The sequence below is a fragment of the Pantoea sp. X-Soil-ISGK-421 genome, assembly GCF_059730785.1.
The window spans coordinates 1-115,343 of the sequence record NZ_AP035980.1; the positions used below are offsets into that span (position 1 = coordinate 1).

At 51.5% G+C, this 115,343-nt stretch carries 102 protein-coding genes and 1 pseudogene (1 of these 103 running past the window's edge); 60 read left to right on the plus strand and 43 right to left on the minus strand.

All coding sequences use genetic code 11. The features are described 5' to 3' along the window. The first annotated feature begins 43 nt into the window (after positions 1 to 43). The 3 genes from AC6I8K_RS18825 (at position 44) to AC6I8K_RS18835 (ending at position 4,780) form a co-directional block, all read left to right on the plus strand. On the plus strand, positions 44 to 973 hold the full coding sequence (locus tag AC6I8K_RS18825; protein WP_007886110.1) for a RepB family plasmid replication initiator protein: 930 nt from the start codon (positions 44 to 46) through the stop codon (positions 971 to 973). A 1,628-nt stretch (positions 974 to 2,601) separates the two neighbouring features. After that, positions 2,602 to 3,801, plus strand: coding sequence for an AAA family ATPase (locus AC6I8K_RS18830; RefSeq protein WP_064741383.1), 1,200 nt, complete (start codon positions 2,602 to 2,604; stop codon positions 3,799 to 3,801). 7 nt (positions 3,802 to 3,808) lie between these two features. Continuing rightward, complete coding sequence (locus AC6I8K_RS18835; RefSeq protein WP_483818148.1) at positions 3,809 to 4,780, plus strand: ParB family protein; 972 nt, start codon at positions 3,809 to 3,811, stop codon at positions 4,778 to 4,780. A 447-nt stretch (positions 4,781 to 5,227) separates the two neighbouring features. On the opposite strand, the gene AC6I8K_RS18840 is transcribed toward AC6I8K_RS18835, so the two are convergent. Beyond that, positions 5,228 to 7,159, minus strand: a complete 1,932-nt coding sequence (locus tag AC6I8K_RS18840; protein WP_497827267.1) for a sigma-54-dependent Fis family transcriptional regulator — start codon at positions 7,157 to 7,159, stop codon at positions 5,228 to 5,230. Between the two features lie 274 nt (positions 7,160 to 7,433). Here AC6I8K_RS18840 and ssuD point away from each other — a divergent pair, with 274 nt between their 5' ends. The 7 genes from ssuD to AC6I8K_RS18875 all read left to right on the plus strand — a co-directional run bounded on the left by ssuD (position 7,434) and on the right by AC6I8K_RS18875 (position 15,696). After that, the gene (ssuD, locus tag AC6I8K_RS18845) at positions 7,434 to 8,606 is read left to right on the plus strand and encodes an FMNH2-dependent alkanesulfonate monooxygenase (RefSeq protein WP_064741386.1); all 1,173 of its coding nucleotides are present in this window, start codon (positions 7,434 to 7,436) and stop codon (positions 8,604 to 8,606) included. A 14-nt stretch (positions 8,607 to 8,620) separates the two neighbouring features. Further along, positions 8,621 to 10,027 carry an FAD/NAD(P)-binding protein gene (locus AC6I8K_RS18850; RefSeq protein WP_497827268.1) on the plus strand — a complete coding sequence of 469 codons (1,407 nt, stop codon included), beginning with the start codon at positions 8,621 to 8,623 and terminating at the stop codon, positions 10,025 to 10,027. Positions 10,028 to 10,101: 74 nt separating this feature from the next. Continuing rightward, positions 10,102 to 11,496, plus strand: a complete 1,395-nt coding sequence (locus tag AC6I8K_RS18855) for an LLM class flavin-dependent oxidoreductase (RefSeq protein ID WP_497827269.1) — start codon at positions 10,102 to 10,104, stop codon at positions 11,494 to 11,496. Further along, positions 11,493 to 12,512, plus strand: a complete 1,020-nt coding sequence (locus AC6I8K_RS18860) for a methionine ABC transporter ATP-binding protein (protein ID WP_497827270.1) — start codon at positions 11,493 to 11,495, stop codon at positions 12,510 to 12,512. The genes AC6I8K_RS18855 and AC6I8K_RS18860 overlap by 4 nt, the downstream gene beginning before the upstream one ends. Then, positions 12,509 to 13,207 carry a methionine ABC transporter permease gene (locus AC6I8K_RS18865; protein WP_064741390.1) on the plus strand — a complete coding sequence of 233 codons (699 nt, stop codon included), beginning with the start codon at positions 12,509 to 12,511 and terminating at the stop codon, positions 13,205 to 13,207. Before AC6I8K_RS18860 ends, AC6I8K_RS18865 begins: the two co-directional genes overlap by 4 nt. Continuing rightward, a complete protein-coding gene (locus AC6I8K_RS18870; RefSeq protein ID WP_497827271.1) occupies positions 13,204 to 14,079 on the plus strand; it encodes a MetQ/NlpA family ABC transporter substrate-binding protein in 876 nt (291 codons plus the stop codon). The genes AC6I8K_RS18865 and AC6I8K_RS18870 overlap by 4 nt, the downstream gene beginning before the upstream one ends. 177 nt (positions 14,080 to 14,256) lie before the next feature. After that, positions 14,257 to 15,696: an MFS transporter gene (locus tag AC6I8K_RS18875; protein ID WP_497827272.1), complete on the plus strand. Its 1,440-nt coding sequence runs from the start codon at positions 14,257 to 14,259 to the stop codon at positions 15,694 to 15,696. Between the two features lie 258 nt (positions 15,697 to 15,954). On the opposite strand, the gene AC6I8K_RS18880 is transcribed toward AC6I8K_RS18875, so the two are convergent. Further along, entirely contained in the window at positions 15,955 to 16,881 is a 927-nt protein-coding gene (locus tag AC6I8K_RS18880; protein ID WP_497827273.1) for a sulfonate ABC transporter substrate-binding protein, read from the minus strand. Positions 16,882 to 17,155: 274 nt separating this feature from the next. On the opposite strand from AC6I8K_RS18880, the gene AC6I8K_RS18885 reads away from it, so the two are divergent. Then, on the plus strand, positions 17,156 to 19,198 hold the full coding sequence (locus AC6I8K_RS18885) for an FUSC family protein (RefSeq protein WP_497827274.1): 2,043 nt from the start codon (positions 17,156 to 17,158) through the stop codon (positions 19,196 to 19,198). 110 nt (positions 19,199 to 19,308) lie between these two features. Continuing rightward, positions 19,309 to 19,998, plus strand: a complete 690-nt coding sequence (locus tag AC6I8K_RS18890) for an aspartate/glutamate racemase family protein (RefSeq protein WP_497827275.1) — start codon at positions 19,309 to 19,311, stop codon at positions 19,996 to 19,998. A gap of 39 nt (positions 19,999 to 20,037) precedes the next feature. On the opposite strand, the gene AC6I8K_RS18895 is transcribed toward AC6I8K_RS18890, so the two are convergent. Further along, positions 20,038 to 21,105 (minus strand): LacI family DNA-binding transcriptional regulator, encoded by a 1,068-nt coding sequence (locus tag AC6I8K_RS18895; protein ID WP_483818138.1) that lies wholly within the window; start codon positions 21,103 to 21,105, stop codon positions 20,038 to 20,040. Between the two features lie 99 nt (positions 21,106 to 21,204). On the opposite strand from AC6I8K_RS18895, the gene AC6I8K_RS18900 reads away from it, so the two are divergent. Next, positions 21,205 to 21,972: a YdcF family protein gene (locus AC6I8K_RS18900; protein WP_497827276.1), complete on the plus strand. Its 768-nt coding sequence runs from the start codon at positions 21,205 to 21,207 to the stop codon at positions 21,970 to 21,972. 267 nt (positions 21,973 to 22,239) lie between these two features. Here AC6I8K_RS18900 and AC6I8K_RS18905 read toward each other — a convergent pair whose 3' ends face one another. Continuing rightward, positions 22,240 to 23,151 carry a ketopantoate reductase family protein gene (locus AC6I8K_RS18905; RefSeq protein WP_483818136.1) on the minus strand — a complete coding sequence of 304 codons (912 nt, stop codon included), beginning with the start codon at positions 23,149 to 23,151 and terminating at the stop codon, positions 22,240 to 22,242. 211 nt (positions 23,152 to 23,362) lie between these two features. Here AC6I8K_RS18905 and fusA point away from each other — a divergent pair, with 211 nt between their 5' ends. Together fusA and AC6I8K_RS18915 are read left to right on the plus strand one after the other, a co-directional pair. Continuing rightward, positions 23,363 to 25,459 (plus strand): elongation factor G, encoded by a 2,097-nt coding sequence (fusA, locus tag AC6I8K_RS18910; RefSeq protein ID WP_483818135.1) that lies wholly within the window; start codon positions 23,363 to 23,365, stop codon positions 25,457 to 25,459. Positions 25,460 to 25,546: 87 nt separating this feature from the next. Further along, entirely contained in the window at positions 25,547 to 26,140 is a 594-nt protein-coding gene (locus AC6I8K_RS18915) for a LuxR family transcriptional regulator (protein ID WP_483818134.1), read from the plus strand. 89 nt (positions 26,141 to 26,229) lie between these two features. Here the strand turns inward: AC6I8K_RS18915 and AC6I8K_RS18920 are convergent, their stop codons facing one another. From AC6I8K_RS18920 to AC6I8K_RS18935, 4 genes are all read right to left on the minus strand, one after another. Beyond that, positions 26,230 to 27,396, minus strand: a complete 1,167-nt coding sequence (locus tag AC6I8K_RS18920; RefSeq protein WP_483818133.1) for a CblD like pilus biogenesis initiator family protein — start codon at positions 27,394 to 27,396, stop codon at positions 26,230 to 26,232. Between the two features lie 9 nt (positions 27,397 to 27,405). After that, entirely contained in the window at positions 27,406 to 30,144 is a 2,739-nt protein-coding gene (locus AC6I8K_RS18925) for a TcfC E-set like domain-containing protein (RefSeq protein ID WP_497827277.1), read from the minus strand. Between the two features lie 77 nt (positions 30,145 to 30,221). Next, a complete protein-coding gene (locus AC6I8K_RS18930; RefSeq protein ID WP_064741403.1) occupies positions 30,222 to 30,725 on the minus strand; it encodes a CS1 type fimbrial major subunit in 504 nt (167 codons plus the stop codon). Positions 30,726 to 30,826: 101 nt separating this feature from the next. Then, complete coding sequence (locus tag AC6I8K_RS18935) at positions 30,827 to 31,624, minus strand: fimbrial protein (protein ID WP_497827278.1); 798 nt, start codon at positions 31,622 to 31,624, stop codon at positions 30,827 to 30,829. A gap of 481 nt (positions 31,625 to 32,105) precedes the next feature. Here AC6I8K_RS18935 and AC6I8K_RS18940 point away from each other — a divergent pair, with 481 nt between their 5' ends. The 8 genes from AC6I8K_RS18940 to AC6I8K_RS18975 all read left to right on the plus strand — a co-directional run bounded on the left by AC6I8K_RS18940 (position 32,106) and on the right by AC6I8K_RS18975 (position 41,932). Further along, a complete protein-coding gene (locus AC6I8K_RS18940) occupies positions 32,106 to 32,969 on the plus strand; it encodes a hypothetical protein (protein ID WP_497827279.1) in 864 nt (287 codons plus the stop codon). Positions 32,970 to 33,148: 179 nt separating this feature from the next. After that, complete coding sequence (locus AC6I8K_RS18945) at positions 33,149 to 34,762, plus strand: ABC transporter substrate-binding protein (protein WP_497827280.1); 1,614 nt, start codon at positions 33,149 to 33,151, stop codon at positions 34,760 to 34,762. A gap of 204 nt (positions 34,763 to 34,966) precedes the next feature. Continuing rightward, on the plus strand, positions 34,967 to 35,491 hold the full coding sequence (locus AC6I8K_RS18950; RefSeq protein WP_064741407.1) for a GNAT family N-acetyltransferase: 525 nt from the start codon (positions 34,967 to 34,969) through the stop codon (positions 35,489 to 35,491). Between the two features lie 36 nt (positions 35,492 to 35,527). Beyond that, on the plus strand, positions 35,528 to 37,141 hold the full coding sequence (locus tag AC6I8K_RS18955) for an ABC transporter substrate-binding protein (protein ID WP_497827281.1): 1,614 nt from the start codon (positions 35,528 to 35,530) through the stop codon (positions 37,139 to 37,141). Positions 37,142 to 37,154: 13 nt separating this feature from the next. Beyond that, positions 37,155 to 38,147 carry an ABC transporter permease gene (locus AC6I8K_RS18960; RefSeq protein WP_497827282.1) on the plus strand — a complete coding sequence of 331 codons (993 nt, stop codon included), beginning with the start codon at positions 37,155 to 37,157 and terminating at the stop codon, positions 38,145 to 38,147. Further along, positions 38,144 to 38,977, plus strand: coding sequence for an ABC transporter permease (locus AC6I8K_RS18965; RefSeq protein WP_483818126.1), 834 nt, complete (start codon positions 38,144 to 38,146; stop codon positions 38,975 to 38,977). Before AC6I8K_RS18960 ends, AC6I8K_RS18965 begins: the two co-directional genes overlap by 4 nt. After that, entirely contained in the window at positions 38,974 to 40,581 is a 1,608-nt protein-coding gene (locus AC6I8K_RS18970) for a dipeptide ABC transporter ATP-binding protein (protein ID WP_497827283.1), read from the plus strand. The genes AC6I8K_RS18965 and AC6I8K_RS18970 overlap by 4 nt, the downstream gene beginning before the upstream one ends. A gap of 10 nt (positions 40,582 to 40,591) precedes the next feature. Continuing rightward, a complete protein-coding gene (locus AC6I8K_RS18975) occupies positions 40,592 to 41,932 on the plus strand; it encodes an LLM class flavin-dependent oxidoreductase (RefSeq protein ID WP_483818124.1) in 1,341 nt (446 codons plus the stop codon). Positions 41,933 to 42,016: 84 nt separating this feature from the next. Here the strand turns inward: AC6I8K_RS18975 and AC6I8K_RS18980 are convergent, their stop codons facing one another. Continuing rightward, the gene (locus tag AC6I8K_RS18980; RefSeq protein WP_483818123.1) at positions 42,017 to 42,802 is read right to left on the minus strand and encodes a phosphate/phosphite/phosphonate ABC transporter substrate-binding protein; all 786 of its coding nucleotides are present in this window, start codon (positions 42,800 to 42,802) and stop codon (positions 42,017 to 42,019) included. Then, complete coding sequence (locus AC6I8K_RS18985; RefSeq protein ID WP_483818122.1) at positions 42,699 to 43,766, minus strand: fatty acid desaturase; 1,068 nt, start codon at positions 43,764 to 43,766, stop codon at positions 42,699 to 42,701. Before AC6I8K_RS18985 ends, AC6I8K_RS18980 begins: the two co-directional genes overlap by 104 nt. A gap of 204 nt (positions 43,767 to 43,970) precedes the next feature. On the opposite strand from AC6I8K_RS18985, the gene AC6I8K_RS18990 reads away from it, so the two are divergent. The 5 genes from AC6I8K_RS18990 (at position 43,971) to AC6I8K_RS19010 (ending at position 49,040) form a co-directional block, all read left to right on the plus strand. Continuing rightward, positions 43,971 to 44,993: an LLM class flavin-dependent oxidoreductase gene (locus tag AC6I8K_RS18990; RefSeq protein WP_483818121.1), complete on the plus strand. Its 1,023-nt coding sequence runs from the start codon at positions 43,971 to 43,973 to the stop codon at positions 44,991 to 44,993. A 228-nt stretch (positions 44,994 to 45,221) separates the two neighbouring features. After that, the gene (locus tag AC6I8K_RS18995) at positions 45,222 to 45,407 is read left to right on the plus strand and encodes a hypothetical protein (protein ID WP_497827284.1); all 186 of its coding nucleotides are present in this window, start codon (positions 45,222 to 45,224) and stop codon (positions 45,405 to 45,407) included. 14 nt (positions 45,408 to 45,421) lie between these two features. Continuing rightward, positions 45,422 to 46,528, plus strand: coding sequence for an ABC transporter substrate-binding protein (locus AC6I8K_RS19000; RefSeq protein WP_497827285.1), 1,107 nt, complete (start codon positions 45,422 to 45,424; stop codon positions 46,526 to 46,528). Positions 46,529 to 46,738: 210 nt separating this feature from the next. Further along, positions 46,739 to 47,959: a zinc metallochaperone GTPase ZigA gene (zigA, locus tag AC6I8K_RS19005; RefSeq protein ID WP_497827286.1), complete on the plus strand. Its 1,221-nt coding sequence runs from the start codon at positions 46,739 to 46,741 to the stop codon at positions 47,957 to 47,959. Positions 47,960 to 48,218: 259 nt separating this feature from the next. Beyond that, a complete protein-coding gene (locus tag AC6I8K_RS19010) occupies positions 48,219 to 49,040 on the plus strand; it encodes a Cof-type HAD-IIB family hydrolase (protein ID WP_064741418.1) in 822 nt (273 codons plus the stop codon). Positions 49,041 to 49,086: 46 nt separating this feature from the next. Here the strand turns inward: AC6I8K_RS19010 and AC6I8K_RS19015 are convergent, their stop codons facing one another. Further along, complete coding sequence (locus tag AC6I8K_RS19015; protein ID WP_497827287.1) at positions 49,087 to 49,974, minus strand: SDR family oxidoreductase; 888 nt, start codon at positions 49,972 to 49,974, stop codon at positions 49,087 to 49,089. A gap of 103 nt (positions 49,975 to 50,077) precedes the next feature. Here AC6I8K_RS19015 and AC6I8K_RS19020 point away from each other — a divergent pair, with 103 nt between their 5' ends. Continuing rightward, positions 50,078 to 50,902 (plus strand): helix-turn-helix transcriptional regulator, encoded by an 825-nt coding sequence (locus AC6I8K_RS19020; RefSeq protein WP_497827288.1) that lies wholly within the window; start codon positions 50,078 to 50,080, stop codon positions 50,900 to 50,902. Here AC6I8K_RS19020 and AC6I8K_RS19025 read toward each other — a convergent pair. After that, complete coding sequence (locus AC6I8K_RS19025) at positions 50,844 to 51,275, minus strand: winged helix-turn-helix transcriptional regulator (RefSeq protein ID WP_497827289.1); 432 nt, start codon at positions 51,273 to 51,275, stop codon at positions 50,844 to 50,846. The genes AC6I8K_RS19020 and AC6I8K_RS19025 overlap by 59 nt on opposite strands. A 111-nt stretch (positions 51,276 to 51,386) precedes the next feature. On the opposite strand from AC6I8K_RS19025, the gene AC6I8K_RS19030 reads away from it, so the two are divergent. From AC6I8K_RS19030 to AC6I8K_RS19045, 4 genes are all read left to right on the plus strand, one after another. Then, positions 51,387 to 52,436, plus strand: coding sequence for an NAD(P)-dependent alcohol dehydrogenase (locus AC6I8K_RS19030; RefSeq protein ID WP_497827290.1), 1,050 nt, complete (start codon positions 51,387 to 51,389; stop codon positions 52,434 to 52,436). Positions 52,437 to 52,848: 412 nt separating this feature from the next. Continuing rightward, positions 52,849 to 53,241 (plus strand): FAD synthase family protein, encoded by a 393-nt coding sequence (locus AC6I8K_RS19035; protein ID WP_483818115.1) that lies wholly within the window; start codon positions 52,849 to 52,851, stop codon positions 53,239 to 53,241. A 231-nt stretch (positions 53,242 to 53,472) separates the two neighbouring features. Further along, the gene (locus AC6I8K_RS19040; RefSeq protein ID WP_497827291.1) at positions 53,473 to 55,308 is read left to right on the plus strand and encodes a methyl-accepting chemotaxis protein; all 1,836 of its coding nucleotides are present in this window, start codon (positions 53,473 to 53,475) and stop codon (positions 55,306 to 55,308) included. Positions 55,309 to 55,484: 176 nt separating this feature from the next. Continuing rightward, complete coding sequence (locus AC6I8K_RS19045) at positions 55,485 to 56,561, plus strand: diguanylate cyclase (RefSeq protein ID WP_483818113.1); 1,077 nt, start codon at positions 55,485 to 55,487, stop codon at positions 56,559 to 56,561. Between the two features lies 1 nt (position 56,562). Here AC6I8K_RS19045 and AC6I8K_RS19050 read toward each other — a convergent pair whose 3' ends face one another. The 4 genes from AC6I8K_RS19050 to AC6I8K_RS19065 form a co-directional block, all read right to left on the minus strand. Beyond that, complete coding sequence (locus AC6I8K_RS19050; RefSeq protein WP_483818112.1) at positions 56,563 to 57,024, minus strand: OsmC family protein; 462 nt, start codon at positions 57,022 to 57,024, stop codon at positions 56,563 to 56,565. Positions 57,025 to 58,537: 1,513 nt separating this feature from the next. After that, positions 58,538 to 58,822 carry a biofilm development regulator YmgB/AriR family protein gene (locus AC6I8K_RS19055; RefSeq protein ID WP_483818111.1) on the minus strand — a complete coding sequence of 95 codons (285 nt, stop codon included), beginning with the start codon at positions 58,820 to 58,822 and terminating at the stop codon, positions 58,538 to 58,540. Positions 58,823 to 59,459: 637 nt separating this feature from the next. Beyond that, entirely contained in the window at positions 59,460 to 59,729 is a 270-nt protein-coding gene (locus tag AC6I8K_RS19060) for a hypothetical protein (protein WP_483818110.1), read from the minus strand. A 600-nt stretch (positions 59,730 to 60,329) separates the two neighbouring features. Next, entirely contained in the window at positions 60,330 to 60,590 is a 261-nt protein-coding gene (locus AC6I8K_RS19065; RefSeq protein WP_483818109.1) for a hypothetical protein, read from the minus strand. An 809-nt stretch (positions 60,591 to 61,399) separates the two neighbouring features. Between AC6I8K_RS19065 and AC6I8K_RS19070 the strand changes: the two genes are divergently transcribed. Together AC6I8K_RS19070 and AC6I8K_RS19075 are read left to right on the plus strand one after the other, a co-directional pair. Beyond that, a complete protein-coding gene (locus tag AC6I8K_RS19070) occupies positions 61,400 to 62,659 on the plus strand; it encodes a diguanylate cyclase domain-containing protein (protein ID WP_497827657.1) in 1,260 nt (419 codons plus the stop codon). A gap of 318 nt (positions 62,660 to 62,977) precedes the next feature. After that, the gene (locus tag AC6I8K_RS19075; RefSeq protein ID WP_497827292.1) at positions 62,978 to 64,522 is read left to right on the plus strand and encodes a methyl-accepting chemotaxis protein; all 1,545 of its coding nucleotides are present in this window, start codon (positions 62,978 to 62,980) and stop codon (positions 64,520 to 64,522) included. A gap of 157 nt (positions 64,523 to 64,679) precedes the next feature. Here the strand turns inward: AC6I8K_RS19075 and AC6I8K_RS19080 are convergent, their stop codons facing one another. The 3 genes from AC6I8K_RS19080 to AC6I8K_RS19090 all read right to left on the minus strand — a co-directional run bounded on the left by AC6I8K_RS19080 (position 64,680) and on the right by AC6I8K_RS19090 (position 68,231). After that, on the minus strand, positions 64,680 to 65,759 hold the full coding sequence (locus AC6I8K_RS19080) for a mechanosensitive ion channel family protein (protein ID WP_497827293.1): 1,080 nt from the start codon (positions 65,757 to 65,759) through the stop codon (positions 64,680 to 64,682). A gap of 361 nt (positions 65,760 to 66,120) precedes the next feature. Next, complete coding sequence (locus AC6I8K_RS19085; protein WP_497827294.1) at positions 66,121 to 66,990, minus strand: ATP-grasp fold amidoligase family protein; 870 nt, start codon at positions 66,988 to 66,990, stop codon at positions 66,121 to 66,123. Between the two features lie 5 nt (positions 66,991 to 66,995). Further along, positions 66,996 to 68,231, minus strand: a complete 1,236-nt coding sequence (locus AC6I8K_RS19090; protein ID WP_497827295.1) for an oligosaccharide flippase family protein — start codon at positions 68,229 to 68,231, stop codon at positions 66,996 to 66,998. Between the two features lie 250 nt (positions 68,232 to 68,481). Between AC6I8K_RS19090 and AC6I8K_RS19095 the strand changes: the two are divergent. Together AC6I8K_RS19095 and AC6I8K_RS19100 are read left to right on the plus strand one after the other, a co-directional pair. Then, a pseudogene (locus AC6I8K_RS19095) lies at positions 68,482 to 68,711 on the plus strand (anti-virulence regulator CigR family protein); the annotation flags it as partial. 411 nt (positions 68,712 to 69,122) lie between these two features. Then, the gene (locus AC6I8K_RS19100; RefSeq protein ID WP_497827296.1) at positions 69,123 to 70,280 is read left to right on the plus strand and encodes a glycosyltransferase family 4 protein; all 1,158 of its coding nucleotides are present in this window, start codon (positions 69,123 to 69,125) and stop codon (positions 70,278 to 70,280) included. A gap of 208 nt (positions 70,281 to 70,488) precedes the next feature. On the opposite strand, the gene AC6I8K_RS19105 is transcribed toward AC6I8K_RS19100, so the two are convergent. Genes AC6I8K_RS19105 through budA form a run of 3 tightly spaced genes read right to left on the minus strand, consistent with a single transcriptional unit; the run spans position 70,489 to position 73,760 of the window. Continuing rightward, positions 70,489 to 71,262 carry a (S)-acetoin forming diacetyl reductase gene (locus AC6I8K_RS19105; protein ID WP_497827297.1) on the minus strand — a complete coding sequence of 258 codons (774 nt, stop codon included), beginning with the start codon at positions 71,260 to 71,262 and terminating at the stop codon, positions 70,489 to 70,491. A 21-nt stretch (positions 71,263 to 71,283) separates the two neighbouring features. Beyond that, positions 71,284 to 72,963, minus strand: coding sequence for an acetolactate synthase AlsS (gene alsS / locus AC6I8K_RS19110; protein WP_497827298.1), 1,680 nt, complete (start codon positions 72,961 to 72,963; stop codon positions 71,284 to 71,286). Between the two features lie 14 nt (positions 72,964 to 72,977). Further along, complete coding sequence (gene budA, locus AC6I8K_RS19115; protein ID WP_497827299.1) at positions 72,978 to 73,760, minus strand: acetolactate decarboxylase; 783 nt, start codon at positions 73,758 to 73,760, stop codon at positions 72,978 to 72,980. Positions 73,761 to 73,864: 104 nt separating this feature from the next. Between budA and AC6I8K_RS19120 the strand changes: the two genes are divergently transcribed. Beyond that, complete coding sequence (locus AC6I8K_RS19120) at positions 73,865 to 74,743, plus strand: LysR family transcriptional regulator (RefSeq protein ID WP_497827300.1); 879 nt, start codon at positions 73,865 to 73,867, stop codon at positions 74,741 to 74,743. A 282-nt stretch (positions 74,744 to 75,025) separates the two neighbouring features. Here AC6I8K_RS19120 and AC6I8K_RS19125 read toward each other — a convergent pair whose 3' ends face one another. Continuing rightward, complete coding sequence (locus AC6I8K_RS19125; protein WP_497827301.1) at positions 75,026 to 75,982, minus strand: AraC family transcriptional regulator; 957 nt, start codon at positions 75,980 to 75,982, stop codon at positions 75,026 to 75,028. Between the two features lie 102 nt (positions 75,983 to 76,084). On the opposite strand from AC6I8K_RS19125, the gene AC6I8K_RS19130 reads away from it, so the two are divergent. The 3 genes from AC6I8K_RS19130 to AC6I8K_RS19140 all read left to right on the plus strand — a co-directional run bounded on the left by AC6I8K_RS19130 (position 76,085) and on the right by AC6I8K_RS19140 (position 78,839). Then, positions 76,085 to 77,341, plus strand: coding sequence for an MFS transporter (locus tag AC6I8K_RS19130; RefSeq protein WP_483818099.1), 1,257 nt, complete (start codon positions 76,085 to 76,087; stop codon positions 77,339 to 77,341). Positions 77,342 to 77,914: 573 nt separating this feature from the next. After that, positions 77,915 to 78,154 carry a hypothetical protein gene (locus AC6I8K_RS19135; protein WP_483818098.1) on the plus strand — a complete coding sequence of 80 codons (240 nt, stop codon included), beginning with the start codon at positions 77,915 to 77,917 and terminating at the stop codon, positions 78,152 to 78,154. A 247-nt stretch (positions 78,155 to 78,401) separates the two neighbouring features. After that, positions 78,402 to 78,839, plus strand: coding sequence for a universal stress protein (locus AC6I8K_RS19140; RefSeq protein ID WP_497827302.1), 438 nt, complete (start codon positions 78,402 to 78,404; stop codon positions 78,837 to 78,839). A 488-nt stretch (positions 78,840 to 79,327) separates the two neighbouring features. On the opposite strand, the gene AC6I8K_RS19145 is transcribed toward AC6I8K_RS19140, so the two are convergent. Next, positions 79,328 to 79,720: a VOC family protein gene (locus tag AC6I8K_RS19145; protein ID WP_497827658.1), complete on the minus strand. Its 393-nt coding sequence runs from the start codon at positions 79,718 to 79,720 to the stop codon at positions 79,328 to 79,330. 606 nt (positions 79,721 to 80,326) lie between these two features. On the opposite strand from AC6I8K_RS19145, the gene AC6I8K_RS19150 reads away from it, so the two are divergent. The 4 genes from AC6I8K_RS19150 (at position 80,327) to AC6I8K_RS19165 (ending at position 86,816) form a co-directional block, all read left to right on the plus strand. Then, positions 80,327 to 82,642, plus strand: coding sequence for a tellurite resistance TerB family protein (locus AC6I8K_RS19150; protein WP_483818096.1), 2,316 nt, complete (start codon positions 80,327 to 80,329; stop codon positions 82,640 to 82,642). Then, positions 82,643 to 83,959 (plus strand): ATP-binding protein, encoded by a 1,317-nt coding sequence (locus AC6I8K_RS19155; protein WP_483818095.1) that lies wholly within the window; start codon positions 82,643 to 82,645, stop codon positions 83,957 to 83,959. After that, on the plus strand, positions 83,956 to 86,154 hold the full coding sequence (locus tag AC6I8K_RS19160) for a DEAD/DEAH box helicase (protein WP_483818094.1): 2,199 nt from the start codon (positions 83,956 to 83,958) through the stop codon (positions 86,152 to 86,154). Before AC6I8K_RS19155 ends, AC6I8K_RS19160 begins: the two co-directional genes overlap by 4 nt. 242 nt (positions 86,155 to 86,396) lie before the next feature. Next, on the plus strand, positions 86,397 to 86,816 hold the full coding sequence (locus AC6I8K_RS19165; protein ID WP_483818093.1) for a bleomycin resistance protein: 420 nt from the start codon (positions 86,397 to 86,399) through the stop codon (positions 86,814 to 86,816). A 109-nt stretch (positions 86,817 to 86,925) separates the two neighbouring features. Here the strand turns inward: AC6I8K_RS19165 and gstA are convergent, their stop codons facing one another. Continuing rightward, entirely contained in the window at positions 86,926 to 87,528 is a 603-nt protein-coding gene (gene gstA / locus AC6I8K_RS19170) for a glutathione transferase GstA (protein WP_497827303.1), read from the minus strand. A gap of 130 nt (positions 87,529 to 87,658) precedes the next feature. Here gstA and AC6I8K_RS19175 point away from each other — a divergent pair, with 130 nt between their 5' ends. Further along, entirely contained in the window at positions 87,659 to 88,534 is an 876-nt protein-coding gene (locus tag AC6I8K_RS19175; RefSeq protein WP_497827304.1) for a LysR family transcriptional regulator, read from the plus strand. Between the two features lie 240 nt (positions 88,535 to 88,774). Further along, the gene (locus AC6I8K_RS19180) at positions 88,775 to 89,686 is read left to right on the plus strand and encodes an alpha/beta fold hydrolase (RefSeq protein ID WP_497827305.1); all 912 of its coding nucleotides are present in this window, start codon (positions 88,775 to 88,777) and stop codon (positions 89,684 to 89,686) included. Positions 89,687 to 89,949: 263 nt separating this feature from the next. Here the strand turns inward: AC6I8K_RS19180 and AC6I8K_RS19185 are convergent, their stop codons facing one another. Beyond that, positions 89,950 to 90,528, minus strand: coding sequence for a TetR/AcrR family transcriptional regulator (locus AC6I8K_RS19185; protein WP_497827306.1), 579 nt, complete (start codon positions 90,526 to 90,528; stop codon positions 89,950 to 89,952). 178 nt (positions 90,529 to 90,706) lie between these two features. On the opposite strand from AC6I8K_RS19185, the gene AC6I8K_RS19190 reads away from it, so the two are divergent. The 3 genes from AC6I8K_RS19190 to AC6I8K_RS19200 all read left to right on the plus strand — a co-directional run bounded on the left by AC6I8K_RS19190 (position 90,707) and on the right by AC6I8K_RS19200 (position 92,881). Beyond that, entirely contained in the window at positions 90,707 to 91,453 is a 747-nt protein-coding gene (locus AC6I8K_RS19190) for an SDR family NAD(P)-dependent oxidoreductase (protein ID WP_497827659.1), read from the plus strand. Positions 91,454 to 91,661: 208 nt separating this feature from the next. Next, on the plus strand, positions 91,662 to 92,153 hold the full coding sequence (locus AC6I8K_RS19195) for a nuclear transport factor 2 family protein (RefSeq protein ID WP_483818088.1): 492 nt from the start codon (positions 91,662 to 91,664) through the stop codon (positions 92,151 to 92,153). Continuing rightward, positions 92,153 to 92,881: an SDR family oxidoreductase gene (locus tag AC6I8K_RS19200; RefSeq protein WP_483818087.1), complete on the plus strand. Its 729-nt coding sequence runs from the start codon at positions 92,153 to 92,155 to the stop codon at positions 92,879 to 92,881. The genes AC6I8K_RS19195 and AC6I8K_RS19200 overlap by 1 nt, the downstream gene beginning before the upstream one ends. 410 nt (positions 92,882 to 93,291) lie before the next feature. Here the strand turns inward: AC6I8K_RS19200 and AC6I8K_RS19205 are convergent, their stop codons facing one another. From AC6I8K_RS19205 to AC6I8K_RS19230, 6 genes are all read right to left on the minus strand, one after another. After that, entirely contained in the window at positions 93,292 to 93,570 is a 279-nt protein-coding gene (locus AC6I8K_RS19205) for a hypothetical protein (protein WP_497827307.1), read from the minus strand. A gap of 131 nt (positions 93,571 to 93,701) precedes the next feature. Continuing rightward, positions 93,702 to 94,847 carry an NADH:flavorubredoxin reductase NorW gene (norW, locus tag AC6I8K_RS19210; protein ID WP_497827308.1) on the minus strand — a complete coding sequence of 382 codons (1,146 nt, stop codon included), beginning with the start codon at positions 94,845 to 94,847 and terminating at the stop codon, positions 93,702 to 93,704. Between the two features lie 4 nt (positions 94,848 to 94,851). Next, positions 94,852 to 96,321: an anaerobic nitric oxide reductase flavorubredoxin gene (gene norV / locus AC6I8K_RS19215; RefSeq protein WP_497827309.1), complete on the minus strand. Its 1,470-nt coding sequence runs from the start codon at positions 96,319 to 96,321 to the stop codon at positions 94,852 to 94,854. Positions 96,322 to 96,521: 200 nt separating this feature from the next. Continuing rightward, on the minus strand, positions 96,522 to 96,884 hold the full coding sequence (locus AC6I8K_RS19220) for a TehB family protein (RefSeq protein WP_483818083.1): 363 nt from the start codon (positions 96,882 to 96,884) through the stop codon (positions 96,522 to 96,524). A gap of 13 nt (positions 96,885 to 96,897) precedes the next feature. After that, positions 96,898 to 97,131 (minus strand): DUF2526 family protein, encoded by a 234-nt coding sequence (locus tag AC6I8K_RS19225; protein ID WP_483818082.1) that lies wholly within the window; start codon positions 97,129 to 97,131, stop codon positions 96,898 to 96,900. Positions 97,132 to 97,135: 4 nt separating this feature from the next. Continuing rightward, positions 97,136 to 97,396: a hypothetical protein gene (locus tag AC6I8K_RS19230; RefSeq protein ID WP_483818081.1), complete on the minus strand. Its 261-nt coding sequence runs from the start codon at positions 97,394 to 97,396 to the stop codon at positions 97,136 to 97,138. 151 nt (positions 97,397 to 97,547) lie between these two features. Between AC6I8K_RS19230 and norR the strand changes: the two genes are divergently transcribed. Then, complete coding sequence (norR, locus tag AC6I8K_RS19235) at positions 97,548 to 99,068, plus strand: nitric oxide reductase transcriptional regulator NorR (RefSeq protein WP_497827310.1); 1,521 nt, start codon at positions 97,548 to 97,550, stop codon at positions 99,066 to 99,068. 255 nt (positions 99,069 to 99,323) lie between these two features. Here norR and AC6I8K_RS19240 read toward each other — a convergent pair whose 3' ends face one another. Together AC6I8K_RS19240 and AC6I8K_RS19245 are read right to left on the minus strand one after the other, a co-directional pair. Next, a complete protein-coding gene (locus AC6I8K_RS19240) occupies positions 99,324 to 99,893 on the minus strand; it encodes a hypothetical protein (RefSeq protein ID WP_497827311.1) in 570 nt (189 codons plus the stop codon). Between the two features lie 167 nt (positions 99,894 to 100,060). Continuing rightward, entirely contained in the window at positions 100,061 to 100,813 is a 753-nt protein-coding gene (locus AC6I8K_RS19245; RefSeq protein WP_497827312.1) for a FadR/GntR family transcriptional regulator, read from the minus strand. Positions 100,814 to 101,008: 195 nt separating this feature from the next. Between AC6I8K_RS19245 and AC6I8K_RS19250 the strand changes: the two genes are divergently transcribed. The 8 genes from AC6I8K_RS19250 (at position 101,009) to AC6I8K_RS19285 (ending at position 107,457) form a co-directional block, all read left to right on the plus strand. Continuing rightward, a complete protein-coding gene (locus AC6I8K_RS19250) occupies positions 101,009 to 101,749 on the plus strand; it encodes an SDR family oxidoreductase (protein ID WP_064741446.1) in 741 nt (246 codons plus the stop codon). Positions 101,750 to 101,762: 13 nt separating this feature from the next. Continuing rightward, a complete protein-coding gene (locus AC6I8K_RS19255; RefSeq protein WP_064741447.1) occupies positions 101,763 to 102,611 on the plus strand; it encodes a fumarylacetoacetate hydrolase family protein in 849 nt (282 codons plus the stop codon). Continuing rightward, a complete protein-coding gene (locus tag AC6I8K_RS19260; RefSeq protein ID WP_497827313.1) occupies positions 102,608 to 103,894 on the plus strand; it encodes an L-fuconate dehydratase in 1,287 nt (428 codons plus the stop codon). Before AC6I8K_RS19255 ends, AC6I8K_RS19260 begins: the two co-directional genes overlap by 4 nt. Before the next feature lies 1 nt (position 103,895). After that, positions 103,896 to 104,750, plus strand: a complete 855-nt coding sequence (locus AC6I8K_RS19265; protein ID WP_497827314.1) for an amidohydrolase family protein — start codon at positions 103,896 to 103,898, stop codon at positions 104,748 to 104,750. Beyond that, entirely contained in the window at positions 104,728 to 105,504 is a 777-nt protein-coding gene (locus tag AC6I8K_RS19270; RefSeq protein ID WP_064741450.1) for an L-fucose dehydrogenase, read from the plus strand. The genes AC6I8K_RS19265 and AC6I8K_RS19270 overlap by 23 nt, the downstream gene beginning before the upstream one ends. After that, positions 105,501 to 105,851: an L-rhamnose mutarotase gene (locus AC6I8K_RS19275; protein ID WP_497827315.1), complete on the plus strand. Its 351-nt coding sequence runs from the start codon at positions 105,501 to 105,503 to the stop codon at positions 105,849 to 105,851. The genes AC6I8K_RS19270 and AC6I8K_RS19275 overlap by 4 nt, the downstream gene beginning before the upstream one ends. Before the next feature lie 36 nt (positions 105,852 to 105,887). Beyond that, entirely contained in the window at positions 105,888 to 107,114 is a 1,227-nt protein-coding gene (gene fucP, locus AC6I8K_RS19280) for an L-fucose:H+ symporter permease (protein ID WP_497827316.1), read from the plus strand. 154 nt (positions 107,115 to 107,268) lie between these two features. Continuing rightward, positions 107,269 to 107,457, plus strand: a complete 189-nt coding sequence (locus AC6I8K_RS19285; protein WP_064741453.1) for a YjfB family protein — start codon at positions 107,269 to 107,271, stop codon at positions 107,455 to 107,457. 332 nt (positions 107,458 to 107,789) lie between these two features. On the opposite strand, the gene AC6I8K_RS19290 is transcribed toward AC6I8K_RS19285, so the two are convergent. From AC6I8K_RS19290 to AC6I8K_RS19315, 6 genes are all read right to left on the minus strand, one after another. Continuing rightward, positions 107,790 to 108,362 carry a TetR/AcrR family transcriptional regulator gene (locus AC6I8K_RS19290; RefSeq protein ID WP_497827317.1) on the minus strand — a complete coding sequence of 191 codons (573 nt, stop codon included), beginning with the start codon at positions 108,360 to 108,362 and terminating at the stop codon, positions 107,790 to 107,792. A 58-nt stretch (positions 108,363 to 108,420) separates the two neighbouring features. Continuing rightward, a complete protein-coding gene (locus AC6I8K_RS19295) occupies positions 108,421 to 109,284 on the minus strand; it encodes an arginase family protein (protein WP_497827318.1) in 864 nt (287 codons plus the stop codon). Positions 109,285 to 109,560: 276 nt separating this feature from the next. Further along, a complete protein-coding gene (locus AC6I8K_RS19300) occupies positions 109,561 to 109,983 on the minus strand; it encodes a GNAT family N-acetyltransferase (RefSeq protein ID WP_064741456.1) in 423 nt (140 codons plus the stop codon). Between the two features lie 194 nt (positions 109,984 to 110,177). Continuing rightward, a complete protein-coding gene (fos, locus tag AC6I8K_RS19305; RefSeq protein WP_497827319.1) occupies positions 110,178 to 110,576 on the minus strand; it encodes a fosfomycin resistance glutathione transferase in 399 nt (132 codons plus the stop codon). A gap of 198 nt (positions 110,577 to 110,774) precedes the next feature. Next, positions 110,775 to 111,170 (minus strand): VOC family protein, encoded by a 396-nt coding sequence (locus tag AC6I8K_RS19310; RefSeq protein ID WP_483818079.1) that lies wholly within the window; start codon positions 111,168 to 111,170, stop codon positions 110,775 to 110,777. Positions 111,171 to 111,242: 72 nt separating this feature from the next. Further along, positions 111,243 to 111,635, minus strand: coding sequence for a VOC family protein (locus AC6I8K_RS19315; RefSeq protein ID WP_483818078.1), 393 nt, complete (start codon positions 111,633 to 111,635; stop codon positions 111,243 to 111,245). Between the two features lie 554 nt (positions 111,636 to 112,189). On the opposite strand from AC6I8K_RS19315, the gene AC6I8K_RS19320 reads away from it, so the two are divergent. After that, complete coding sequence (locus AC6I8K_RS19320; protein ID WP_497827320.1) at positions 112,190 to 112,471, plus strand: hypothetical protein; 282 nt, start codon at positions 112,190 to 112,192, stop codon at positions 112,469 to 112,471. A 1,268-nt stretch (positions 112,472 to 113,739) separates the two neighbouring features. Here AC6I8K_RS19320 and AC6I8K_RS19325 read toward each other — a convergent pair. From AC6I8K_RS19325 to AC6I8K_RS19335, 3 genes are all read right to left on the minus strand, one after another. Next, the gene (locus tag AC6I8K_RS19325) at positions 113,740 to 114,396 is read right to left on the minus strand and encodes a hypothetical protein (RefSeq protein ID WP_497827321.1); all 657 of its coding nucleotides are present in this window, start codon (positions 114,394 to 114,396) and stop codon (positions 113,740 to 113,742) included. Between the two features lie 235 nt (positions 114,397 to 114,631). Next, positions 114,632 to 114,844 carry a transcription antiterminator/RNA stability regulator CspE gene (cspE, locus tag AC6I8K_RS19330; protein WP_007885867.1) on the minus strand — a complete coding sequence of 71 codons (213 nt, stop codon included), beginning with the start codon at positions 114,842 to 114,844 and terminating at the stop codon, positions 114,632 to 114,634. Positions 114,845 to 115,104: 260 nt separating this feature from the next. Next, positions 115,105 to 115,343, minus strand: partial view of a LysR family transcriptional regulator gene (locus tag AC6I8K_RS19335; RefSeq protein ID WP_497827322.1) — the 3' portion only. The gene runs 685 nt beyond the window's last position; only the last 239 of its 924 coding nucleotides appear in the window; its start codon lies off the right edge, out of view — the gene reads right to left on this strand; it ends in the stop codon at positions 115,105 to 115,107.

Sequence of the window (115,343 nt, forward strand, 5' to 3'; positions counted from 1 at the left end):
CAGAAAACGACCCTTTTCATCCACAGAATGAAGATCTCAGGCTATGGCAGATAAAGAGAGTGAAAACAAGGCGTTACTCGAGCCCTTTCTGTCGGTGACAAAAAACAGCGGTGAAGTTATTCAACTCCACCCCAATAAAAATAACACCGTACAACCGGTCGCTTTAATGCGCCTGGGTCTGTTTGTTCCTACATTGAAGTCCACCGCACGGGGTAAGTCAGGCGCGATGGCCTCGACGGATGCAACGAAAGAACTTAAGAACCTTTCTTTGGTGAAATCGGAAGGCTATGAAAAGATTACCATTACCGGCGCAAGACTGGATATGGATAATGATTTCAAAACCTGGGCCGGGATTATCCAATCTTTCTCGCGTTATCCCTCAAAGGGCGACACCGTGACGCTGCCGTTTATTGATTTCGTCAAGATGTGCGGGATCCCTTCGGCAAACTCGTCCGCCGCGTTACGTAAGCGTTTAGATGCCTCTTTACGGCGCATTGCGACGAATACGCTGTCCTTTGAAGGTAATGGCAAGGCGTATCACACTCACCTGGTGCAATCGGCGTATTACGATCGTGAAAAGGATCTTGTGCGCATTCAGGCCGATCCGAAGTTATTCGAGCTCTATAACTTCGACCATAAAGTGTTGCTGCAGCTGCGAGCCATTTCGCGTTTGAAGCGTAAAGAATCTGCTCAGGCGTTGTATACCTATCTCGAAAGTTTGCCGACCAATCCGGCGCCCATCTCTCTGGCGCGTTTACGTATGCGTTTAAACCTTGGCTCGAAAACCACCACGCAAAACCACGTGGTGCGACGTGCGATGGAGCAGCTCAAGGAGATTGGCTATCTCGACTATTCGGAAGTGAAACGTGGTCGCTCGGTGTTCTTCATCATCCACAGCAGGACACCAAAACTCGACGGCATCAGCAATCTCGAAAGTATCGATTCGCTGGAAGATATTGAGTTCGAAGAGTGATATCAACCGTTCACTGTATTCAGCAAATCCTGTAAAGCGGTGTCACTTTTTGAGCAAAAGTGACACCTGCTCTTCCGCTAACATTCACTGCAATCAGCTGTCCTCGCATCATTCACTGTAATCAGCAACGTTCACTGTAATCGGAAACCTTCAGCTCTTGGCAGGTCTTGTGCCTTGCCATGCACTAAGCTGAGGCCATATTAAGCTGCTTAAGATGATAGTGAGTACTTACAAGGGCGGTAGTGCTCCACTTAACTTCCCTTTTTACTGCCTTTCTACTGATCACAGTGAATCTTTGTGTTCACGCTCAGTTCGCTGATTACAGTGAATGTTAATGACAAGTCTGTGCACTGATTACAGTGAATGTTTAACTGCAAGTTAATGATTTATAAGTATAAAAAAACTGTTTGCTAACTATATTCACTGTAATCGGTAATTTAACTGTTAATACAGCCAGTAAAAGTGACAGGGTTGGTCAGTGCGCTGATTACAGTGAACGTTTGGCCTGTCTTCTCACTCCAGTGAACGAAAGCGAGAGGCATTTGTATCTACTCTTTTATGCTGATTGACGAGCACATCACACTGTCACTGATTACAGTGAACGCTGCCATGTCGTCCCCTGCCCTGCTGTGTTCGCAGCATGACAAACAACAATTCAACGCGTCGTTTTTTACTGAATACAGTGAACGTTGGGCGTTCAGGCAACAGTGGGTTTTTTACTGATTACAGTGAACATCACCATTACTTACCCGTAAACGAGTAAGCCATTTAACCTGAGGGTGTACTGATTACAGTGAATGTTCTAAAGGACGTTTAGCGGATTTTGCTGGATTGTTAATGGCGATTTCAGGGGCATCCGTTTGTCGGTAAATCAGGTCTTACTGATTACAGTGAACGTTAGACTCAACATTTTGGCAGGCTTTGCTGATTACAGTGAACGTTCTACACTGCGTCATAATTTTTACTGATTACAGTGAATGCCTTCCCTCTAACCCATTTGACGTACTGATTGCAGTGAACGTTTAATCGAATCGCAATCACGTTCTACTGATTACAGTGAATCTTTGCCGATGATGAGAACAAGGCGTTTACTGATTACAGTGAACATTAGCAGTTACGCGTGAGCGTACATCGTGATTTACTGATTACAGTGAACATCTGATTACCAAGGTAATTGTACTTGCTCGCTCGCCTGATCCACTCGTGCACATAGCATCTACTGATTACAGTGAATGCTTATCCGTTATTTGCTCATTACAGTGAATCTTTTACTGACTACAGTGAACGCCTGCATTGGTCGTATTCAGTTAACTGACTACAGTGAACATTTCAGTAATTTAAGCTGTAACCGCCCTTCTTTCCTTCTTTATCTAACAGTACAAGAATGAGAAACGAACCACTGATTACAGTGAATCTTTCCGTCTTTGGACAAGAATGCGGCGGTTCAAATTTGAACGATAAAGCCTTATGGCTAAAATAAGAACACTGAATACAGTGAACGTTTTCGCTAAAGCGCTCTTAATCAAGGTGTTTTCACATCACTAATTTTTCCTGTGCAGAAGAGATATATTTGCCTCATGTGCTGGATTTATGTATAAAGTCATAAATCCTACATGTGTGGAGCAAGTATGGCTAACGATGACAAGCAAGTTCTGAAAGTCGCACAACGTTCAGAAAGAATGCTGATGAGCCTGACCGATCAGATTCAGGCGCAGAAAGAAGAGTTGCGGGAAAACACGTTTTATCAGGTTTACGCGAAAGCAGCTTTAGCAAAACTGCCTAAATTGACGCGAGCGAGCGTTGATTACGCTGTAAATGAGATGGAAGAGAACGGCTATCCGTTTGATAAACGTGCTGCGGGCAGCTCAACCAAGTATGCGATGTCGATTCAGAACATCATCGATATCTATCATCATCGTGGCGTACCCAAGTATCGTGATCGCCACCATGAAGCCTTCAGCATCTTTGTTGGTAATCTGAAAGGTGGCGTATCAAAAACGGTTTCTACCGTTTCGCTGGCACATGCCTTACGCGCCCATCCGCATCTACTGTTCGAAGATTTGCGGATTCTGGTCATCGATCTGGACCCGCAATCATCAGCCACCATGTTCCTTAACCATCAACGTTCAGTAGGATTAGTGGAAGCTACTGCCGCGCAGGCGATGCTGCAGAACGTTAGCCGTGAAGAATTACTCAACGAGTTTATTGTTTCGTCGATTATTCCGGGCGTTGATGTTTTGCCGGCATCAATTGATGACGCCTTCATTGCATCGCGCTGGGAAGAACTGTGTGCCGCTCATTTGCCCGATCAGAACATCCACGCCGTGTTGTATGACAATGTGGTGGCAAAGCTGAAAAAAGATTACGACTTTATCTTCATTGACAGCGGTCCGCATCTGGATGCTTTCCTCAAGAACGCCATTGCCGCTTCGGACTTACTGATGACGCCGGTGCCCCCCGCGCAGGTGGATTTCCACTCCACGTTAAAGTATCTGACGCGTTTACCCGAGCTGATTGGCATCATTGAAGAATCTGGCGCTACCTGCCGTTTGCAGGGCAACATTGGCTTTATGTCTAAACTTTCGAATAAAGCGGACCATAAGCTGTGTCATAGCCTGGCGAAAGAGATTTTTGGTGGCGATATGCTGGATGCTGCGTTGCCGCGTCTGGATGGCTTTGAGCGCTGCGGAGAGTCGTTTGACACGGTTATTTCAGCCAATCCATCAACCTACGTGGGCAGCACCGAAGCCTTAAAGAATGCGCGTTCAGCGGCGGAAGATTTCGCGAAAGCCGTATTTGACCGTATTGAATTCATTCGCCTGAACTGAGGTTACTATGAGCGCAAAAAGAATCACTATTGGCCGAACCTTCAGCCAGACACCTTTGCAGACTGAGGAAAGTGCCGATGGCCATTCTCAGACATTCATTCTGGCGACGGGTAAACGCGCCCTCTTCACGCTTGAACACATTGCCGCGAAGGAAATCGAAGAGAAAACCTTCGTTAAGATGGAAACCAATGGCCGCGATCAGTCTGGTCTTACGCCTGAATCGCTGCGCGACATCATCCGTACCATCAAATTGCAGCAGTTTTTCCCAGCGATTGGCGTAAAGCGTGACGATCGCATTGAGATTCTTGATGGTTCTCGTCGTCGCGCGGCGGCTTTACACTGCAAAACCGGGCTGGATGTGCTGGTCACTGACGTCGCTATCTCCGCAGAAGAAGCGCGTCGGTTAGCGCAGGACATTCAAACTGCGCGCGAGCATAACTTGCGTGAAGTGGGTATGCGTTTACTGTCGCTCAAAGAGAGTGGACTGTCTCAGAAAGAGATCGCGCAAAGCGAAGGGCTATCTCAGGCGAAGGTCACGCGTGCATTGCAGGCTGCCAGCGTGCCACTGGAGCTTGTCACACTGTTCCCGAATCATTCTGAACTGACCTATCCCGACTATAAATCGTTGCTGCAAGCGTACGAGAAGCTGCAGGAAACCGGACAAACGGTTGATGCATTGATCGATACCATCGGTATGGATGTTGATACGGTATGCGCACGCGACGGGTTAGCTGAAGACGAAGTGAAGAATGGCATTCTGCGATTAGTGCGTAACGGCAGCCAGACGCTAATGCAGTCACCGGCCAAAGATAAAACGGTAGCGACGCCATTATGGAGCTTCGCCGATAAAGATCGCTTCGCACGTAAGAAAACGCGCGGACGTATGTTCAGCTACGAGTTCAATCGTCAGTCAAAAGAGTTGCAGGAAGAACTGGATAAAGTGATTAACGAGACGCTCAATAAGTTTCTAAACCAATAATCGTTATGCCGCCTCCGGGCGGTTTTTTTATGCCCTTTTACCTTCCTCGCCAGCGGAATTTTATCGCTAACTGTATGAAATATCGATTATCGTAGGAGAAATTTCAGGCTGAAATCGCCAGTATCTTATCGAGTTATTAAAGGAAACGATTCAAACTATTCAATGCAGGTTAACTAACTGAAGCCAATTTAACCAAGTGTGCGCTAAGGCGGCAGCAAAAATTTTATGCAAAATTAGCGAGTGGAAACCGAATGAAATTTCATCGGCTCGCCAAGGCAATTTCATCTCTATTATTATGAAAAATAAGGTTTTTTAAATAATATTTCAGGCTGAAATCGCCAATTGAGTACGTCATTTCAGTCTTTAGTGATAGAACCTAAGCGAGATTAGCCAGATGATATTCAGCGATTTATCCACAGAAAGCGTGGATAACTTTTCCGGCTGACCTCACTCAATCAACGCCAGCGCTGATGAAAATTGCCAAACGGCATCGCGTACCCGCACCGGTTTACTGATCAGCCCTAGCGCATAAAAACGATCGGCAATTATCTGTTGCTCTTTAATCACCTCAAAGGCCATCGCACGGGTCTTATGACTGCGGCGTGTCAACGCTCTTTCTACTGACGCGATGTCCATTCCAAGCTCCTGAGACAATAACATCGAAGCTTCGCGTCGCTGGCAATCAATGAACAAACCCGTTTGCTGCAAACTTTCCACCAGTTGCTTGAGTATGTCATTGTGTTGCTCGACGTAATCACGTCGTGACAGATAGAACTGATGATTATGTACACGCCCTTCACCGTTCACTAAAACCCGCAGTTCAGGATTGCTTTCAGCGGCGCTGAGCAACGGATCCCACATCATCCACGCATCCACCGAGAGATAATCACTGGCGGTCAGCGGATATTTCGGTGGCGCGTACACTACTTTGATTTCATCCAGACCAATGCCCGCTTCTTCCAGCAACTGCAGCAGTAGCCAGTGAACGTTCGAGCCTTTATTAACCGATATACGCTTACCGCGCAGATCGCTGATGGTGCGGATTTCGCTATCATGGGGTACCACGATGCCAACGCTGCTCGGCGCCGGGGGTTCCCATGCGATATACGTCACCGCATTGCCGCTCGCCTGCGCGAAAATAGGCGGCACTTCACCCGTCGTTCCGAAATCAATTTCGTTATTCTGCAGTGCATACAGCAGTTGTGGACCAGCAGGAAACTCACTCCACAGCACGCTAATGCCTTGCTGAGCGAAACCGTGTTCGAGGCTCTGACGGGCTTTCAACACGCCTAGATTGCCAAATTTCTGATAGCCAATACGCAGTTCGCGCTCCTGCGTTGCGTGCGTAATGGATATCGACGGAGATACAGGCGCTTTGCGCCGCCCTTTGATCATTCCCTGATTCGCCAGATGCGTGCGCAAGGTATGGCGGCTGATGCCGAGTAGCGTCGCGGCCTGCGTTTGATTGTGGTCTGTCATCGATAGCGCATTGCTAATCAGGCTCATGATGACGCGATCAAACAGTTGTTGTGGCTGGCCCTTCAGTTGCTGCTGCAGAAAGCTGTCGAGCGTAGAATCGTTTGACTCACTAAATCCATGTTCACTGTAACCAGCGAGTCGCAGCTGTGCAGGCGTTAGCGTTTCTTCGCGGCTCAGCAACACGGCGTTATGTAGCGTGTTTTCCAATTCACGGATATTGCCCGGCCAGCTGTATTCGTGCAGTGCCTCAAGCGCATCAGGCGACAGGCGACGTGCCGGGCGACCCAAACGTCGTGCATACAGAGTGAGGAAATGTTGCGCCAGCAGTGGAATGTCTTCACGACGCTGACGCAGCGGCGGCAGAGGAACTACCGCAATATTGAGGCGATAAAAAAGATCTTCGCGGAAGCGTCGTTCACGGATTGCCTGTGCCAAATCGACATGCGTAGCCGCAATAACCCGCACATCCACCTTTATCGCTTTACGCGAGCCTACGCGCGTGATTTCTCGTTCCTGCAATACGCGTAACAATTTAACCTGCAGTGAAGGGCTGAGTTCACCAATCTCATCCAACAGCAACGTACCGCCTTGCGCTGATTCGAACCAGCCAGGATGAGATTGTGTCGCGCCGGTAAATGCGCCTTTCTCATGACCAAACAGCTCTGCTTCGGCCAGGCTTTCCGTCAGCGCGCCGCAGTTAACTGCCAGAAAGGGGCCATGACGACGTGGACTATGATGATGCAAGTAGCGCGCCACCACTTCTTTCCCGGTGCCGGTTTCGCCAACAATCAAAACGGTAGCATCGGTAGGCGCGAATTTGTCCAGCAGCGACTGAAACGCCAGTGAAGCAGGATCGACTAAGCGTGGAGAATCAGTGTGGTTAGCGTAAGTGGTTAACATGGCATTAAGTCCTGTAACGATCATAACGCTACGCTAAATGCTCTCGCTGACTATGAACACCATGTAAAAAGCATAAGCAGTTGCATATGCAGCAATTGCTGTTGCATCAAAGTCGCAAATGCAACTGCTTAAACGCATAACGACAGGGCTAACTGCCTGAATTAAGGCGATTCGCGGCCTTAAATAACCTGGCACGCTTTCTGCTAATAGCTTTATAACCAAATGAGCAGTTCAAAATGATGATTTTTTAATAAAGTTATATAGGAAAAGCATAATGGCCGATTCCGCGAACGATAAAATTAATGTCTTCTGGTTTTTACCGACACATGGAGATGGACGCTACCTTGGCACCACCGAAGGCGGGCGCCCGGTCGATTTACCCTACTTACAGCAAGTGGCGCTTGCTGCCGACAATCTCGGCTTCTACGGCGTATTAATTCCTACTGGCAAAAGCTGTGAAGATTCCTGGCTGGTGGCCTCCGCATTAGCGCCCATCACAAAACGTCTGCGCTATTTAGTGGCGGTGCGCCCTGGCCTGCAGCCGCCAACACTGGCAGCACGCATGGCGACCACGCTCGATCGTCTGTCCGAAGGGCGTTTACTGATTAACGTGGTGACCGGCGGCGATCCGATTGAGAACAAAGGCGATGGCATTTTCCTCAACCACAGTGAACGTTACGAAGTCACCAAAGAGTTTCTCGATGTTTACAGCCGCCTGATGCGCGGTGAAAAAGTGGATTACGAAGGTAAACATATCCACGTAGAAGGCGCGGAAGTGTTATTCCCGCCGGTGCAGGAAAAGGGTCCGCCGCTCTATTTTGGTGGTTCATCAGAGGCGGCGATTGATGTTGCAGCGGAACAAATCGATACCTACCTCACATGGGGCGAGCCGCCAGCGCAGGTTGCCGAAAAGCTGGAAGTGGTGCGCGCACGTGCGGAACAGCGTGGACGTAAACTGGAGTACGGCATTCGTTTGCATGTCATTGTGCGCGAGACTGAAGAAGAAGCTAAAGCGGCGGCAGATAAACTGATTGGCCATCTTGATGAAGAGACCATTGCGCAGGCGCAGAAAATCTTTGCGCGTATGGACTCCGCCGGCCAGGCGCGGATGAGTGCTTTGCACAAAGGTTCGCGTGACAATCTGTATATCTCACCAAATCTGTGGGCCGGCGTAGGTCTGGTGCGCGGTGGCGCAGGTACTGCATTGGTGGGCAGTCCTGAACAGGTGGCAGAACGTATTCGCGAATATCAGTCATTAGGCGTCACCAACTTCATTCTGTCGGGCTATCCGCATCTGGAAGAAGCGCATCGCGTGGCCGAATTGCTGTTGCCGCTGCTACCGCTGGCTAACGCGCAGCAGCAGCGTGAACGTACGATTAACACCGGTCCGTTTGGTGAAACCATTGGTGGCGATAAGCGTCCTTCAAAACAGACGAGCGCCAGCTAATGCAGGAGAAGGCAATGTCAACGGCGCAGGTAATCATTGTTGGTGGTGGTTTCAGCGGCACGGCGCTGGCGATTCATCTCGCACGCACCTCGTTAACCGGGCTACTGATTACAGTGGTCGAACCGCGCGCCAATCTTGGCGGCGGCGTTGCCTATTCCACGCAAGAGCCAGCACACCGCATCAACGTGCCGGCTTCGCGCATGCAATTAAGCGGTGAAGAGCAGGGCGCGTTTGATCGCTGGTACCGCGAACAGCCGGAATGTTCACTGGATTCAGTAGCACATTGCGATGACGGCACAGTCTATCCGCAGCGCAGCCTATTTGGTCGCTATCTGGCAGAACAGTTTGCGGCGGCGGCGCAGGCGTATCCACATATCACGTTGCGCCACATCCAGGCCAGTGCCGTGGCCTGGGAAGGAGAACAGCTGTTACTCAGCAACGGCGAAGCGCTGCAGGGTGATGTGCTGGCATTAGCAATCAGTCATCCGCCGCCGTCGTTGCCGCGTGCGCTGCAACCGTTCTTGGCGCACCCGGCATTGATTGCTAATCCATGGCAGCACGGCGTACTGGACGCCATCAATCCTAAAGCGTCGGTTGCGATTATCGGTACCGGCTTGAGTATGGCGGACGTAGTGGCTTCGTTAGATACACGACAGCATTGTGGCCCGTTAATCGCCTTCTCGCGCCGTGGCCAGCTCTCTCGCGATAATTTGAGTGGTGAGTGGCCCGAATGGACGTTAGCCCCACAGAGCGTGCCCAGCGCGCGTCTGTGGCTGCGGCATATTCGTGCTGAATTGGCGGGTGCGGCTGAGCAGGGTTTACCGTGGCAACGCGTGCTGGATCAGGTGCGCGTGCAAGGCCAAACGATCTGGCAATCGCTTCCACTGCGCGAGCAGCAGCGCTTTGTCCGTCACTTGCGTTCGTGGTGGGATGTGCATCGCTATCGCATTGCGCCGCAGGTGTCAGCGGTGATGAGTGCTCGGCAGCAGCAGGGCAGTATGAAGGTGCTGGCCGCGCGCCTGGTAGATATCAGCAGTCTCGGCCACCAGCTGGAAATCACGCTGCGTACGCGCGAGGGTGCCAGCGAAATTCATCGCCTCGATCATCTGATTGTCACCACCGGTCCCGGTCATGAGGCCTTAATTGTCAGTCAGCCGCTGCTGCAGTCACTCAGTCAGCAAGGTTTGATCCGTGCTGACCCGTTGGGTTTTGGTTTGGATGTTGACAGCCAGTCACACACGCTCAATCTTACCGGCCAGCCCAACCCGCGTCTGTTTGTCGTTGGACCCGCTGCGCGTGCGCGCTTCGGTGAACTGATGGGATTGCCGCAAGTTGCCGATCACGCCGCTGATGTGGCGAAGAATATTTTACAAGAACTGCAAATCGCTCACGCTGAGCGATGTCCCCCCTCAACGCTTTAATCTCGCAACATCCTAAAAATTAACTGACGAACGCCAGGTCGTAACACGATCACGGCCTCGCTATGGAGATTGCTATGCCATCGCAACGTGAAATTCGCTTGAACGCATTTGATATGAACTGTGTCGGACACCAGTCGCCGGGCCTGTGGGCGCATCCGCGTGACCGTTCCTGGCAATACAAAGATCTGGAATATTGGGTGGATTTAGCACGCCTGCTGGAGCGCGGCAAATTTGACGGCCTGTTTATTGCCGACGTGCTTGGCGTTTACGACGTATTGAACGGCAACGGCGATGCGGCGATCCGCCAGGCGACGCAGGTGCCAGTGAACGATCCGCTGGCGTTAATCACGCCGATGGCGCTGGTCACCGAACACCTTGGATTTGGTCTCACGGCATCATTATCGTTTGAACATCCTTATCCGTTTGCGCGCCGTTTATCGACACTCGATCACCTGACCAAAGGCCGCGTCGGCTGGAACATCGTCACCTCGTATCTGGAGAGCGGCGCGCGCAACATCGGTCACAAAGCGCAGACCGATCACGATAGCCGCTACGACTATGCCGACGAATATCTGCAAGTGGTATACAAGCTGCTGGAAGGCAGTTGGGAGCAGGATGCGGTATTGCGTGATCGCGAACGCCGCATCTTCAGCGACCCGCGCAAAATTCATCCGATCAATCATCAGGGCACCTTCTTCAACGTGCCGGGCATTCACCTGTGCGAACCGTCACCGCAACGTACGCCGGTGCTGTATCAGGCGGGCGCCTCGAGCCGTGGCAAGCAGTTTGCGGCGGAACACGCCGAATGCGTGTTTGTTGCTGCGCCGTCGAAAGTGCTGCTGAAGAAAACCGTTGCCGATATTCGTCGCCGCGCGGCGGAAGCGGGGCGCGATCCTTACAGCATTAAGATCTTCAATCTGCAAACCGTGATTGTCGGTGAAACCGATTTGGCGGCGCAGGCGAAGTGGAAAGAGTATACCGGCTGGGTCAGCTACGAAGGCGCGCTGGCGCTGGTATCAGGCTGGACCGGCATCGACTTCGGCCAGTATCAGCCGGATCAGGTGCTGAAATATATCCACACCAACGCCATCCAATCAGCGGTCGAAACCTTTTCCACCGCCGATCCTGATCGTCAGTGGACGGTAAAAGCGCTGGCAGATTGGGTTGGCATTGGCGGCTTTGGTCCGCTCATTGTCGGCAGCGCGGAAACCGTCGCCGATGAACTGCAAAGCTGGGTAGAAGAGACCGATGTGGATGGCTTCAACTTCGCCTATGCATTGACGCATGAAACCTTTGAAGATGTGGTGGAACTGCTGATCCCGGAACTGCAAAAACGCGGCGTCTACAAAAAAGAGTATGCGCAGGGCACGCTGCGCGAGAAGTTATTCGCCGCCGGCCCGCAGCTGCAGTCGCCGCACCCGGGCGCGGGCTATCGCGTGAAAACCTCCACGCTGCAGGAGGTCTCATGATCGAAATAGATCAACTCAGCAAACACTATCGCGCGCCCGACGGCCGCATTACTGAGGTGCTGAAATCCATCAGCCTGCAGGTGCAGCAGGCCAACATCACCGCGGTAGTTGGGCCAAGCGGCGCGGGTAAATCGACGCTGGCGAAGTGTATCAGTTTGCTAGAGCAACCGAGTGCCGGCAGCATCCGCGTCAACGGTAGCGATCTTTCCCGGTTGGATGGTGAAGCGCTGCGTCAGGCGCGTCGCTCGATTGGCACTGTTTTCCAGTCTTCCGCGCTGCTGCAACGTAAAACCGCGTGGGAGAACATCGCCTTGCCGCTGCACTACCTCGGCGTGGTGGATCGCGATATCGCAGCGCGCGTGGGTGAATTGCTCGATAGCGTCGGTCTCAGCCACAAAGCTAAAGCTTATCCCGGCCAGCTTTCCGGTGGTCAGCGTCAACGTATCGGCATCGCGCGTGCGCTGGCGTTGCGCCCGTCGGTGTTGCTGGCAGATGAAGCCACATCAGGGCTCGATCCGGAAGCCACCGTCACCGTGCTCGACCTGCTGAAAAAGCTGCGAGATGACTACAAGCTGGCGATTGTGCTGATCACCCACGAAATGGATGCGGTACGTCAAGCGGCAGATGCAGTGGCGGAAATTCGCGACGGCCAAATCGTTCAGTATGGCGTGGTGAAAGCGTTGCTGGCACAGCCGGATTCGCTATTGGGACAGCGCCTGTTCCCACTGGCGGCGCAGGCGAGTGATGCCGAACTGCTGCTCCAGCTCAGCTATCGCACCGATGTGCCGGTCGCCAGCGACTGGATATCGCGCCTCAGCCAGCAGTTTGGTTTGCGTATTGATCTGCTCGGCGCGCACGTTGAGCAAGTTAACGGTCTGCAAGCCGGACGGCTGCAGGTGGGCATTCACTTTCAGCATGAGCGCGTGCCGTTGGCGCGTTTGCTGTCGCAACTGGAGCAGTTGGGCTTAGTTGCCAGCGTTTCCGGCAGCGTGTTGCCATTGCGGGAGGCGGTATGAGCGTATCAGTCATTAGTCAGGATACGCCGTGGCCAGAAATTCCGGCGTTGATGCTGCCCGCTCTGGGCGAAACCGCGTTGATGGTGGTGATCGTGATGCTGTTTGTGGTGACGTTCGGCGGCATCGTCGGGGTGGTGTTGTTTAACACCTCAGCGCGCGGTCTGTTTCCACATCGCGGTATTAACCGGGTGTTGAGTTGGATCGTCAACATGGGCCGCTCGCTGCCATTTCTGGTATTGATGGCCGCCATCATTCCGTTCACCTTCTGGCTCACCGGCACGACCATCGGCATTCCTGCCGCCGTAGTGCCGATGATCGCTGCAGGCATTCCGTTCTTTGGCCGTCTGGTGGACAACGCGCTGCGTGAGTTGCCTGGCGAAGTCACCGCGGTGGGTCTGGTATGCGGTGGTTCGCGCTGGCAAATCATCCGCTCGGCACAACTCAGCGAAGCGCTGCCCGCGATAGTTGCGGCGGTAACGCTCAATTTGATCTCGATGATTGAGTACTCCGCCATTGCCGGCACTATCGGCGCTGGCGGTATCGGCTATCTGGCGGTGGTGTACGGTTATCAGCGCTTCGACAATCACATCATGATCGCCACCATCGTGGTGCTGATCGCCCTTATTCAAACTATTCAACTTCTCGGCGACCGTTTGGTCACCGCATTACGCCATCCTCAGGGGACATCGCTATGACAACACAAGATTTCGAGCTGCGTAAAACACGCCGCTGGCCGTGGCTGCTACTGATTATAGTGGTCGTTATCCTCGCCGCTGGCGGCTGGTTCTGGCGCAGCCAGCAGCCGCAGGCGGTAGTTTTTGGTACCACGCTAAAGGTGCATTTTGAACCGGCAATGGCGGGCGAGCAGAAGCTGATTGAATACGTTGGCGAGCACATCGCGCCTGATTACGGCCTGAAGCTTGAGGCAGTAGGTGTGCAGGATCCGGTGCAAGCCGACCGCGCGGTAGCCGAAGGGCAATATGCCGCAACGGTATACCAGCATCAGTGGTGGCTGAAGCAAGTCGTGGATGCCAACGGCTTTGCGCTGACTTCCGCACTGCCGCTGTTCCAGTGGGCGTTTGGCATCTACTCCGATCGTTACACATCGGTCGCTGACTTGCCGCGGGGCGCGACGGTTGTAGTCCCGGATGATGGCGCCAATCAGGGCCAGGCATTATGGTTGCTGGCACGTCAGGGGTTAATTACGCTCGATCCTAACGTTGAGCCGCGCACGGCCAAACTAAAGAACATTGTTGGCAATCCGCATGGACTGGTGTTTAAAGAACTCGATCTGCTGACCATGCCGCGTGCGCTTAACTCGGTGGATGCGGCGATTGGTTACGTCTCGCAATTTGATGCCGGAAAAGTGCCGCGCGAGAAAGGCATTCTCTTCCCGCCTGCGCCGCGTACTTTTGCCTCACAGCTGGTGATTGGCACACCTTATCTGGACCAGGAAAATATCGAGAAGCTGAAAAAAGCCTTCTCCGATCCGCGCGTAAAGCAGTGGTTGAAAACCACCGATGACCCGCTGGTAAAAGGCGTATTGGTGCCGGTCTCAGCCGAATAAATTACGGATGATTGCACACCCGGACGCGCCAGGCGTGTCCGGGTTTTTGTGTTGGATAAAATTAATTTATCCTATTGATATTTATGTAAATTAATATCAAGAATTGTTGTTTTGGCGCAGCCAATAAACCCCTTATAAAAACCTCACCTGCACTACAAAACAACAACGTGAGGCGTTATGAGTTCACTTCCTTTAGAAAACACCCTGCCGGTTTCCGAACCGGTACGTTCGGTCAGTGACGTGGCCAGGCTTATCAACACCCGCAGTAAAAATGACAACTACGCGCGCATGATTGTGTTCCTCGCGCTCGGCGGCGTGTTCCTCGACGCCTACGATCTCACCACGCTTTCGTACGGCATCGATGATGTGGTGCGCGAGTTTCAACTCTCGCCGCTGATCACCGGGTTAGTCACCTCCTCAATTATGGTTGGCACCATTGTCGGCAATTTGGTGGGCGGTTGGCTGACGGATAAATATGGCCGCTATTCGGTGTTTATGGCCGACATGCTGTTCTTTGTCGTTTCGGCGATTGCGGCGGGCTTAGCGCCGAACGTCTGGGTGCTGATTGGCGCGCGCTTTTTGATGGGCGTAGGTGTTGGAATCGATTTGCCGGTGGCGATGTCGTATCTGGCGGAGTTCTCCAGATTTGCCGGTAATCGCAACAAAGCTGCCAGACTCGCGGCCTGGTGCCCAATGTGGTACGCCGCTTCAACGGTATGCTTCCTGCTGATTTTCGCGCTCTACTTCCTGCTGCCGAAAGAACATCTTGACTGGCTGTGGCGCGCGTCGTTGCTGTTCGGTGCGGTGCCAGCGCTGCTGATCATCGCGGTGCGTAGCAAATTTATGAACGAATCGCCATTGTGGGCGGCGAATCAGGGTGATCTGAAATCCGCGGTGCGCATTCTGCGTGATTCCTACGGCATTCATGCGCACGAAGCGGAACACCAGGCGCCACCGGCTGCTGCGGCGCCGAAAGTGAGTTTCCGCGTGCTGTTTGAGAAACCGTGGCGCGAACGCACCATTGTTGCGGGCGTGATGAACATCTGCATCTCGTTTGAATACACCGCCATTGCGTTCTTCCTGCCGTCGATACTGGCGCAGTTCCTTGGCGCGGGTGTATTTGAAACCATCTCGGCATCGCTGGGACTTAACGCGCTGTTCGCCTTTACCGGCGGGCTGCTCGGCATGCGTCTGGCATGGAAATATCCGTCGCGGCACGTTGCGATTGCCGGGTTTGCATTGCAATTCTTTGCGCTGATCGTGCTGGCGTTGATTGGTCATCCTGAAGCCATCGCCGGCATTGTCTTCGCGGTGCTGATGCTCGGCTTGTGGCTGTTTGCCGAAGGATTCGGTCCGGGTGCGCAGCTGATGGTCTATCCGGCGCTTTCCTATCCCACTTCTATCCGCGCCACCGGCGTGGGCTTCAGTCGTGCACTTTCCGGCATCGGCAGTGCGTTAGCGCTGTTCATCCTGCCGATGCTGCAGGCCGCGCTCGGCACCAACATGTTCTGGGTGGTTTCGCTGGCGGCAATCATTCCGATCTTCTTCCTGCTGGCGGTGCGCCACGAGCCCACGCGCCACGACATCGACGATCTTTCACATCAGGAGTTACCATGAGCTTACTGGCAACACCACGCGACACATTCACTGCAATCAGCATATGTTGCCCATGTGAACAGTGATGTAATGCAGATTGTGGCGGCGAATGCTGGCTGAAGCCGAAGCGGGTCAGGTGCAGGTGATTGCCAGCGAATATGAAGGCAGATAACAAATGGCTTAATGCTTGTCAGTTAAGAGATAAAAACCGCAATTACCGAGCGCACACATGGTAGCGGCGCGATAAATCGCGCCGCTACGAGAGATGCATTGGACGACTTACTTCTTATCCAGCGACCAGGTCGCGCTGCGCACATCTACTTTTACCGGCAACAGACCTACACGTGTAAAGGTATCTGCTAACGCTTGCTGCTCATCAAACACCTGCGGCGACATGCGTGACGCGCCATAAGGCAGACGTTTGATCGTGGTTTGCCAGATAGCTTTATCCAGGCCGGTTGATTTCGACAGAATCGCCGCCGCGTCATCCGGATTTTTATTCGCCCAATCGCTGAGTTTGCTTAGCTCATCCACCACCTGCTTCGCGGTATCAGGATGACCTTCGGCAAACGGTCGGCTGGCGAGATAGAAGGTGTAATGCGGCACTAATCCTTCTGCATTGCGGATTTCACGTGCGTCGGCATTGGCTTCCACTTCTGCCAGGTACGGATCCCAAATCACCCACGCATCAATCGCGCCTTTCTGGAAGGCAGCGCGCGCATCGGCGGGTGGCAGATAAACCGGCGTAACGTCCTTATAGTTAAGTCCCGCATCTTCAAGTGCTTTCACCAGCAGATAATTCACGTCAGAGCCTTTATTCAGGCCGACGCGTTTGCCTTTCAAATCGGCCACGCGCTTGATCGCCGACTCTTTCGGTACCACGATGGCTTCAGTTTTAGGGTTAGCCGGTGAATGACCGAGATAGATCAAATCGGCTTTCGCGGCCTGTGCGAAAGCGGGCGGCGCATCGCCGGTAGCCGCCAAATCAATGCTGCCGACGTTTAAGCCTTCCAGCATCTGCGGGCCAGCGGGGAATTCCACCCAGCGGATAGCGATACCTTGCTTTTTAAAGGTTTCATCCAAAGTGCCGCGGTATTTCAGCAGGGCAAAGATGTTGGCCTTCTGATAGCCGATAGTGACGGTTTCTGGGTTAGCGGCAAAGGCATGTGTGGAGAGCAGGCCAAAACTGAGAGCTAAAGCGCTCATGACAGGAAGTGTTGCTTTCATAATGATTCTCTCGTGGTTTTTCTGCCACCTTAGCAAAGCCCTTATATAACCAATAAATAACTAATTTCGATCGCTTATAACTTTTATTTATGTGATCTGGATCATTTACTGTAATCAGCAAACGCGTCTGGATTTCCATAGATGCCTACATAATTAGCACGGTAATAATTTGTATAACAAATCAAAAAGCCATTACTAAAAGCTTCTGTCAGGATAAGCAATCCCGCCGCTGGCATAAGGTTTCACCTGTTCTATGAAGTGGTTTTCAAAAAGCGCAGTGCTATTTTCTGCCAAAACCTGTCTTGCTGCTTTTCTGGCTTTTTACATTGCTTTGGAACTCAATCTGGATAAACCGGCCTGGTCACTGACTACAGTGTACGTTGCCTCGCAGCTCTATTCGGGATCGACGGTATCGAAATCGGTTTTCCGTTTCTTCGGTACCCTATTGGGTGGCCTGTTTACGCTGCTGATCTATCCCGCCACAGTGCAGGATCCGCTGCTGTTCAGCTTATGCATCTCGCTTTGGGTGGCGGTATGTCTTTATCTCTCGTTGCACGACCGCACGCCGAAGAGCTATGTATTTATGCTGGCGGGTTACAGCGCGGCAATTATGGGTTTTCCCGATGTGGTGTCGCCATCGGCCATCACCTACACGGTGATTTCCCGCGTTGAGGAGATCACCGTCGCCATCGTCTGCAGCAGCCTGGTGCATCGCCTGTTGTGGCCGGTCTCGATGCGTAATCTGTTAGAGCAGAGCGTCAATCTGTGGTACCAGAACGCGCGCAAGCTGTGCAGCGAACTGGTCACGGCGATGCCAGCGGAGAAGTCGGTGGAACGCGAAGATATTCTGATCCAGATGGCCAACTACCCGCTTAACGTCGAAACGCTGATCACCCACTGCGTCTATGAAGGCGATGCCGCGCGGCGGCTGGTGCGCTTAGTCAGCGTACAGTATCAGCATCTGTCTTATTTCATCCCCACGCTGACGGCAATCGAATCACGCCTGAATCTGCTGGCTCAGCAGCAAATCCGTTTTCCCGACTACATTGCCAATGTCTTCCAGCAATGCTTACTGTGGTTGAACGGAGAGGATCAACTGCCGGTGCGCGAAAAACTCAGCCAGGCACAGGATCAACTGAAACGGGCGTGGCAAGAGGGCAGGCTCAACAGCGAAGAGAGTATTCTGCTGTTGGGATTATTGGAGCGCTTGCTTAATTTTGTGCGGATTGTCGATGCGTATCACAGCGTTAGCGAGCGCGTTAGTGAGTGGACGCCTGCGGTAAAAGCCGGAAAGATGGCGCGCGCGCACAAACACGTCGATAAGGGATTGTTGCTGCTGTCATCGTTTACCGCCTTTATCGCCACCTTCGTCACCTGCGTATTTTGGATTGGCAGCGGCTGGGTGGATGGCGCCACCGCGCCGATGATGGCCGCGGTGCTCTGCTCCTTCTTCGCCGGGATGGACAGCCCAATTGCGCCGATGAAGCTGTTCCTCAAAGGCGTGCTGATCTCCGTGGTGATCAGCCTGCTGTATATCACCTTGCTGATCCCGCAGGCGGTAACCTTCGAAGCGCTGGTGATCTGCCTTGCGCCGGGCTTGCTGGCGCTGGGCTTGGTGATCGCCAATCCTTCCACCAACCTGATTGGCCTGATTGTTGCCACGCAGATTCCCGGCCTGATTGGCATGAGCCACAACTTCAAACCCGATTTACAGCTTATAGTGAACGCTATTATCTCGACGCTGGTGGGCATTACTTTCGCGGTGGTGATCACGGCGCTGATCCGCAACAAGCGTCCGTCGTGGACGGCCAAACGCGCGGTGCGCAAAGGTATTCGCGATCTGCTGCAGTTTATCGCCACGGTGCGGCTCAACAGTGTCACGCTGACCGCGCGTCAGCAGTTTGTCTCGCGCACGCTGGATAAGGTCAACATCATCCTGCCGCGTAAACGCGTCGATCCGGTGCCGGAACTGGTCTCCGGCGGTAATCTGATCGCTGAAGCCTGGCTGGGCGCTAACTGTTATGACTACTACACGCGCCATCGAGAGCTGCTGCTCGCCCATCACATTGAAAGCGCGGCGATGTTTCATGAGTTAAGCCAGTTTCTTAAGCGCAGGTTGAAGTCGCTCCAAACCTCGCCGCCGCCAGAATTGCTGGCGGAACTGAATACGTTGTTGCTGCGGCTGGAAACGGCGGCGATGCAGGAAAACACACTATTTGCACCGATGTTCCACCTGTTTAATATCCGCTTAACCTTGTTTCCGTCAGCGCGCTGGCCGGAAAAGGTTGCGCAATAAATGGCGTCGCGACAGGAACATGGCATATTTCCGTAGCGGCGGGATTTATCGCGCGCTTTGGCTTTTTCGCTTACAGTGCTGAGCAGCAGGTTTAAAACGGAGTTAAGCAGATGAAAATGATCGGTTTGATTGGCGGCATGAGCTGGGAATCCACCGCGCTCTATTACCGCATTATCAATGAGCAAGTGAAACAGCAACTGGGCGGTTTGCACTCCGCGCGTAGCCTGATGTACAGCGTCGATTTTCATGAAATCGAACAGCTGCAGGCCGCAGGCGAGTGGCAAAAAGCGGGTGAGATCCTGGCGCAAGCGGCGATCAGTCTGGAGAAAGGCGGCGCAGATTTTATCGTGCTCTGTACCAATACCATGCACAAAGTCGCGCAACAGATCACCGATGCGGTCAGCATTCCGCTGCTGCATATCGCCGATGCCACGGCACAGCGCATCCGTCAGGCGGGGGTGAAAAAAGTCGGTTTGCTGGCGACGGCGTTCACCATGGAGCAGGAATTCTACAAAGGCCGACTTAATCATTCGGAGATTGACGTGCTGGTGCCTGATGCAGCCGGACGCAAAGTGGTGCACGACATCATCTATCAGGAACTCTGTCTTGGCGTGATCCGCGATGAATCACGCGCGCACTACCGCAAGATTATTGCCGAGCTGGTGGAGCAGGGCGCAGAGGCGATTATTCTCGGCTGCACCGAAATCACCTTGCTGGTGAAGGCGGAAGATGCCAGCGTTCCGCTGTTCGATACTACGTTGATCCACGCAGAAGACGCCGTAAAACTCGCGCTTTCGTAGGGTCGCCATTCATGGCGACCAGACGCGCACCTCACCTATTTATGAGGTGCGCTTCAACTTGCGCGCCAGCGCCTGCAACTGCTGGGCAATCTCTGCCACATCCACGCCATCCTGCTGCGGCGCCGCGGTGGTTTCACGCAATACCAATTCAGTTTTCAGCGTCCTCTCTACCACATCGCCGCCTTCCAGCTGCGCCAGCAACCGATCAACGCTGACGGTGCCCAACTGCTGCAGATCCTGACGCACAGTAGTTAAGGGCGGCTGATACCACGCGCTTTCCGCCGTATCGTCATAGCCAATCAGCGACATTTCCGCTGGGATCTTCACGCCATGCTGATGCAGGGCGCGCATCGCGCCGAGCGCCATCTGATCGTTGGCGACCAGCAGCGCCTGTGGCAGCGGGGCGTGCAACTGCGTCAGCAGCGCCTGATAACCCGATGCCGCGCTCCAGTCGCCGCTTAGCACGCAGAACGGCGTCAGCTGATGCGCCGCCAGCGCCTGCTGCCACGCAGCGAAACGTGCACGCGCCGAAGCAGAACTTGCCGGGCCATTCAACACGCCAATCTGTTGATGACCGAGCGCCACCAGGTGATCGACTGCCTGTTGTGCGCCAGATTCACTTTGATACTGGCATTGCGCGACCTCAGCGCTGCGCTCCACATCAAGAAATAGCACCGGCTTGTTATCGCACTGCTGCTGGATCTGCGCTGCTTGCGTGGCATCCAGCGGCAGGTTGATCAGCAACGCATCCACGCGCTGCGCCAGCAGTTCATGCACGGTGTCCTGCGGCGCGCTGCCGGTATTCGCCATGGCAATCACCAGATGATAACCCTGCGCCGCCGCCCGTTGCTGAATCGCCGAGGCAATCTGTGCCGGCGCCATCAAGGCCAAATCGCTGGTGGCGAGGCCCAGCGTGCGAGTATTTTTACCTGCCAGCTGCTGCGCCACGCGATTCGGCACATAATTGAGCTGCTGCATCGCGGCTTCTACTTTGGCGCGGGTGCGCGGCGAAACCTGTTCGGAATGGTTGAGGACGCGGGAAACAGTTTGATAAGAAACCCCAGCCAGATGAGCAACATCGTCGAGGGTTACGGAGCGCGCAGTCATGAATCTCTCCTGAAGATTAAGCTGCGAGTGTAGCAAATTTTTCCCTGCCGACACGTACTTAAGCCGCTACACTGCCAAAGGTAAAAAGAGGAGAGCCGGATGCAGCTTAATAACGATCAGATTCAGGATATCAATACCCTGGCGGCCTGGCTGGCGCTGGATCAGATGCCACAAGATGGCACGCTCGACATCGATTTAGCGATTCTTGCCGGTCATGCCGTGTTACCAAACGTGGAAGCCGTGATTGCCGTAGCGAAAAAGTATCAGCTGCCGTTATTGATCAGCGGCGGCATAGGCCACTCAACTTCGCTACTGGTGGAGATGCTGGCGTCGCATCCGCTGTATCGCCAAATCGACAGCAAAGGCAAAAGCGAAGCCGAGTTGTTAGGCGATGTAGCCCGCGTATTTGCCGCGTTGCCGGATGAACTGCTATTGCTGGAAACCGCCTCACGCAACTGTGGTGAAAACGCTGCCTTGAGCCAAAAGTTACTGGATGAGCACAGCTGGCAGCCGCAGCGTGTGCTGCTGGTGCAGGATCCGCTGATGCAGCGTCGCACCCTGGAAACGTTCCGCTATCAGTGGCGCGATCGCGCGGATGCGCCGGAGTTTATTAGCTGGCCGGTTTTTGTACCGCAGGTAATGATGGATGCCGGCATGCTGCGCATTATCGGCGCGCCGCCGCAGGGATTGTGGTCGATGGAGCGTTTTCTGTCGCTGCTGATGGGGGAAATCCAGCGCCTGCGCGATGACGAAAACGGCTACGGGCCGCGCGGTAGCGGCTTCCTTGGCCACGTAGAGATCCCGGAAGAAGTGGAAGCAGGATGGCAGCGTCTGAAGCAGCTGCCGGGCGTGCAGTCACGGTTGTAACAAATGATCGCGCATTCCCGTAGCGGCTCAATTTATTTGGCGTAGGGTCGTCATTAATGACGACCGTTTCAATGGCTGCACAAGGATGGTGTCCTTGTCGCCATAAATGGCTAATGCTCGTCATTTAAGAGATGAAAATCCTCATTACCGAGTGCACACAATGTAGCGGCGCAATTCATTGCGCGATAAATCGTGCCGCTACGGAAGGTGCGGCGATTTGATACGGCGCTTAACTGACGAGCATTACGCCATATATGGCGACCGCTGTTATCGATTTTGCACATACACCTGCAAATTGACATACACCGCGTTCAGCAACGGCGTCACGACGCCACTGCGCGCGCCGCGCACCAGCAGATCGCCAATCACCTGATCGGCCTCAATCTCAAAGCCCTGGGTTAAATCACGGTACATGGATGAGGTCATTGCCGCTTTGGGGTTGTTCAGCGTCTCATAAATCTTCGCCGTCACTGCCGGGCGCTGCTGATAACCTTCCGCACTCAGCACCGACAACACTTCGCCAAAAATCGTCTGCAGTAACGCTTCGCCGCCTTGGGATGTCAGCACCTGCTGCGTATTGCCACGCGCGATACAACACACCGCACCCAGCGTACTGAGCAGCAACCATTTTTCCCACAGCTCACTCATGATGTTGTCGGCAAACACGGTATCAAACTGCGCCGCGCGCAGCGTTTCATCCACGCGCTGCAAACGCACATCGTTGTTGCCATCCAGCGCACCGTAATAAAGGATGTGCAGCGGCGTCATCTGCACCACTTCGCCGTTTTCTCCCAGCGTCGCGTTGATTTTGCACAAGCCGCCAATCACCTTGTCGCCAAAGCGCGCACGCAGCGTATCGATATGCCGCATGCCGTTGAGGATTGGCATGATCAGCGTGTCTGGGCCGACAGCGGGCGCGATGTCGTTCATCGCCTGTTCCAGCCCGAAGCTTTTCACCGTCAGAATAATCAGATCGAAATGACCTTCAAGCGAACCGGCCTGCGCCAGCTGCGGCTGAATCACTTCGCTGCGGGCGGGTGTTTTCAGCACTAAACCGGTTTGCTGCAGCTGCTGAAAGCGGCGCTCGCGCACCAGAAAAGTCACATCACGTCCTGCTTGCGCCAGACGCGCACCGAAATAGCCGCCGGTGGCGCCGGCGCCGACTACCAGAATACGCATGGTCAATTTTCCTGTTGAGAGTGAAAGCCTTACCTTAAAGTGACCGGCGATGGCTTTCCAGCCCGTAAATGCTGAATCGGCTGCAAGATTCTAACGATGTTTAAAAAAGGCTCAAACTGTTCGTATTTACTCGTACAATGGGGTTAGGCTGTTGCGCAGCGGCGGGCAATGGTGCGCGCCGCATGACTAGTCGAATGACTAAGGACGCATCATGCCCCGAACCCTCCCCATCGAACGTTATCGCAACATCGGCATCTCCGCGCACATCGATGCCGGTAAAACCACCACCACAGAGCGCATCCTGTTTTACACCGGAATGAGCCATAAGTTAGGTGAAGTGCACGATGGCGCGGCAACCACCGACTGGATGGCGCAGGAGCAGGAGCGTGGTATCACCATTACCTCGGCAGCGGTGAGCTGCTTCTGGCCGGGCATGGATGGCAGCTTTACGCCGCACCGTATCAACATTATCGATACGCCCGGACACGTCGATTTCACCATTGAAGTTGAGCGTTCTATGCGCGTGCTCGATGGCGCAGTGATGGTGTATGACGCGGTCGGCGGCGTGCAGCCCCAGTCAGAAACCGTGTGGCGCCAGGCCAATAAATATCATGTGCCGCGCATTGCCTTCGTTAATAAAATGGATCGCCAGGGTGCGGATTTCTTCCGCGTCGTGCAGATGATGAAAGACCGATTGCATGCCAATCCGGTACCGATCGTTATTCCTATCGGTGCGGAAGAGCACTTTAGCGGCGTGGTCGATCTCAACAAAATGCGCGCTATTTACTGGGACGACGCCAGCCAGGGCATGAGTTTCAGTTATGCCCCGATTCCTGCTGAGTTGCACGCACTCGCCGCCGAGTGGCGCGAGAACATGGTGGCCGCGGCGGCAGAAGCCAGCGAAGCACTGATGGATCGTTATCTGGAACAGGGCGATCTCAGTGAAGACGAGGTGATTGCCGGATTACGTCAGCGCACCTTGCTGGGTGAAATCCAGCCGATGCTGTGCGGCAGCGCGTTCAAAAACAAAGGCGTGCAGCGCATGCTCGATGCGGTGATTGAACTGATGCCTTCACCGCTTGACGTACCGGCAGTGAGCGGCGTCAACGAGCAGGGCGAACACGACGAACGTCATGCGGATGACAGCGAGCCCTTCTCCGCGCTGGCGTTCAAATTGATGAGCGATCCCTACGTGGGTCAGCTGACGTTCGTGCGCGTTTACTCCGGCGTGCTGCGCAAAGGCGACAGCGTGTGGAACGCGGTGAAAGGGCGTAAAGAGCGCATCGGTCGCATTGTTCAGATGCAGGCCAATGACCGTATCGAGATCGAAGAGATTCATGCGGGCGACATCGCCGCCTGTGTGGGGTTAAAAGAGGTCACCACCGGCGAAACGCTGTGCGATCCTGTTGCTGTGATCACGCTAGAGCGCATGGAGTTTCCCGATCCGGTGATTTCGCTGTCGATTGAGCCGAAAACCAAGAGCGATCAGGAGAAAATGGGCCTGGCGTTGCAGCGGCTGGCGGCCGAAGATCCGTCGTTCCGTCTGCACACCGATGAGGAATCGGGCCAGACGATTATTTCCGGCATGGGCGAGCTACATCTGGAGATTATCGTTGACCGCATGAAGCGCGAGTTTGGCGTGGAAGCCAACATCGGTCGGCCGCAGGTTACCTATCGCGAAACCATCCGCAAAACGGTGCGCGAAGTCGAAGGCAAGTTTGTGCGCCAGTCGGGCGGTAAAGGTCAGTACGGACATGTGGTGCTGACGCTGGAGCCGCAGCAGGCGGGTGCCGGATTTGCCTTTGAAGATGCGACCAAAGGCGGCGTGGTGCCGCGCGAGTTTATTCCTTCGGTGGAGAAGGGGATTCGTGAAGCGCTGAACAGCGGCGTGCTGGCAGGTTATCCGGTGGTGGACATCAAAGCCACGCTGACGTTTGGTTCATACCATGATGTCGATTCCTCGGAAATGGCGTTTCGCATGGCGGCAATCTTGGGCTTTAAAGCCGCCGCGAAACGGGCCGATCCGGTGATTCTTGAACCGCTGATGCAGGTGGAAGTGGAGACGCCGGAAGAGTATGCCGGTGGCGTGATGGGCGATCTTTCGGCGCGGCGCGGGACGCTGCAGGGCATGGATGAACGCTTTGGTGCGCGCATTATTCGCGCCGAAGTGCCGTTGTCCGAGATGTTTGGTTATGCCACCACGCTGCGATCGATGTCGCAAGGCCGCGCAACCTACAGCATGGAGTTTGCGCATTATGCGGAAGCACCTCGCAACGTGGCCGACAGTATCATCGCGGCGCGCGCGTAAATCACTTAGCACCAAAAATGGACAGTTAATTTCTGCCGGTAAGCCGCTAGTATTCGCAGGATGAGGGATAATTACCGGAAATTAATCATGGATGTATTTTATCTGGATCAGTCCTGCTTTCACCAGCAGGGCTTATCTGCGCTTCTGGAACAATCAACTATTACCTGCTGTAAAAATATCGGTGAATTGAAAACTCGACTCAGTGAACGGGATAAAATAACCCGCCTTCCACCCGTCATTATTTTTGATTTACCTGCAAACTTCCGTACGGCGCTGACTTATATTCGTTATCTAACAAAATTGAAGATCTCCCGAAACGCGACGCTGATTTTCTTTTCTGATTTAGAGAAAAACAAAATTAACTACAGCAGTCATGCCATCAATGCTGATTGTTTTATCAATAAAAAATCGTCGACGGACTTCATCAGTAGTACGCTAGCCATCAGGCTTTGCCACCATAAAAATGGTCTGTCATTCGCCTCTCCCGTCGTCAATAATCATTTAACGAAGAAAGAATTTAATTTCCTGTGTTGCTTATTCACTTACGAATCCATTGAAGGTGTGGCGAAAATAACCGGTGAAAACAAAAAAACGCTCTACAGCCATCAGAACAAAATCGTCAAAAAACTTAATCTGAAAAATAGCCTGCATCTGTATCAGCGTTTTACCAATAACTTTTAAGCCAGCGATACAGTGGACCAATAACGTTGGGCGCGCAATAATGCGCGGCCAACGACATATTACCCCGTGAAATGTCCTTACTGACCACGTCATTGCGTAGTCGGGGTATAGATAATTCTCAACGTCCCCTGATAACGACCCGCTGTTTTTGACGATAAGGTGAAGGCCGGCGTGATGAGTTGTATGGGTGCCGGAACGCACAATACCGAATTGCTCTGTCCCGGTAACACCACTCGGCGCAATATCCCTCTATTGGTGCCACTCCAGATGATTTCATTACCGTTCTCAACCACCTGACGCGCTTTGGTCAGCGGATTGATCACTTCAATCGCATAATCGAGACGATTTTGCGCCAGATTTTTGTCCGCGCCATTGAGATATAGTGAAAACAATCCCGTGGCTCTGGCGGGCGCGGCTGCACCTTCATCCTGAAAGATCAGGCTCACCCGGTTACTGTCAGAATTATTGCCATCATACAGGCACATATCCAGCGAGCGACTGCCGCTAACGGTGGTGCTGGCGCGCGCGCCGGGGAAGGTTTTCAAACCGAGGTCAACGTTGGCGGCCGCATTGCCAAACTCTGGCAAATAGATCTGCTGATTGCCGTAGTCCGTCACCGTAAATGTCATCGTGGCGATCCAGTCACCCATCTTGGTGACGTTAGTGCATCCCACATCGACATTCTGGGAATTGCCGGTGCAGCCAGTGACTGGCCACTGCATCAGCGACATTTTCAGTGTGGCGCTCCAGGTGCCCGCCGACGGAAATTTACTCAGCTCTGAAGAGGGCAGATATGCCGAATAATCGGTACCATCGCCAGCCGGTGTGACGGCGCCGCCAAAGGCATTCAATGGCACCAAATTGGTGGCCACCACCGCGTTGTTCAGTGAACGACGTTTGGTGAGATAGACGTTCAATACGCGCGTCTGTTTGGTGCTGCTTTCGGTAAACAACACCGGCACGGGATACGGCGATGGTGACGCTTCCAGCCACACCGGAAAGGTCAGGCAGGCGCCATACTGATTGTTGGTGCGCGACTGGCAAACCAGTGTATTTCGCCCCCATTTCGGCGCGTCGTTAGTATCGTAACCCCCACTTTCATTGGTCCAGATCGGCAATTGCGCCGGTACAGACATGCGGTCAAAGGTGACGGCAATGCTGGTATTGCGCCCTGAAGGCGTAAGCATGGCGGCCTGCGCCTGCGTGCCCACCATCAGCCATAACAGTGCCAGCGCGGTGAGAAATCTACTCTTCATCCAAAGTCCCTATTGTTGTTCCTGCAAAGAAAGCGCGGTGCGTGCCAGTGGCACCTCATCCGAGCGGCGAGTGGCCGTCAGCAATTTTGCCCGCTGCTGCACGTCCTGAGGCATGGAGGCCAGTTCAATGGGTTTACAGTCGCTGTCGCCGACGTAACGCACCACGTCGTGAGTGCTTTTCACCTTCATTTCACAGCGGTACATCTGCATGCCGCGCACCATGTACAAATTTTTGATGCGGTGATCGGTTTCTGCGCTGAATCCGCCCTGACCTAAACCGGACCAGCTGGCGACATTCAGCGGCGTGGCACCTTCCAGCGGAATATGTTGATTGATCATCAGCCTGCCGAGCCAGGTATAGCGTGAGACAATATTCACCTCACTGACCAGCATGCGTCCCGGGGCGATAAACAGCGTGCGTCGTCCGGCCCCTTGGGTGATTTCACTGCGTATCCCATCAGTCGATTCAATGGAATCATTGATGCTAAGGGTGCTCTGGGTATAAGCCGGCAGGCTGAACAGCGTGCGGCCGGTACCGTGCAAGCTGGCGCTGCCTGCGCCATCGACGGAGACGTCCACCCGGCTATCGCGACTCTCATCGCTGCTCGCAACGTGCAGACCGACAGCCGCGCTGGGCAGGCCGTTGCCCCATTTTCCCCAGTACAGGCCGGAACGCGCCACCGCCAATGAGGAGTTATAACTCCCGCTGCTGCTTAAACGCTGACCGGATGAACGGGAAGATGCCGAGCTGAATGCCAGACTGCCGCTGCCATATTCGCCGCCGGTTTTGCCGTAAACGGAGGCATTCAGGGTATTTTCCTGATTGCCGTTGAGGTTCACGCCGATTTCCTGCTGGTTCTGCGCATCGAAATACCAGTTTTGCGCCACGTTATAGCCAACCTGATCTTTGTTGTTGCGATCGGTCTGGTAGGTCACGCCAACCGAACTGTAGTTTGAAGGTGATTGGGTGGCCGGCGTGCTAACGCGCGAAAGCGAAAGGGAGAGGAAGCCGCCGTTATCGCGCGTGATCCCGCTGCTGGTGGAGCGCGTAAAGAGAGTGGCGCTGGTATTAATATTGATGCCGTTGACGCTGAAGCCGCGGCCAAGGCCAGCCTGCCATGTCGTGGTCTGCGTTTTGCTGTAGGTGTTACGGCGCGCCCATACCGGCACGACCGCGTTATCATCCAGCTGGACCGGGATCACATTGCGACCTTCATTCTTGCTGGCGCTATAACCGGCATTCAGATACCAGCTGTTCACCGGCACGCTAAACATCAGGCTGCTGCTCTGATAGCAACCGCTGAAACCGTATTGCCCGCCGTTGTTGCTATAGCAATCCCGCGCATACAGGGCGCTGCGGTAAAAACTCAGAGAGAATCCGTCGTTATAGGAGACTTGCTGGATATTACCGCGCGAGCCTTCACTGCCTTTCAGGTAGCTGAAGCGGGTGGTGAGAATGCCATCGAGCAGCAGGTTGTCGAATCCATGATTCCAGTCGAGCGCGCTTTCGATAAAGCGGTTGCGGTTGGTCAGGGCAACACCGCCGGTTAGCGCGGCATCTTCCGTCACAGGGACTTTAACCCCCGCCTGCATCACGCGGCGGTCGGCACCCTTTTCCGACGCTGTGCCGTTGCCCTGAACCTCGCGGTCGGGGATGGTGCCACCTTGTACAAACCATTCAATATTCTGGCTGGTCGCATTGCCTGTACGGCTAAAAGGAACCTGCTCGGTGCGTGACAACTGGTTATCTTCATAGATGCGTAGCGTCACGCCGTAACTGCCGTTGGGAAAAGCGGTGGTATCGAGATTTTGCGTGCCCGCATTGAGGTAAAACGTGCCAAGCAGTTGCTGACCGCGATAGGCATCAACACGCGATGGACGCGTAATAAATACCGTTACCGGCGTGCCCTGTGCCGCCTGCGCACGGTTCACCCAGGCGAGAGTCGAACCCACGCGCGCGCCTTCGATGGTGCTGAGCGGCAGCTGGCTTAAGGTAATGTTGCCGCCGGCGTTACTGAAAATATCCCGTGAATCCATGCGTCCGGCCTGAACGTAATAGCGTTTGCCCAGATCGCGGCGCAGGAAGACGTTATTGAAACGCACTTCCTGATGATTTTGCTGACGGTATTTCTGCGCGAGATAGTCCCAGTCAATGCCGGCATAACTGTTCTCAGTGAATCCGAGCGCGCCCGCACCCTGCAGCGATAACGTCTGATCACCGCGATTAGTGACGAAATTGATATTCTGCTGATGAATAAATGCCGCTTCCGTTTCTGCGGTCTGTTGGTAATAGGGCGAGTGAGGCTTTGCGGCAAGCGGTACAAATTCGGGACCAAGAAACAGTGACGCCCGGGCATTGTTTTCGTCATAGATCAGTGCAAGAGAATCCGTCTCAAGATAGTCGCATCCCGCCGCGCCGCCGTTGCTGCTGCATGCCCGGTTGCCGTTGCGTGCCAGAGGTTCACGCATCAGTTGGTCCAGGCGTTTTTCCTGTTGCGGGTCTTTTTGATAATGCTTCATCACCGCCAGTGCAACCTCATGCGGTTTTAGCAATGTGACGGTATCAAGTGAAACCGAAGCTTCAAAAAGGCCGAGCGATTGCCCGTAAACAGAAAGGTTGACCCACAGCGTCTGGCCGGTGACCAGCGATTCAAAACCAGGCGGAACCTGTGTGGCAGCACGGGTTGAAAGGGAAGGGATCAGGGTAATGAAAGAGGCTATTAAAACAACGCGGATATTAACCTTCATTACAGCGTCCTGCTGAAAAAGAATAACAAAGGGGGCGAAAGGCCCCCCGAAATAATTGTTCAGTCAATGCCGACAAATTAACTCTGCGTGGTGGCCTGAGTAATTAATAAGCTGACTACACCGGAATAGGTGCCGGTCGCCAGCACGCCTGGCGTAGTCTGGGAGATTTTCAATGGCAGTACTGACGAACCATTGGTGGTCCCCGCCGGGAACAGAGAGGCGTAAGTCAATGCTGTCGCGGTGGTGGTGATTCGTTTTAAATCCGCGCCCAGTGTGACGGTCAACGGTACCGCCGTACCGGTGACGGTATCGTTCAACTGGGCAGCACTCACCAGCGCAACGTTGATATTTGCGGTTTGCGAGTTCGACCAGATTTTGGTGTCCAGTGAATAGGTAGACAAACCACGGCCCGGAATATATTGCATATTAATGGTGCCCGGTAATGCGGTGCCGTCTGCCTGCGTCATATCGACCGTCGCATCGACGTTAGCATTCACTGTAATATCTTTCTGCACAGCCTGTGCATTAAATGCAGCCGTTAACGCAGCAGCGATGACGAGTGGTTTAATTAATTTTTGCATTTTTAGCTCCGTGAAAATCCTTGTACTGGCCTTGAATGACCGTCTTATTGGTAGTGAACTGCTTTATAACAACAGGTTGTTATTCCCTTAGAACATGCTGACTAATGTCCGATAACGTATTCGCTGATATTTCGCGTGTTAAGATCAACATGTTTTATTCTGATTTCCTGAGCTGCATTTAATTCTGCAGAACGCCATGCTTTGAAGCGCAGTGTTTCATCCGGATAGACCGTCGCGTGTTCTTTTTTCCACTGACAGCTGCTGCTGATATGTTGTCTGGAGCAGACCGCAACTTCACGAATCACAACGCGTACCGTACCTGTGTTTTTTACTTCCCCCGACGTTGTCGAGCTGAGAGCTAACGAGGCCGTGCGCGGCGGAATATGGACCAGCACGCCCCAAACTAAATTGATGCCGACTTGGTTGCTGATGTTATTATTCTGAGGTGATTTATCTTTCAGTTCATCCGGCGCAGCCACAGCCTCAAAATAAACACGCCAGGCGGTCTCTTTTTCCGGCGGTTGTAGTGCAATCAGGCGAATGATGCGTTGTGAACCTGAAGCCAGTGCGAACTTATCCGGGGTGGCGATAAGCGACTGTGAAACGCTATCGTTAACCAATATTTCTTTTTCAAACGGTGTCGCAGGACGCTCTATTCGCTTGATGCTGACTTTAATAAACTGCGCCTCACCGCTCTGCGATAATGTCTGGACCTGTGCCGTACCCTGGTTATTCAGGGTAACTTCCATAGGATAGACGCTCATATTTGCCCAAGCCGATGCGGATGAGAGAAAACCCATTGCTATCAGAGGGTAAGCGAGTTTTTTCGCAAGATGGGTTTTTGATAATGCGCCAAAAGAAAAGCCGCGACGTCGGGTGAAATGCAGTGAATCGTCCATGATAAATCCTTATAAAATCCATTAAAAACCTGTCGAATATTCCCTCTCCTGATCGGTTTATCTGTAAGCCAGGATGCCTTAATCACCGGAATAGCCGTGCGTTAAGAAAGTTCTCATACGGACTTTGTTGAGTCACTGTCCATTTTTGTGGTTAATTTTTTTGAGGTTTTGATCAAAGAGATTGTTTTCCAATGCAAAGCAAGCTAACGCAATGAAATAGCTATAAAAAAATAAGTTAATTCCGTGAGTTAGTATTTATTTAATCCGGTTAAAATAAATTCAGCCTTATACAAAATAAGTTGTTGATGATAGGATTATGCTGAGAAGGGCAAAAAAGACCCTTGCAGATATTAGAAAATTTCCACTGTTACTCATGTTGCCATATAGCATCCTGAACCGTTACTCATCAGGCCGTGAATAACACATCAGAAGCATGGCGAATATTTTTTTCATTTAGCAACCGGGCACACAAAACAGCAATATGAAAAGCAAACAACAACTCACGCAGTTGATTTTTCAGCGAGCAGAAGAGATTAAGTCGCATAAAAATATAGCGTTAGTGATGCAAAAGCATTACAACCTGTTGTTCAGACTCTATCTGACTAAGCCGCTCTATTTTAAAGTCATTTTTAAAGCCAATCGTTTTATTATCGGCTCTGCTATCATGGCGTATTTTTTCACCACCGATAAGCCAACACTGTGTCAGGTAAAGGACTTCTGTAAGAAAACGGGACTCATCAGCAATAACACCATTGACTCATTTCTGCTGTTTATTCGGGTAGGCGGACGTATGGAAGTGGAAAAAGATGCGCAGGATAAACGTAAGTTAACGTATAAGGTTACCCGCAAAGCATTGGATGAAACACGGGCTCTAATTAATACCATGATGATCCCTTACGGCATGATGTATGAAGATTTTGATGTCTCAGCTTGCTTAAAAATGAAAACGTTCAAAACCGAATATTTCAAAAAATACGCAGAAATTACCCTTAATCACGTCCACTTATTCGATATGGTACCGGATAGTAAAGCATTCATTTTCAGGGACGCCGGGCATATGCTTCTGATGGATCTTTACATCGAAACCATCAAGCAAAAGAGCAGCGTGATCGAATACAACTTCTTGAAAGCATCGCTCAAATGCGGGGTGTCCCGTTCGCATATAAAACGTTGTCTGCAAGCTGCTGAAGCGGCTGGCTTGCTGACGATTGATACCGTGAACAACAGCATTATTTTACATCCGTCCTTCATGCAAATGGCGTTGGATTATTTTGCCGTTTATATGGCAATGGTCGAGTATGGACTGCGCGGTTTAACCGGTGTTCCTCCGCTTGTGGCAGGTTGATACGCTAGCCGTTACCGCGATTAAACAACGCTGTTAATTATTAATTGCCATATTCAACAAATCCATTGCCACTATTGTCGTTTTACTTTTATTTGTCCGAATTTTAATAATTTAGCGGGAATATCATTGGGCGCTATTAAGGCCATTCAGAAAATAGACTCGCATTCACCAAGGACACTATGAAATTAACTTCAATCGCTCTGGCAGTAGGCTTCAGCTTACTGGGAAACGCGTTCAGCGTGGTGGCCGCCGATCAGCCGGTGAGCGGCGGCAGTCTGACGGTCGGCGTCGAAACCGAACCGACCACCTTTAATCCGCAACTTAACGGTCAGGACAAAGCAGAAATCACGCTGCGTAATTTCTGGGAATCGCTGCTGGCGCGTCGTCCGGATGGCAGCTTTGTGCCGTGGCTGGCGCAGAGTTATGAAGCCAGCCAGGATGGCAAAGTGATCCGCTTCAATCTGCGCCGTGACGTCACCTTCTCCAACGGCGAGAAGTTTGATGCCAATGCGGTTGCTGATAACTTCCGTCAAACTCAGGTCGCGCAATATTGCGCCGGCACCAGTTTGTGCCTGATGGGTTCGCACATCGAGAAGATTGAAACGCCAGACGATCACACCGTGGTGATCACCTTGAAAGAGATTTACTCGCCGTTCCTGTCCTTCGCGGCGGGCTTGCAGATTCTGGCACCGGCCAGCTGGAAATCACCGCAGCTGAAATCGGGTGGCAAAGACCTGGCGGGCACCGGGCCGTTTATTCTCGAAAGCTATGAGAAAGGCCAGCAGGTGACCTACGTTAAAAACCCGAAATACCACTGGGCGCCAGCAACCGCCAGGCATCAGGGACCGGCGTATCTCGATCGCGTGACCTATCGCTTCCTGCCAGAATCGTCTGTGCGCACCGGCGCGCTGCTGTCCGGTCAGGTGGATGCGATTGAAGGCATTTCGGGCAACGATGCTGGTGAATTCAAAGACAATTCCGACTTCACCTATCAGCATGCGCTGAATACCGGTACGCCGTATTCGCTGTTCCTTAACGTGGAATATGGTCCGACGCAGGATGTCAACGTGCGACGGGCGTTACTGCAAGGTCTGGATATCGATTCGCTGCTGAAATCAGTGTATCGCGGCGAACGCACCCGCGCGTGGGGCATCACTTCGCCAATTGATCCGCTCTACAACAAAGAGCTGGAAGGCAAATACGGCAACAATCCGGATGCCGCCAATAAGCTGCTGGATGACGCCGGCTGGAAAAGCCGTGACGGCGAGGGTTTCCGTACCAAAGATGGCCAGCGTCTGCGTATTGAGCTCATTCAGGCACAGGCAACGGTGCGTGATCAGCGCGATGTATTGTTACAGGCGATTCAGGCACAAGCGCGTCAGCGTCTTGGCGTGGATCTCAAGCTTAACTACGTCGATTCCGGTACTTATGCGGATGTGCGTAAAAGCGGCAAGTTCGGCACCATCGCTAACTCCAATACACCAACCGATGGCGTGGATATCGAAAACCATTATCGTCCGATCACACAAGGTGGCGCGATTAACTACAGCCGCGTCAACGATGAGAAGATCAATGGATTGCTCGACAAAGCGGCCAGCACGCTGGATCTGAAGCAGCGCCGCGATTTCTACAGTCAACTGCAGCAGGTGGCATTACCGCAGCTGGCGCTGGCAGTGCCGCTGTACGAACCCGAAGATCAGTTAGCCACCGCCAGCTACGTGCACGGTTACGGTTTCCGCAGCTACAAGCAGATGCCAGAGAGCGTGTACGATGTGTGGGTGAGTAAACACTGATTTCGCGATTACCGACTATTCAACAATCACATTATCACCGTAGGGTCGCCATTCATGGCGACCTATTTTGCGGTGCGCATTAATGCGCACCCTACAACACAGCGTATTTCCCATATTCAACAAATCGATTGCCGTTATTCTCGGTTTACTTTAATCCGCCGGATTTTAATACTTTCCGCAAGATTGATTAAAGGAACGGTAAATATGAGCCAGCTGATTGAAGTCGCTAAACCCGAAGACGCCGAAGAGGTTTTTGCACTGCTGCAACGCGCCTATGCCGCGCTGGTGGCGTTGGATGTGCATTTCACCATTTCGCAGGGCAACGTTGAGCAGGTTCGCCGCGTAATCGAGCAGGAAACCGTGCTGGTGCTGCGCAAATGGAAACGCGCGGTGGCCACCGTCACGGTACGTTTTCCGTGGCAGCAGGATGAACACGCGCCGTCATCGCTGCCGTTCATTCACTGGTTCGCCGTCGATCCCGATTACAAAGGGCAGGGCTACGGCCGCGACATCATCAACTATGCCGAAGAAACCCTGCTGAAAGAGACGCTGAAAGCGCCGGGCGTCTATCTGGCCACCGCCATCAAGCATCCGTGGCTGAGCGAGCTTTATCTGCGCCGTGGTTATCAACCGTTCCATCACCGCACCAACCCATTAGGCGAAGCGCTGGTCTTTCTGAAAAAGGAATTCAACCCGCCAGCCGATCAACCCATCGCCAAAATCGCCTGAACAACTAAAAAAGCACCTGCAACCATCAAGGATCTTATGAAAGCGAATGCAATTACTCTCGTGCTGGGTGTGACCTGCCTGCTGGGAAGCACAGCGTTATTCGCTGCGGAGCAACCGCGCAGCGGCGGCAGTTTAACTTTCGGCGTAGAAACCGAGCCCGTGCCGTTTAACCCGCAGTTGAATGGCCAATCCAAAGCGGAAGTGACGCTGCGCAACGTGTGGGAATCGCTGCTGGCGCGGCGTACCGACGGCAGCTTCGTGCCGTGGCTGGCGGAGAGCTTTCACGTCAGCCCGGACGGCAAAGCGTATCGCTTTACCCTGCGCCGCGATGTCACCTTCTCCAACGGCGAAAAATTGGATGCCAACGCGGTGGCCGAGAATTTCCGCCATGTGCAGGATGTAACGTATTGCGCCGGTAGCAGCATCTGCGCGTTGGGTGCCCGCATTGCCAGCGTGGAGACGCCAGACGATTACACCGTCACCATCACGTTGAAACAAGGCTATTCACCGTTCCTGTCTTTTGCCGCCAAATTGCAAATTCTGGCGCCAGCCAGCTGGAACTCACCGCAGCTCAAAGCGGGTGGTAAAGAGATTGCCGGTACCGGGCCGTTTATTATCGAGAGCTACGAAAAAGGCCAGCAGGTGACTTTCGTACGTAATCCGCACTACAACTGGGCGCCCGCCACGGCTAAACATCAGGGTCCAGCCTATCTGGAACGTGTTACCTATCGTTTCTTGCCCGAATCCTCGGTGCGCACCGGCGCGCTGCTGTCCGGTCAGCTGGACGCGATTGAAGGCATCTCCGGCAATGACGCCGGTGAGTTCAAAGACAATCCCGATTTTACTTATCAGCATGCGCTGAATACCGGCACGCCGTATTCGCTATTCCTCAACGTGGAATATGGCCCCACGCAGGATGTGAAAGTGCGTCAGGCGCTGTTGCAGGGGCTGGATATCGGTCCGCTGCTCAAGTCGGTGTATCGCGGTGAACGCACCCGCGCGTGGGGCATCACCTCGCCGGTCGATCCGCTCTACAACAACGATCTCGAAGGCCAGTACGGCAACGATCCTGACGCCGCGAATAAGCTATTGGACGAAGCCGGTTGGCAAACACGCGACAGCGATGGCTTCCGCAGTAAACAGGGCCAGCGTTTAAGCATTGAAGTGATTCAGGCGCAGGCCACGGTGCGCGACCAGCGCGATGTGCTGTTGCAGGCGATTCAGGCGCAGGCGCGTCAGCGTCTCGGCGTAGAGATTAAACTGCGCTATGTCGATTCCGGCACCTACACCGACGTACGCAACACCGGCCACTTCGGCTCGATTGCCAACTCCAACACCGAAACCGACGGCATTGATATCGAAAACCACTATCGTCTGGTGAAAGCTGGCGGGCCGATTAACTACAGCCGCGTCAACAGCCCGCAAATCAACGGCTGGCTCGATCAAGCCGCAGCGACGCTGGATATCAATCAGCGGCGTAAATTCTACAGCCAGCTGCAGCAATATGCGCTGCCGCAACAGGCGCTGGCGATTCCGTTATATGAACCCGAAGACCAGATCGCCACCGCCAGCTACGTGCACGGTGCCGGTTTCCGCAGTTTTAAACAGATGCCGGAGAACGCGTACGACATCTGGCTTAGCGACCACTAATCAGGAGGCGAAGATGAGTCTGGAAAGCATTGTCACCCGTACGCCACGCGCGCGTCGGCCATCGGTGTGGCGCAGTGACCTGACGCGCCGCATCGTCAGCCGTCTGCTGGGGGGCGTATTGGTGCTGTGGGCGGCGGTGTCGCTGGCCTTTCTCGGCGTGCATCTGGCGCCGGGCGATATTGTCAGCCTGCTAATCGGTGAGCAGCTGCGCACCCCGGCGATTGAGGCGGCGATTCGCGCTGAATGGGGACTGAACGAACCGCTGTGGTGGCAATATCTGCACTACATGTGGCGTGTGCTACACGGCGATTTTGGTCGTTCTTACATGCTGAACACCGAAGTCAGCCACCTCCTGGCAACGCAGTTGTGGCCAACCCTCAAACTGACGCTGGCGGCGCTGCTGGTTAGCATCCTGTTTGCGGTGGTGATTGCCGTCGGCACGGCGCATCGTCGCATTGGTCGCCGCGTGGCTAACGGGATTGAACTGTTGCTGGCGTCCACGCCGTCTTTCTGGATGGGCATCGTGCTGCTGTTTATTTTCAGCTTCACGCTGCGCTGGTTCCCGGTAGCGGGCGATCGTTCGCTGTCATCGCTGGTGCTGCCCGCGCTGGCGCTCGGTCTGGCGCAGGGGGCGGTGATTGCCCAACTGCTGCGCCGCGAGCTGGAGCGCGCGCTGGATGCCCCCTTTACTCTTACGCTGCGCGCGTGGGGCGTGGGGGAAACCACCATTCGGCTGCGTCACGCGCTACGTCATGCGGCGCTGCCGGCGGTGACCTTGACCGGCTGGCTGGTGGGCGGATTGCTGAGCGGCGCGGTGATTACCGAGCAGGTATTTGGTCGTCCGGGCCTCGGCAAACTCACCGTCGATGCGGTGCTGGCGCAGGATCTGCCGGTGGTGCTGGCGGTGGCGATTCTCTCGGCGCTGATCTACGTGGTGATGAGCACCCTGGTTGACATCCTGTCGCTGTGGATTGATCCGCGTCTGCGTGGGGAGAGCAAATCATGATAGCTGCACTGCAACGCCTGCCTGTTGCGCTGCCCGCGGCGGTGTGGGCGGCGATACTGTTTCTCATGGTGTTGGCTGTCGCAGTCATCGCGCCACAGTGGCTGGCGCACAGCGATCCCTTACTGGCCGATCCGGTTAACGCTCAGCTGCCGCCGTCAGCGCAGCATTGGCTTGGCACCGATCAGCTGGGCCGCGATTTGCTGACGCGCGTCATCTACGGTAGCCGCTATTCGCTGCTGATCAGCGTGGCGGCGATGGCGTTGGCGGTGGTGTTTGGCACGTTGCTGGGATTGGCAGCGGCGCTGGCGCGGGGCGTGGTTGATGAGCTGCTGAGCCGCGCAGTAGATGTGATTTCCGCCTTTCCCGATCTGCTGCTGGCGCTGATGCTGATCGCGTTTACCGGGCCCGGCACCAACAACCTGATCATTGCGCTCGGCGTTGCTTCCATTCCACGTTTTGCCCGCGTGGTGCGGGCACAAACCTACAGCGTGATGACCTCCGGCTTCGTCGAGCAGGCGCGCACTTTTGGCTTGTCACGCGTCACGCTGATTACACGCCATATTCTGCCGCACGCCATTGCGCAGGTGCCGGCGCTGGCCACGCTCGGGCTTGGCACGGCGATTATCGGCACCGCCGGACTGAGTTTCCTTGGCATGGGGCCACAGCCGCCGACCGCCGAATGGGGTCTGATGCTGGCGGAAGGACGCAACTACCTGCGCAACGCGTGGTGGATCGCCGTATGGCCGGGGGTGTTCATCACGCTGACAGTGATTGCAGTGAATACGCTGGGCCGTTACTGGCAGGCACGTTTTGAAGGACGATCCGCATGAGCCAGCCGTTTATTGATATCCAGAATCTCTCGATCCGTTTCGGGCCGCAGCAGGTGGTGAAAAACCTCAACCTGCAGGTCTCGGCGGGTGAATCGGTGGCGTTGGTCGGTGAATCCGGCTCCGGCAAAACCCTGACCGCGCGCAGTCTGCTTGGCCTGCTGCCGGAAGGCGCCATCATCACCGCCGACCGCTTCACCATTGACGGTCGTGATATGCGCAATGCCAGCCGCAGCGACTGGCGCGCGCTGCGCGGTCGCCGCATTGGCTATGTGTTGCAGGACGCGCTGGTATCGCTCGATCCACTGCGCCGCATCGGCCAGCAGCTGAGTGATGCTTTACGCGCCGCTGGTCATCGCGACAATCTGCAGGACAAAAGCCTCGAACTGCTGAAATCGGCGGGTATTCACGATGCCGAAAGTCGGCTCCAACGCTATCCGCATCAGCTCTCGGGCGGCCAGCGCCAGCGTGCCTTAATTGCGACCGCGCTGGCCGGTACGCCAACGTTATTGATCGCCGATGAACCGACCACCGCGCTGGATATGACGGTGCAGCGGCAGATTCTGCAACTGCTGGCGCAGCGCCGCCGCGACGGTCACGGCCTGCTGCTGATCAGCCACGATTTGGCGGTGGTAGCGGAGCTGGCGGATCGCGTGCTGGTGATGCGCGATGGCGAAGTAGTAGAGCAGGGTAACAGCGGCGCGTTGCTCAATCGTCCACAGCACGCCTGGACGCAGCGCCTGCTGCGTGCGGTGCCGACGCCCGCCACGCGCGGTTTGCGGCTCAGCGCGGCAGAGCCGACGCCGCTGCCGTCGCGGCCGACACGCAGCAGCATACCGCTGCTGGAGGGTATCGGCCTGCATAAAGCTTACGGCGGTCGTCCGGTGCTCAAGGACATTAACTTCACGCTGCACGCCGGGGAGACGCTTGGCGTGGTCGGCGAATCCGGCTCCGGTAAAACCTCGCTGGTGAAAGTGGTGATGGGCTTAACCGAACCGGACAGCGGCACCCTGCTGCTGGAAGGTGAGCGCTGGGATCGCCTGCCCGAGAAAGCACGTCGCGCCCGGCGTGCGCGCCTGCAGCTGATCGCGCAGGACCCGTTCAGCTCCTTCGATCCACGTTACACGGTGGAAAAAATCATTGGCGAAAGCCTCGATAGCGCGGGGATTTACGGTGATGCGCGCCGTCAGCGCGTGCGCCAGTTGCTCGATGAAGTGCAGCTCGGCGACCGCTTCCTGCAGCGTTATCCGCAACAGCTTTCCGGCGGCCAGCGTCAGCGCGTGGCGATTGCGCGCGCCTTCGCACCGAATCCGGCGCTGCTGGTGGCCGATGAGCCGGTCAGCGCGCTCGATGTATCCGTGCAGGCGCAAGTGCTGGATCTGCTGGCTGATATGCAGGCCGAACATGCCACCGCGCTGCTGTTTATCTCTCACGATCTTGGCGTGATCCAACATCTGGCGGACCGCGTGCTGGTGATGCAGAACGGGCAAGTGGTAGAGAGCGGGGCGTTGCAGCAGGTGTTCACCGCGCCGCAGCATCCGTGGACGCAAAAACTGTTACAGGCGCTGCCGGTCATTCCTGACTGGCAGCCCGCGAATGCCTATTAAGGAGAGCAGCATGAGTCAGACACAACGCCAGCTACGGCTGGGCGCGATTATTCAGGGCGTTTCCGGCAACATGTCGGCATGGCGTCATCCCGATGCAGTCGCAGATGCCAGCATTAATATCGATTACGTGCTGGATCTGGCGCGCAAAGCCGAGCAGGCGAAGATCGATTTCCTGTTTGTCGCCGATGGTTTGTACATCACGCCGCAGTCGATTCCGCACTTCCTCAACCGTTTTGAGCCGATCACCTTGCTGTCGGCGCTGTCGCTGGTCACGCAAAAAATTGGTCTGGTCGCGACGCTTTCAACCTCCTACAGCGAGCCGTTTACCGTGGCGCGCCAGTTCGCCAGTCTCGATCATCTGAGCGGCGGTCGCGTCGGTTGGAACGTGGTGACATCGCCGCTGGAAGGTTCGGCGAAAAACTTTTCACGCAGCACGCATCCGGAACACGACGAGCGCTACCGCGTGGCTAGCGAATATTTGCAGGTGGTGAAAGGGCTGTGGGATTCGTGGGAAGGTGATGCCTTTGTGCGTGACAAACAGAGCGGAGAATTCTTCGCCGCCGACAAGCTGCACACGCTCAACCACCAGGGACACTACTTCTCGGTGCAGGGACCGCTTAACGTGGGTCGCTCACCGCAGGGTCGCCCGATTGTGTTCCAGGCGGGCGCCTCGGAAGCGGGCAAAGCCTTTGCCGCCGAAGCCGCCGATGCCATCTATACACGTCAGGAAACGCTGGAGCAGGCGCGCGAATTCCGCGAAGACGTACGCAGCAGGCTGGTGGCGCGCGGTCGCGATGCCGATGATATTCGTGTGTTCCAGGGCATCAGCGTGATTATCGGGGAAACGGAAGATGACGCTGAACGCCGTTATCAACAAACCGCCGAGCTGGTGACCATCGATAAAGCGCTGGAGTATCTTGGCCGCTATTTCGAGCATCACGATTTCAGTCAATACGCGCTGGATGCACCCTTCCCAGATATTGGCGAGTTGGGTGCTAACAGCTTCCGCAGTACCACCAACAAGATTAAACACAACGCGCGCGAACGCGGTTTAACGCTGCGCCAGGCGGCGCTGGAAGAAGCGACGCCGCGACCGAGTTTCCTTGGTACGGCGGAGCAGGTTGCGGAAGGGTTGGCAAACTGGTTCATACAGGGCGCGACAGACGGTTTTATCGTGCGTGGCGGCACACCAACGGCGTTTGACGATTTTGTGGCGCAGGTGATCCCGCTGTTGCAGGCGCGGGGTATTTATCGCAAAGCGTATGAAGGCGAGACGCTGCGCGAGAACCTGGGGTTGGCCGAGCCAGAAAACCAGTTCGCGGTACAGCGCAATAGTCAGCAGGTTGCGTAAAGGTCAAAAGAGCGCGATGAATGGCGCCGCTACGGATAGGTGCATTATTTTGTAGCGGCGCAATTTATTGCGCATCCTTGATGATTACAACGCCGTTACGCCCAGCGCCGCGGCGCGATCCTTCCACTCCCGTACTTCGTTATAAAACGCGCGATCGGTGACGCTGAATCCGCTAATCAAACTCTCATCAAGCAGATCCTGATAACGCCGATCGCTGGTCAATTCTTTCAGCGCACTGCGCAGTTTCTCGACGGTTGCCGCATCAGTTTTGGCCGATGTGATCAGCGGCAGCGCGGCGCACAACGGCGTTTCGCCGATGATCTCTAGCCCCGCCAGCTCGTGCGGGTAATTGCGGCGTAGCAGTGCCCAGGTGATGCAATCGATCGCCGCGATATCGGCATCGCCCTCCCGCAGCACCGCCAGTGACTGACGATGGCTGCCGCTAAAACGGGTTTCGCTGAAGAATTTTTCCGCCTGCGCCAGCGGCGCAATCACGTAGCGCAGCGAGTTGAAACCGGAGTGGGAATCGTTGCTGTTGCACACCGCACGCCGTCCGCGAAAATCGCTCAGCGTCAGGTTTTCATCTTCGCTGCGCGCCACTAACCAGCTGCGATAGCGTTGGCCGTCGCAGCCCTGGGCGCTTGAATGAAAGGTGCCGACCAGTTGCACATCGGCCAGCTGTTCCACCAGCGGATACCCGCAGGTTTGGCTCAGCAGCAGCTGGTCATCGCGCCAGTGCGGCAGTAAATCCTGCGGCCAGGTGACCTCAGCTTGCACGCCGCGTTGTTGCAGCAGCGTCGTTAGCGCTGAGGTCAGGCCGATCGTAGCCTGATGATTGATGTCGTACATCGGTAACGAAATGATGGGCATCCTGTGCATCCTTTTGCCTACCCGGATGGGCATTAACCTCGACCGATTTGCGCCAGAAGCGGGTTATCCACTCGCCATAACCGGCGACGCGAAAACCGTGATTACGTTGGTAGTAGCCATCGCGATACAGCAAATAGACTTTGCGTAATCCGTACCACGGCAAACCGGGCAGATCGTGATGTACAGAATGATAGTTGAGATTGAGGAACAGCAAGCGCCACGGCAAGGCGGCTTCGTTATTCACCGAGCGTGCCAGCGGTTCTTCTTCGGCGCGATGCTCGTAGAAGGATCGCACTTTGGTCAGCATCAGCGCCGGATAACTCACCGTCAGGACGAACCCTGGCGGCGAAAAGCCTTGCTGTGTCATCCAGTAAAACAGCCCGCTTAATAACGTGAGATGGGTGATCCACATCGCCATGGCCGGTTTATCGCGTTGGGTAAAAGCCTTCACCAGGATTTTGAGTGTGGCGGCCATATCCAGCAGCGGTCCCAGCACTAAGCGGCCAGGAAAGGTATTGCGCAGATGAATGATCTGCTGCTGCCACCGCTTCAGCTGCGCCCAGCGCTCGGGAGAAATATAGTACGTTTCGGGATCGTCATCGGGATCGGTCAAGGTGTGATTGCGATGGTGCGCCAGATGCGAGTCGCGATACAAACCATACGGATACCACACCGCCAACGGCAGCGTGCCGAACAGCTGGTTGAGTCGGGGGAAGCGCGTCGGGTGACCGTGAATCAATTCGTGCTGCAACGACATATACCATGTCGTAAAAAGGATCAGCAGTAACGTGCTCAACGTTACTCCCAGCGTTTGCCAGTAGACAATGCTGGCGAACCAGCCGCCATAGACCGCCGCCATTAACAGCCACGTCGGCAACTCGCTGCGCCACAGCCAGCTACGCGCCAATTGATGCACCTGGTCGCGCTGTTGTGTACTGAGATAGGCGGATGTCCCTTTACTCATGGAGAAGCCGAACCTGTAAACAGTGATTAGGCCTCCGACGATGCGTGATCCCCGTGATGAACACAAAGAATCTCTTTTTCTTACTTATGCAAAAAAGTTGATGAAGCGCGCGAAATCTATTGGCTATCAGTCACCTCGTCTGTGGCGTAACCTTGCGGTATTGAAAACGTTTGGGCCTGCGCGGCTCACGAGGAGAATTTCAGCATGAAAAATATTGGCTTCTTATCCTTTGGTCACTGGACCCCATCATCGCAATCCGCCACCCGTTCGGCGCAGGACGTCCTGCTGCAATCGATTGATTTAGCGGTCGCTGCCGAAGAGTTAGGTGCCGATGGCGCTTACTTCCGCGTGCACCATTTTGCACGTCAGTTGAGCTCGCCGTTCCCGCTGCTGGCGGCGGTGGGTGCGCGTACCAAAAAGATCGAAATTGGTACTGGCGTGATCGATATGCGTTACGAAAACCCGCTGTATATGGCGGAAGATGCCGGTGCGGCGGATCTGATTTCTCATGGTCGTTTGCAACTGGGTCTTAGCCGCGGCTCGCCGGAGCAGGTTATTGAAGGCTATCGCTATTTTGGCTTTGATCCAAAGAACGGTGAAAGCGATGCCGATATGGGCCGTCGTCATACTGAGGAACTGCTGGAAGTGCTACGCGGTGAAGGTTTTGCCAAGCCGAATCCACAGCCGATGTTCCCTAATCCGCCGGGCTTGCTGCGTCTTGAGCCGTTCTCGGCGGGTTTGCGTGAGCGCATCTGGTGGGGTTCTGGTTCTAACGCGACATCCATCTGGGCAGCGCAGCAGGGCATGAACCTGCAAAGCTCCACCCTGAAAGATGATGAAACCGGCGAACCATTCCACGTGCAGCAGGCAAAACAGATTCGTGCTTATCGTCAGGCATGGGAAGCGGCGGGCCATCAGCGTACGCCGCGTGTTTCGGTGAGCCGAAGCATCTTTGCGCTGACCAATGACACCGACCGCGCCTACTTTGGTCGCAGTGGACAGGATCAGGATTCCGTTGGTTTCCTCGATGAGAAAACCCGCGCTATTTTTGGTCGCAGCTACGCAGCCGAGCCGGATCAGCTGATCAAACAGCTGGCGCAAGATGAAGGGATTGCTGAAGCCGATACGCTGCTGCTGACCATTCCAAACCAATTAGGCGTGGATTATTGTGCGCATGTGATTGAAAGCATTCTGACCCACGTGGCACCGGAGCTGGGCTGGCGTTGAGTTTCAAAGGGCGCAGCCATGCGCACCTGATGTTTCTGCCAATTATAGCGGCGCGATTTATCGCGCCGTTTTTTTTATTGGGCGGAATGTTTGCTGGAAAACGCGCGATTCATTGCACCGCTGCGGGGTTGTGAACCGGTTAATACCTCATCAAAATGCTGTTTTCAGTGAATCTGTGATGCAAAAATCATCCTCCATTAGCGGCGTATCCGGCAACAAAAGATAGGCATGCTGAGCGTCCACATTATTGAGGCGCAGATGCTGTTGCAGGCATTGAATGCGTCAGGCCAGAAATTGTCTGAAATACCGCACTCCTTTACAGGTAAAAATCCGTTACAACTGATTCCAGAGGCGTTTATTTTCGCCGCTTCAGGTTGTGTTAAGGTAATTGATAATAATAACTATTCTTTTTAACACGGAGTGATGGGATGAAAACGCGCTTGCTTTTGGCATTGGGATTATTGGCTTCCACGGCGGCGGCTGCCTCCAGCTATCCGCTGACCGTCACCGATATGGACGGCAACACGCAAACCATTAATAAAGAACCCCAACACATCATTCTGCAGGATGGCCGCGATATTTTGACGCTGGCGCTGCTGGATCGTGACGATCCCTTTAAGCGTGTGGTGGCGTGGAATAATCTGCCGAAAAAACAGGACACCCAAACCTGGGATGTACTGAAAGGGCGCTGGCCTGAAGCAACGAAAATTGTCGATATGGGCTTTAACGATCAGGGCCAGGTTAATCTCGAAAGCGTGCTGGCGCAGAAACCCGATTTGATGATTGCACAGCTGCGCGCCAAACCGGCGTTACAGCAATCGGGCGTGCTCGATACGTTGCAGAATCTGCATATTCCGGTGGTGTTCGTGGATTATGAATTGCATCCCGCGCAGAACACCGCGCCGAGCGTTACGCTGATCGGCAAAGTGTTGAACCGCGAAACCCAGGCCAAGGCTTATACCGATTTCTATCAGCAGAAATTCGCGCGTATTACCCAAGGTGTGGCGAAAGTGAAAAATAAGCCGACGGTGTTTATTGAACCGATTGCCGGGAACAGTGACAACTGCTGCTTTACGCACAGCCACAATGGCTGGGGCGGATTGGTGGAAGCGGTGGGCGGCAAAAATATCGGTTCTGAACTGCTGCCGGGCAACGCCGGGTTTGTCGCGCTGGAAAAAATCATCGCGATGAAACCGGATGTGTACATCATGACCGGTTCAAAGCGTCCGAATGCCAATGTGCTGCCGTTTGGTTATGGTGTGCAGCCGCAGGAAGTGAAAGCCACCTTCCAGACGTTGCTGAAGCGCACCGGCCTGGCACAAATCGAGCCGGTGAAGCAGGGCCGCGTGTACGGCGTATATCACCACTTCTATAACCATCCGTACAACATCATCGGTATGGAAATTTTGGCGAAAGATCTCTATCCGCAACAATTTGCCGATCTGACGCCTAACGCGGATTTCCGCACTATCGTTAAAAAATTCACAACGTTGCCGGATAATGCGATCGCGTTGAGTTACCCAAACAACCAGTAATTGGTCATATAAGTATCGCAGCGGCGCCATTCACTGCGCGATGAATGGCGCCGCTACGCAATGTGCGGTGAGTGAAGGGTTTCATGGTAACCCCTCGACCAATCAACATTCCTCAATGACAAGGTTAGATGTTATGTTATAACATAACTAAAAACAGCATTGCGCGTATGCTTATACGCCTTGTGAACCTTGTCATTCAGAGGAGTTACTATGTCCGCGTTATCCCCAACCCACGATGGTTTTAAAAAGCTTCCCGTCACTGTGCTCTCTGGCTTTCTCGGCGCGGGCAAGACCACGCTGCTCAACCATATTCTGAATAACCGCGAAGGACGCCGCGTGGCGGTGATCGTCAATGATATGTCAGAAGTGAATATTGATGCCGCGTTGGTGCGCGAAGGCGGGGCAGAGCTGTCACGTACCGACGAAAAGCTGGTGGAAATGAGCAACGGCTGCATCTGCTGCACGCTGCGCGAAGATCTGCTGTTGGAGGTCAATCGCCTGGCAAAAGAGGGCCGCTTTGATCACTTAGTGATCGAATCAACCGGCATTTCTGAACCGCTGCCGGTGGCGGAGACCTTCACCTTTGCCGATGAAGACGGGCAAAGTTTGTCTGCAGTCGCCTCGCTCGACACCATGGTGACGGTGGTCGATGGCTTTAACTTCCTGCGTGACTATGAATCGAATGAAAGCATTCAATCACGTGGAGAATCGCTGGGCGCTGAAGATGAGCGTACGGTGGTGGATTTGCTGGTCGATCAAATCGAGTTCTGCGATGTGCTGATTCTCAATAAAACCGACCTGATTAGCGAGACGGAAAAAACGCGACTGATGGCGATCCTGACGTCGCTCAATCCGCGCGCCAACGTCATCACCGCTGAGTTCGGCAAAGTGGGGCTGGATCAGGTTCTCAACACCGGTTTGTTTGATTTTGATGCCGCCGCGCAGGCGCCAGGCTGGCTGCAGGAATTACGTGGCGAACACACGCCCGAAACGGAAGAGTACGGCATTCGTAACTTCGTGTTCCGCGCGCGTCGTCCGTTCCATCCGATGCGCTTTTCTCACGTCATAGAAAACGAGATGCGCGGCGTGGTGCGTTCTAAAGGCTACTTCTGGCTCGCCAGTCGTCCGCGTCATGCCGGTTCATGGTCGCAGGCGGGCGGCGTTTCACGTCAGGGATTGGCCGGCATGTGGTGGGCCAGCGTACCCAAAGACCGCTGGCCGGACGATGCGGAAAACCTTGAATACATCTTAGAGAACTGGGTTGACGGTAGCGGCGACGCGCGTCAGGAACTGGTGTTTATCGGCATTGAAATGGATGAAACCGCGCTGCGGGAGAGGCTGGAAAGCGCGTTATTAACGGATGAGGAAATGGCGCTCGGACCCAATAACTGGGTTGGATTCCCCGATCCGTTCCAGCCTTGGTTTGACTGATGGCGTGTATCATTGGGAGATTGCTCAGTCTCCCTAACCCTTTCATCATGTTACCGCCATCCCTTCCGCGCTATCTCTCTCAAACGGTGCTCATATTCTGTACCTGGATCAGGGAAAAAGGCACCGCTTTACAGTAAAAGACGGACTGGAAATCTCTGAAAGCGGTTAACAAACTCATTATTAACATTCTCAATAATCCACACCGCGAGTAAGCTTAACAAAACCTTTTTAAAGCCGAATGAGCAAACGGGAGAGCAAAATGGCAGTAAAAATGATTGCGGTGGATATGGATGGCACTTTTCTCGATGACAATAAACAGTACAACGCGCAGCGCTTTGCGCGTCAGTACGCGTTGCTGAAAGAGAAGGGCATTCGTTTCGTGGTCGCCAGCGGCAATCAGTATTATCAGTTGCTGCGCTACTTTCCTGACATCAAAGATGAGATCGCTTTTGTCGCGGAAAACGGCGCCTGGGTTTCTGACAGCAATGAAGAGATCTTCTGCGGTGAACTGGCGCCGGAGCGCGTGCATCAAATCCTTGATATTCTCGCCAAAGAGCCAGACATCAGCACGGTGGTCTGCGGCCGCAACGGTGCGTACGTACACACGTCGATGTCCGACGAAGTGATCGCCATGCTGGCGAATCATTATCATCGTCTGGAAAAGCGCGACAACCTGTACGATATCGATGACACCATTTTTAAGTTCTCACTGAATCTGGCGCATGAAGGCGTTGATGCCTTGATGGCGCGTTTGCACGCTGAACTGGGCGCGATTGAAAACATCATGCATCCGGTATCCAGTGGCTTTGGTTTTGTTGACTTGATTATTCCCGGCTGCCACAAAGCGCACGGCATTGCGCTACTGCAGGAAAAATGGGGCATCGATGATTGTGAAGTGGTGGCGGTAGGTGACAGCGCCAACGACATCGAAATGCTGCGTCAGGCTTGCTACAGCTTCTCGATGGCGAACGCTGCAGCCCCGGTTAGCGCCGTGTCGCGTTACAGAACCGAAAGCAATAATGACGAAGGCGCGCTTAACGTGATTGCGCGCATTCTGGCGCGAGAAGTCCCGTTTGGTTGAGAGATTTTCAGGTGCGCAAAATGCGCACCTGTCATCTCAGCGGCGCTTAACTGAAATATCCCGCCTCACGCATATCCTGCAGTAACCCCGGCCTGCTCGGCTGCCAGTTAAACGTCTGACGCGTCCAGGTGCTGGATGACGGATTATCGGTAGAGGCAAAAAAGGCCATCCAGCCTAACCACTCTTTGGCTTCTTCTGACGTCAGACTTTTCACCGGTAACGCTAATCCGGCGCCGATGGTTTCGGCAATCTGTCGGAACGGCACGCCTTCTTCCTGAACCGCATGCAAAATCGCCCCAGGCTCAGCCCGTTCAGCGGCGAGACAAAACAGCTCAGCTGCATCGTCACGATGTACCGCAGGCCAGCGATTATCCCCATCACCGACATACACCGCGGCACCTTTCTCTTTCGCCATATTAATAATCATCGGAATAAAACCGTGATCGCCGGCACCATGCACCGTCGGCGGTAAGCGCACCAGCGCCACACGCACACCGCTTTCGGCTAGCGCCAGCGCGGCCACGTTAGAATTTGAACGTGGATGCGCACCCGGTGCCGGACGAATCTGTTCAGTGGCGAGACGTCCTGGCGACACTAACGCAGTGCCGGTGGTGACAATCAGCGGTCGATCGGATCCTGCCAATACGTCACCCATTGCCAGAATGGCGCGTTGATCGACGTCGGCGGCATGATCCATACGGCTGAAATCGTGGATATAACCGGCATGGATCACGCCATCGCTCTGTTCCACCGCCTTCCGCAGCCCGACGAGATCTTGCAAATCGCCGCGAATCACCTGCACACCTTGCTGCTGCAGTTTTTCTGCGGAAGCCTCGCTGCGCGCCAGACCTTGCACCTCATAACCGCGTGCCTGCAGTTTTTTCACAATGGCGGAACCGATAAAACCGCTCGCCCCGGTCACAAAAATTCGCATATTCCTGCTCCACTTTTTCAAAGTTGAAGCACTATCATAAAAGGCTGTGACACGGCGAAAAGTCGTGAGCTTATACAGGTATATGCACTAACAGGATAAAGGCATGACTCAGCAAGATGACAACGTGCTCGGCAACTATCTGCGCGAACGCCGCCAGCGACTGGATGCGGCGAAACTCGGCTACACCTTGCTGCGCCGCCGGACGCCGGGCCTGCGCCGGGAAGAAGTGGCGGTGCGCGCCTGCGTCAGCACCACGTGGTATACCTGGCTGGAGCAGGGCAGAGGGGGGGCGCCCTCTGAAGAAGTGCTGGAACGTTTAGCCCGTGCGTTAGAGCTCAGTGCCGCCGAGCGCGATCATCTGTTTTTACTGGCACAAAATCGGCTGCCTGGCGTGACATGGCAAGCGGGCGTGGATGTTTCGCCTTCGCTACAGCGCGTACTTGATAGCATGGAGAACACGCCTGCGCTGGTCAAAACAGCTGAATGGCAGGTCGTGGCGTGGAACCGTGCAGCGACCAAAGTGTTTGTTGATTATGCCGAGCTGCCGCCCGCCCAGCGTAATATCCTGTTGATGATGTTTCGCAACGAAGAGATGAAAAAGCGTCTACCGGATTGGCATAAAGTCACGCATGGCATGGTGGCCAACTTCCGCGCGGACGTGGCGCGGACCGGTGCTAGCGAGCATGTGCGCGCGCTGGTGGATGAGCTGTGCGAAATGAGCGATACCTTCCGCCAGCTGTGGCAATCGCAGGAAGTGAGTCAGCATGGCGAAGGTATCAAACAGCTGTGGCTGCCTGATGAAGGCGTGTTGGAGCTGGAATACAGCACCTTCGCGGTTGAAGGCAAGCCCGGTCTAAGTTTAGTGGTGTTTAATCCGCGCCAGCAGCACGATAGGGATTGTGTGTCGCGGCTAATGGCGCGTCCGTAGCGGCGCGATAGTGGGCTTCCATCGCATCCAGCGCCGCCTGATTTTCCAGTCCCCACTGATACATCTGCTCGATCGGCACCGCAAACGTCATGCCAAGCGGTGTTAAGCGATAATCAACTTTCGGCGGCACCACATCATAAACGTGGCGGGCAATCAGCCCGCGTTGCTCCAGCTCCCTCAGCGTCTGAAACAGCATCTTCTTTGAAATCCCCTGCAGGCTGCGCTGTAACTCGCCGGTGCGCGCGCGATGATTGGGCCAGTGATAGAGAGCGTGCAGAACCATGCTGCTCCATTTCACCGAAAACAGATCCATCAAGCGTCGCGGCGGCGAATCCGCATAAAAAAACAGTTTACCGTCAACTATTGCGGGCATCGCTTGCGTCTCCTCTGTGGTTACCAAATGGTAACTACTATCAATTTTGCACCATGTTCACTATAGTCTGCCGCCTTCAGCTAGCCATAGCCAGCTCATTTCGGAGGCACTATGAAAATCAATGCATTAGTCGCACACGACGCGGCCAAACCGCTCTCTTCCAGCCAAATCGCGCTGCGCCCGCTGCAGCAGCAGGATGTCAAAATTGAAATTCTGTATTGCGGGGTATGCCATTCGGACCTGCATATGGCACGCAACGAATGGGCGGTAAGTCGCTATCCGCTGGTGCCGGGGCATGAAATCGTTGGACGCGTAGTGGAAACCGGCGCGGACGTAACGAATTTCACCACTGGCGATATTGTCGGCGTGGGCGTGATGGTCGATTCCTGCCGTGAATGTCATTTCTGCCAACAGAAAGAAGAGCAGTATTGTGAATCTGGCTTTGTCGCAACGTATAACGGCATTGATAAATATACTGGCGACAGCACGTGGGGCGGATACGCGCAAAATGTAGTGGTCGATCAGCACTTCGTGGTGTCCGTGCCGCAAACTTTACCCTTAGCTGGCGTTGCGCCGCTGCTCTGTGCAGGCGTGACCGTATGGTCGCCGCTGCGTTACTTTAACGTGAAGGCCGGTGATAAAGTTGGCGTAGTCGGTTTGGGCGGCTTAGGTCATATGGCTGTTAAGCTGGCCAGCGCAATGGGCGCGGAAGTGACGCTGTTCACCACTTCACCGGCGAAAGGTGAAGATGCGCTGCGCTTAGGCGCTACGCGCGTGGTGGTATCACGCGATGCGGAGCAGATGGCTGCCGCGCAAACTTCACTGGATTTCATTGTGGACTGCGTGTCGGCACCACACGATCTCGATCCTTACCTTGCTACGCTGAAAACCAATGGTCGCTTGGTGCTGGTCGGCATACCTGAGCAACCGCATCACTCTCCTAATGTCACGCCGATGGTGAATCGTCGCTTGAGCATTAGCGGATCGTCGATTGGTAGCATTCAGGAAACCCAGGAAATGCTGGATTTCTGTGGCCTGCACAATATCACTGCCGATATCGAACTGATTGCTGGTGAAGAGATCGAAACGGCCTTCGCACGTATGTTGAAGGGCGATGTGAAGTACCGTTTCGTTATCGATATGCAAGCAACCCATTGGTAAAACACTTATCGCCTGCGCTTGTAAGCCGGCGATTTCATCCTGAAATCGCCGGGGTAAATATGTTCATTGCATTGATATAATGGAGGTTTACCGCTTAACCGGCTGTATCAGCTCGCCAGAGAGAAATAGCGCATATAGTTACAACATACTTTAACGTGTTAGATTAATAGCACCTTGCTTTAACTCTGTTGCGACCAGCCGGTTCAACAGCAAAAACGCGGTTTTTATGCTCAAGTGTGGCAATCCACCCATTCGAGATTTCTTATTTAACCGCATCAGTCATTTCCGCTTTAGTGGAAGTTTTGCTTCCGCTTAAAACAGGTTTTACTCCTATCCAATTGAAAATAAATCTTAATTTTTATGGCATGTAAATTGCTCTATAGGGATTTAACGTATAATCGATATCATAGCCATGAAAAAAATTATCACTTTCGGAACCTTTGATGTGTTCCATGTCGGGCATTTACATATCTTACAGCGCGCAAAAAAGCTGGGTGACTGGCTAGCCGTTGGGGTCTCTTCCGATGCCTTGAACTTTCACAAAAAAGGGCGCTGTCCCGTTTATGATGAAAATGACAGAATGTCGATTATCGCGGGAATTAAATATGTCGATGTGGTTTTTCTGGAAGAATCGCTGGAATTGAAGGCTGACTATATTAAAAAATATAACGCCGATACCTTGGTGATGGGCGATGACTGGAAAGGGAAGTTTGATAAATTTTCTTCACTCGCTGAAGTCATCTATTTAGAACGCACCCCTTCAGTATCGACAACCTCTTTGATTGAAGTAATCAAAAAGTATTAACGCTTCAATTAAAAAGCCGTTAATTCACAGCGTTTGATGCGGTTATCGGGCCCTGTTTGTTTATCAACCCGTCAGCGCCGCGGGCTTGCCTTAAAAAACCTATTTGCTGTTTTCAGCGGCGCGTCACATCCTGCAATTACTTTTCGCACAATCCTTAATAAACATTTCCCACACCGCTCCGATAACTGCTTTTGAAACTTTACAAAAACAACAAACGCAGGAGCAGGGAACATGGGACTGGTATCCCGATTACGTAATGTGCGCATCACGCGTAAGCTGTCGGCAGGATTCGGTATGGTGCTGTTGTTAGTGGCGCTGGCGACTGGGTTGAGCGTGCAGCGCTTCAATGCTATTCACGATATCTATCAGAAAACCAACCTGATTTATGACATCAACATTGAAGTGTTCCAGGCCAAAATTAATCGCCTCAAATATCTCTATGGCGATGACAAATCCGGTCAGGTGATGGCGAATTACGTCACACATGCGCAGCAACTCACCCGCGAAGCGAACCAGCTTTCATGGTCGGATGGCGCCAGAGTGCGGATGGATGAACTCGGCACGCACCTCGCCAGTTTCCAGAGCAGCATTGGCGCCATGACGCAAGCCACGCAGCAACTCAATAGCCTGCGCGCGCAACTCGATTCCTTAAGCCAGCAAGACATGACCTCGCGCTACACCCAACTGATTCGCACCCCTGTTACCCATCCTGAACTCACCAATCAAATTTATGAGCAGCTTTTCGCCATTAGCAACGTGCGCGAAGAAGCCTGGGCGCTGCGTTTTAACGTCAGCGATGCGCTGCGTAAAACGCTGGAGAATCATTTCCAACAGGCCGATCAGGGTATGAACGCGTTGCTGGCGCAGTTGCCGCCGGAACAGCAGGGCGGATTTACCGCGCTGTGGCAGGATACTGAAAAATTTAAAGGCCTCAGCCTGCAAGCGGCGGATGCTTATGGCCAGCTGGTTGCTGCAGAGAATACGGTAAAAGTCGCTGGCGATAAGAGCAGTGCGGCCATCAAACAGATTATTACCATCGTCAAAGCGCGCAATGATGAACTGGCTAACGGCTCAGCGGCGATGTCATTGCTGATTGGTGGACTGGCGATTCTGTTTGGCATTTTGGTGGCGTGGTACATCATTCGCCAAATTACACGTCCGGTGTTTCATAACCTTGAACTGGCAGAGCGTATTGCCAATGGCGATCTCAGTTCACAGTTTGCTACCGATCGCCATGATGAACTCGGCAAATTGACCTCGGCGATGGGGCGCATGAATGAACGACTGCGCAGCATGATCGGTGATGTGCTGACCAGTGTGAGCAGCGTGTCGCAGGCGGCGAGCGCTATTAATCAGGGTAACCTTGATCTGTCATCGCGCACCGAACAACAAGCGGCGGCGGTGGTAGAAACCGCTGCCAGCATGGAGCAGCTGACCGCAACGGTGAAAAACAACGCCGCCAATGCGCGTCAGGCAAGTCAGATTGCCGCTGAGGCCTCGCAAAACGCCAATAAAGGCGGCATCGCCGTGCGTGATGTGGTGAACACCATGGGTGAAATTTCCGAAAGCTCGAAGAAGATCGCCGATATCACCGCGGTAATTAACAGCATCGCTTTCCAGACCAATATCCTTGCGTTAAACGCGGCGGTGGAAGCGGCGCGAGCGGGCGAGCAGGGACGAGGCTTCGCCGTGGTGGCCAGCGAAGTACGCAATCTGGCGCAGCGCAGTGCCGGTGCGGCGAAAGATATTGAGCAGCTCATCAGCGAATCAGTCGGACGCATCAGCAACGGGCACCAGCAAGTGGCGCGCGCGGGTGAAACCATGGACCACATTCTCGGCAGCATCGCGCGCGTGAATGAAATCATGGAAGAGATTTCAGCGGCGTCAGATGAACAGAGCCGCGGCATCGAGCAGATTGCCCGTGCGGTGGGCGAGCTGGATGCCACCACGCAACAGAATGCCACGCTGGTTAGCGCCTCTTCCCATTCGGCGAATTCGCTGGAAGAGCAGGCGATGATGCTGGAACGGCTGGTGGCACAATTCCGCTTACAGGGTGCTGCTCGCTAGAAAAAGTCACAGTGGAAGTCGGTCCAGATGGTCTTCCACTGTCTTTGATTAAAGCGGAATGTGTGCTTTTTATTCGGTTACATGATTGCAAGGTAAATATTCTTAAAATAAAGCGATCCGCTGCTACTTTTTCCCGTTAAACTGCAATTCTTGTCGCCCTGATACCTCTCTCGTGCATGAACTATTACTCACCTGACGATAGCCATTTGAAGCGGCGCTCTCAACGCTTCGTACGCCGCATGTTTATCATGCGCCAGCTCGGCACGATTTTATGTTTTTTCCCGATTCTCTCGGTAATGATGGAGAGGGATCGTGGCCTGGCGTTTAGCGCCCTGTTATTTTTGAACGCTTTTCTCTGGCCGTGGCTGGCCTATCGCCGCGCACTGCGTGCCGAAGATTCCACGACCACCGAGCGGCACAACTTGACGCTCGATGCCGCATTTGGCGGCATATGGGTGGCGCTAATGGCGTTGAGCCCGCTGCCCTCATTTATCATCATGGCGGTGCTGGCATCCGATCGCTATGCCGCAGGCGGACCTGCACAATTGATTGCTGCAATGCAGGCGTTTCTTTGCGCGTTTATATTGGTTTGGTTGGTAGATGGTGCGGACGTCAATCTCACATTCAGTCTGCGAACCGTTTGGCTCAGTTTGCCGCTAGCAACCTGCTACATGCTGGTTCTGAGCGTTACCTCGTACAATCTCACCTGGCAACTGCGCAAACGTAACCGCGAGCTGGAACGCATTGCGCTAATGGATCCCGGTCTGGAAATCCCTAATCGCCGTCTGTTTGAGCGGCGGCTGGAAAGTGAATTTCTCAGTACGCGGCGCGGCGATAGCGCGGGTTATTTGCTGCTGATGGATCTCGATTATTTCAAATCGGTCAACGATACGTGGGGGCACGAAGCGGGAGATTTTTTGCTGGCGGAGATCTCCACGCTGCTGCGCAATTCTGTAGGATTACAGGATATCCCTGCGCGTTTTGGCGGCGATGAGTTGGGCGTGATTGTACATCATGCCAACGACGAATCAGTGATGGCGCTGGCGCAACGCTTGCGAGAAAAGATTGCGCAGGTGCGCTTACCGGCATCGGCAGAGTATCGTTGTTCGGTGAGTATAGGTATTGCGTCGGCAGCCCATGCGGAGTCGATTCGTCACTGGCTGCGCCACGCTGATGAAGCGCTATATGAGGTGAAACGCGCCGGACGCAACGGTGTGCGCGTTTGGCAACCGTCGCTTGCCGGCGCGGCCTGAATTACCCGAATTCGGGTTCGCAGTACACAGGAACGTTCAGCGAGTTAGCGATAAAACAGGCCTCATGGGCTTGATGATGCAGTTCACGCGCGCGATCCGCATCCGCCGGATCGCGCAGTGTAATGCGCGGTTTCAGCGTGATGCGGGTAAACCGGCCACGCGTCCCTTCAATCATTGTCCCTTCCGCCGCATCCTCATACGCTTCTACGACAATGCCGGCGTCAGAACACAGATGCAGATACCACAATTTGTGGCAGGCTGAGGCCGAAGCCAGCAGCAACTCCTCCGGGTTCCAGCGCGTTGCATCCCCGCGAAACGCCGGGTCGGCGCTCAGCGCCACCGTCTCTTTGCCTGCGGCAATCAGCTCAGCGTTACGATCGTAAGCGGTATAGGAAGCAGTGCCTTTGCCGCGGTTGCCTGTCCAGCGCACCGTGACCTGATAATGGTGTTCCTGTGCTGCCATTTTTGACGCTCCTTTCGTATGAACATTACTGCAGCAGACTATCACGCAGCGCCTATTACCAAATCCTCAAAATTTTCTTTTTTCCGTCTCGCAGAGGGAGATCAAACTGGCGGCTTCATCGCTGGCGTTGCTAATGGGCGTGGCGATGCTGCAGATATCCATCAATCACAGTAGAGTGATGACACAGCTGAAGTTAGCCATATTGAACGTCATTTTAATGAGTAAAGCGTGGGTGACCGTACGGTGGCGTTATTTTTTCAAAGATATGATGGCACGGATATTGGGAAAGTTTATGGCATGGCAAAATATTTTAACGTTCGTTAAGGTCATTAATAAACGAAGCGGTTTCATTAATATAAACATGTAAAATGAATGACTGTATTGAATGGGTGAATAAAAAATAATTTCCGTGCATTTTTTTAAATTTTCTATAAATTGACCTGGCGGTCCTCACCGCACGTAACGAATGATGCTTTGCATCGCCTCTGAAAGCGTTAAGGATTTCCACTTTCAGAGGTAATTTTTTACCTGCTATACCTGCACGGTAAGATAAATCATATCAGGAATATTCATCGGTTTTAAATTAGCCCTAATAAAGCGTTCCAGTTTTGATAACATGGCGTAACTTTAATATGGGGCTTATTGATTGTCTTATAAGTGCATAAGGTTTTTAGGCAACAGAATTTAGGCAAATCTAATAAGTAACAGAGATTGTATTTTATGTCAGGTGCGCAACTCAATTTCAGGAAAAGCATGAATCACCCGCTGATGACACTGTCTGAACGGGAGCTGAACGTGCGGTAATGCGTTCATCGTTATGTGGATTTAGCGTTACATGAAAAACAGCGGTGAAGTAAACGTTTGCGATATTCGCATCGGCGAGGCCGTAAAAGCACTGCCAGCCGAAAAAGCCATGATCTCGCGACGAGCACGCCTTTTAACTCGATGTGCTGTGCAATTGCCTTGAAATCGTTGTGGGCCGCACGCCTGACGATGAAGGCCAAACATCTTGCCCACCACCACGTTTCCGGCGGGGTGAGAGGTATGAAATCCCCGCCAGTTAAGATGTTCGTCTAGTCGGATGTTGGTCAGAAAGATTTAATGGTATACTGTATATATGTCCACTGAAATCTGGAGTTCATTTGAGCGATGACACAACTGTGCAAGACATCCACGCCATCATTGGGGCAGCCGTCACTCGCCTGCTAACACCAGACCAACATCTTAAGCTTCACCAACTCATTGCTGAACTGCAGCTGATGAAGGTTCACTCTGCCGGAGTGGAGAGGCGTGATGTTTGTGAACGAGCCATTAGACTACTTGCGCAGCAGATGCACTGAGCGTAAATACGCGGAATACCATGCTCTGCCATCCCTAAGACGTTCAGCTGACATGCGTGAGATTACCCAATACGTGTGAAGTCGCAGGGTTAACTCTCTCCAGCTCGCCTCAACGAGTCATCCATTTTGCATGTATGCATCGCTCTGTTCTCTGAGATTTCACTGCTCATGAGTTACCAGTAAAAGTATGCCCAGCGATCTTCCTCACCCGGGGTAGAACCGACCACGATTTTTAATGCGTTGAGTAGCACATCAAGTTGCAGTGGATCAGAGGTGACCTCGATTTCCGTAATGAGGCGCAAAATGATGGCACTGTTAGTCACGCTCATACCCTGGCTAACTAACTGTTGCACTACGGCGTCGACAATAGCTGTTTCCGCAGAAAATTTGTCACCTGCATTGTGGAGATGATGAGCGACGTCTTTTTCACCGGACGTAAACTGTGTAGTTTGTTGCATTTTCTCTCCCCTTTTGTCAGATATTCCTGAAGCAACATTTACTTAAGCTTGTACTTTATACGCCCCACATCCCGGGGCACTCAGGATAGAAATCTGTGTTCAAGCACCGAAAAGCCATCCAGCGTTAAATTTAGAACATATTGCTGTTATTACCTGTCTTTTTACTCCCAATAGTCTTACGGCGAGGATTCTTGTCTGCCTGCAGGATGTCTAAAACCATTTTACCCAGAGTTTCTTGCTGAGCTGGGGCCGTTCACTTGCGGGAATAATGCCCGATACCGCTGGCATTATCCGGCTATTTAGACATCTCTGGACGCAGGCGAACCTCGTAAGAGATTGAAATAGAGTCGAACCTGTTTGAGCATAAAGTTAGACAACATACCAAAACTTGTACAGAAATTACTGTTATGTACAGGTGCGTTTTTAGCGAAAAAATGCTTATCTTTTATTATCAATCAATTACAGTAGAGTAAATGGTGAAAAGATAGGCATTTCTTGTCTTCCAAAGGGAAAGTCTGCGCGCAAAAGGGGGATTTATCGGTAGGAAATGAAAGGCCAGGAGTGAGATAGGGAGGATGTCGATTGATTACGGAGCGCCCTGAGGCGCGTCCTCTGATGGAATCAGGCCGGGCGTTATTTAGCTATTTCTGCCTGGCGCCTGTACGTGACCGGATCCGGCAAGCCAGCGTAACTCTTCACGATTTCGTGGAGACGTATTGACGAAGCTTTTTAGCCAGCGCCTTGCCTCAGCAATCTGTGCAAGTCTGTAATCGCTAACGTCGTATTCGGCCATGGTGCCCAACTCTGTAATCAGTGAATCAATGTTGATTTCTTTCTGGCTGGTGGCAAGGTTAAACACTGCTTCGCCAATAATGATGTGCCCTTGTTCTTCATCATGAAATAACACTGTGTTTCCTCCAATAAATTTGTGGTAACCACAGTGGACAGTGTAGTAACAAACCTCATCATGTTCCTGTCTAAATCCAAGGGCAGTGATTTTATACCTTTATTTCGAACTTTGTAACAGTGAAAGGTTACTTCCAACTTGTTGATAAGTAAGTTAAATAAAAAGCATTATTTACATGTCGCATTTTTTATAAAGAATAGTCTCAATTTGTTATGGCCTTATTTGAAATCGTTTTCAAACCAAACGGTAGCTAAAATTACAAGATTTCTTATCCAAACATCATTAATAAGCGAATAAATATTACCAAAATAAGTAAGGGGCATGCATCCTTACAAAGTTGCAATAGCGCTGACATGAGGTAAATTTCAGAAGGTCATTTAAAACCGCTAAAGCTAAAAATACACATACCGCCATCCGCTGTTTAATCAAACGAAATCAGCCAGTTTGGTTTAGGAGTCGCGTTTAAGAGACAAGAGGGTATTTGATAGGGTAGAGAGTGTCGTCCCTGACATATTCTCCGGCCGGTACACGTTTAAACGTGACCGCTGAGGTCATCTTCGTCGTCGTCTTCCGGCCAGAGCCGGACTACGTCCTTTGGCGTCAGTTCGTCTCGTCGTTAAGGCCTGCAAGCGTCTGCAGGTAAGGCACATGTCGCACAGCACGCTCGGGCTCATCAAAACTCTTCAGCCAGTTGCTTGCTTCAGAAATATCAGACAACCGTGCATCGCTGCCGCCAGCATTTGCCATATAGTCAAGTTCGTCAATTAGCGAATGAACACTCACCACTCGTTGACCTAATGCGATGCTTAATGCCGCTTCGCCAATAATGACGTAGCCTTTCTCGTCGTGTTGAAAAGACATAATACATCCTCCATTTAACGTTTATGACAACCTCAACACCAACTGTAGGCCCAAAGGAAAATATTGCTCAAGGTTTATTCCTAAAAGTCATATAAGCATAAATTTAAATATGTTTTATAGCTGTTACTGTTTCGGCTTGTTACTAGATGGCAGCGGCAGATTTAACTCTCTTTGACAGTCTGGGAGAGGTAATAATTGCAGTGAGCAAACCCGTATAGATATTAAGGTTTTGAGCCGGGTGAATTCGTTCATTAAGCGTTACCTTCGTTTATCCTGCCTGATATTGGCACTCACTGTAGTTTTAAAGAGAAATGAACATTCCTGGCCTATGCAAGCCTATTTAAGGTATTGCCATGAATCGGTAAGTAGTTTGATGAGACGTCATGGATGTAGAGATCTGCTTTTATTAAGGATAGCGCTGAGCGCATCAATTTTTGCGTAAAATACGGGAAAATTAATCCAAAAGTCTTCAGTCCATCCTATGTGAATGACGACTTGTCTAAACGTTAAGCACAGATACATTCACATCAATCACTTCTTTTCAATTATGCCCTGCGGATTAAAGATTGTGGCTGAATCAGCCGATAAACACAGATCAGCCATCTTAGCACTGCAATGGGCCATTGATGATTTTGGTCCTCTCTGTAGCTGAATGGCACCCTGGAGAATGTTGCTTAACAGGCTGCAGCGAGCGACGGCGTTTGTGCCAGCCATTCTCTTTATCAGAGATTCTTTCCGAAGCACCTGCGGGGTTTTGGAAGCAGTTTGAAATGTATACAGCATCGTCAGCAAATAACGGAACCATCAGCATGCACATCGCGATCAAACCTACCCTCTCCGCCGTTTGGTCCACGGACGAACAAGGCATTTGCATCGCTAGCCAGGAGTGCCCTGCTGGCTTAATGCCAGTACTTAAAGGCATAACCCTCAGTGAATGGCTTAGATTCGCGCAGGCTGATGAAGATGCAAAGATCGCGCTGCAACTGACCGCAGCATTAGAATTTAAAACATCCTTTCATATTGAAGTGCCGATCAATTGCCTGGATGGGACGATGCGGCATGTGATTGTTTCAGGCCTGCCAGCATGCCAGCCAGGTGCATCTCGTCTGCAGTACAGCGGCTTCGTTCTGGATATTACCGGACAGCGTAAAGCCCTTGAGGACGCGCTGCGTACGGCGACAGAATACCGTCTGTTAATTGAAAACAGCACGGATCTGATCGCCCATTGCGATGCAGATGGCCGGTACGTTTCGATCTCGCCTTCTTACAGCGAAATGATTGGCTGGTCAGCAGCTGAAATAGTAGGCCAGCGAGTGGTGGACTTTCTGCATCCCGACGACCGTACACCCGCTACGGAAGTATTGGTCAATATCTTCAACGGTGCTGAACTGCCGGACGTTGTCGAGGTGCGCAAGCTACATCGCCATGGTCACTACATTACGCTTGGCACGAAGGCCTGCGGCGTCAGCGATCCCTCTACCGGCAAAAACATCGGGGCAGTGCTGGTTTCGCGCGATATTACGCGTGACAAAGAGAAGATGATGATGCTCGAGCAATTGGCTACCCGCGACACCTTAACGGGATTGCCCAATCGAGCCTGGATTAACGACAGGGTGCTTGGCATGCTCGCGCAGGGCGAAGACCTTTGCTATACGACGGTTCTGTTCATCGATCTCAATGGGTTCAAGGCAGTCAATGATTCAATGGGACACGCGGTGGGGGATGTGTTGCTGCAACGGGTAAGTGAACGGCTACAAAGTTGCATGCGTCCGGGCGACTCGGTCGCGCGTCTGGGGGGAGATGAGTTCGTGGTCGCAGCCAAATGTTCCAATCGCGAGGTGGCTTCCGCCATCGCCCAGCGCCTCATTGATGGCCTGAAAGCGCCATTTATCCTCAATGACGTGGAAGTACAAATCGGGGCAGCTATCGGCATCAGCCTCGCACAGTTCGGGCAAGCTACAGCCAAAACCTTAATCGAAAATGCCGATTTGGCGATGTATCAGGCGAAAGCACGACGTGATGGGTCTTATCAGTTTTTCGAGCCTGCTACCTTGCCGTTGCAAGATTAGGCGAGTCGGCTTCGCTTGCTTGCTCTGAAGTGCAGCAAGATAACCGTGTAAATTAAAGTAAGTAAAAAAATTGCATAATTATTTCTTGAATAAATATTAATTTTAATTCAGCCAGAATTAAAGTTAAATCAAATCCATAGCCAAAAAATAGCATAATTTAACTTAAGTTATATAAGATTACTCAAGTGGTTCTTATTGTTTTCGTGCGTGATAAATTTTCACGTGGTAAGTATCAAATATCCCGCCAGGCAGACTTAATTTCACTGTCTATAATTTCCCTTCTTCTGCGAAGTATCTTGAATATTTAGAGAATCCTAAATGAAAATATCTACACGTCTGGCAGCGGGCTTCAGCCTGCTAATTCTTCTTTTCGTATTATGTACAGGTATTGCTCTAAACGCGTTATGGCAGGCGCGGGATGGAATGGAAGATACGGTTAATAACAAGATGAAGCGCTTTACGCTGGTTCAGGATATGCGGGGAATTGCCCGCGATATGGCGATTGCCGTGCGCAACCTGGCGTTACTTAACGATCCCGTTGACATGCAGCCCGAATGGCAAAGATTGATATCGCAGCAGAAGAATTATATTGAGAAGCGTCGCGAGCTGGTCGATAGCATGTCACAACATGTCTCACCTCACGGCAAGGAGGCTCTGGAAAAGGTCATAGCCTCTGAAGGCGCGGCGATGGAGACGTTAATGACGGCTGGGCAATTGGGACTTAACAACCGTCAGCAGGAAGCGACTGAGTACCTTTTGAAGACTGCTCGACCGGCGCAGCAGGCATTAATGGGATCGCTGGACGCGCTGACGGATATTGAAATGGCCCTCAGCAGGGATACGATGGCTGAGATCAGTGCATCAACAACACATACAGCGTTTGTACTACTCATTATTTCCGCGCTTTCAGTGATTATTTCCGTGGTCACGGGTTATGTCATCGTTAGGGTATTAATGCGTCAGCTAGGCGGTGAGCCTGCCCAGGCACAGGCATTGGCGGCTGCCATCGCCGCCGGGAACCTGACAACCTCAATAACCTTACGCCGTCATGATAAGCACAGCCTATTGGCATCGTTAGATCGTATGCAGGAGAGCCTGCGGGGATTGGTAACGCAAATAAAAGACTCAGCAGGATCGGTAGCTTTAGCCGCTGATGAAATATCGCAAGGCAACACTGAGCTCTCATCCCGCACTGAACAGCAGGCTGCTGCGCTTCAGGAAACTGCCGCGAGTATGGAGCAGCTCACAGTAACAGTGAAAAGTAATACCGCTGGCGCGCAGCAAACGGCACAGGTCGCGCGGGGAGCCGCAGATCTGGCACGCGCAGGCGAGGCGGATGTGCAGAAAATGTCTGATACCATGAATGAGATTTCACTCAGCGCGACAAAAGTGCGAGACATAACTTCAGTTATTGAAAGCATTGCTTTCCAGACTAATATTCTTGCACTCAATGCCGCTGTTGAAGCGGCTCGCGCAGGGGAAGAAGGACGGGGATTTGCTGTGGTCGCCGGTGAAGTCAGAACGTTAGCACAACGAAGTGCGACTGCGGCACGAGATATTAAACAACTCATTGAGCAGGCCGTAGGGCAGGTTGAAAGCGGCGTGAACGTAGCGGCAGGAACCGGACAAAGCATCATGAAAATTGTCGGCATGGTTGGTGAACTCGCGGATGCTATGGACGAGATATCATTGGCTTCGTCCGAACAGATGCAGGGGATTTCTCAGGTGAGCATTGCTGTAAGCCAGATGGACGGCGTGACTCAGAACAATGCTGCGTTGGTTGAAGAGTCCTCCTCAGCATCGCAGCAGCTGTCTACTCAGGCGCATGCATTGCGTGGCATGGTTGAAGCCTTCCAGGTTTAATCGATCGTTTTACGTTGCGGGGTCCATTCGTCCTCCGGTCCCCGCAACGTTTGCTGGATTTCGCATTATCACCCTTTGCCACACAGCCTCAGGCAGAATGCATTTGTCGCTACAATTTTTTAATTAAATCCTGTTCTCGCCTGGAGAACTACGAGGGTTAACTGCTCGTCTCTCGCACACCTGCCTCAGTCAGTGTCGCCCTGACATGAGGAAGGCTTTGTGGATAATTTTGCTGAATAAATTCAATCATTTTTTCCCGCACGTAACAGCGTAAATCCCAGGCAGTGGGGGAGTTTTGTGCCGTCATCAATAATCTAATGGTCATGGTTTTGTCACTGGTATCAGTAACCTGTAGCACCTGAGTTTGTTGATCCCAGAGTTTTGTTTCACTGAGCACTTTTTCAAAATGCTTTCGCAACGGATCTAATGGCATTGAATAATCGAGATAAAGAAAAACAGATCCTAATATTTGGGCGTTGTTACGCGTCCAGTTCTGAAAAGCATTTTCTGTAAAATAGGTAATGGGCAAAACCAGGCGGCGCAAATCCCAGATACGTACCACAACATATGTCAGGTTTATCTCTTCAATCCAGCCCCATTCATTTTCAACCACTACGGCATCATCAATTTTTATCGGTTGTGTAAAGGCTATCTGAATTCCGGCAAACAAATTAACTAGCGACTTCTGCAAGGCAAAGCCAATTATTATGCCGGCAACCCCGGCACCAGCGAGGATCGTCGTACCAAATTTTCGCACGCCAGGGAAACTGAGGAGAATGAGAGAAACACAGAATGTCACCAATACAACAATAGCGACCTTCTTTACATACATTATCTGAGTGCGAATTTTTCGGGCGCGAAGGTTATTCGAAAGATTAATGTCATAGCGTATGAAAAGCATATCCTGCGCTACGTTAGTCAATCGAATGAGTACAGAACAGAATGATAAGATAATAAATATATTAACGGTTGTTGTAATGAAGCTAAGGGATCCAGGTTGGATGTTAACATAATTAAGCCCCGCACTGATTAACAGTAAGGGAATGAACAAAAACAGGGATCCTCGCAGATGCTTTTCGAGTGATTTAAAAAGCTTTCTGTCCCGATTTTGCCAGTAGCGGATAAACCTGAGAAGAATGAATCGCGCCAGAAAACCCACGACAAGTGAGAGAGTGACGAGCAATACAGCAGGCACCCATGTTGGAGCACCAGATAACTCAACAAATATAAATGGCATCACTTTCCCTTTTATTAAGCCAACAACCTACGTTGTCGGATAAGTTAAAACAATCAGTAACCATTCTCTTATCGGTTATCTGAGGATTATTTATTCCTGCATATCAGTATAGACGCTTCAACAGGTCAGGCTGTCAGGCGGTAAATGGGTCCGTTAAATCGAACCGCGTTAAGAGAGGTTGTGGGGCTTCCGGCCTTGCTTTGAAAGTAAAGACCACTCATAACCCTTGTCTGTATCAGCTGTGTTTAGGATCGCGAATGAGGGAGGAAAAAAGAGAAATATTTCAAAGTGAAGCGGAGCAGGCAGGTTTACGTCACGTGATGTCCTGCTCCGAAAGTCAGTAATTTTAACACTCTTAAAGCTATAACTTCAGTTGGCTGCCTAAAATAACATCTGCTTCCTGCAATGTAACATCGAGCCCCGCAGAGGGGGTAAATGTCAATTCACCAAAAATAACATTGCCGTTAAGAAGGTAGAAATCCGCGCGAACAAATTTAAAATCAGATGCCAGTTTAACCGCATACTCTCTCATTTTAATGAACCCCTGAGGCATTTTTGGCTGCTGATTGCTCTTTATTAATTCAACAGTATCTTCAAAGGGCAGAGGGTTCCAGTTCATATCAAAATAATAGAACTTAGGGGTGCCTTTCTCTCGTTCCATGCAGACCATTACTGCGTAAGGTTTTCCATTAAAACAGTAGAATTTATAATCTTCAGGAAAACCGCCGTGCTGGTTTTCGATGTATTTCTCGCATAATATCTTTCTGTCTATTTTCTTATACTGCGGTTCAACAAAATTTGTGGAGAAATCTTGCTTTAACCATTTATTGAGTTGCTTATTGGTTTTTTCAATATCCAGTGATGATTTGCTATTACATATTATGTTATAGCCAGCGCCATGATTGCACTTAAGTGCAAATTTTTCGGGTAACGCATTGTAGTCAATATCTTGTGGGTCATCATACACGCCGTAAAGTTCATTAAGGATTTCACCACACCCTTTAGATGCAATATACTCCCTGACTTTATACTTATCAGCGCACAAAGTATAAATGTCTCCACTCAATTCATTGAATTTAAGCCACTGTATTTTTTCATTGAAATTAATAGGGTTTGTTAAGTTCAGTTTTTTCTTGAACTTAATATAGTAGTGGGTTTTAGCACAAAACTCAGGGTACATGTAAGCACTGATTTTTAAAGCTGATTTAACTGTGTGTTTTATCATTTTCATTAAAATTATCTCAGTTTGAAAATGTTAAGATGCATTTTGATAATCGTTTTATTTTTGAAGAAGTAATTGAGCAACGTGCAAGATAAAATCTCAACCGTCAAAAAACAGTAAGCGGCACCGTTAATCCCGAAGGCATTAATCATTAACCAGGATAACGGTATTGTTAAGATGCAACATAAAACCATTTTTTTAGCCAGGTAACTATATCCAGACTCTTTTATCATATAGCGATAACAAATAGTCCCTAATGATGAGAACATAGTGCCAATAATAATTATAGGGATGATGTTGACCGAATCCATATACTTGTCACCATAAAGTAAATGGATAAAAAAATCGCCAAAAATATAGAACCCACCTAAAGCAATAAGTGAAAACAGGATTACGAGTCGATTGATTTTAAGCAGCAGTAACTCAACGATGATTTGATCTTTTTCACTGTATATTCTTGAGAAGAAGCTTGTTATTAATGCCAGCACAATAAATGACCAGGCACCTCCTATGGTTAACGCGACGCTATAAACGCCTAAGTTTGAGTAAGAAAGGATGTTTGCCAGAAAAATGCTCGATATCTGAGTGTATATGTCTGCAGATAGACCTGATAAAATCAAAGCCCCCCCAGTGAATAGCATGTATCGGTTATATATCCTCACATCCTTACTATTTTCTTTAATTTGGGTAGTGTAGCGAAAATAGATGAGGCGCATAATGTAGGGTATGAGAGGGATGACGATGATGGGGATAGTGAAGTAATATACTGGCAGCTTGAAATGTGAAATATAGAATCGAATCAATAGGGCGGTAGATAAACCAATTACATTAGTTATTGTATTAATTTTTGATTTTAACTGAGTGTTGTTGTAGATAGAAAAGAAGTCCATCACAATATAGTATGTGGCAATGCAGTTAGCCACACCAAATAAAAACACAATTGAATCAGTAAAAAAATAGAGATAGAGTAAAACTGAACCTGATGAAAGTAAAAAGAACACTCGCCGTTGGTTTTGCGTGTGCATCGCCAGTGCGATGCCAGACTTTGTGTTTTCACTCATGCGTTTGAAAATAATATTCTGACCACCAAACCACGATAGCGTTTGTACAAAGATAAAAAGTGAAGTTGAAATGTTTATTTTACCAAAATCTTCAGGGCCAATGTATTTTGCCATCAGTGCATTGATATATATTAGTCCAATGATATTGACTGACTTTTCTAACATGATCCATATTGAGTTAGAGTACATTTAACGTTTCTCACATACATGGCTGTGTTGATGGTGTTAGTGTTGTTAATGAATCACCCTAAATTTATTTGGTTAATAGTGTGGCTGTTAGAATAAAATTAGTGAAGGTCTTTTTTATTAATCAGATTAGTGACAGAGATTTGCGAATAATGATTCCATTCATTAGTGGTGTTTTTTCACCAGATGATGTGATTAGGCGATAAGATTCGTTTTTTAGACGGGAGCACTCAGCATGTTCTCTTGATGCATTTATAGTAACCGCAAGAACGCCGGCAAACCCGATCATGTCGACTCCGATATCAGCTTTTCGCGTACTCGATCCCTTGCTGTGAATGATGGCCTTGTGGGATATCAGGCACTCCAATCAGGGATCAAAAAAAATTAGCAGGCGGTTAACCGTTGCCCCCAGCTATTGCTAAGAAAAGTTTGCCAATGTCGATGATCAACGATTTGCCATATTACCCAACCTACGAATGGCAACCCGAATTTTTAATTAGCAGTGGCACTTTCTCTGCCGACGTTTTCCGGAAAGCTATTAAATCCCGGCAGATACACGCATTTTACTTCCGTGCCTGTGCATAATTACCCATGTCGGGAGGCGTCTGCGCACGGCCTATTTTGCGCGAGTCTGGTGCTGCATTCACCTGATCAGATGTCGGTAACGTTAAAGACCGCAGCAATCCAGGTTCTGTTCTCCCGCTGTGTTGCTTGTTCCTAAATGGGTGCTGCGCAGTTGATCTGAACAGTATTGATGGCCATGACGACTTTAGGTCTTTTCTGCAAACAATAACCACCGATGAAACGCGCACGTACTTGCTGAACATTATCAAATGCCGGTTTTTTAATTATTCATGGGACTTATTTTTCTCATACTCGCCAGCAGGGGGAATAATGAAGATTATCGTGGGGGGGAGCGGCTACCCAGAAAAGAGAAATATCATTACAGACCCTTCACATCATTACCTGGATTATCGACCCCGAAACATCTGGACTTGGATCAACCTCATAAGGCAGCGCGTGCTGCACAAAAATAAACTCTTTATTTTCCGGCCGCTGCCCCTGATGTCTTCAGTTGAAGCGGACATTATCCACCTTTTTAACGAAGTCTCTTCGGGGCCGGACGATTGGGTAGCGACCTTTGAAACCGAATTGCCCCGTGTTCTGCCCGTCAGGGGAATACTGAAGTTTGACAATCCCGAGCTGGCACGGGAACTCCGGCATGTCTGCTCTGCACGCTGTAAAGGCATCATCGCTATCTCCGAAGCCACAAGGCAGATCCAGCTGCGGCTGCTGGAGCATTTCCCGAAAGAGCAGACCTTCATCGCGCCAAAACTGCACGTGCTGCATCCCCCGCAGCCGGTACTACAGGAAAAAAATGCTGCAGTTCAGAGAGGCCCACTGACGTTTACCTTCGTGGGAAAGGAGTTCTATCGCAAAGGAGGGGCAGAAGTTGTGCTGGCCTTTAGCCAGTTGTTAAGGGAAAACCTGATCAGCGTGAACGACGTGCGCGTCAATATCGTGGGCGATACAGACAAGACGCATAACGTGGCCCACCAGGCATTCCAGGACGACGCCGTTTTTCGGGGAGGCGTGGAGAACACGCTACGTGAATGCCCGCTATTCCGGCACCATAAATCGCTAACCAACGAGGCGGTTCTGGCGCTGATTAAGACCTCTGACGTCGGGCTGCTGCCAACCTGGCAGGAGACATACGGCTTTTCCATTCTGGAAATGCAGGCCTGCGGCTGCCCGGTGATTACAACTAACGTCCGGGCACTGCCGGAGATCAATCCGGAAAATGCCGGCTGGCTTATCCGCTGTCCTCTGAACCTCATGTCAGAGCTGACGGTAGGCTCGCTCAGCGACAAAAATGCACTGCGAAGCGCTATCGTTTCTCAGCTGAAAGCCCATGTTTTGCATATTATCAGCGACAGAAAAACCATTACAGCGCGTTCTATACAGTCAGTCGCACGCATACGTCTGGAGCACGATCCCGTGGTGTTTAGGGATCGACTCAGTAAGATATATAGGGGTTTTGAGCCGGACTAAAAAAGAAATAAAAACGTTTACCTGAATGGATACAGATCATATTGCATCAGCGAAGAAAGCAACGATGCTTCCCTACAACGTGAAGTTATTAAGGCGTACATCCTATTTTGCCGGAATTGCTTTATATACAACGGAATGAGATTTATCGGTAAATGCTCAGGGCTAACAGCTTACCCACATTGTTGTGCGGGTAAGCAGGATCCTGGAATCAGTTGAATACCATACCGCCATCGATTAATAGCGATTGCCCGGTCATATAATCGGAGTCGGGTCCCGCCAGAAATGCAACGCAGGCAGCCACATCTTCCGGCTCAGATAGGCGGCCCAGAGTAATCCGCTTGGCAAACTCCTCCGTAGCAAATCCGGCGGGTTTACCTGCCGCTTCCGAAATTTGTCTGTCGATGGATTCCCACATGGGCGTTTTCACAATGCCGGGACAGAAAGCATTAACCGTAATGCCTTTAGGCGCAAGATCCTTTGCCGCTGTCTGCGTAAGCCCGCGAACGGCAAACTTACTGGAACTGTATACGGCAAGTTCCGGATTGCCTACATGTCCTGCCTGAGAACAGGCATTAATGATTTTGCCGCCGTGGTTCTCAGCGGCGAAAGCGCTGATCGCCGCCTGCATGCACCAAATCACCCCCTTGACGTTGACATTATAAACCTTATCAACCAGCTCCTCGGTGATATCGCTGATAGGTGTTGATGGCGCAATACCGGCATTGTTCACGATCACATTAAAATCGCCCAGCGCATGGCGTGCCTCGTCAACAGCGTGAAATACCTTGTCGCGTTGGGTGACATCAACCTGCAGCGCCAAAGCTTTTCCCCCCGAGCGGACAATCTCATCAGCGACATGCTGCGCTGTTTCAAGGTTGAAATCCGCGATGGCAACGGCAAAGCCGTCTTTTGCCAGGCGAAAGGCAATGGCTGCGCCAATGCCCTGACCGGCGCCGGTCACAAATGCGACGCTGTTTTTCATAATGACATCCTTCATAGTTATTTAGAGAAGCTGACTGAGGTGTAGCTGACTCATCAGCAGCGGGTTATCGCTGTAGTCGACCGGGATAGCGACCACTGCCGGGCCGCTGACATCCATGGCGCGGCGCAACGTTGGCTCCAGGTCCGCGGCACTGTTTACTGAGAAGCCGGCAGCGCCGAACGCTTCGGCATAGGCTTTGAAGTCAACCGGGCCAAAATTGACACCTGAAATGCGCTGGTACTTTTTCTCTTCCTGCATGGCGACCATGTTGTAGCCGTTATCGACCCAGATGATGTGCAGAATATTGGCCTTGAGCCTGACGGCAGTTTCCAGTTCCATGCTTGATTGCAAGAATCCGCCGTCCCCGGAGACCGATACAATTTTGCGCGAGGGATCGACTAACCATGCACCGATAGCCCAGGGCAGGGCGACACCCATGGTCTGTTGGCCATTGGAGATCATGATTTGGCGCGCGCGGAAGCTATACAGATAACGCGCTATCCAGATGTGAAAGCTTCCCATGTCAACAGTAAGGCTGATGTCAGCGTTAATGATGTCCTGCATCGCCCGCACGATGCGCAGTGGATGCAACGCAAACTGATTCAAGCTGGCGCCTTGTATTGCCAATAATTGCCGTTGCTGCTGCCGATCTTCCAGCACAGAGGCTGCGGTGGAACTGAGCTGAAGCGGCGAGGTGATGCGGGTGGCAATCTTGCTTACGGTCTGTGCAATGTCGCCTACCAGTTCTGCGTCGGGCAGGTAAAGGTTATCCGTATCAGCCGGCAGCACATCAATATGTACCAGGATTGCTTTGCCGCTGTTCCACATGGCCGGCTCATACTCAACCGGGCTGTAACCGATAGTGATGATCAGGTCTGCCTGCTGTAATAGACGGTCTCCGGCCTGGTTATTAAATAATCCAACTCGTCCGGCAAACCGTGAGAAGTTTTCCTGTCTGACTGCACCTGCGGCCTGGTAAGTACTGGTTACCGGGATCTGGCTTTTCGACAGTAATTCATGGATTGCGGCACTGTTTTCTGGCTGACTGGCCATCAGTCCCAGCAGGATGACCGGATTTTTTGCCCGAGTGATTTCCTGGCTGACAGCCTCAATCAGGGCATCGGGAGCGGCGCCCAGCTTTATGTGCCCATTGCTTTGCAAAGGGCTGCCGGACACAGGTTGATCGACAATATCTTGTGGCAGGCTGATAAATGTGCCGCCGCCGCGTCCGTTTTCAGCATGACGAAATGCATTTGAGACACATTCAGTCAGCGCTGAGGGAGAAGTGACCTCAACAGCATATTTTGTGACCGGGCGAAACATCGAAACGGTATCCAGACTTTGGTGAACCTGTTTGGCACTGTCCGATCGTTTTACCGCTCCGCCAATTGCCACCACCGGGTCGCCTTCGCTGGTGGCGGTTGCCATACCGGTCACCAGGTTTGAACAGCCGGGTCCGGAGGTCACGAGTGCAACACCTGCATGCCCTGTGAGTCGGCCTACCGCCGCGGCCATAAAGGCGGCATTCGCTTCATGCCTGACAGGGATGAGCTGAATGGGTGAATCCACCAGCGAATCAAACACTTTATCAATCTTGGCTCCGGGGATGCCAAACACGTGATTTACACCCTGCGCTTCAAGCTGTGCGACAACTAAATCCGCGCCGCTGTTCCAGAGTGTGTTGGTTTTTAACGTTTTCATAGTGACCTCTGCGGTTAGCTTTCGACGGCCCGAATGGCCTCATCAAGATTGTGGGGATTGAGCTCTGCCTGAAGGAATTCGCTATCCCGAGGGAGATCAATGACCAGCTTGCTAATCGCACCGAAAGTCAGCGTTCCCTCCTTGAGCACATAGTTGAGGATGTGCCCGCCGCCTTGCCGGTCATCAGTAATAAAGTGCTCGTGATAACCGGCCACGTTGATCCCCTGCATGTACTGCGGCGTCCGGAAGCCAATCAATTCACCCTGGGTCTCTTTGAATGCAAAGGTTGGCTGATCGCCCAGCACCTCAGGCATTGAGCGATAAGGGCGGCACTGACTGGGAACGGTACGTGTCTGAACGGCCTGGAAGCGGCCACTGATGCGCATGGCGCAGAACTGATTGTCTGAAGTGATTTTGCTGTCGATAACCCGGTGAACCTCTTCTCGCGTCGCGGTTCCGCTGAAGCGGTGATGATATTCAGGTTTGAAAAAGGTCATTACAGCAAACGGTGTTTGTTGCTCGGGTTTGGCAGGATTGGCGCTGCCATCGGAGCGTAGTTGATAGACTTTACTGTCGAAGGCAATGAGTTCGCCATCAAGCTGGTTGAAGGTACCCAAACCAAAATCGCCTTTGTTTAATAAGTCGGAAACCGTGGTGGATCCGTCATAAACACCACTCAGCAGTGCGCTCATGAGGGAGGTCTGATAGATAACCTTTTCTGGTGAATCATCATTGAGTTTTAAGACGGTCTCTTTCAACTGTTCCCCGCATGAACAGTCAGATACAAAATTACACATTTGCTACCTCGCAAACCAATAGTTAAGCCGTGTTAATATCATGGTGGGCTTTTTGGCTTACGGAATCCAATAGCGAAACCTGTTAACTTTGAGACGTATTTGATATGGAACTTCGCCATCTGCGTTATTTTGTAGCCGTCGCGGAGACGCTACATTTCACCCGTGCCGCGGAGATGCTGGGGATTTCTCAGCCACCGCTGAGCCAGCAAATTCAGCGGCTGGAACACGAGATCGGGACACCTTTACTGAAACGTCTGACACGCGGTGTTGAGCTTACCGACGCGGGGAGGGCATTCCTGAATGATGCCACAGAGATTGTGCAGCTGGCTGACCATGCGCTTGAGAAAGCTCGAGGCATGGCGCGAGGTATAAGCGGGCAGATGTCGCTGGGGTTCGCCAGTTCAGTCGCTTTCGGTGCACCGGTGTTTGATCTTATCCACCGTTTTAAAACGCGTTATCCGGCAATGGAGCTCAACACGCGGGAAGAGAATATGGCTTTGCTAATGCAGGATTTGCGAGATGGATTGCTGGATGCGGCATTTATTCGCCTACCCTGTGAAAGCAGCAAAGCCTTCAACCTGAAGGTCATCGCTACTGAAAGAATGATGGTTGCGTTACCTGCGGGTCATGCATATAGCCATCTGCACACCATTGCGCTATCACAACTGGTGGATGAAACATTGATTATGTTTCCGCGTGACGTCGCTCCCAGTCTCTATGAGCTGATCGCCAGCACGTGTCTGCGTGCGGGGTTCACCACGACCCGATTTATTCAGGCGCCACAAATCACGTCTTCTCTCGGCATGGTGGGAGCAGGGTGCGGAATCGCGCTGGTACCCGCGTCCCTATGCTGTGTGAATAACCCGGGTATCACGTTTTGTGAAATAGAGAATAACACTCTGTTCACCGATATCGCTTTTGCCTGGCGCCGCAATAATCCCTCCAGAACCGTGACGCATTTGCTCAATTTAATAAATTCGTGATTTTGTGCAGAAATTAAAAGTAGGGTAGGTCATGCGATGTGTTAGACAGCGAATGTAAATTGAGTTGTTTTCATAATGATGCCCAATATTAAATATCACTCTATTCGCTGAATAAAATCCCGACCTAAACTGCCTAATGCCGATCAGTTAAGCCCCGAATTAATTACCGTACATTCCGTAGCGGCGCGATTTATCGCGCAATAAATTGCGCCGCTACAAGGTGTGCGCCAGGTAGTTGGGGTTTTCATCTCTTAACTGACAAGCATTACGACCTAAACTGCCTCAGTTTGGCATACGCAGTGTACCGGGAGACTTGCCTGTCACGCGTTTAAATGCCCGACTGAAGGCAGCTTGCGAGGAGTAACCTAAGCGTTGTGAGGCAGCGTCAATGGTGATTTTTTCTGACGACAGCCAGCGGATAGCCAGTTGCATACGCACTTCCGTTGCATAGCGCAGGGGAGGTATACCGATTGTTGCCTGAAACCTCTCCGCGAATGCGGATCGGGAGATATGCGATTCAGCGGCGAGATCTGCCACACTCCAATCCCGAGCCGGTTCGCGATGAATGGCCAGAATGGCGCGGGCCAAACGCGGATCGCGCAGGGCAGCGGCCAGTCCCGGGCTATTATCACAACCGTTTTCCACCCAACCTCTGATAAACATCGCGGCAACGACATCGGCCAGCCTGGCAAGAATACCGGCATAACCCACGCGTCCGGAGCATATCTCGCGTTTCATCGCATCGAGTATATGCATGAGTCCAGGCCAGTGAGTGCCCTGTGCATCGGCTAGCATAATTTCGGGCATCGCCCCTGCGAGTCGTTGCATGCTGCCTAAATTGATTTCCATACAACCAAAAAACATCACCGCACTTGGCGTCTCCTGAGTACTGGGACAGCTATCCAGTCCACTCACATTATCATCCAGTGGTGCTGTCTCTAAATCATCGATATTCATCACGTCAACGGTGGTTGCCGACAACAGCTGATGCTCTATGCCGTGTGGAATAAAGACCGCTTCACCCGCAGAAAGCGTAAGACAATTGCCACCTGTGGTTTTAAGCAGCACATCTCCTACGGCAACATAGTGTAAATAAGCATGACCCGGCCGGCTGGCAAAGTGCAAACCGAATGTATTGCCAGTCTGTATCCGCCGATACTGCACGCCATGAAGCCGCAGACCTGCAAGCAGTTCACTGATGAGTTCAGACGACAGGGCAAAGGGATTCGCTGTGTTCATATTCGGGTTTTGGGTTAAAAATTGAGGGTTTTAGAGCATAGATCATCCACGCCAGCCTGCATAGACTTCGGCTTTTAAAGCTATTAAGAAGGAAAAACGGTAATGACAAACGAAGTCTGTGTGAATGCGCACGAGGAAGTCTTGAACCGTGATGAACCATTCAGGCCTGCCTGGCGGGCCGTGTTTTCGTTAACCATGGGCGTATTTGGCTTGCTAACCGCAGAATACCTGCCGGCGAGTTTACTCACGCCGATGGCGCAGGATTTCCAGGTGTCAGAATCGCTTACAGGTCAGGCCGTCACCATTACGGCGTTAATTGCATTATTTGCCGGGTTAATGGTCCCACGCCTAACGCGTGCGCTCAATCGGCGCACCTTATTATTGAGTTTTACGGTCTTGATGATCGTTTCAAATGTGCTGGTGGCGCTATCTACAGGCATCGTGATGTTGCTGGCAATGCGCGTCTTGCTGGGGATCGCTCTCGGTGGATTCTGGAGCATGGCGGCGGCGGTGGCGATGCGACTGGTGCCAGAGAAGTTAGTACCGCGCGCACTGTCGATTATTTTTAGTGGGATCGCGTTAGGCACCGTAGTGGCTGTTCCTCTGGGAAGCTACATTGGCGGCCTTTTTGGCTGGCGTAGCGCCTTTTTTGTCGCCGCTGGAGTAGGGGCCATCACATTGATTTTTCAGTGGTTCACGCTTCCCGGTATGACGCCGGTTGTCCGGGGCAAAACAGCATCGGTTTATTCTCTTCTGCAGCGGCCAGGCGTTGGCGTGGGGATGCTGGGTTGCGTGCTTGCACACACCGGGCAGTATGCGCTTTTTACCTACATACGTCCGGCGCTTGAAACGCTCGCGCATGTTGGAAGTGAAACACTTGCGCTAATTTTGCTGGGATTTGGACTTGCTAATTTTTTCGGAACGTTAGCGGCAGGATGGCTGATGGAACGAAGCTTGCGCCTGACGCTGATCGTGATGCCCACGTTAGTAGGGGTGGCTGCACTCGCTATGTTAACCCTGCCGGTATCACTCACAGGACTTACTCTGCTGGTTATGTTGTGGGGTTTTGCATTTGGCGGCGTGCCGGTAGCGTGGTCCAGTTGGGTAGCGCGTGCTCTACCCGATGAGGCTGAAAGTGCAGGAGGAATGGTGGTAGCCGCCGTTCAATCCTCAATTGCCATCGGTGCCGCTATAGGGGGACTGGTTTATGGCTTAAGCGGTATCACCGGAGTATTCATCATCGCCGGATGCATAATGCTGGCTGCGGCAATGATTATTGCCTATCGGGTCAGGGTATCCCCAGTCGTAAAAGATACCGGAAGCAGGTCAGCGTCTACCGCTTCGCCGGGGCAGGGGTAAGGGACAAGCTTTCGGCCTATCCGTTAAGTAAAGCTTCAGGTTGGCGTGTTAAAGAACTTATCTAAAGTGCAAGCTATTAACGCAATACTCAATCATCACGTTCTCGCTGAAGCTTTCATTTTTACTGCGTAGGGGAAGGTGATAGCTAAATCAACCAAACGAAGATTAGGTGGTCAAAAATAGTATTTAGTGAAATGACGAATCACGAATTTACTCGCAGCAATGGTTATCTTATGGAGAATGCCATAAATGATTTCATAACCGAATCATATCGCATCTTTAATAGCGACATTTATAAGTTGAGTGATAGGGAATATTGTCATCAGGATTGCTTAATTTTCTACTAATCATTGGCTTGTCTTTTTTCGCAATTTAAATCGAAGCGACTATGCAAACTTAAATGACGTTTAAATTTCGCCCCAAGGTATGCGGGTAATGAGATCTTAAAAATTTAATTTGTCACTATTGAGAATTTAATAAACTTAACACCGTGTCACACAAATTGATTTTGATCAATTTTAAAGATAATTACAGGCGTATGATTTTAGCATGGTTGCTTATCTGGAGGTTATTATGTTAACTCAATCAGAAGTAAGGCGGTGGGCATCGCTTATGCTACAGGAGTGCCTGCGTAGCAACTTGAGCAATGAGTTTATACACAAGCAAGTTAACTTATTAACCACGAATCATGGCGATAGTGCCGCTAAAATGATGCTGGAAGCTGTATTGGTTGAAGCGGGGCATATAGGAAAATTGCATAGCAATGGCGAATTGTATAAAGAAACCTTGTCGGTTGAAGTTTTAGTTCCATAGTGCAAGTCAGAAAAGCGAAGCGAGTTAATATTCAAATCTCTACTTAAGCGTTGTCTATGGATATGAATAATATAACTATTATTTTTTTGGCATAGTAGATCACATGTTTAAAAATTTTAATGTCAAATACTGCGACGGACCGATGCCTGAACTGCATGAGAGTGGGGTGTTGCTTAGAGAAATTACCCTTTGTATTCAAACTTATTGGTGATAAAGCTTTAAATTTATCATTAAGAGGAACTCAATCATGACTTATAACCATATTTTAGTTGCAGTCGATCTTTCTCCACAGAGCAGGATTTTGGTCCGTAAGGCCGTAAATATTGCTCGACCTTACAAAAGTAAACTATCTTTAGTCCATGCTTATATCAGTTCTAATACTTTCTACACAGGTATTTTAGAGTCCAATCTTGGGGTCACAGATGAAAGCGCTTTACTCGAGATCGAAAATGCCCTTAAAACCCTGTCGGAAACAGCTAATTACCCTATTGCTCACAGATTGAACTTGAGAGGAGAACTTCCACAGATTTTGTCTGATGCTGTGGAAAAATATCACATCGATCTGGTGGTTTGTGGCCATCACCATGACTTCTGGGGAAAACTGCTTTCTTCAGCCCGGCCTCTGGTCAATGTTTTAACAACAGATCTCCTCATCGTTCCGATTCAGGACGAGGAAGAAGATTGATAATGTTTAAGAAGGACTTTTTTGAAAGGCCTGCCTCAATTATAAAATGATACAATCATCAGAAAAGTCCCTTATCGTGTTAGCTAAAAATCGCTTATTTTTAATCAGTTAATAAAAATGCTGAATAATATAATAATTATTTTTGGAATCGAAATTAGTGTCTAAAAGAATTGAGTTATTTCTAATCTTATGGCATGAGGTATGTCTGCATCATTCATTGGCAGTGAATGTAATCGATCTGCTCCCCGCAGATTAGTACACCCCGATTTTAGCAATGTCCGCTTTGGGTACAGAGCGGACACTAACTAAGATACCGGACGATTACCTGAGGTGACATCTTATTTTCCTCTACTGGCACAGAACAAATAGCTGCTAGTCAGGGTCCCATTTGAGCGAGGAGCGAATATTCACTTTCCTGGACGTTTTGTTAACTATCAGATTGTCCAGATGAAACAGCGCTGAAATTTCCGAAATCGACAGAGGCAACGTTAAGTTAAGCTCTCTATTATCTGCTTTGCCTGAATGTAATCGTAAGACGTGACTTCGATCTTGTTATTACTGAGATCGTTAAAGTATACAGACATCGATACATCATGGTCAGAGACGGTGAAAGGGATATTATTCTTTTGAAGGGCCGGTATTAACTCGATAAAACCAGGAGCTCCCACTCCGAAAGCAATCGTATGCCCGGGACACTGGGACTTTCTCAGGAAAAGGGAAAGTGCTGTCCTGTTATTCTTTATGAACAGCGGTCCACTCTGTTCAAACCAAAAGTGAAGCGTACGATCCCGTGGAAATCCAAGCACCTCATCATACCACCGCTCGGCCTGCTCAATATCTTCAACATATACATGTATATGATCTATTAGGTCTATTTTCATCATGCAGCTTCGTGGACTTTGTTATCAGAAATACTCGCTGAAGCATTTCTGATAAACAATAAGCAAAGCACCTGACGTCACTACATTTACCATAATATTTGAGAGTACCTTCATGCATTGTTAACGTCGCTTCTGGCACAGAGCAGACTGACATGGCGCTAATGTCCGCTATGAGCGAAAAGCGGACGTAATAGGTTTTTTAGCAGACGGAGGTTTTGCTAAGAGACTCTCGTGAAGTCTTCACCTGGCAAAGTCTTTTCATGCACACAGCCAACAAGCACATGAAACCTAATTTCTGCTGAGAACGGACGGCGGAAGATAGCAATTCGAATTTCCTCACCGTGACACCCACAAAAATCCTGCTGCATCTCAGGAGCTGGAGTCCAGAAAGATTTTGCCCCCTCACAAAGATGGTTGCTCCCAGATTAGTTTGGTTACAGTAAATCATACTGGCTTCGCTTATGCATTTAAGTATTTTTTAATAAATATTAGTGACTTAGGTGGGTGAAGGATTTAGTGTTATCCCTGTGGATATAAAAGTATTATTTTAATATTAATCTACTTGCGTCATAACTCATTACCAAATTAAGACAAAGGTTATTGCTCATGGAATTATGGATATTCATAGCGGCAATTTATCTGATTTATTTATTGTTTTTCAAAAAGAAAAAACACAAATCAGGCAATTCAAATTCCTATAAAGCCGAAAAAGAGTCTCCCAGAACGAGGAAAACGGGTAACAAAAACAGTGGAGATAATGTGGTAAACGATGACAGTGACGACGATGCGCTTGCAACATTTACGCTGACAACGGGACGGACTGTGGAGTACCGGATCTCTGCCGCTCCACGACAGGCTAGTTCCAAGAAAAGCGGCGTTCTCGCTCAGTGGATACTGCCGGGTAATGAGATCTCTGTAGGTGGGCTCGTCATTGCTGGCGGGTTCCTGTATTTCGGCCAGCGGATGAAGCCTCCGGGGCAAAGCCTCAGTGGAAATTATAATGATGGGAGTGAAGCATCACTGATTGATGCCACGCTAAAGACTCAGCATGTTTCCTATGATTACGAAGACGGTTCTCTGGGTTACTGGCCGCAATATTGCTCCCTTACTCCAGAGTCTCGCGGCGCATATCTCAGTTGGCTGGCAAGTGACCGATGTGATGCATCATGCCCTGTAGGATATGTGTTTATCTACCTCTATGGGTTGGAGAGAAGGGCCCTTGTGGACAGCAGAGATGAAAATATATCCGATGCTGAATTTAGCTCGCTGTTTTCTGAGGTTGAGCGGCTGAGGTCGGTATTCTTTGAAAACCGCTCCTTCCGCCACTACTCATCGCAGTTGCTGGAAGCCATGTCTATCTTGCGGCCGGAGACTGAACTCCATACCGCTTCTGGCAACGAGGCTGGATTGAGTAACGGCATGATGTTTAAGCTCTCACTTGCACAAGCGGTAGAAGCAGGAATACCCGTGTCAGCCGATCTGGCGCTTACGTGGGTGACACATCATGCGGAATACGCGATACGTATCCCTGCCCGTCGTTGTGCGAGAGAGTTTGCGATGCTTTTCAAGCGGCGATACACCCTCAAATTTGGGGACGGGATGGTCGTTAAGCCGAACAAAACACGACTGCGGCTTGATTACGCGCCCGCCAGCCCAAGCCTGCGCGGTGTACGTCTTCCGGTTGCCGATCTCCCTGATCCAAGTTCCTTAAAAGGTCCCATTCAGAAAATTGTGACACTGGCAGAGGTGTGTACAGAAGACCTGGATGCTTACAGTCGTTATCTGGGCAGGAAAGATACTTCTGAAAACGACACTGCAGCGATTATGTTACTGCCAGCAGAAATCATCAACGAAAGCGCAGGCAAAGTATTAAGTGCATTCAGGAACTGGGCTGATGGCGTCATTGCGGGTCAAGCAGGTTTAACCTCGGTTGCCGATTTCTGGGAGCATATGGGGGCGGGTATCCCGCCAAAGTTAAATAAAAAAGAAATCGATCTGATGCAGGCCTTTGCCGCAAAAATGGGATATCGGATGGCACCTGATCCGTTTTATCACCATGTGAAGTCTGAAGTCGGCGGTGTGCTGGTGTTATATGCAGCAGGAGACGGACACCGCATCTCTCCGACACCGGCATTCACTTCAGCCGTCATGATGCTGCGGCTGGGGGCGATTGTGGCCATGATCGATAACAACATAGAGCAGTCAGAACGGACCGTGCTGGAAAACGCTATCGATCATAATCCGGACTTTAACGAAGATGAAAGGCGCTCCCTGCATGCCTATCTGAGCTGGCAGCTTCACACGCCGGCTAATATGACGGGAATGAAAAACAGGCTGGCGTTGCTGAATCCTGCTGAAAAGGCAGCCGTCGGCCAGTTTATCGTGAGCGTGGCCTGTTCAGATGGACGCATCGAGGCCGCTGAAATCAAACAGCTGGAAAAAATTTATTCGGGGCTGGGACTCGATCCCTCCACGCTATCCGGCATCATCCATCAGCATTCGACGAACGAACAGCCCTCAGCACAGGTCTTCACACATAAAACTCCTGCTCCACAGGAGTTTACCCTTGATGCCAGGGTGCTGGCCCGACATGAATCGGCTACGGATGACGTGCGCAAACTACTCAGCACGATTTTTACGGAAGACGAATTAGAGCCGCGCGAGGGCGCACCCCCTCCAGAGCCACAGACGGCAGTACTGGACCTCGCTCATAGTCAGCTTTACGAAAAGCTGAGAGAAAAAGAACAGTGGTCCCGCAAAGAAGCGACCGATCTCTGTGGGCAGTTTGGCCTGATGCTGGGCGGAGCGCTTGAAGTGATTAATGACTGGTCGTTTGCAATGGTCGATGCGCCAGTACTGGACGATGCAGAAGATGATATCTGGGTTGACCTTGAAATTGCCGAAGAATTAGAGGAAGTGTAAATGTCCGAAGCACGTATAAGAACCAAAGAGCGTGATGCCATTATTCAGTCACTGAAATCAGGCGTGACGCCAAGAATCGGCATCCAGCATATTCAGGTTGGACGCATAAATGAAATTAAGGCGCTCCACCAGGATATTGAGAGAGTCGCCGATGGTGGCGCGAGTTTCAGACTGATCATCGGCGAATATGGTTCGGGAAAAACCTTCTTTCTGAGCGTTGTGAGATCTATTGCTCTGGAGAAAAAACTGGTCACTGTCAGCGCCGACCTCTCCCCGGACAGACGTATCCATTCATCGGGAGGACAGGCGCGTAATCTTTACTCTGAGCTGATGAAAAATATGTCCACCCGGAATAAGCCGGATGGTAATGCGCTTCTGAGCGTCGTGGAGCGTTTCGTTACGGAGGCGCGAAAAGAGGCGGATGCAGACAGCTCTGCCGTTTCTGCGGTGATCCACAGACGTCTGGAAGCGCTGACTGAAATGGTGGGTGGGTATGACTTTGCGAAAGTCATCGAGGCTTTCTGGCGCGGGCATGAACAGGATAATGAGGCGCTGAAATCCAATGCCATTCGCTGGCTGCGGGGTGAATACACCACGAAAATAGATGCCCGAAACGATCTGGACGTCCGTACTATTATTTCAGACGCCTCATTCTATGATGCGCTTAAGCTGATGAGTCTCTTCGTACGCCAGGCGGGCTATGCCGGACTTCTGGTCAGCCTGGATGAGATGGTGAATCTCTATAAGCTGAACAATACGCAGGCGAGAACGGCAAATTATGAGCAAATCCTGCGGATCCTGAATGACTGCCTGCAGGGCTCCGCTGAAAACCTTGGGTTTATCCTCGGTGGCACGCCCGAATTCCTGTTTGACCCGCGCAAGGGCCTTTACAGTTATGAAGCGCTTCAGTCCCGCTTGGCTGAAAATCGCTTTGCACACCGTTCTGGCGTCATTGATTACTCCTCTCCAGCACTGCATCTCGCAAGCCTGACGCCTGAAGAGCTCTATATTCTGCTAAAAAATCTCCGTGACGTATACGCTGGTGGGGATACGGATAAATATCTCGTTTCGGATGATGCGCTCACGGGTTTTCTTCACCACTGCAGTAACACTATCGGGGATGCTTACTTCCGGACCCCCCGCAATACTATCAAGGGGTTTCTGGATATGCTGGCCATTCTGGAGCAAAACCGTTCGATGAACTGGCAGTCGTTAATCTCAGGCGTTGCTATCGAGGATGACAGACCAAGCGACATGGATGACGCCGTTTCTGACGACGAAGAAGATAATGACGGCCTGGCCAGCTTCAGGTTATGAGTCGCGCTTATGACAGCCTCGATCCCCGGGTTCAGAAATGGGTCTACCGGCAGGGCTGGACGGCTTTAAGACCCCTGCAGGAGAGCTCAATTCCTGCCGTCCTGGCAGGTGACCGCGACGTGCTGATCAGTGCCGGTACAGCTGCGGGTAAAACAGAGGCGTTTTTTCTGCCAGCCTGCTCTGCAACGGCTGATGTTACCGGCGGGTTTGGCATCGTCTATATCAGCCCGCTTAAAGCGCTGATCAACGACCAGCATCGTCGTCTGGAAAGTCTGGGCGAGGCGCTTGGTATGAAGGTGACGCCCTGGCACGGCGATGTTCCTCAGAGTAAAAAACAGAAAGCCCGGGCCAATCCTTCCGGCATCCTTCTCATTACGCCTGAGTCGCTTGAGTCTTTGCTCATTAACTCATCGGGCTGGCTTAAGCAGGCATTTTCATCCGTTGCCTATGTGGTCATTGACGAGTTTCACGCGTTCATTGGCACAGATCGCGGCATGCAGCTATTGTCTCTGCTGAACAGAATTGAACATGTGCTCGGTCGCCACGATAATCCGGTTCCCCGGGTCGCGCTGAGCGCCACACTTGGCGAACTGGAGAAAGTGCCTGAACAGTTGCGCCCGGACAGGCAGCTGGAGTGCATAACGATAACGGACAACAGCAGTTCGGCCATGCTTCAGGTGCAGGTTAAAGGCTATCTGGAGCCGGTTAACATCAAGGGCGAAGAGATAAAGGCGCCGGCTGAAGAGCGCGTATGTGCGGACATCTTCAGGCTCTGCCGTGGTGATTCTCATCTGGTCTTCGCCAACAGCCGAAAGCGTACGGAGAGCATTGCTGCCACGCTTAGCGACATGTGCGAGGAAAAGGTCGTCCCCAATGAGTTCTTTCCCCACCACGGCTCTCTCGCCAGAGAACTTCGCGAGACGCTGGAAAAACGATTACAGCGAGGAGATTTGCCCACTACAGCTATTTGTACCATGACGCTGGAATTGGGTATCGACATCGGTAAGGTGCAGTCAGTTATTCAGGTTACCCCTCCTCACTCTGTCTCAAGCCTGCGTCAGCGCATGGGCCGTTCAGGGCGGCGTGGAACTCCGTCGGTACTGCGAATGCTCATTACAGAACGCGAACTCACACCAACAAGTGGCATGATAGACCACCTGAGGCTGCAGCTGGTTCAATCGATGGCAATGATTAGACTCACTATCTCGCAGCAATGGTTCGAACCAGCGGATACTTCTCAGAAACATTACTCGACGCTGCTGCATCAAATCCTCGCTATCACCGCGCAGTGGGGTGGGGTTCGGGCGGATCAGCTCTGGTTACAGCTCTGTCAAAAAGGTCCGTTCCGGAATATCGATTTATCCGCTTTCAAAATACTGCTCAAACACATGGGTGCATGCGGGCTGCTCACGCAGCTGGCGAGCGGAGAGGTCGTTGTAGGCGCTGAGGGCGAGAAACTTACCAACCACTATACGTTTTATGCCGTATTCAATACGCCGGAAGAGTTTCGCATAGTCACAGGCAGCCGGATTCTTGGCACACTTCCGGTAGACTCACCCCTTTTGCCAGGGCAGCACATCATCTTTGGTGGGCTTCGCTGGAAGGTGACCGAAATTGATGCAGAGAAAAAGGTCATTTACGTCGAATCAACCAAAGGTGGCCAGCCACCGCTGTTCAGCGGTGGAGGCATGTCTGTGCACGATGTTGTTCGCCAGGAAATGCTTGCGATATACAGGGAAAGGGATTACCGCATAGCGATTGGTGACCAGAGGGTGGACTATGCCGATGCCGCCGCAAGATCGCTCTTTAAAGAGGGCCTTAACTACTTTCGGCGTTACCAACTGCAGGATGCTCACTTTATCACCTTGGGACCGCACTGTTGCGTGCTCCCCTGGATGGGGGACAAAGTCGTCAATACGATCACAGCATTGCTCGTGCGATTCGGCTTTAAAGTCAGTTCATTTGCCGGTGTGATTGAGGCTGAAGACGCAAGCGTGGCATCGGTCAGGCACGCGCTTAAACTTATGATGAACTCGGGCCTGCCCACCGAGGCTGAACTCGCCGCAGACGTTCCGGAGAAGTACCTGGAAAAATATGATGAATTCCTTCCAGATTCACTGCTTGCAAGCGGTTACGGAGCAAAGGCGTATGATGTTGAGGGCACTCGTCGCTGGCTTCAAGACAATCTTCAGTAATCTGCTTACGTTTGCTGTAAGTAGAGCCGTTAAGCTTTCATCGAACTCACAGAAGCGGCGCTTTGGGCCTGACGACTGTGGCTGATTGGGAATGATTAGTGTTGTTGCAAATTAGGTCTGCTTTGAGCGAACAACTGACATTAACACAATGCATCTGACATTTGTGTCGCTGAGTTCATGGACTTGAACCTTCTTCAAGCCATCTGATATATGCTACGTCAGTTAAAAAATGGAGTTGAGCAATGACTGAGCTGAAAGCACCCTACTGGAATCGCATGGTTCCCGAACTGACCGTAATGGATTTTACTGTCTCCCTGCACTTCTATGTTGACGTGCTTGGTTTCAACATCATGATAAGGCGTAATGAGCCAGATTTTGCCTACGTCAGTCTCGGCGAAGCACAACTGATGCTTGAGAAATATAATCCGGAAGGATGGAATACGGCTGAACTCGTCAGACCGCTGGGTCGCGGCATTAATTTTCAGATAGAAGTAGAAGATGTCGAGTCGGTGCTTGCTCGTGTCCGGGCCAATGGCTTCAAGTTGTACAGGGAGCTACGCGACAAACACTATAACATAGGAGAAACGACGGCCTGCCAAAGGGAGTTTCTCGTACAGGATCCAGATGGCTACCTCTTACGCTTCAGCCAGTATATTGAATAAAGTGCCAACGTCCGCTTTTGGCACAATACCGACGCTAAATAATGTCCGCTTTGAGCGAGAAGCCGTATTTCCAGTTTGCAGCCACTCCAACATTGAGTGGCTGACGACCTTATTGCGCTTCAGCTAGTAATGCGGCCTGCACAGCAGGACGCGCATTGATAATGTCCCTATACGCCGATAACGCCGGCCAGCGATTCAGCTCGATGGAGAACAATCTACACCAACCCAGCACAGTGAAGAGGTAAGCATCAGCAACACTAAAGGAAGGACCCGTCAGGTAGGTTGTTTCGCTGAGAGTCCTCTGGAGGAAATCGAACTGACGGAATAACTTCTCACGAAAAATTGCTTTGATGTCTTCAGATAGCATGCGGTTGAACAACGGTGCCGAACCGGCGTGTATTTCACTGGTGATAAAGTTCAGCCATTCCTGCAGACGCACCCGAGCCCAGGTGTCTGCTCGCGGTGCCAGACCCTTCTCCGGTTTAATATCAGCAAGGTACTGCACAATGGCCGGACCTTCAGTCAGTATCTGCCCATCATCCAGTTCAAGTGCAGCCACATACCCATTAGGGTTAATGGTCCGGAAATCGCGTCCGTCAGTGGTGAGTTTGCTTCTGTTGTCTACTTTGACTAATTCAAATTCTAACTCCAGTTCGCGCAGCACAATGTGTGGTGACAACGAACAGGTATCCGGGGCGTAGTAGAGTTTCATTTTTTCTCCGTTTCAATTGAAAAGCCGTCAGGCAACGTCCTGCGCGATCCTGAACGCACTGTAATTTACGAGCATCACCCTGTAAAATTAATGATATAAAAAATTACTATTAGCTGAGCTACTGATAATCATGATGAATCTCTTACATTGGCGACTAATAGTGGCTGTGGCGGATACCTGTAATATCTCGCGCGCCGCCGTGGAGATAGGAATGACCCAGTCTGGTGCCAGCCAGGCTATTGCCCAATTAGAGGCTTCACTGGGATTCCCGTTATTTACGCGTGAGCGACGCTATATCGGTGTCACCGCGCTGGGTGAGCCGGTTATCGAACACGCAAGAAACATGCTTGCGCAGCTGAGCGCAATCCGCGTGCTGGCTGACGAGAGCCGGGGGTTAACTAGCGGGCGCATTCGGCTGGCCAGTTTTCCATCAGTGACTTCAACATTGTTGCCCGGACTGCTGCGGAACTTTAAGCGCCTGCATCCAGGTATTGAAGTGGTAATCCTTGAAGGTACGGATGAGGAAGTAGAGGAGTGGCTGGCAGCAGACACCGTTGAACTGGGCGTGGTAATGAATCCCGTACCCGGTCGTGCAGAGGTTGTATTAGGACAGGATGCCTGGGTGGCGGTACTGCATGGCAGTAATCTACAGGCTCGTCATGCAAGGACTTATGGCATTACGCTTAAGGAGCTTGCAGACCAGCCCTTTATTTTGGCGACAGGCGGATGTGTGGTTAATGGAAAAAGCCTGATGGAAAAGGCAGGCTTGCAACTCTCTGACATACGCGTGACAGTACGCGATTGGATCAGCGCCTGTAAGCTGGTCGGTGAAGGCATGGGAGTCGCCCTTGTACCTGAATCAGCCCTGCCGGAGGAACTGCGCGGCCTGTGCGTGGTGCCGTTGACACCGTCTATATACCGGGAATTTGGGTTGGTGTGTTCGTTATCCGGAAACGCTTCTGGTGCGACGCAGTCGCTACTTAAAGGACTACGCAAAGGAGGATGAGCTATTAACAGATAATTATGACATCCCCTTGTTAACATCCGCTTTTGGTATGATGCGGACATTGCAAGGCAGCTCCTCTATGAGTGAAAAGCCAACTAGCGTTTATTCTGGCAGCGCAGAACTGTACCTTGCACATGCCAAAGTCTTTGTATCCATCCCTTAATGATTTTATCTTTTATGAAAAACCTTTCTGTCAGCTTGCCCCGATTCATTAGGGATTAAATAACAAGGACTAAACTCATGCCGACCCCAAATATTCGCGCCGCGATCGGAGGAACACTTTTACTGATGTCAGTCTTAGTATCAGCATCCTCAACACAGCCTGTGTCCATACCTTCAGAGCATCCAAACTCGCAGCGTATCTCTGTACAGACGCAAGGGGCAGGACCGGATGCCATATTAATTCCGGGGCTGGCGTCGTCTCGCGAAGTTTGGGCCGATTTAGCATCAGGTTTACATAAGAGCCACCGCATTCATCTTATAGAACTTGCGGGCTTTGCAAGTACGCCTGCCATTTCCAACCCTGACGGTAAGGTCATCGCGCCGGCAGTTGACGCCATCGCTGATTACATCCAAACCCAGCACATCAACGCACCGGTGGTCATAGGCCATTCTCTTGGGGGAGAAATAGCAATAATGCTGGCGACCCGCCATCCCGACCTGGTCGGTCGTTTGATGATCGTTGATGCTTTGCCGTTCTATACGCTGATGATTGACCCTGCGGCGACCCGCGATACTGCTGTCCCACATGCTACTGCTACGCGGGATTGGCTATTGGGGCAGTCGCCGGAGCAAATGGTAGAGTTTCAGAAAGCATCCATAGCCCGTCTGGCTAAGACCGTGGCGGTGAGGCCAGCTTTGGTGACTGCGGGGATTAATTCTGATCGCAAAACAGTGGCGGATGCCGTGTATGAATTAATGATTACCGATCTGCGGCCCGAGCTTGGCCGCATTAACGCGCCGATTGAGGTCGTGTACGCGTATGACACCTTATTCGGGATTCCTGCCGCCAGCGTGGATGCGATGTACCGTCAGGCCTATGCTTCTGCGCCAGATATCCATTTCACACGGATCGATAACAGTTTTCACTTTATTATGCTGGATCAGCCAGAACGGTTTTCCCACACGGTAGAGTCATTTTTAAATCAATAGATGCTGCTGCTGCACATCAGGTCAGCACGCAATATATTCAGCATAGCCTAATCATTTGTAATGTCCGTTGTTGGCTCAGCGGGCATTACGTACGGTCTTCAAGGCGGCTGTGAGAGAAAAAGAGGCGCTCTTTTTTCAATAACGATTTATAAGTTATCCCCTTACCACTATAGGTGATGAATAATCAGGGGAAATGTAATTTTAAAATTATAATAGAGCCTTTTGAACGAACGGATTAATTTTTGCGACCCAAAAGCTCAATACTATTTAGCATGTGCAGAAACAACCTGAGAAGACATTTTTGCTGTTGCTATTAGTCTGCGTTGAGACATGCCCTGATAGGCCGCAGAAGATAAACCTTTCAGTGTCACCACAATAAAGTCTGTAAGGCATTCAGCTGATTGAGGACACTTAGCCATAAGCCAGTTATGAATGGCTGTAGTTCCTGGCTGAGCTATCTTACAGGCGACTTCCCGGGCATCTTTATCATCAGCGCGCATGCCCTCAGTAACCAAACAACCACGCTGATGTGTATGACGCCCGTATTGTCTGGCTGCTGCTGTAAGCAAAGCTTCCACACCTTCCGCAACAGATTTCTCGGGTGATAAAAGTTTATGTAGAGGAAGCGCGCTCTCCTGTGCGTAACGTTCCAGTGTCCTCTCATATAAACCCACCTTACTGCCATACGCAGCATAAAAACTGGGTGGCTTAATGTTCAACGCCTGAGTCAGGTCAGCAATGCTCACTGCGTCATAGCCATGTTCATGAAATAGCGCCTGTGCGATGGCCACACCAGCCTCGCGATTAAAAGCAGGGCGTCGCTGCCTGTTTACCTGCGTCATCTCACCTCCTGAATACTATTTATATAGTAAACGCTAAATGACAAAGCATCAAAGGTTAAATTTATATGATTGAATTTAATAGATTTATAAATATCCATTAAAATAAAGCTTGTGAATGAATCTCTTTATATGTAGTGATCACTACATGATCAATCACTACCAGAAAGGAAACATCACCATGCCTCAGTCATTCCAGAACAAAATCGCAGTTGTAACCGGTGCGTCATCCGGCATCGGTCTGGGTATCGCGCAAGAGTTTGCCGCACGCGGTGCAACCGTAATCATTACTGGCCGAAATAAAAATAAACTTGAGTCGGCAGTCAGTACTTTAGGCCCTGATGCGAGTCAGGTTCAGCTGGATGTTTCAAGCCTCCCCGATCTGGATACATTTTATGAGCAGATTAAATCCCGATTTGGTCGTATTGATATTTTAATCGCTAATGCAGGCATGGGAGAAATTGAACCACTCGGGCAAATTACTCCCGAGAAGTTTGATCGTCAGTTCACCACCAACGTAAGAGGTATTACATTTACCGTGCAGAAAGCCTTACCGCTGATGAAACCCGGTAGCAGCATTGTTATTACAGGATCGACGGCCTCAATTAATCCCGGGGAGGGGATGAGTATTTATGGCGGTACCAAGGCCGCATTACGCGCAATGGTACGTAGCTGGATACTGGATATTAAAGGTTCAGGCGTTCGCATAAATGTTCTCAGTCCGGGCCCGGTTGATACGCAGTCTTTACGCGACTTCCTGCCACAGCCTGTGGACGTAATTTTGCAATCGTTAAGAGACCGCAGCCCAATCGGGCGCATTGGGAAGATAAGCGAAATTGCAAAAGCGGTTGCTTTCCTTGCCAGTGAGGATGCCGCCTATATCAATGGCGCGGAAATATTTTCTGATGGCGGTGCATCGCAGATCTAATATTTTTAATGTAGCGAAGAGGCTAACAATTATATCTCATCTGCCGAGTGACGTTCTTCATCATTTAATGTGAGCAATACATTTGCTGCACTGCTGGGCTGAAGTTGTCGTTTTCACGCTTTCTGAGTCTGTTATCAAATAAAGTTAATTATACCCGTTCGCTTTTAAAAGAATGTGGAATTTAATCCTATCCTGAGGAGTTCTAATCATGACTAACTTTAACAAAGTTGAAAATATTCAAAATTATATCGATGAATTACAAATCCAGCGTTTGCTGGCTATCTATGTCCACAATCTGGATGATGGGAAATTTGCTGAAAACGCTGAGTTGTTCAAGCATTCCGAATTTATCGTTTTAAGTGATACTGCACAGGGCCGCGAAGAGGTTGAACAATTTCTGATCCATGGCGTTCAGCGCCATGAAGACGGAACGCCCCGGACGTCGCATAACGTTTCAAATGCACTGATAGACATCTCGCCGGCCGGTGATACAGCAACGAGCATCAGCTATTTCACCGTTCATCAGGAGTTGGATGGATTTTCATTGCAGCCAATTTGTACTGGGCGCTATTTCGACAGTTTTGAGAAACATGACGGCCAGTGGCGCTTTACATCCCGCAACGTTGTTCCGCGCTTGATGGGTAATCTTCAGTTCCATGTTGGCAACTCTGCCGCCCGTTCACAGGCTGAGGAGGCGTAGTGGACACTAAAAAGAACGCTCTCGTTACCGGAGGCAATAAAGGTATTGGTTTTGCAATCGTCAAAGGTCTGGCAAGGGCAGGTATGACCGTCTGGATGGGCGCGCGCGACCGCAGGCGGGGTGAAGAAGCCGTTGAACGCTTAATCCAGGAAGGTCTTGACGTCAGATTACTTGAACTGGATGTCTCGAATGAAGCAAGCGTGGCCAATGCCGTTAATGAACTCTCGCGTAAAGTCGCATCACTTGATGTCCTTATTAATAATGCCGGCATCATCAATGATATTAATATCCCCCCAAGCCAGGTCAGTATTGAGGATCTGAAAGCGGTGTATGAAGTTAATCTATTTGGCCCGATTCGGGTAACACAGGCTTTCCTACCTCTGCTTAAAGCGTCCAGCAATGCGCGGATTGTCATGATGGGCAGCGGCGTAGGATCCTTAACGCTAATTACCGATCCGACTTCAATATATTCAAGCGTAAACCTGCTAGGTTACACCTCTTCAAAGGTTGCTCTGAACGCTGTTACCGTTTCATTCGCGAAAGAACTCGAACCTATGGGTATTAAAGTCAATGCCGTTGAACCCGGCCATGTGCAGACCGATTTAAATGGCAATACGGGTTTTCTGACGCCAGATGAGGGAGCCATTACGGCCATAAAAATGGCATTAACGGAATCAGATGGGCCGACGGGTGGTTTTTTTGGCAGCCATGGTCGTCAGCCCTGGTAGTGGAGTTCTTGTTGGATATTTGCTGGCTTAACCGAAGCTGATGAGTAAGTTTTACAACAGCTAAAGCCAGGGATTGAATGACCGACAATTCATCATTCTCTGAATGGCCGTGTTGAGCACAAGAACCCACCGAACCATGGATGATAAAAAGGCGTGACGTGCAAGGATGCACCCGCCAGCCCCTAAAAGCTGTGAAGCAAGGGACGCGCATTATACAACGATTGTTCAGATTACTGGTTTTGTCAGAGGCATAACGGCGGAAGGCCTGAACAACGGCAAGGCACAGTCTGTTTTTTGATAACGCCAAAACTGAGAGAAATTTCGCGGCGTTCAATCCACGGTAACATTCATCGATGTCCACTACTGGCACTGATCGAAAATTATTAAAAATGCGGCTTAGGTGTTGTTTATTATTCAGCCATAACCTTTATGCCTTCTGCTGGCTTCCACGCATTCCACATCTCCCAAAATATCGCCGCAACGGCCTCCTTGAGCATTTCAGGTGGGAACGTTTTACGCTGAGAAATCATTCCAATACTTGCATCAATGCGTGCATCAACGTCACATGTTCCCATATTCATGGCGAAGGAATCACAGTGCATGGTTAACCAAATAATTCTCCCACAGGTGCAAGAGGAGGGGTTATGCAAGGTAATATTGGTTACTGCTGGGGCTTCAGGCATATTCATTGTGCCACATCCTTTAATATTGAGTTGGAAGCAATGGCCGGTGGATTACCGGCCTGGTTGATGCAAGGACCATCGCCGCTTCAATTAGCGAACTTAAATGCGTCCGATCGTCTGTTAATAACATGCTTGGGTTAAGATGTGCCCGACAGTTTGATGTCCTTCAACATACTGAATGCCAGCTTCATATGCTCTTCGCTGACAACAAATGCCCGTAATGCCCCGTCTTCATCACGGCCTTGAGCAATAATGCCTGACGGGGATAACGCCATATCCCAGTGATAAGCTGCGTTCGCGGGATCGCCCGCCAGGTGAAGCGGCATATCCGGCGTTTTAACCTTAATCAACATGGCTGGCAGCATCAGTTTGGCGTCGTGACCGATAAGGTTTTTAGCAAGCGTCATTGCCGCAAGGGTAGCGGGCTGCAGATAGGGCATCAGTTTTCCCTGAATCTCTGCACAATCACCCAGGGCGTAGACATCGGTAGCCGAGGTGACGAGAGTGTCATCAACCACAATTCCACGACGTGTTTCGATTCCCGCACTCTGCGCCAGCGTAAGATTAGGGCGTAAGCCAATGGCACAGACCACGGCGTTAAAAATCCTCCGCTGTCCGTTACTGAACGTTGCCTCCAGTAAATCATCATGCCGTGAGATTTTGGTGAGTTCATGCCTGAAGAGAAACTCTACCCCGTTGTTCATCAAACGGTTTTGCAGACGAGCACTGATTTCCGGCGGTAACAGCGCCGATAGAAGCCCGTTACTGCGGTCTATTACCGTTACTGCTTTACCTGCACGGTTAAAATCCATCGCGAGTTCTGTGCCGATGAGACCCCCGCCGACCATCAATATTCGATGCGCATCTATCAGCGCGTTGTCATAGCGGCGGTATTCCTGCTGACTGTTCAGCGTGAAGATCAGATCACTGCCCTCTATCGCCGGAACGATGGCCTCGGCACCAGTAGCAAGCACCAGTTTGCCATAGACGTAATCGCCAGCGGGAGTTCTGATAACCTTTGCTGCCGTATCAATGCGCGAAACCGTGGTAAAAGGATGCAGCATGATGTTCTGGTTTTCCGCCCACTCTGCTGCGGTTTGTCGAGTGAGTGCCTCAGCGCGATAACCCATACTGAAAACATGACTGAGTTCGGGCTTGTTGTATTCATCACAGCTATCGGCCGCAATGATGCGAATCGGCACATGTTTATCCAGATGCCGGATGTTTTTGACCAGCTGGCGGGCGGCGAAGCCTGAGCCAACAATCACAATGTCTGCTGACATGGACTCAGCCCTCGTAAGGATCAAACACGGATTTACCCAGCGCGCATCCAGGGCATAAGAAATCGTCTGGCACGGCTTCCCATGCGGTTCCGGGTAGGACATCCTGGTTTGGTTCGCCCTCGGCCGGGTCATAAACCCACTGACAAACCGTACAAATCATTTTCTGTCCGATGTCCTCACCCGCTTCTACCACACCGACGCCCTCCTGGTTTATGGATGTGGAAGCTGCCATAACCGCAGCGGTGGTATTCGCTGCGACGATGGCTACCGGCAGCGGCGAGAGCGCCCATTCACGGGCGATTTTGCGGCCATGCTCGCGGCACTCTTCCAGCGCGGAGAGGTCGGGACGCCACTTGGTTTTGAGCGCAATCGTCATATCAAAACCGGCATCCTGCAGGCGAGTGGCAACGCGATCCACCGCTCCGCCGGTCCAGCCATAAGAACCGAACGCGGAGGCGCGTTTATTGCGGAATTTCAGGCCGGTAATCTCTTCCAGCATACCCGCCACCTTCGGCATCATCACATTGTTCATGGTGGAGGAACCGACCAAAATGCCCTTGGAACGGAAGCAGGAGGTGATGATTTCGTTTTTGTCGTGGGTGGAGACGTTGTAAACCTTCACGGCAACGCGCGGATCGGTTTCGCGGATACCTTCGGCGATCGCATCCGCCATCATGCGGGTGTTATTAGACATGGCGTCGTAGAACAGGGTGATGCGATCTTCCTGATAATCCGCAGCCCATTGCAGGTACAGCTCTACAATCTGGGTGGGTTTATCGCGCCACACCACGCCATGCGAAGTCGCAATCATGCTGACCGGCAGATTAAAGCCGAGTATCTCATTGATTTTTGGGGTAACCAGACGCGCAAAAGGCGTCAGGATATTGGAGAAATAGCGCTGGCATTGATCAAACAGTTCATGTTGGTCAACTTCATCGTTAAACAGATGTTCATCGCAGTAATGCTGGCCGAAGGCATCATTACTGAACAGCACGGCGTCCTCTGTCATGTAAGTCATCATGCTGTCTGGCCAGTGCAACATCGGGGTTTCAACAAAGATCAGTTTTTTGCCGTTGCCGAGATCGAGCGAATCACCGGTTTTAACCACGTTAAAATTCCATTCGGGATGGTGGTGATGACCATTGATGGAATCAACGCCGTTAGCGGTGCAGTAAATCGGCGTGTTTGGAATCAGCGCCAGCAGTTCGGCGAGTGCGCCTGAATGGTCTTCTTCTGCATGGTTAATTACGATGGCATCGATTTTTTTCAGATCGATTTCTTCTGCCAGATTCTTAACAAAATCAGTACGGAATTTCAGATCAACCGTATCGATCAGGACGTTCCTGGCTTCGCGAATAAGATAGCTGTTATAGCTGGTGCCACGCTGCATCTTGTACTCTTTGCCGTGAAAGTGCTCAACTTCCCAGTCACGTTTGCCGACCCAAAAAATGTTGTTTTTTACGTGAATATTCATTTGATGCCCTGTTAGCGTAAAGTGGTTTCACACTCGTTATTGCATCAGACGTGCCAAAATTTATCTCATTGATTTATAAATAATTACAGATTTTTATTTGTTTAAAATACAATAAATAATGTTGTGTGACTGACATGTGGATGTATTAATGACAATGCATCAGGCATAAAAAAACCCGCCGCAGCGGGTTAGTAATGTTTTTACCTGGACGATTCTGGAATATGAACTTCGCGCTCAAATCCGTTGCCCTCTAAAGCAACGTCTGGGTCAGCAAAAAAATCAATATTGAAATAAGTGTCATCACTTAATAACTCAATATGGTGCCAGTACTGCGGTGGGCTGATGCCAAACTGCCCGGCGATAATGGTGATTTCCATTTCGTGTGCTGTCTGGTGTTCACCAGCAAAACCATAATATTTCACTGCACCGCGCATAACTGAAAGCCTGCCATAAACGCCTTTTTTCGTGTTGTGATGGGTCAAGAGCGCTTGCGGCACACTCTTTCTATCCCAGAAAGGCGTTGAGCGAGTGTGTGCAAAATGTTGAGGGATGATATGAGCCATGTTGGGCCTCCTGTTAACAGATGATGCCGCCCTGCGTGAGCCAGTTACGGCGCTGCTCGGCGAGTTCTTCTTTCTCGCTACTGTGTTTAAAAACCGCCACGCGCAGACGCTGCTGTTGGGTGAAGCGCTCTTCGCGAGTGAGCTGATGGTCGTCGCTGAGTTCGCACAGCAGCCCATTCATATCGTGAATGACATTATTGCGAATGGTGTCATCAACCGTTCTGATGACTTCATTTAAATGATTCATGGTGTTATCCGACATAAGTATTCAGCTGTTGCAACAGCAGCGCACCAGCGACGATGAGTGAAAGAGGGGTGTAAGGGATATCCAAATCGACCCATGCTTTTCGTCCGGCATATTCGGTTTCAAAATGCAGGCGTTCCGGGGACGTTTGTCGATACGTGAACACTAGCCCGCGGCTGCCACTACCAAATGCTGCCCAACGCAGGGCATCAGCGGCCGATGCAATTTGCTGTGCGCTAAGCGCCTGACTGTTTAGTTGTTCTGACACGGTGATACTCCTGAGCTACATTATCTAATCTGATAAGGCATATTCCGTGCCATTACATAACACGTTGATTTTAATCAAATGGATAATTTCATGTTGTGTTAAATACAATGTCTTTGCTTGTCTTTGAGACAATTCATGTGCAGGTGACAATATGACTCTTTCTGTTCAGACGCTGGCGGCACTGGCTGTTGATATCCAAAATGGAGTGCATGGCCGCGACCGGTTTATGCGGATGATTAACTGCATCCACGGCGCGCTAAACTGTGACGCCACCGCGCTATTACGTTACGAGAATCAGCAGTTTCGTCCGCTGGCCACCGCGGGTCTGGCACCGGATGTGATGGGGCGGCGATTCAATCTTGATGCTCATCCACGGCTTGAGGCCATCGCGCGGGCTGGCGATGTGGTGCGCTTTCCCGCCGACAGTGATTTACCCGATCCCTATGATGGATTGATTCCCGACCAAGGCGATTTACACGTCCACGCCTGCGTCGGTATGCCACTTTTTGTCGGGCAAACGCTGATCGGCGCCCTGACGCTAGATGGCATTAACGCCACTCAATTTGATGATTACAGCGATGAAGAGTTACGGGTGCTGGCGAGCCTGACGACGGGTGCGCTGAATAATGCCTTGCTAATGGAACGTTTAGAAAAACCCGCCTCATCCTTTACACCGCCACCACACCGACGTGAAGAGAGTGAAGAGGTGGAGATCATTGGTGATTCGACGGCGTTAACCCACCTCAAACAACAGATTGGGGTGGTTGCTCCCTCCGATCTCAGCGTGTTGATCATGGGCGAAACCGGCACCGGTAAAGAGTTGGTTGCTCAGGCCCTTCACCAACATTCTCATCGCGCAGCGAGGCCGCTGGTTTATCTGAATTGTGCAGCCCTACCGGAAAGCGTGGCGGAGAGCGAGCTGTTTGGCCACATCAAAGGGGCGTTCACCGGCGCCATTCACGATCGGCCGGGCAAATTCGAATTGGCGGATAAAGGGACGCTGTTTCTTGATGAGATTGGAGAGTTGCCGCTTTCGCTGCAGGCCAAGCTGCTACGCGTGCTGCAGTACGGCGACCTGCAGCGGGTGGGCGAAGATAAGCCGCTTACCGTTGATGTGCGCATTATCGCCGCAACTAACCTCGATATGCGCAAGGCGGTGACCGATGGTAAATTCAGGGCTGATCTTTATCATCGCCTTAGCGTCTTCCCGCTGTTCGTTCCGTCGCTGAATGAACGTCGTGACGATATCGTGCTGCTGGCGGGCTATTTCTGTGAAAAGTGTCGGGTGAAATTTGGCCTGTTGAGCGTTGCGTTAAGTGCTGGCTGCCGCGCTATGCTGCAAGCCGCAAGCTGGCCGGGAAATGTGCGCGAGCTGGAACATGCCATATATCGTGCCGTAATCATCGCGCAGACCGAATCACGCAACGGCGAAGTCATTCTGCTTCCGCAACATTTTCAACTGCAGGATAGCGGGACCGTTCAGGCAGAGCCGATCAAAACGTTGCTAATCTCGCCAGTGATGAACCTCAACGAGGCGACGCGTGAATTTCAGTACGGCTACATTAAACAGGCCTATGAAAGCTGCGATCGGGTGTGGGCTAAGGCGGCTAGAAAACTGGAATTGGATCCGGGTAATCTTCATCGGCTGGCAGTCAAACTGGGACTGAAATAAAGGGTAATGTTAATCGAAAACAGGTGTGAAATTTATCTATTCTGGATGTTGGAACATTTAAATAGGGCAAAGAAAATGCGGCCTGCTCTCCATTGGTTCAAAATAAATGTTGTTAGCAGCTTTCTTGCTGACACTAAGTGGTCGCTGGAGGGGATGGTCCGCTATGAGCGAGAAGAGGACGTTGGCTATTATTTATTTTCACAGACACAGAAAAATGGCGACCTTAGCGATTGTAATACATTCAGATTATTTCATTTATATATAAATAAATTCGTATTTCACGATGTAAGTTCCAATTTTATTAACACGAGCTGATACCCATACTCCTGTCATTCCTTGCTTACGGTGGCTGCGTAGAAATTCTTTATTTGTACAAAGCTGTATCCATCTGGAGGTGTTTTGATCTTTTAACCAGATACCTGCTTCACAATGCCCATGCTTGCCCCTCGATGGTCCTGGGAAGACAACCTCATATTCAGATTTATAGCCAATTGTTTTGTCTGGGAAGAGATAAACATAGACATCGTAAAAGTGTAAACTCAATACAAATCCCAGGCAAAAACCGCCAAAGAATGCATTACAAAGATACTTTATTGTTTTGTTAATAGTGCGAAAATAAAAAGCGTGAATAAAAGAGAAGCTTCCAATCAATACACCAAAAGAAATATACGTTGTCCATTCAGGTACCGATTTTTTTAAAATGGTATTATGGGAGATACTTGATGCCCACAACATATACCAGAACCATCCGCCCATAATAATGCATACCACGGCTGTAATGGACCATTTTTTATATTTACTTTCGAAATGATAAATTTTATTCATGATTATATTTTTGTATCTACCAAGAGATGATAACAGCCTTACCGTGCACGGCTATTTTAACTTATAAATTAACTGTATCTATATAATTTTTTAACGTCCCCTCCTGGCACCAAGCGGACATCAACGCTAAAACTCTCCCGTTTCTTCTGTTTTCAATTCAAACATTTTTACTCCTGCACCCGCTCAAATGTCGCAATTACCCGGTCGATATGTTTCTTCATTGCGCTTCTCGCTGCCTTACCATCACGTTTTTCAAGCGCCGAGAGAATCGCCATGTGCTCAGATTCCGAATCCGACGGCATATCGCTGGGCGTATAGTGCGCCTGTAACATGCGGAACATGCTGCCATAGCGATGACCGAGCAGGTGGCCGATGATAAAGCCATAGGCAGGATTGCCGCTCGCCTGAGCAATGCGGATATGGAACAGGCGGTCGCCGGGATGGGTGCGTGATTGCGCGCGGTTATCCTCGCAGTTTTGTTGGTACGCCGCGCGGATCAGCGCCAGTTCCTGTTCACTGGCATGCACCGCGGCTAGCGCTGCGGCCTCTGGCTCGATCAGGCGGCGCGCTTGCAGCAAGGAGAATGGCGGCAACTCGGTGGAAAAATCCAGGTTGATACCCAGTTCATCGTCCGGTTCCATCCACTGATCGCGTCCGGCCTGCACCATTACCGGCTCCTGCATACTGGAACGCGCTTTTACAATCACACCGTTGCCGACTTTAACATCCACCAGCCCAATGACTTCCAGTGCGATCAACGCTTCACGCACTGATGCACGACTCACCTGCAGCTGCTCGGCCAATTCACGTTCCGCTGGCAAGCGACTGCCGGGAGGAAATTCGTTGTTGTCGATCAACTTGATCAGTTGATCAGCTATTTGTCTGTAAAGCCTGGGGTTTTCCATCTTTTTTATCGGCATCGCACTGCTACCTGTTTAAATATTTTAAGTGATCAGATGCACAAATAATCATCAGGGCACTTGTCAATGTTACGCAATTGTCAATAAAACGTAATGCGTCAGCGAAAAAGTAGCCAGGGTTATTTTGCTAACTCAAGCGGTAAAAACTTACTTTTAATGGCCTGACCATTAGATCTTTGGACCAGAGGAAATGCAATGAATTTATCCGGAAAACGCGTGTTAATCACCGCCGCCGGGCAGGGCATCGGGTTGGCCAGTGCGCGCTACTTTGCTCAGCAGGGCGCAGATGTTATCGCCAGCGATATAAACCTTACAGCGCTACAAAATTTACCCGGTATCCGCGCTTATCAACTGGATGTTACCGATCGTCAGGCGATTAGCGCGGCGGCGCAGGAGCTGGGCACGCTTGATGTGCTTTTCAACTGTGCAGGTGTTGTGCATAGCGGCAGCCTGCTGGCGTGCAGCGAAAAGGAGTGGCAGTTCGCGCTCGATCTTAACGTCACGGCAATGTTTCGCATGATTCAGGCGTTTCTTCCCGCGATGCTGCAACAGCAGCAGGGATCGATTATCAACATGTCATCTGTGGCATCAAGCGTAAAAGGCGTGGTCAATCGCTTTGCCTATAGCGCCACCAAGGCCGCGGTAATTGGTCTGACGCGCTCGGTAGCGGCGGATTACATAGGTGAAGGGATCCGTTGCAACGCCATCTGCCCCGGCACCATCGATTCGCCTTCGCTGCGCCAGCGCATTGCCGCGCAGGCTGAGGCAGAAGGTCGCAGCGAAGCGGAAGTTTATCGCGCCTTTGTTGCGCGTCAGCCTATTGGGCGTATCGGTACCACCGAGGAGATCGCTTATCTGGCGGCCTATCTGGCGTCCGATGCCAGCGCATATACCACCGGTACCGCACAGATCATCGATGGCGGCTGGAGTAACTAACAGGAGGGGAAGAATGAAATTATTACGTGTGGGCGAGCCGGGTAAAGAGCGTCCGGCAATGGTGGATGAACAGGGCGAACTGCGCGATTTGTCGCATTTTATCGATGACATCGCAGGCGATGCACTGCTGCCCTCCGAGTTGGAGAGGCTACGCCAGCTGCCACTCAGCGAATTGCCCAAAATCAGCGGACAGCCGCGCATTGGTGCCTGTGTTGGACGTGTTGGCAAGTTTATCTGTATTGGCCTGAACTATGCCGATCACGCCGCAGAGACCGGTGCTGAAATCCCGCAAGAGCCAGTGGTGTTTGGCAAATGGACCAGCGCGATCGTCGGGCCAAATGACGCGGTGCGCATTCCTCGTGGCTCGGTAAAAACCGACTGGGAAGTGGAACTGGGCGTGGTAATCGGCAAAGGCGGCAGCTATATCGCCGAAGAGGATGCGCTGTCACATGTCGCGGGCTATTGCGTGGTTAACGACGTCTCAGAACGTGAATACCAGATTGAACGCGGCGGCACATGGGACAAAGGCAAAGGCTGCGACACCTTTGGCCCAATTGGCCCCTGGCTGGTGACCGCGGATGAAATCGCCGATCCGCAGCAACTCGATCTGTGGCTGGAGGTTGATGGCAAGCGCTATCAAAACGGTAATACCCGCACCATGGTCTTTTCGGTTGCGCATATCATTAGTTACCTTAGCCGTTTTATGAGCTTGCAGCCGGGCGACATCATCTCTACCGGCACACCGCCGGGCGTCGGCATGGGGCAGAAACCGCCGGTCTATTTACGTCCGGGGCAGGTCATCAGGTTAGGCATCGCCGGGCTTGGCGAGCAGCGTCAAATCACCGAGGGCAGCGAAGAATGACCAGGCTTACCGCACTGCGCGTAGAAGATATCCGTTTTCCGACCTCCGAACATCTCGATGGTTCAGATGCGATGAATCCAGACCCAGATTATTCAGCCGCTTACGTCATTATTGAAACGGATAATGTGGCGATTAGCGGCCACGGTCTCACCTTCACCATTGGACGCGGTAATGAAATTTGCTGTGCGGCGATACGCGCATTGGAACACTTAATTGTTGGTCGCCAGTTGGAGTCGATTACCGCCGATATGGGGCAATTCTGGCGCGACATTACCAGTGATAGCCAGTTACGCTGGATCGGCCCAGACAAAGGCGCCATTCATCTGGCCACCGGCGCGGTGGTTAACGCGGTGTGGGATTTGTGGGCGAAATCAGAAGAAAAGCCACTGTGGCGGCTGGTGGCGGATATGTCGCCGCAGGAGCTGGTACGCTGCATCGATTTCCGCTATCTCACCGACTGCATCACGCCGGACGAGGCACTTTCGTTACTCACGGCGCAGCATGCGGGCAAAGCGGAGCGCATTCGCCAGCTTGAGCAACATGGCTACCCTTGCTACACCACATCGGCCGGCTGGCTTGGCTACGATGACGACAAACTGCGCCGTCTGTGCCAGCAGGCTGTCGACGCCGGATTCTCCCACATCAAACTGAAAGTCGGACGCGATCTCGACGATGATATTCGCCGCGTGCGCATTGCACGCGAAGTGCTGGGGCCGGATCGCCAGTTAATGATCGATGCCAACCAGGTTTGGGAAGTGAATGACGCGGTAAATTGGGTGCAGCAGCTGGCATTTGCGCAACCGTGGTTTATTGAAGAACCCACTAGCCCGGACGATATCGAAGGGCATCGCAAGATTCGCCAGGGCGTAGCGCCGGTGAAGGTTGCAACCGGTGAAATGTGCCAGAACCGCATCATCTTTAAGCAGCTGATTATGCGTGAAGCCATTGACGTCGTGCAGATTGACGCCTGTCGTCTCGGTGGCGTTAATGAAGTGCTGGCGGTGATGTTGATGGCGGCGAAATACCAGCTGCCGGTCTGCCCACATGCTGGCGGCGTTGGCCTGTGCGAATACGTTCAGCATCTTTCAATGATCGACTTTGTTTGTATTGCTGGCAGCCACGAAGGCCGCGTGATCGAGTATGTCGACCATCTGCACGAACATTTCCTCAATCCATGCGAGATTCGCGGCGCGGCGTATATGCCGCCTACCGCGCCGGGCTTCTCCATCGAAATGTATCCCGCTTCGCGCGAGCAATACCGCTACCACGCGCAGGGAGGCTGAAGTGCGAATCGACGCTCATCAGCATTTCTGGCGCTATGATGCGGCGCGCTATCTGTGGATCGATGAATCCATGAAGCGGCTGCAACAGGACTATTTACCGGAGGATCTGGCACCGCAGCTGGCGCACCATCAGTTGCAGGGCTCGATTGCGGTCCAGGCGCGGCAGTGCGTGGCGGAAACGCAACAACTGTTGCAGTGGGCGCAGCAGCAACCGGCAACGCAGGTGGTTGGTTGGATCGATGTCACCGCCGCGGATCTGGCAGAGCAGCTAGCGGCAATGCAACATCCGCTGCTGCGGGGTTTTCGTCATCAGGTGCAGGATGAGCCTGATCCCGCCGCATGGTTGCAGCAATCGCGCGTGGCAAATGGCATCAGTCAACTGCAGCAGCGTGATTACGTGTGGGAAATGCTGGTGACCTGGCGACATCTGGCGGACGCCACGCGCTTTGCCGCGCAGCACGATCGTCACTGGCTGGTACTTGATCACCTTGGTAAACCGGATATTACGCGCGGCGCGAAGACGTGGGGCGAGCAGGTCGCGGAACTGGCCGCGATGCCGCATGTGGTCTGCAAATTGTCCGGGCTCGTGACCGAGGTCGCGCACGGCCAATGGCACAGCGCGCAGCTGCGGCCCTTTATTGACGAGGCGCTGGCGCGTTTCGGCCCGCAGCGCCTGATGTTTGGTTCAGACTGGCCAGTTTGCCTGCTGGCCGCGGAGTATCACGCAGTGGCGCAGCTGATTCAGGACGCAATAGCTGAGTTGTCCGCTGACGAACAGGCCGCCATTTGGGGCAATACGGCCTCGCAGGTTTACAGCCTGACAGGAGAGAATAATGAATCTGTTTTTGCAGGATAAAGTGATTATCGTCACCGGTGGCGGATCGGGCATTGGTGCCGCCATCTCCCGTCTGCTGGCGGAGGAGGGGGCTATTCCGGTCATTGTCAGCAACGCGCAGCCCGATGAGATGTGGCTGGCCGGTCTGCGCGAGCTGCAACCGCAAACAGAAGTGCTGCTGGCCGACCTTTGCGATGAGCAGAATTGTCTTCGCGCGGTTGAGAGTGTACAGCAGCAGTTTGGCCGCATCGACGGGCTGGTGAATAACGCGGGTGTCAACGATGGTGTCGGGCTGGAAGCGGGACGCAGCGCGTTTGTCAGCTCGCTAGAAAAGAACCTGATCCACTATTACCAGATGACGCATTTTTGTCAGCGCGCGCTGGAAATCAGCCGTGGATCGATCGTCAATATTGCGTCAAAAACCGCGTTGAGCGGGCAGGGCGGCACCAGCGGCTATTGCGCGGCGAAAGGGGCGATTCTAGCGTTGACGCGCGAATGGGCGGTGTCACTGCGTCAGAGCGGCGTGCGGGTCAACGCCGTGGTTCCCGCCGAAGTGATGACGCCGCTATACGAACGCTGGATTGGCACCTTTGCCGATCCGCAAGGCGAACTGGAAAAAATTACCCAGCGTATTCCGCTCGGCCAACGCATGACCACGCCGGAAGAAATCGCTAACACGGTGGTCTTTTTGCTGTCGCCGCGCGCGTCGCACACTACCGGCGAGTGGCTGAGCGTCGATGGCGGCTATCTGCACCTCGATCGGGCGCTATTATGAGTGGCGCAATCGAGCGTTATTGTCTGGCGCTGGATTTGGTGGATGAGGCGGAAAAAGTCGCCGAATACCAGCGCCTGCATCAGCGCATCTGGCCGGAAGTGGCGCAGCATTTGCGCCAGCACGGCATAGTGAATATGGAGATATACCGGCTTGGCACCCGACTTTTTATGGTGATGGAGGTAAACGATCGGTTTAACCCACAGGATTTTGCTCAGGCCTCTGAACAGGATCCGCATATTCAGCGCTGGGAAGCGCTGATGTGGCAGTTCCAACAGCCAACGCCCTGGACACCCGAAGGGGAAAAATGGGTGGCGATGGCGCGAATATTCTCTTTGCAGGACCAATAACAACACTTACCGACTGTACCCTACGAGGATATAACCATGTCTACACAACGCGTCGAGACGCCTGAAACTATGGGCGTCAGGGGGACTATTAGCCTGCGCTGGGCGTTCATGCTGATTACCACCCTGTTTTTCATGTGGGGCGTGTCATACGGCCTGCTGGATGTATTGAATAAACACTTTCAGGAAACGTTAAACGTCACCAAAGCTCAATCGGGATTATTGCAGGCGGCCTATTTCGGTGCCTATTTTATTGTCGCGCTACCGGCCGGCTATTTTATGCGGCGTCATGGCTATAAGGCCGGAATATTGGCGGGATTAGCGTTGTACGCCATCGGCGCACTGTTGTTTGTGCCAGCAGCGATGGTCAATAACTTCTCGGTATTTCTGTTCGCGCTGTTCGTGCTGGCTTGCGGGCTTGGTTGCCTGGAAACCGCCGCTAACCCGTATGCTACCGTGCTGGGCGATCCGAATGGCGCGGAGCGTCGTCTCAATCTGGCGCAATCGTTTAACGGTCTGGGACAGTTTGTTGGGCCGATGATTGGCGGTTCGCTGTTCTTTACTCAAGCCAGCCAGGATGCGGCGCAGGATAGCGTCAAAATGACGTATGTGATCATTGCCTTTGTGGTCATCGCCATTGCGCTGTTATTTAAACGCACCGCGTTGCCGGATATTCGCGAGGCCGCCAGTGAACATGCATTGCAGCCTGGCGCCACGTTATGGCAGCAAAAACATTTTGTCGGCGGCGTGGTTGCGCAGTTCTTCTATGTTGCCGCCCAGGTTGGGGTGGGCGCCTTCTTTATTAACTACGCCACTGAGCACTGGCAAGGTGTGACCAACCAAAGCGCGGCTTATATGCTTTCGGTCGCGATGATCTGCTTTATGTTGGGGCGTTTCTTCTCAACCTGGCTGTTGGGCAGGGTGAAACCGGCCGCGATGCTGGCGGCTTACGCGCTCATCAATATCGTGCTGTGCGCCGTGGTGATGCTGGGCGCTGGCGATGTCTCGGTGGTTGCGCTGATCGCTATCTTCTTCTTTATGTCCACCATGTTCCCAACCATCTTTGCCATGGGCGTTAAAAACCTCGGCCAGGCGACTAAGCAAGCCAGCTCGTTTATGATCATGGCGATTGTTGGCGGCGCGATTATGCCTTACTTCATGGGGCTGATTTCTGACAACGTGAGTACTGCCGTGGCTTATAGTTTGCCGCTGGTATGCTTTGTTGTGGTGCTGGCCTATGCGTTACGGCAGCACAGACATTCATGATTCTGTGAATGGCCTAAGGGGCGATTCTTCGGAATCGCCTCGCGAGTTATCGTTTCCCCAAAGCTATAAAGTCTTGCTCCGCTATGCCGATAACCGTTTCAGGCTTTTAAAAGCTGTTTGAGTCGTCAACATTGGTATTAATCAGGAGAGCAAGATGGATGTATCACAAATTACATCACTGGCTACTGGCCTTGATAACATGGAACTCGCTAACAAAATAAGCACGTTAGTACTGAAAAAGACGTTGGATAATCAGCAATCGATGGCATCGGGCATTCTGGACTCAATTCCTCAGTTGCCTGCAAATCCTGCAGTTGGACGCAATATCAATACCACTGCCTGATGGTTTATTAGTGAATTACGTCAGTACTCACTGTTTTATAGAGTGATGTCGGTCTGGGCTCACTCCAGATCGCCTTTTGGATAGAACCTGATTTATGTCAGGTTCAAATCCTTCTTTGAGCTGAATGCCCGACTTAGCCGTATGAGAATCCCGCTTTTAATGAGGGCGAGGCAGCCATTGTTATAAAGAGGCAAATCAGCAACCCGCATAACCATTTACGCATGAAAAATCCTGGGTAAACGACAAAAAATAGGGGGCCAGGATATTCCAGTTTAAGTGGCCGCAGCTAAATTGTTCAGCGGTACACTACCCACGCCGCAGTGTCAGGATAATTAACAGAGTATTTTTGCCATCAGGTCCGGGAAAGCAGGCACATCCCGGCTGAATGAGAAATCGGGGTTAATCGCCTTGCGGGCAATCAGTCCATCAATAAACGCAAACAATATGATGGTGATTTCTTCTGGATTGAGATCACGACGAAATTCGCCTGCGGCTATGCCTTTTTCAATAATTCCTGCGATGCTCTGCCGCATAATTTTGTCACTGGAAATAAATGTCTTTTGCAGATCCGGATTCCGGGCTGACTCGGCCATGATTTCAACCCAGAGATGATGGGTGACCGGATAACCCACATCGCTGATGCAGGAAGTAACTTGTCTGCACAGCCGATCAAAATGCGAGCCGGCGTAAGGCTCATCATGAGCAATCAGGGCGGAATTCTGCTCTTCCAGAACAATGGCGCGAATGAGCTCATCCTTGCTTTTAAAATAGGTGTACATGGCACCCTGACTGATACCGGCGCGGGTGGAAATTTCACGCACGCTGGTTGCACTGAAGCCTTTTTCAGCAAAGCAGGCAGCGGCTGCGGTAATCAGCTTATGGTAGGTTTCGGTGTTTTTTAACATAGCGGCCTTAGTCAGTGAATTAATACCGGCACTTTAAAGCCGGCCCCTTCAGCTCAGATTATTTCAGCAGAGGTAATTCGCTTAGCATATTTCTGAGGTTTACCATATCCCAGGGCATATGTTCAGCGAGAGTAAGACCTACGGGTTCAGCCTTTGAAGTGGCCTGATTGATCAGCCTGAGTACGTCTTCAATGGTGAGTTTCCCTTCAGCCACGTCACCGAATTCATGCTCTCCCCGACCAGGCCGTGCAAAAAGAACAGACCTGAAAAGTGCAGGGTCCAGCACATCCAGATCAAAATGGATGGCCAGATACTCAATTTTCTCCCGGGCAATCCAGTCCAATATTTCTTTGCCACCCTTTTTGACCTGTTCAGGGCCTGAGGTCGCAATTTTATGGCTCGAGAGGTAGTCGCTCTCATAAGGGAGAGGATCGTGGATACCGGCGATCATGATTTTCGACGGAGAAAGCTTGCGCGGGACGTGATCCACTAAATCCTTGTCCCCGGTGCCGATGAGCGCGCCCAGCACGTGGGCATGTGCATGCTGAAACTGTTCAGGTGTCTGAACGTCAGGATGGGAGTCGATCCAGAGCACGCCAAGCTTGTCACCGTATTTCTTTAGCAGATGCGCAAAAGGCGCAAGTGATACCAGGCAGTCACCGCCCAAGACAACCAGGGCGTCGGGATCGTGCTTTTCGATAAGGGCAGCTGCAGCGTTCAGCTGGCTGATAATCTGAGGTTTGCCAGTAATACCATCTACTTCGGTCAAGGTCTGGCCGCCGGGCGGAGCAACGGGGACTTGTTCTACAGGGCCTTTTGCTTCAGGCGCGAGGAAAGAAAGAAGTCGGGATCCAAGGTGATAGGGAGGATTATTTCCACCTTGCCACTGAGGAAAAGAAAGTCGAAGAGTGGTCTTAGCCATAGGTTACCTGCATTAATTTCGATTTTTTCAAAGCATTATGCTGCAGTTAGGCTTCTGGCATTAGAAACCGCACTGCCATATGGGACAATAAAACACCAGTGAATGAACGATCATTCATTTTGAGCTATGAGTGGATTTTACGCAAGCAGGAGCTTTTCAGTCAGCACACTACAACTGAGGATTTGATTTGAACATGCGTTAAATGACGTCCGCTTTAGACACGAAGCGGATAAGCTGTGGCTCAAGGTCCGCTATGAGTGAAAAACGGACGTTTACTTATGTAGGTTTAGTTCGTTTCCAGACCCTTGCCATGCCTTCACTCGCAGGGCTGACTCGCGTGAAGCCAAATTTTTCGTACAACTCCGGGACATCAGCCATTAAAGTTACATAAGCACCATCACAGGCATTTTTATCGAGCCAGTTTGCCAAATTTTCCATTAACTTGCGGCCCAGCCCCTTTCCCTGATGCTCTGGATCAACAGCTACATCGACAATTTCCATATTAATGGCGCCGTCGCCCACTATACGTCCCATGCCAACGACAGCATTCTGCCAGCATATATGCACGCCATAACAGCTGTTAGGAAGCCCCAGGCGGACACCCTCTGCGGTACGAGGCGTCAACCCTGAGATAATGCGTAAGCGGCAAAAATCCTCTACGGACGGAACAGTTTCAACAACCTGATAGTAATCAGACAAAAGGTTATCCTCTGGGTAAGAGTCCACTTTTGAGCCCAAAGCGGACTGACTTGGGCAGAGGGTCCGATATGAGCGAGGAGTGGATGTTAATATTTAAATGTGCTGAAAGTACAAACGCTTCGTTTGAGTCTGGATTGTCCACTGCCGTTTACTCTGATTATCTAAATGTGAGCGTTGGACATCCTTTTAAATCACTAGAAGAACTCCATTTTTTCATAGGGATGAGTTTTACAGGCGCTGAGGCGGCTCTCCAAATCTCCGTCATGAACTTCCAGTTTGTGTCCATCAGGATCCAAAAAGTAGATTGATTTCCCTTCGCTCTTATTTGTTTTCCACTCTGTAACACCCGATGATTTTAGGTGATCAGCATACACATCGAAATCTTCGCTTCGGATGCTGAATGCGTAATGAGTGTAATCCTCCCGTTTAGTCACTGCATCAGCAGAAAGGCATAACCACAGATTTCCCAGGCACAGGTAAGCGCCGCTGGCCCATCTGGCCTTAGGTATAAAACCAAGAATATTAACGTAAAAATCAAAGCTTATTGAAACATCACTTACGGCGATGGTTATGTGATTCAGTCCGTTAAGCATGCGGTGTCTCGCGAGCAGGGGGCGGGAGGCTAAGAGTAACTCAGCTCATCGCCTGCGTGAATCGGAAGTATGAGATCCGCTTTTGGCACAGAGCGGACGCAGAAGTAAGGTCCGCTATGAGCAAAAAGCGGACGTCAAAGTTATTACGACAGGGTAGTTCTGCCACATTAAACATAACAACTCGGCCGAAAAATAATCTCAGCACTCTCCCCAGTGCATGTTTTGAATAACAACCCTGTATCCATCTATGTCCTCGAAGGTAACGCCATTGCGGTCCCAGTAAGGATTGAATGATTTAACCCTGGTAAAGCCAGCAGCATCCATATTTTCACAGGTAATTCGCCAGCTATCTTTTTCAGGAATGTACAGAACCAGAAGATCTTCATTTGAGGGCGAAGGTATCACCGGATGATCATGGTACTGGGTAAACTCAAGGTGCCAGGATAAGCCGTTCAGTCCTAACATATATCCGCTGAATCCATCGTGGTCAGTAAAACCGCCGATTTTTTCTAACCCAAGCCCGTTACAGTACAATTCACAGCTTTTGCTGAGTGCGCTGACAGGTCTGGCTATCCTCATGTGCTGCAATACCATAAACATCTCCCTTTCTTAACCTGACTTACCATAACACCCCTGTTGCGCTCCGACTTCAGTTAAGGGAGAAAGCTATACAACGTTCTCCAATAGCAGCTTTGCCTGAAGATATTCATAGCTGGTCAGCTCAATCTTATTATCGCTAAGATCTTTAAAGTACACGGACATAGATACATCGTGATCGCATACGGTAAACGGGATGCTTTTAGCGTTGAGAGCAGGCACAAGACTGAAAAACGCAGCCGCTTCTACCGCGAAAGCCACCGTATGACCGGGATGCTGATTTTTCCTGAGAAACAGGGAAAGTGATGCGCCGTTATTTCTGATAACTAGCGGCCCTCCCTGCTCAAACCAGAAGTACAGCGAGTCGTCGCGGGAAAAGCCAAGAACCTCTTGGTACCAGCGTTCTGCCGGTTCAATGTTCTCGACGTATACGTGTATGTGGTCAATCTTCGTTATCTTCACAGTCGCCACCCTGATTGTTATTACCAAAGAGACTCTCTTAGTCATTTTTGATAAACAACCCACCAAGCACATGACAACACTCGATTTACCATAAGATCTCATCGATGGCGGCTTCAGATATTCAACATAGCAGTCGTTTACAACGTCCGCTTTTGGCACACAACGGTCATTCCTTGTAAAACTGTTTCCCTTTCATGCTTTTCGGCAAGTTTCGCCGCACAGCATAAGTATGCGTTTCGGGCTAATTGGCGTAGGTCCGATGGCAATAGAAAAGGTCAGGCAGTGAGCGGTGCTAAATTTAGGTATCTGCTGAACTCCGTATTTTCACCATTACTTCTTTGTTCTGATTATGTGGACTTCCTACCTTGCTGTTCGTCGGGGGGCAATTTGAATCGCAATCAGGTAAATCGCCCAAACATTAGCTTCCATCTCGTCTTCAAGAATTGCGGCTGTGGGTGATGGAGTTATGGGGCAGGAATGGGGTAAGGGGGGCTAAAAATTTGACATGGAGTTGATAATCATTATCATTTATGCGGATTGTGAAAGGAGAACACATGAAAATCTACTGGACCCTAAAAAGCATTCCCGAACTGGCCGGCCTAACCCTGTGGGAGCGCGGAAGACGGTGGCGTAGCGCATATAAAGCAGCCTTCCGCCATTGGCAGACCTGGGCGGGCCTCGCCGTCTGCGGGGCCTTTGGCTACGCAGGATCGTATTTTTTCGGTATTGTCGGCACAGTGCTTCTGGCCGGGCTGGGCGGCTTTGTGTACGGTCAGATTGTGACACACGTAGTCCTTAAACATTATCGTCACCGGCTGCGCGGCGAAGCCGGCTGATCTTTCTGAGCTGTACAGCCTTCGCGCGTAGCAGACCCGCACGCGACAGGTTTTAGCTCAACGCATCCCAGTGAATGTAGCGCTGAGTCAGCTCAAAGTCAGCCAGTAGTAGTACTGGCTCCAGGAGCCGGGGAAAAGAAGACAGCGACGCACCAAAAGCGTAGCGGCGCTCAGCTTCAGTCACGTTTTCTGTCGTTCAAGCGCGCTATGGTGGTGAAACCAGCCCAAGCTAAGTCCTTTTGCTGGCTGCGGAATAAACATTTAACTGACGTAAACAAACATTGTTCATCATCTGTTCATCTAGCAATTAAAGCATGGTTGATAGAACATCTGATTCTGGCAAGCGGCATTTCTAATGCAAGCCTAAGGACGGCTATGAGCGAGAAACGGACTCAAGGGTAATATGTTAGGTAACATAGAAATGAAAATCTAAAAACGGATGCCACTTCCAGTGAAAGAAAACAATTGCCAGACCTGTAATCAGCCAATGAGTAAGACACCAGACACATTGAATTTTGACTGTGGCGGAGACTGTTTAAGTTGCATGGCCTGGCATGGCGATCCAGACGCATTGGAGGTGGTTGAAAGATTTACAGGTGAAAAAGTTGATGTCCGTGGACATCGATAAGTTTCATGTAAGGTTGAAGGTCAGCCATGAGCGAAAAGCGGACGTTTACTTTTTGAATGCAGAATGCCAGACGATACACAAACTGCATAACAGGCGTGATGCCGCAGACAAGGAAGCTACCATCCTTCCTGGCGGCCGGTTAGTCACTGATAACTGCTGCATAAGCGGATTAGTTGAGCGGTGACGCCACCTATAGCGGCCGCAAAACTAAACGTCCCCCCGAGCGAACGCGAGCATTGACGCGGCAAAGACAAATATCACGTGGCCCAGTGCATACAAGCAGAACGCAACCGACAGGGTACTGAACTCTGACATTCTGTTCGCCTGGCGGGGCATCAACCAGGCGCCTGCAACCGGACAAGCAAAACAAATGAAAAAATACCCTGTTTGTGCTTCTGTCATACTGATGGCATGAAAATGCAGGGGTAGCAACACAACGGCGGTGAAAAAAACATTCATGGACGATAGCGCGGCAGTCTATGTCAGTCTGACTTCAGCAGACGCTTTTACCTTCGCTTCTGATAGAACGCTGTCTTTCTCAGTGTTGTCATCCGGACGCGGAACAAATATGAGCAACCTGGCTGCAGGATGTACTGCAATAACTCGACTGTGCTCATCATGTTTATTCCCTTGATTTACTTCACCCACCATCGCTGCGCTTACAGCCCGTTACTTGCGGGTAAGGCAAGCAAACCAGCATCGTTTTCTTCTTCGGTTCAAAGCCATGATCAATCATGCAGCGTTGGGCTTGAGCTGTGCGTCCGATACTGGCTAATGCCAGATTCGATCCGAGTGGTTTCGGGTAGCCGCAGGCATACATTACGGGCAGCGCTTCCTTATTGTTGGCAATCTCAACTGAATAATGCTGAGATGCGCCCGCTTTACGCCAGGTGATCTGCATGTCTTCATCTCGGCCAGAATTCGGTTTGATTGGGTAGAAGCCATCATCAGCGTTAAAGGGTAAAGCTTCGAGTTGAGACAAGCTCAGCGGATGGCCCTGTTTTTCTTCAACGCAGGCCGGCAGTTCCTTCATGACTTCACAAAATTCAAACCCGTTTTTCCGCGTAAATCCCAGACGTTGCATACATTGGAATTGCAGCACCTGTTGGTTTACAGGTAAGTCATTCAATGTGCCTTTTTCGGGTTCGCCACAGGCCTTCATCGCGGCCCTAACGTCATCTTCTGTCGTTGAAGGTCGCTGCCACTGCGTAAATTGAGCTGGCGGCGGGCATCCGGTGAGTAAAAACAGGGAGGTGATTACCGCAGGTAAAGTCATAAAGTGCGATTTACGTAACATAGCGATCCTTATTTGTAACGCTCAGGCTGCGCTATTACTGCTTAAATATTGAAGAATATCAACTATGAAGAATAATCAGGGAAGACGTGTTGTGATCGCCACACAGGCCCAGGCCACACAAAATTCAGGCAATAAAAAACCCGCACGAGGCGGGTTTTTTTATTATCAGCAGGTCTTATCTGCTCAGACTATTGTCTTCATCGCTGTTGTAAGCGTCGCTGATAATGCGCGCGGCTTACAGAGGGGTAACGTTACCCGCTGCTGGGCCTTTGGCGCCATTTTCAATGGTGAAGGAAACTTGCTGACCTTCATCAAGAGTTTTGTAGTTGTCGCTCTGAATAGCAGAGAAATGGACGAATACGTCCTTGCTGCCATCGTTAGGAGTGATAAAGCCAAAACCTTTATCAGAGTTAAACCATTTTACTAAACCAGTCATTTTGTTAGACATAGATACTTCCTTAATTGATGAGCCACTAATAGTAGCGATGATGGCCTGAAGTGAAAGATTAACTTATTGGGCACTTAGGAGGAGGCTCTCGAAGAAGGATATCTAGGGATAACACTTGAACTGAGGACTGCTTTACTAAAACTGCTTCATAAGGTCTGTGTTCCAAACCGATGACGCATTAAGACATAGCGATAATAATTTAGCAACGAATATGTTTATTTATTTTAACCGTTTAAACACTTGGATGGCTGAACGGCCGCTCACACCTCGTCCTCTAACGACGCGGTAAAAAACTGGCTCAGCAGTTGCCAAAGGTAATGTGCGGCGGGCGTTAGCCGATGATCGGCACTGCGCAGCAGATGGCACTGACTTTCGCGCGCGATGCGATGATCAATCGGGATCGCCACCAGCTCGCCGCGCTGCAGCGGCGCTTTTATCGATTGCGCAGTCATAAATGAGATACCCAATCCAGCCTGCGTCAATGCAATGGCGCTGGAGA

What these genes read in the sequence shown, in the direction of transcription:
- AC6I8K_RS18885 (WP_497827274.1), top strand. Translation starts at nt 17,156, where the DNA reads ATGAAGTGGTTTTCAAAAAGCGCAGTGCTATTTTCTGCCAAAACCTGT.
- AC6I8K_RS19260 (WP_497827313.1), top strand. Translation starts at nt 102,608, where the DNA reads ATGACCAGGCTTACCGCACTGCGCGTAGAAGATATCCGTTTTCCGACC.
- AC6I8K_RS19320 (WP_497827320.1), top strand. Translation starts at nt 112,190, where the DNA reads ATGAAAATCTACTGGACCCTAAAAAGCATTCCCGAACTGGCCGGCCTA.
- AC6I8K_RS18995 (WP_497827284.1), top strand. Translation starts at nt 45,222, where the DNA reads ATGCTGAGCGTCCACATTATTGAGGCGCAGATGCTGTTGCAGGCATTG.
- AC6I8K_RS18925 (WP_497827277.1), bottom strand. Translation starts at nt 30,144, where the DNA reads ATGAAGGTTAATATCCGCGTTGTTTTAATAGCCTCTTTCATTACCCTG.
- norV (WP_497827309.1), bottom strand. Translation starts at nt 96,321, where the DNA reads ATGAATATTCACGTAAAAAACAACATTTTTTGGGTCGGCAAACGTGAC.
- AC6I8K_RS19065 (WP_483818109.1), bottom strand. Translation starts at nt 60,590, where the DNA reads ATGTCTTTTCAACACGACGAGAAAGGCTACGTCATTATTGGCGAAGCG.
- AC6I8K_RS19255 (WP_064741447.1), top strand. Translation starts at nt 101,763, where the DNA reads ATGAAATTATTACGTGTGGGCGAGCCGGGTAAAGAGCGTCCGGCAATG.
- AC6I8K_RS19250 (WP_064741446.1), top strand. Translation starts at nt 101,009, where the DNA reads ATGAATTTATCCGGAAAACGCGTGTTAATCACCGCCGCCGGGCAGGGC.
- AC6I8K_RS18905 (WP_483818136.1), bottom strand. Translation starts at nt 23,151, where the DNA reads ATGCGTATTCTGGTAGTCGGCGCCGGCGCCACCGGCGGCTATTTCGGT.
- AC6I8K_RS19155 (WP_483818095.1), top strand. Translation starts at nt 82,643, where the DNA reads ATGTCCGAAGCACGTATAAGAACCAAAGAGCGTGATGCCATTATTCAG.
- AC6I8K_RS18900 (WP_497827276.1), top strand. Translation starts at nt 21,205, where the DNA reads ATGCAGCTTAATAACGATCAGATTCAGGATATCAATACCCTGGCGGCC.
- AC6I8K_RS19160 (WP_483818094.1), top strand. Translation starts at nt 83,956, where the DNA reads ATGAGTCGCGCTTATGACAGCCTCGATCCCCGGGTTCAGAAATGGGTC.
- AC6I8K_RS18930 (WP_064741403.1), bottom strand. Translation starts at nt 30,725, where the DNA reads ATGCAAAAATTAATTAAACCACTCGTCATCGCTGCTGCGTTAACGGCT.
- AC6I8K_RS19085 (WP_497827294.1), bottom strand. Translation starts at nt 66,990, where the DNA reads ATGAAAATGATAAAACACACAGTTAAATCAGCTTTAAAAATCAGTGCT.
- AC6I8K_RS18985 (WP_483818122.1), bottom strand. Translation starts at nt 43,766, where the DNA reads ATGAGTAAAGGGACATCCGCCTATCTCAGTACACAACAGCGCGACCAG.
- budA (WP_497827299.1), bottom strand. Translation starts at nt 73,760, where the DNA reads ATGTGTAATTTTGTATCTGACTGTTCATGCGGGGAACAGTTGAAAGAG.
- AC6I8K_RS18890 (WP_497827275.1), top strand. Translation starts at nt 19,309, where the DNA reads ATGAAAATGATCGGTTTGATTGGCGGCATGAGCTGGGAATCCACCGCG.
- AC6I8K_RS19045 (WP_483818113.1), top strand. Translation starts at nt 55,485, where the DNA reads ATGAACTATTACTCACCTGACGATAGCCATTTGAAGCGGCGCTCTCAA.
- AC6I8K_RS19165 (WP_483818093.1), top strand. Translation starts at nt 86,397, where the DNA reads ATGACTGAGCTGAAAGCACCCTACTGGAATCGCATGGTTCCCGAACTG.
- AC6I8K_RS19135 (WP_483818098.1), top strand. Translation starts at nt 77,915, where the DNA reads ATGTTAACTCAATCAGAAGTAAGGCGGTGGGCATCGCTTATGCTACAG.
- AC6I8K_RS19105 (WP_497827297.1), bottom strand. Translation starts at nt 71,262, where the DNA reads ATGAAAAACAGCGTCGCATTTGTGACCGGCGCCGGTCAGGGCATTGGC.
- AC6I8K_RS19120 (WP_497827300.1), top strand. Translation starts at nt 73,865, where the DNA reads ATGGAACTTCGCCATCTGCGTTATTTTGTAGCCGTCGCGGAGACGCTA.
- AC6I8K_RS19180 (WP_497827305.1), top strand. Translation starts at nt 88,775, where the DNA reads ATGCCGACCCCAAATATTCGCGCCGCGATCGGAGGAACACTTTTACTG.
- AC6I8K_RS19040 (WP_497827291.1), top strand. Translation starts at nt 53,473, where the DNA reads ATGGGACTGGTATCCCGATTACGTAATGTGCGCATCACGCGTAAGCTG.
- AC6I8K_RS19290 (WP_497827317.1), bottom strand. Translation starts at nt 108,362, where the DNA reads ATGTTAAAAAACACCGAAACCTACCATAAGCTGATTACCGCAGCCGCT.
- AC6I8K_RS19075 (WP_497827292.1), top strand. Translation starts at nt 62,978, where the DNA reads ATGAAAATATCTACACGTCTGGCAGCGGGCTTCAGCCTGCTAATTCTT.
- AC6I8K_RS19080 (WP_497827293.1), bottom strand. Translation starts at nt 65,759, where the DNA reads ATGCCATTTATATTTGTTGAGTTATCTGGTGCTCCAACATGGGTGCCT.
- AC6I8K_RS19145 (WP_497827658.1), bottom strand. Translation starts at nt 79,720, where the DNA reads ATGAAAATAGACCTAATAGATCATATACATGTATATGTTGAAGATATT.
- AC6I8K_RS19275 (WP_497827315.1), top strand. Translation starts at nt 105,501, where the DNA reads ATGAGTGGCGCAATCGAGCGTTATTGTCTGGCGCTGGATTTGGTGGAT.
- AC6I8K_RS19125 (WP_497827301.1), bottom strand. Translation starts at nt 75,982, where the DNA reads ATGAACACAGCGAATCCCTTTGCCCTGTCGTCTGAACTCATCAGTGAA.
- AC6I8K_RS18860 (WP_497827270.1), top strand. Translation starts at nt 11,493, where the DNA reads ATGATCGAAATAGATCAACTCAGCAAACACTATCGCGCGCCCGACGGC.
- AC6I8K_RS19010 (WP_064741418.1), top strand. Translation starts at nt 48,219, where the DNA reads ATGGCAGTAAAAATGATTGCGGTGGATATGGATGGCACTTTTCTCGAT.
- AC6I8K_RS18955 (WP_497827281.1), top strand. Translation starts at nt 35,528, where the DNA reads ATGAAAGCGAATGCAATTACTCTCGTGCTGGGTGTGACCTGCCTGCTG.
- AC6I8K_RS18825 (WP_007886110.1), top strand. Translation starts at nt 44, where the DNA reads ATGGCAGATAAAGAGAGTGAAAACAAGGCGTTACTCGAGCCCTTTCTG.
- AC6I8K_RS18865 (WP_064741390.1), top strand. Translation starts at nt 12,509, where the DNA reads ATGAGCGTATCAGTCATTAGTCAGGATACGCCGTGGCCAGAAATTCCG.
- AC6I8K_RS18940 (WP_497827279.1), top strand. Translation starts at nt 32,106, where the DNA reads ATGAAAAGCAAACAACAACTCACGCAGTTGATTTTTCAGCGAGCAGAA.
- AC6I8K_RS19205 (WP_497827307.1), bottom strand. Translation starts at nt 93,570, where the DNA reads ATGAATATGCCTGAAGCCCCAGCAGTAACCAATATTACCTTGCATAAC.
- AC6I8K_RS18990 (WP_483818121.1), top strand. Translation starts at nt 43,971, where the DNA reads ATGAAAAATATTGGCTTCTTATCCTTTGGTCACTGGACCCCATCATCG.
- AC6I8K_RS19175 (WP_497827304.1), top strand. Translation starts at nt 87,659, where the DNA reads ATGATGAATCTCTTACATTGGCGACTAATAGTGGCTGTGGCGGATACC.
- AC6I8K_RS19090 (WP_497827295.1), bottom strand. Translation starts at nt 68,231, where the DNA reads ATGTACTCTAACTCAATATGGATCATGTTAGAAAAGTCAGTCAATATC.
- AC6I8K_RS19185 (WP_497827306.1), bottom strand. Translation starts at nt 90,528, where the DNA reads ATGACGCAGGTAAACAGGCAGCGACGCCCTGCTTTTAATCGCGAGGCT.
- AC6I8K_RS18975 (WP_483818124.1), top strand. Translation starts at nt 40,592, where the DNA reads ATGAGTCAGACACAACGCCAGCTACGGCTGGGCGCGATTATTCAGGGC.
- AC6I8K_RS18935 (WP_497827278.1), bottom strand. Translation starts at nt 31,624, where the DNA reads ATGGACGATTCACTGCATTTCACCCGACGTCGCGGCTTTTCTTTTGGC.
- fucP (WP_497827316.1), top strand. Translation starts at nt 105,888, where the DNA reads ATGTCTACACAACGCGTCGAGACGCCTGAAACTATGGGCGTCAGGGGG.
- norR (WP_497827310.1), top strand. Translation starts at nt 97,548, where the DNA reads ATGACTCTTTCTGTTCAGACGCTGGCGGCACTGGCTGTTGATATCCAA.
- AC6I8K_RS19020 (WP_497827288.1), top strand. Translation starts at nt 50,078, where the DNA reads ATGACTCAGCAAGATGACAACGTGCTCGGCAACTATCTGCGCGAACGC.
- AC6I8K_RS18840 (WP_497827267.1), bottom strand. Translation starts at nt 7,159, where the DNA reads ATGTTAACCACTTACGCTAACCACACTGATTCTCCACGCTTAGTCGAT.
- AC6I8K_RS19220 (WP_483818083.1), bottom strand. Translation starts at nt 96,884, where the DNA reads ATGGCTCATATCATCCCTCAACATTTTGCACACACTCGCTCAACGCCT.
- AC6I8K_RS19000 (WP_497827285.1), top strand. Translation starts at nt 45,422, where the DNA reads ATGAAAACGCGCTTGCTTTTGGCATTGGGATTATTGGCTTCCACGGCG.
- AC6I8K_RS18875 (WP_497827272.1), top strand. Translation starts at nt 14,257, where the DNA reads ATGAGTTCACTTCCTTTAGAAAACACCCTGCCGGTTTCCGAACCGGTA.
- AC6I8K_RS19285 (WP_064741453.1), top strand. Translation starts at nt 107,269, where the DNA reads ATGGATGTATCACAAATTACATCACTGGCTACTGGCCTTGATAACATG.
- AC6I8K_RS19130 (WP_483818099.1), top strand. Translation starts at nt 76,085, where the DNA reads ATGACAAACGAAGTCTGTGTGAATGCGCACGAGGAAGTCTTGAACCGT.
- AC6I8K_RS19035 (WP_483818115.1), top strand. Translation starts at nt 52,849, where the DNA reads ATGAAAAAAATTATCACTTTCGGAACCTTTGATGTGTTCCATGTCGGG.
- AC6I8K_RS18945 (WP_497827280.1), top strand. Translation starts at nt 33,149, where the DNA reads ATGAAATTAACTTCAATCGCTCTGGCAGTAGGCTTCAGCTTACTGGGA.
- AC6I8K_RS19140 (WP_497827302.1), top strand. Translation starts at nt 78,402, where the DNA reads ATGACTTATAACCATATTTTAGTTGCAGTCGATCTTTCTCCACAGAGC.
- AC6I8K_RS19270 (WP_064741450.1), top strand. Translation starts at nt 104,728, where the DNA reads ATGAATCTGTTTTTGCAGGATAAAGTGATTATCGTCACCGGTGGCGGA.
- gstA (WP_497827303.1), bottom strand. Translation starts at nt 87,528, where the DNA reads ATGAAACTCTACTACGCCCCGGATACCTGTTCGTTGTCACCACACATT.
- AC6I8K_RS19070 (WP_497827657.1), top strand. Translation starts at nt 61,400, where the DNA reads ATGCACATCGCGATCAAACCTACCCTCTCCGCCGTTTGGTCCACGGAC.
- AC6I8K_RS19295 (WP_497827318.1), bottom strand. Translation starts at nt 109,284, where the DNA reads ATGGCTAAGACCACTCTTCGACTTTCTTTTCCTCAGTGGCAAGGTGGA.
- AC6I8K_RS19325 (WP_497827321.1), bottom strand. Translation starts at nt 114,396, where the DNA reads ATGTTACGTAAATCGCACTTTATGACTTTACCTGCGGTAATCACCTCC.
- AC6I8K_RS18830 (WP_064741383.1), top strand. Translation starts at nt 2,602, where the DNA reads ATGGCTAACGATGACAAGCAAGTTCTGAAAGTCGCACAACGTTCAGAA.
- AC6I8K_RS19025 (WP_497827289.1), bottom strand. Translation starts at nt 51,275, where the DNA reads ATGCCCGCAATAGTTGACGGTAAACTGTTTTTTTATGCGGATTCGCCG.
- norW (WP_497827308.1), bottom strand. Translation starts at nt 94,847, where the DNA reads ATGTCAGCAGACATTGTGATTGTTGGCTCAGGCTTCGCCGCCCGCCAG.
- zigA (WP_497827286.1), top strand. Translation starts at nt 46,739, where the DNA reads ATGTCCGCGTTATCCCCAACCCACGATGGTTTTAAAAAGCTTCCCGTC.
- AC6I8K_RS18895 (WP_483818138.1), bottom strand. Translation starts at nt 21,105, where the DNA reads ATGACTGCGCGCTCCGTAACCCTCGACGATGTTGCTCATCTGGCTGGG.
- AC6I8K_RS18880 (WP_497827273.1), bottom strand. Translation starts at nt 16,881, where the DNA reads ATGAGCGCTTTAGCTCTCAGTTTTGGCCTGCTCTCCACACATGCCTTT.
- AC6I8K_RS18960 (WP_497827282.1), top strand. Translation starts at nt 37,155, where the DNA reads ATGAGTCTGGAAAGCATTGTCACCCGTACGCCACGCGCGCGTCGGCCA.
- AC6I8K_RS19050 (WP_483818112.1), bottom strand. Translation starts at nt 57,024, where the DNA reads ATGGCAGCACAGGAACACCATTATCAGGTCACGGTGCGCTGGACAGGC.
- AC6I8K_RS19030 (WP_497827290.1), top strand. Translation starts at nt 51,387, where the DNA reads ATGAAAATCAATGCATTAGTCGCACACGACGCGGCCAAACCGCTCTCT.
- AC6I8K_RS19245 (WP_497827312.1), bottom strand. Translation starts at nt 100,813, where the DNA reads ATGCCGATAAAAAAGATGGAAAACCCCAGGCTTTACAGACAAATAGCT.
- AC6I8K_RS19240 (WP_497827311.1), bottom strand. Translation starts at nt 99,893, where the DNA reads ATGAATAAAATTTATCATTTCGAAAGTAAATATAAAAAATGGTCCATT.
- cspE (WP_007885867.1), bottom strand. Translation starts at nt 114,844, where the DNA reads ATGTCTAACAAAATGACTGGTTTAGTAAAATGGTTTAACTCTGATAAA.
- AC6I8K_RS19195 (WP_483818088.1), top strand. Translation starts at nt 91,662, where the DNA reads ATGACTAACTTTAACAAAGTTGAAAATATTCAAAATTATATCGATGAA.
- AC6I8K_RS18970 (WP_497827283.1), top strand. Translation starts at nt 38,974, where the DNA reads ATGAGCCAGCCGTTTATTGATATCCAGAATCTCTCGATCCGTTTCGGG.
- fos (WP_497827319.1), bottom strand. Translation starts at nt 110,576, where the DNA reads ATGCTTAACGGACTGAATCACATAACCATCGCCGTAAGTGATGTTTCA.
- AC6I8K_RS19055 (WP_483818111.1), bottom strand. Translation starts at nt 58,822, where the DNA reads ATGCAACAAACTACACAGTTTACGTCCGGTGAAAAAGACGTCGCTCAT.
- AC6I8K_RS19150 (WP_483818096.1), top strand. Translation starts at nt 80,327, where the DNA reads ATGGAATTATGGATATTCATAGCGGCAATTTATCTGATTTATTTATTG.
- AC6I8K_RS18950 (WP_064741407.1), top strand. Translation starts at nt 34,967, where the DNA reads ATGAGCCAGCTGATTGAAGTCGCTAAACCCGAAGACGCCGAAGAGGTT.
- AC6I8K_RS18980 (WP_483818123.1), bottom strand. Translation starts at nt 42,802, where the DNA reads ATGCCCATCATTTCGTTACCGATGTACGACATCAATCATCAGGCTACG.
- alsS (WP_497827298.1), bottom strand. Translation starts at nt 72,963, where the DNA reads ATGAAAACGTTAAAAACCAACACACTCTGGAACAGCGGCGCGGATTTA.
- AC6I8K_RS18850 (WP_497827268.1), top strand. Translation starts at nt 8,621, where the DNA reads ATGTCAACGGCGCAGGTAATCATTGTTGGTGGTGGTTTCAGCGGCACG.
- AC6I8K_RS18915 (WP_483818134.1), top strand. Translation starts at nt 25,547, where the DNA reads ATGGATGTATTTTATCTGGATCAGTCCTGCTTTCACCAGCAGGGCTTA.
- AC6I8K_RS18855 (WP_497827269.1), top strand. Translation starts at nt 10,102, where the DNA reads ATGCCATCGCAACGTGAAATTCGCTTGAACGCATTTGATATGAACTGT.
- AC6I8K_RS18920 (WP_483818133.1), bottom strand. Translation starts at nt 27,396, where the DNA reads ATGAAGAGTAGATTTCTCACCGCGCTGGCACTGTTATGGCTGATGGTG.
- fusA (WP_483818135.1), top strand. Translation starts at nt 23,363, where the DNA reads ATGCCCCGAACCCTCCCCATCGAACGTTATCGCAACATCGGCATCTCC.
- AC6I8K_RS18965 (WP_483818126.1), top strand. Translation starts at nt 38,144, where the DNA reads ATGATAGCTGCACTGCAACGCCTGCCTGTTGCGCTGCCCGCGGCGGTG.
- AC6I8K_RS18870 (WP_497827271.1), top strand. Translation starts at nt 13,204, where the DNA reads ATGACAACACAAGATTTCGAGCTGCGTAAAACACGCCGCTGGCCGTGG.
- ssuD (WP_064741386.1), top strand. Translation starts at nt 7,434, where the DNA reads ATGGCCGATTCCGCGAACGATAAAATTAATGTCTTCTGGTTTTTACCG.
- AC6I8K_RS19100 (WP_497827296.1), top strand. Translation starts at nt 69,123, where the DNA reads ATGAAGATTATCGTGGGGGGGAGCGGCTACCCAGAAAAGAGAAATATC.
- AC6I8K_RS19015 (WP_497827287.1), bottom strand. Translation starts at nt 49,974, where the DNA reads ATGCGAATTTTTGTGACCGGGGCGAGCGGTTTTATCGGTTCCGCCATT.
- AC6I8K_RS19190 (WP_497827659.1), top strand. Translation starts at nt 90,707, where the DNA reads ATGCCTCAGTCATTCCAGAACAAAATCGCAGTTGTAACCGGTGCGTCA.
- AC6I8K_RS19225 (WP_483818082.1), bottom strand. Translation starts at nt 97,131, where the DNA reads ATGAATCATTTAAATGAAGTCATCAGAACGGTTGATGACACCATTCGC.
- AC6I8K_RS19310 (WP_483818079.1), bottom strand. Translation starts at nt 111,170, where the DNA reads ATGGTATTGCAGCACATGAGGATAGCCAGACCTGTCAGCGCACTCAGC.
- AC6I8K_RS18835 (WP_483818148.1), top strand. Translation starts at nt 3,809, where the DNA reads ATGAGCGCAAAAAGAATCACTATTGGCCGAACCTTCAGCCAGACACCT.